This window comes from Paenibacillus sp. FSL W8-1187 (assembly GCF_037965485.1).
GTDB lineage: Bacteria > Bacillota > Bacilli > Paenibacillales > Paenibacillaceae > Paenibacillus_O > Paenibacillus_O pasadenensis.
Genome location: NZ_CP150181.1, coordinates 4,457,786 through 4,552,500, shown reverse-complemented (window position 1 = coordinate 4,552,500; position 94,715 = coordinate 4,457,786). Strand labels below are relative to the sequence as shown.

At 65.9% G+C, this 94,715-nt stretch carries 71 protein-coding genes, 3 tRNA genes and 1 rRNA gene (2 of these 75 running past the window's edge); 68 read left to right on the top strand and 7 right to left on the bottom strand.

Annotated elements, in window-relative coordinates:
• From NYE40_RS19680 to NYE40_RS19645, 8 genes are all read left to right on the top strand, one after another.
• A 23S ribosomal RNA gene (locus NYE40_RS19680) occupies positions 1 to 1,058 on the top strand (it extends 1,872 nt beyond the left edge of the window).
• 81 nt (positions 1,059 to 1,139) lie between these two features.
• A tRNA-Met gene (locus NYE40_RS19675) sits at positions 1,140 to 1,216 on the top strand.
• A 33-nt stretch (positions 1,217 to 1,249) separates the two neighbouring features.
• Positions 1,250 to 1,326: transfer RNA gene (locus NYE40_RS19670), tRNA-Asp, on the top strand.
• 7 nt (positions 1,327 to 1,333) lie between these two features.
• A tRNA-Gly gene (locus NYE40_RS19665) sits at positions 1,334 to 1,408 on the top strand.
• Between the two features lie 641 nt (positions 1,409 to 2,049).
• Positions 2,050 to 4,005 (top strand): glycosyl hydrolase family 18 protein, encoded by a 1,956-nt coding sequence (locus NYE40_RS19660; RefSeq protein WP_101808134.1) that lies wholly within the window; start codon positions 2,050 to 2,052, stop codon positions 4,003 to 4,005.
• A 121-nt stretch (positions 4,006 to 4,126) separates the two neighbouring features.
• Positions 4,127 to 6,637: a glycosyl hydrolase family 18 protein gene (locus tag NYE40_RS19655; RefSeq protein ID WP_339278825.1), complete on the top strand. Its 2,511-nt coding sequence runs from the start codon at positions 4,127 to 4,129 to the stop codon at positions 6,635 to 6,637.
• Positions 6,638 to 6,738: 101 nt separating this feature from the next.
• Positions 6,739 to 7,650 carry an NAD-dependent epimerase/dehydratase family protein gene (locus tag NYE40_RS19650; RefSeq protein ID WP_339278824.1) on the top strand — a complete coding sequence of 304 codons (912 nt, stop codon included), beginning with the start codon at positions 6,739 to 6,741 and terminating at the stop codon, positions 7,648 to 7,650.
• A gap of 121 nt (positions 7,651 to 7,771) precedes the next feature.
• Positions 7,772 to 8,872, top strand: a complete 1,101-nt coding sequence (locus NYE40_RS19645) for a radical SAM protein (protein ID WP_339278823.1) — start codon at positions 7,772 to 7,774, stop codon at positions 8,870 to 8,872.
• A gap of 28 nt (positions 8,873 to 8,900) precedes the next feature.
• Here the strand turns inward: NYE40_RS19645 and NYE40_RS19640 are convergent, their stop codons facing one another.
• Positions 8,901 to 9,134: a hypothetical protein gene (locus tag NYE40_RS19640; RefSeq protein ID WP_028598336.1), complete on the bottom strand. Its 234-nt coding sequence runs from the start codon at positions 9,132 to 9,134 to the stop codon at positions 8,901 to 8,903.
• Positions 9,135 to 9,249: 115 nt separating this feature from the next.
• On the opposite strand from NYE40_RS19640, the gene NYE40_RS19635 reads away from it, so the two are divergent.
• From NYE40_RS19635 to msrB, 11 genes are all read left to right on the top strand, one after another.
• Positions 9,250 to 10,194: a YafY family protein gene (locus NYE40_RS19635; RefSeq protein WP_339278822.1), complete on the top strand. Its 945-nt coding sequence runs from the start codon at positions 9,250 to 9,252 to the stop codon at positions 10,192 to 10,194.
• 382 nt (positions 10,195 to 10,576) lie between these two features.
• On the top strand, positions 10,577 to 11,014 hold the full coding sequence (locus NYE40_RS19630; RefSeq protein WP_339278821.1) for a MarR family transcriptional regulator: 438 nt from the start codon (positions 10,577 to 10,579) through the stop codon (positions 11,012 to 11,014).
• A 31-nt stretch (positions 11,015 to 11,045) separates the two neighbouring features.
• Positions 11,046 to 14,237 (top strand): MMPL family transporter, encoded by a 3,192-nt coding sequence (locus tag NYE40_RS19625; protein ID WP_339278820.1) that lies wholly within the window; start codon positions 11,046 to 11,048, stop codon positions 14,235 to 14,237.
• A gap of 173 nt (positions 14,238 to 14,410) precedes the next feature.
• Positions 14,411 to 15,415 carry an aldose 1-epimerase gene (locus tag NYE40_RS19620; protein ID WP_028598332.1) on the top strand — a complete coding sequence of 335 codons (1,005 nt, stop codon included), beginning with the start codon at positions 14,411 to 14,413 and terminating at the stop codon, positions 15,413 to 15,415.
• A gap of 100 nt (positions 15,416 to 15,515) precedes the next feature.
• On the top strand, positions 15,516 to 16,301 hold the full coding sequence (locus NYE40_RS19615; protein ID WP_028598331.1) for an SDR family oxidoreductase: 786 nt from the start codon (positions 15,516 to 15,518) through the stop codon (positions 16,299 to 16,301).
• Between the two features lie 68 nt (positions 16,302 to 16,369).
• Positions 16,370 to 19,183 (top strand): CHASE3 domain-containing protein, encoded by a 2,814-nt coding sequence (locus NYE40_RS19610; RefSeq protein ID WP_339278819.1) that lies wholly within the window; start codon positions 16,370 to 16,372, stop codon positions 19,181 to 19,183.
• Positions 19,184 to 19,287: 104 nt separating this feature from the next.
• Positions 19,288 to 19,590: a LapA family protein gene (locus NYE40_RS19605; protein ID WP_339278818.1), complete on the top strand. Its 303-nt coding sequence runs from the start codon at positions 19,288 to 19,290 to the stop codon at positions 19,588 to 19,590.
• Positions 19,591 to 19,708: 118 nt separating this feature from the next.
• A complete protein-coding gene (locus tag NYE40_RS19600) occupies positions 19,709 to 21,157 on the top strand; it encodes a nicotinate phosphoribosyltransferase (protein WP_101808125.1) in 1,449 nt (482 codons plus the stop codon).
• A complete protein-coding gene (locus tag NYE40_RS19595) occupies positions 21,135 to 22,289 on the top strand; it encodes an alpha/beta hydrolase (RefSeq protein ID WP_339278817.1) in 1,155 nt (384 codons plus the stop codon). The genes NYE40_RS19600 and NYE40_RS19595 overlap by 23 nt, the downstream gene beginning before the upstream one ends.
• The gene (locus NYE40_RS19590; RefSeq protein ID WP_146000467.1) at positions 22,264 to 22,491 is read left to right on the top strand and encodes a hypothetical protein; all 228 of its coding nucleotides are present in this window, start codon (positions 22,264 to 22,266) and stop codon (positions 22,489 to 22,491) included. The genes NYE40_RS19595 and NYE40_RS19590 overlap by 26 nt, the downstream gene beginning before the upstream one ends.
• Before the next feature lie 59 nt (positions 22,492 to 22,550).
• Positions 22,551 to 23,513, top strand: a complete 963-nt coding sequence (msrB, locus tag NYE40_RS19585) for a peptide-methionine (R)-S-oxide reductase MsrB (RefSeq protein WP_028598326.1) — start codon at positions 22,551 to 22,553, stop codon at positions 23,511 to 23,513.
• A gap of 123 nt (positions 23,514 to 23,636) precedes the next feature.
• Here msrB and NYE40_RS19580 read toward each other — a convergent pair whose 3' ends face one another.
• The gene (locus NYE40_RS19580) at positions 23,637 to 24,230 is read right to left on the bottom strand and encodes a TetR/AcrR family transcriptional regulator (protein WP_028598325.1); all 594 of its coding nucleotides are present in this window, start codon (positions 24,228 to 24,230) and stop codon (positions 23,637 to 23,639) included.
• A 245-nt stretch (positions 24,231 to 24,475) separates the two neighbouring features.
• Here NYE40_RS19580 and NYE40_RS19575 point away from each other — a divergent pair, with 245 nt between their 5' ends.
• The 5 genes from NYE40_RS19575 to nrdF all read left to right on the top strand — a co-directional run bounded on the left by NYE40_RS19575 (position 24,476) and on the right by nrdF (position 31,697).
• Complete coding sequence (locus NYE40_RS19575) at positions 24,476 to 26,752, top strand: YhgE/Pip domain-containing protein (RefSeq protein WP_339278816.1); 2,277 nt, start codon at positions 24,476 to 24,478, stop codon at positions 26,750 to 26,752.
• A gap of 276 nt (positions 26,753 to 27,028) precedes the next feature.
• A complete protein-coding gene (locus NYE40_RS19570; RefSeq protein WP_228551680.1) occupies positions 27,029 to 27,673 on the top strand; it encodes a VTT domain-containing protein in 645 nt (214 codons plus the stop codon).
• A 555-nt stretch (positions 27,674 to 28,228) separates the two neighbouring features.
• A complete protein-coding gene (nrdI, locus tag NYE40_RS19565; RefSeq protein WP_028598323.1) occupies positions 28,229 to 28,588 on the top strand; it encodes a class Ib ribonucleoside-diphosphate reductase assembly flavoprotein NrdI in 360 nt (119 codons plus the stop codon).
• A complete protein-coding gene (nrdE, locus tag NYE40_RS19560; RefSeq protein WP_028598322.1) occupies positions 28,575 to 30,659 on the top strand; it encodes a class 1b ribonucleoside-diphosphate reductase subunit alpha in 2,085 nt (694 codons plus the stop codon). The genes nrdI and nrdE overlap by 14 nt, the downstream gene beginning before the upstream one ends.
• 81 nt (positions 30,660 to 30,740) lie before the next feature.
• Positions 30,741 to 31,697: a class 1b ribonucleoside-diphosphate reductase subunit beta gene (nrdF, locus tag NYE40_RS19555; protein WP_028598321.1), complete on the top strand. Its 957-nt coding sequence runs from the start codon at positions 30,741 to 30,743 to the stop codon at positions 31,695 to 31,697.
• Between the two features lie 94 nt (positions 31,698 to 31,791).
• Here nrdF and NYE40_RS19550 read toward each other — a convergent pair whose 3' ends face one another.
• The 3 genes from NYE40_RS19550 to metE form a co-directional block, all read right to left on the bottom strand.
• Entirely contained in the window at positions 31,792 to 35,577 is a 3,786-nt protein-coding gene (locus NYE40_RS19550; protein ID WP_339278815.1) for a hypothetical protein, read from the bottom strand.
• A gap of 134 nt (positions 35,578 to 35,711) precedes the next feature.
• The gene (locus tag NYE40_RS19545; protein WP_043111142.1) at positions 35,712 to 36,029 is read right to left on the bottom strand and encodes a hypothetical protein; all 318 of its coding nucleotides are present in this window, start codon (positions 36,027 to 36,029) and stop codon (positions 35,712 to 35,714) included.
• 232 nt (positions 36,030 to 36,261) lie between these two features.
• Positions 36,262 to 38,580: a 5-methyltetrahydropteroyltriglutamate--homocysteine S-methyltransferase gene (gene metE, locus NYE40_RS19540; RefSeq protein WP_339278814.1), complete on the bottom strand. Its 2,319-nt coding sequence runs from the start codon at positions 38,578 to 38,580 to the stop codon at positions 36,262 to 36,264.
• A gap of 256 nt (positions 38,581 to 38,836) precedes the next feature.
• On the opposite strand from metE, the gene NYE40_RS19535 reads away from it, so the two are divergent.
• The 18 genes from NYE40_RS19535 (at position 38,837) to NYE40_RS19450 (ending at position 61,906) form a co-directional block, all read left to right on the top strand.
• Entirely contained in the window at positions 38,837 to 40,531 is a 1,695-nt protein-coding gene (locus NYE40_RS19535; RefSeq protein WP_084136958.1) for a PucR family transcriptional regulator, read from the top strand.
• 22 nt (positions 40,532 to 40,553) lie between these two features.
• Complete coding sequence (locus NYE40_RS19530) at positions 40,554 to 41,792, top strand: XdhC/CoxI family protein (protein WP_052333099.1); 1,239 nt, start codon at positions 40,554 to 40,556, stop codon at positions 41,790 to 41,792.
• 242 nt (positions 41,793 to 42,034) lie between these two features.
• Positions 42,035 to 42,715 carry a nucleotidyltransferase family protein gene (locus NYE40_RS19525; RefSeq protein WP_339278813.1) on the top strand — a complete coding sequence of 227 codons (681 nt, stop codon included), beginning with the start codon at positions 42,035 to 42,037 and terminating at the stop codon, positions 42,713 to 42,715.
• Positions 42,716 to 44,250: 1,535 nt separating this feature from the next.
• Positions 44,251 to 45,450: a BMP family ABC transporter substrate-binding protein gene (locus tag NYE40_RS19520; RefSeq protein ID WP_339278812.1), complete on the top strand. Its 1,200-nt coding sequence runs from the start codon at positions 44,251 to 44,253 to the stop codon at positions 45,448 to 45,450.
• 109 nt (positions 45,451 to 45,559) lie between these two features.
• The gene (locus tag NYE40_RS19515) at positions 45,560 to 47,167 is read left to right on the top strand and encodes an ABC transporter ATP-binding protein (RefSeq protein WP_339278811.1); all 1,608 of its coding nucleotides are present in this window, start codon (positions 45,560 to 45,562) and stop codon (positions 47,165 to 47,167) included.
• Positions 47,164 to 48,366: an ABC transporter permease gene (locus NYE40_RS19510; protein ID WP_084137048.1), complete on the top strand. Its 1,203-nt coding sequence runs from the start codon at positions 47,164 to 47,166 to the stop codon at positions 48,364 to 48,366. The genes NYE40_RS19515 and NYE40_RS19510 overlap by 4 nt, the downstream gene beginning before the upstream one ends.
• Positions 48,367 to 48,387: 21 nt before the next feature.
• Positions 48,388 to 49,317, top strand: coding sequence for an ABC transporter permease (locus tag NYE40_RS19505; RefSeq protein ID WP_028598491.1), 930 nt, complete (start codon positions 48,388 to 48,390; stop codon positions 49,315 to 49,317).
• 54 nt (positions 49,318 to 49,371) lie between these two features.
• Positions 49,372 to 50,436, top strand: coding sequence for an FAD binding domain-containing protein (locus NYE40_RS19500; RefSeq protein ID WP_339278810.1), 1,065 nt, complete (start codon positions 49,372 to 49,374; stop codon positions 50,434 to 50,436).
• Positions 50,433 to 52,856 carry a molybdopterin cofactor-binding domain-containing protein gene (locus tag NYE40_RS19495; RefSeq protein WP_339278809.1) on the top strand — a complete coding sequence of 808 codons (2,424 nt, stop codon included), beginning with the start codon at positions 50,433 to 50,435 and terminating at the stop codon, positions 52,854 to 52,856. Before NYE40_RS19500 ends, NYE40_RS19495 begins: the two co-directional genes overlap by 4 nt.
• 325 nt (positions 52,857 to 53,181) lie before the next feature.
• Complete coding sequence (locus tag NYE40_RS19490; RefSeq protein WP_101808249.1) at positions 53,182 to 53,703, top strand: (2Fe-2S)-binding protein; 522 nt, start codon at positions 53,182 to 53,184, stop codon at positions 53,701 to 53,703.
• A 14-nt stretch (positions 53,704 to 53,717) separates the two neighbouring features.
• A complete protein-coding gene (locus tag NYE40_RS19485; RefSeq protein WP_101808116.1) occupies positions 53,718 to 54,200 on the top strand; it encodes a nucleoside deaminase in 483 nt (160 codons plus the stop codon).
• A complete protein-coding gene (gene uraD / locus NYE40_RS19480; protein ID WP_101808115.1) occupies positions 54,197 to 54,703 on the top strand; it encodes a 2-oxo-4-hydroxy-4-carboxy-5-ureidoimidazoline decarboxylase in 507 nt (168 codons plus the stop codon). Before NYE40_RS19485 ends, uraD begins: the two co-directional genes overlap by 4 nt.
• A gap of 18 nt (positions 54,704 to 54,721) precedes the next feature.
• Positions 54,722 to 55,105: a hydroxyisourate hydrolase gene (gene uraH, locus NYE40_RS19475; RefSeq protein ID WP_101808114.1), complete on the top strand. Its 384-nt coding sequence runs from the start codon at positions 54,722 to 54,724 to the stop codon at positions 55,103 to 55,105.
• A gap of 55 nt (positions 55,106 to 55,160) precedes the next feature.
• The gene (gene allB, locus NYE40_RS19470; protein ID WP_339278808.1) at positions 55,161 to 56,618 is read left to right on the top strand and encodes an allantoinase AllB; all 1,458 of its coding nucleotides are present in this window, start codon (positions 55,161 to 55,163) and stop codon (positions 56,616 to 56,618) included.
• 25 nt (positions 56,619 to 56,643) lie between these two features.
• Positions 56,644 to 58,215, top strand: coding sequence for a Zn-dependent hydrolase (locus tag NYE40_RS19465; RefSeq protein ID WP_339278807.1), 1,572 nt, complete (start codon positions 56,644 to 56,646; stop codon positions 58,213 to 58,215).
• Positions 58,212 to 59,585, top strand: a complete 1,374-nt coding sequence (locus NYE40_RS19460; protein WP_339278806.1) for an alanine--glyoxylate aminotransferase family protein — start codon at positions 58,212 to 58,214, stop codon at positions 59,583 to 59,585. Before NYE40_RS19465 ends, NYE40_RS19460 begins: the two co-directional genes overlap by 4 nt.
• Entirely contained in the window at positions 59,582 to 61,177 is a 1,596-nt protein-coding gene (gene ggt / locus NYE40_RS19455) for a gamma-glutamyltransferase (protein ID WP_339278805.1), read from the top strand. The genes NYE40_RS19460 and ggt overlap by 4 nt, the downstream gene beginning before the upstream one ends.
• A gap of 180 nt (positions 61,178 to 61,357) precedes the next feature.
• Positions 61,358 to 61,906, top strand: a complete 549-nt coding sequence (locus NYE40_RS19450; protein WP_028598498.1) for a chromate transporter — start codon at positions 61,358 to 61,360, stop codon at positions 61,904 to 61,906.
• A gap of 115 nt (positions 61,907 to 62,021) precedes the next feature.
• On the opposite strand, the gene NYE40_RS19445 is transcribed toward NYE40_RS19450, so the two are convergent.
• A complete protein-coding gene (locus tag NYE40_RS19445) occupies positions 62,022 to 62,294 on the bottom strand; it encodes a hypothetical protein (protein ID WP_339278804.1) in 273 nt (90 codons plus the stop codon).
• Between the two features lie 235 nt (positions 62,295 to 62,529).
• Here NYE40_RS19445 and NYE40_RS19440 point away from each other — a divergent pair, with 235 nt between their 5' ends.
• Both NYE40_RS19440 and NYE40_RS19435 read left to right on the top strand, forming a co-directional pair.
• On the top strand, positions 62,530 to 63,765 hold the full coding sequence (locus tag NYE40_RS19440) for an ATP-binding protein (protein WP_339278803.1): 1,236 nt from the start codon (positions 62,530 to 62,532) through the stop codon (positions 63,763 to 63,765).
• Positions 63,766 to 63,846: 81 nt separating this feature from the next.
• Complete coding sequence (locus NYE40_RS19435) at positions 63,847 to 64,386, top strand: NADPH-dependent FMN reductase (RefSeq protein ID WP_153784196.1); 540 nt, start codon at positions 63,847 to 63,849, stop codon at positions 64,384 to 64,386.
• Positions 64,387 to 65,118: 732 nt separating this feature from the next.
• Here NYE40_RS19435 and NYE40_RS19430 read toward each other — a convergent pair.
• A complete protein-coding gene (locus NYE40_RS19430; RefSeq protein ID WP_339278802.1) occupies positions 65,119 to 66,072 on the bottom strand; it encodes a D-2-hydroxyacid dehydrogenase in 954 nt (317 codons plus the stop codon).
• 229 nt (positions 66,073 to 66,301) lie between these two features.
• Here NYE40_RS19430 and lepB point away from each other — a divergent pair, with 229 nt between their 5' ends.
• The 24 genes from lepB to NYE40_RS19310 form a co-directional block, all read left to right on the top strand.
• The gene (gene lepB, locus NYE40_RS19425; RefSeq protein WP_084136972.1) at positions 66,302 to 66,898 is read left to right on the top strand and encodes a signal peptidase I; all 597 of its coding nucleotides are present in this window, start codon (positions 66,302 to 66,304) and stop codon (positions 66,896 to 66,898) included.
• A gap of 257 nt (positions 66,899 to 67,155) precedes the next feature.
• Complete coding sequence (locus NYE40_RS19420; protein ID WP_028598376.1) at positions 67,156 to 67,854, top strand: isochorismatase family cysteine hydrolase; 699 nt, start codon at positions 67,156 to 67,158, stop codon at positions 67,852 to 67,854.
• Complete coding sequence (atzF, locus tag NYE40_RS19415) at positions 67,851 to 69,719, top strand: allophanate hydrolase (protein ID WP_028598377.1); 1,869 nt, start codon at positions 67,851 to 67,853, stop codon at positions 69,717 to 69,719. The genes NYE40_RS19420 and atzF overlap by 4 nt, the downstream gene beginning before the upstream one ends.
• Positions 69,720 to 69,962: 243 nt before the next feature.
• Positions 69,963 to 71,492, top strand: a complete 1,530-nt coding sequence (locus NYE40_RS19410) for an ATP-binding cassette domain-containing protein (RefSeq protein WP_052333113.1) — start codon at positions 69,963 to 69,965, stop codon at positions 71,490 to 71,492.
• A complete protein-coding gene (locus NYE40_RS19405; RefSeq protein ID WP_084136975.1) occupies positions 71,489 to 72,553 on the top strand; it encodes an ABC transporter permease in 1,065 nt (354 codons plus the stop codon). Before NYE40_RS19410 ends, NYE40_RS19405 begins: the two co-directional genes overlap by 4 nt.
• A gap of 1 nt (position 72,554) precedes the next feature.
• Positions 72,555 to 73,466: an ABC transporter permease gene (locus tag NYE40_RS19400; protein WP_028598379.1), complete on the top strand. Its 912-nt coding sequence runs from the start codon at positions 72,555 to 72,557 to the stop codon at positions 73,464 to 73,466.
• A gap of 98 nt (positions 73,467 to 73,564) precedes the next feature.
• Entirely contained in the window at positions 73,565 to 74,746 is a 1,182-nt protein-coding gene (locus NYE40_RS19395; RefSeq protein ID WP_028598380.1) for a BMP family ABC transporter substrate-binding protein, read from the top strand.
• A 13-nt stretch (positions 74,747 to 74,759) separates the two neighbouring features.
• Positions 74,760 to 75,773, top strand: coding sequence for a formamidase (locus NYE40_RS19390; RefSeq protein WP_028598381.1), 1,014 nt, complete (start codon positions 74,760 to 74,762; stop codon positions 75,771 to 75,773).
• On the top strand, positions 75,770 to 76,321 hold the full coding sequence (locus NYE40_RS19385; RefSeq protein ID WP_240478985.1) for a cupin domain-containing protein: 552 nt from the start codon (positions 75,770 to 75,772) through the stop codon (positions 76,319 to 76,321). The genes NYE40_RS19390 and NYE40_RS19385 overlap by 4 nt, the downstream gene beginning before the upstream one ends.
• Positions 76,318 to 76,998, top strand: coding sequence for an isochorismatase family cysteine hydrolase (locus tag NYE40_RS19380; RefSeq protein ID WP_028598382.1), 681 nt, complete (start codon positions 76,318 to 76,320; stop codon positions 76,996 to 76,998). Before NYE40_RS19385 ends, NYE40_RS19380 begins: the two co-directional genes overlap by 4 nt.
• A 71-nt stretch (positions 76,999 to 77,069) precedes the next feature.
• A complete protein-coding gene (locus NYE40_RS19375) occupies positions 77,070 to 78,713 on the top strand; it encodes a PucR family transcriptional regulator (protein ID WP_052333114.1) in 1,644 nt (547 codons plus the stop codon).
• 466 nt (positions 78,714 to 79,179) lie between these two features.
• Complete coding sequence (gene thrS / locus NYE40_RS19370; protein WP_084136980.1) at positions 79,180 to 81,189, top strand: threonine--tRNA ligase; 2,010 nt, start codon at positions 79,180 to 79,182, stop codon at positions 81,187 to 81,189.
• Positions 81,190 to 81,246: 57 nt separating this feature from the next.
• Positions 81,247 to 81,429 (top strand): aspartyl-phosphate phosphatase Spo0E family protein, encoded by a 183-nt coding sequence (locus NYE40_RS19365; protein ID WP_043111158.1) that lies wholly within the window; start codon positions 81,247 to 81,249, stop codon positions 81,427 to 81,429.
• 310 nt (positions 81,430 to 81,739) lie between these two features.
• Positions 81,740 to 82,447 (top strand): hypothetical protein, encoded by a 708-nt coding sequence (locus NYE40_RS19360; RefSeq protein ID WP_052333115.1) that lies wholly within the window; start codon positions 81,740 to 81,742, stop codon positions 82,445 to 82,447.
• Between the two features lie 22 nt (positions 82,448 to 82,469).
• On the top strand, positions 82,470 to 83,090 hold the full coding sequence (locus NYE40_RS19355; protein WP_028598386.1) for a TetR family transcriptional regulator: 621 nt from the start codon (positions 82,470 to 82,472) through the stop codon (positions 83,088 to 83,090).
• 174 nt (positions 83,091 to 83,264) lie between these two features.
• On the top strand, positions 83,265 to 84,374 hold the full coding sequence (gene chvE / locus NYE40_RS19350) for a multiple monosaccharide ABC transporter substrate-binding protein (protein ID WP_028598387.1): 1,110 nt from the start codon (positions 83,265 to 83,267) through the stop codon (positions 84,372 to 84,374).
• A gap of 75 nt (positions 84,375 to 84,449) precedes the next feature.
• Positions 84,450 to 85,982, top strand: coding sequence for a multiple monosaccharide ABC transporter ATP-binding protein (gene mmsA, locus NYE40_RS19345; RefSeq protein WP_028598388.1), 1,533 nt, complete (start codon positions 84,450 to 84,452; stop codon positions 85,980 to 85,982).
• Entirely contained in the window at positions 85,979 to 87,142 is a 1,164-nt protein-coding gene (mmsB, locus tag NYE40_RS19340) for a multiple monosaccharide ABC transporter permease (protein WP_028598389.1), read from the top strand. Before mmsA ends, mmsB begins: the two co-directional genes overlap by 4 nt.
• Positions 87,143 to 87,290: 148 nt before the next feature.
• On the top strand, positions 87,291 to 88,301 hold the full coding sequence (locus NYE40_RS19335; RefSeq protein WP_028598390.1) for a substrate-binding domain-containing protein: 1,011 nt from the start codon (positions 87,291 to 87,293) through the stop codon (positions 88,299 to 88,301).
• Positions 88,302 to 88,334: 33 nt separating this feature from the next.
• Positions 88,335 to 90,191 (top strand): sensor histidine kinase, encoded by a 1,857-nt coding sequence (locus NYE40_RS19330; RefSeq protein WP_043111159.1) that lies wholly within the window; start codon positions 88,335 to 88,337, stop codon positions 90,189 to 90,191.
• Complete coding sequence (locus NYE40_RS19325; RefSeq protein WP_028598395.1) at positions 90,160 to 91,362, top strand: response regulator; 1,203 nt, start codon at positions 90,160 to 90,162, stop codon at positions 91,360 to 91,362. The genes NYE40_RS19330 and NYE40_RS19325 overlap by 32 nt, the downstream gene beginning before the upstream one ends.
• 506 nt (positions 91,363 to 91,868) lie before the next feature.
• A complete protein-coding gene (locus NYE40_RS19320; RefSeq protein ID WP_101808104.1) occupies positions 91,869 to 92,201 on the top strand; it encodes a PadR family transcriptional regulator in 333 nt (110 codons plus the stop codon).
• The gene (locus tag NYE40_RS19315) at positions 92,198 to 93,511 is read left to right on the top strand and encodes an FtsW/RodA/SpoVE family cell cycle protein (protein ID WP_028598392.1); all 1,314 of its coding nucleotides are present in this window, start codon (positions 92,198 to 92,200) and stop codon (positions 93,509 to 93,511) included. The genes NYE40_RS19320 and NYE40_RS19315 overlap by 4 nt, the downstream gene beginning before the upstream one ends.
• 158 nt (positions 93,512 to 93,669) lie before the next feature.
• Positions 93,670 to 94,715: the 5' portion of a 4-hydroxyphenylacetate 3-hydroxylase C-terminal domain-containing protein gene (locus NYE40_RS19310; RefSeq protein ID WP_028598393.1), read on the top strand. Its footprint extends 286 nt past the window's final position; only the first 1,046 of its 1,332 coding nucleotides appear in the window; the start codon lies at positions 93,670 to 93,672; its stop codon lies beyond the right edge, outside the window.

Sequence of the window (94,715 nt, the reverse complement as noted above, 5' to 3'; positions counted from 1 at the left end):
CCGGTGCTGGAAGGTTAAGGGGAGCGGTTAGGGGTAACCCGAAGCTGTGAACCGAAGCCCCAGTAAACGGCGGCCGTAACTATAACGGTCCTAAGGTAGCGAAATTCCTTGTCAGGTAAATTCTGACCCGCACGAATGGCGTAACGACTTGGGCGCTGTCTCAACGAGAGATCCGGTGAAATTTTACTACCTGTGAAGATGCAGGTTACCCGCGACAAGACGGAAAGACCCCATGGAGCTTTACTGCAGCTTGATATTGGACTTTGGTACGATCTGTACAGGATAGGTGGGAGCCTAGGAAGCCGGAGCGCCAGCTTCGGTGGAGGCGCCGTTGGGATACCACCCTGATCGTATCGGAGTTCTAACCTGTCACCGTGAAGCCGGTGAAGGGACCGTGTCAGGCGGGCAGTTTGACTGGGGCGGTCGCCTCCTAAAATGTAACGGAGGCGCCCAAAGGTTCCCTCAGAATGGTTGGAAATCATTCGAAGCGTGCAAAGGCATAAGGGAGCTTGACTGCGAGACCAACAAGTCGAGCAGGGACGAAAGTCGGGCTTAGTGATCCGGTGGTACCGAATGGAAGGGCCATCGCTCAACGGATAAAAGCTACCCTGGGGATAACAGGCTTATCTCCCCCAAGAGTCCACATCGACGGGGAGGTTTGGCACCTCGATGTCGGCTCATCGCATCCTGGGGCTGAAGTAGGTCCCAAGGGTTGGGCTGTTCGCCCATTAAAGCGGTACGCGAGCTGGGTTCAGAACGTCGTGAGACAGTTCGGTCCCTATCTGTCGTGGGCGTAGGAAATTTGAGAGGAGCTGTCCTTAGTACGAGAGGACCGGGATGGACGTACCGCTGGTGTACCAGTTGTTCCGCCAGGAGCACCGCTGGGTAGCTACGTACGGACGGGATAAGCGCTGAAAGCATCTAAGCGCGAAGCCCCCCTCAAGATGAGATTTCCCAGTATGTAAGACCCCTGGAAGACGACCAGGTCGATAGGCTCGAGGTGGAAGCGCGGCAACGTGTGCAGCTGACGAGTACTAATCGGTCGAGGGCTTATCCTATTCAAGCAAGAACAGCCGGTCAGCACGGCATTTCGTTCGATCCAGTTTTCAGGGCGCAAGTCCTGAAGAGATGATTACTGGCGCGGGGTGGAGCAGTCCGGTAGCTCGTCGGGCTCATAACCCGAAGGTCACAGGTTCAAATCCTGTCCCCGCAACCAATCTCTTTCTACATAAGAACTGATTCTTCATTCGGAGCTGTGGTGTAGAGGCCTAACATGCCTGCCTGTCACGCAGGAGACCGCGGGTTCGAATCCCGTCAGCTCCGCCATTTATTTGCGGAAGTGGCTCAGCGGTAGAGCATCGCCTTGCCAAGGCGAGGGTCGCGGGTTCGATTCCCGTCTTCCGCTCCATTGAATTCAACTAGCTGCCCATGGGGCGGCTTTTTTTTGTCTACAACTAAAATTTCCCCCTCCTTGTTCTTTCAGACATGGAATCGGTTGAAGCTGCCAGGCCAAACAGCTAGGCGTGGAGCCGTTTTCTCAAACTCCTTCTTATATTTATCTCCGAAATGATTCAATTCGCGTTATTTAAAGAATTTCACGTTCGCGCTACAATCTTTCCCCTATTGCCGCGCTTTGACTGCCCGATTAGAAAAAAATTCCCCCGCCCGCTCTGATTTGTCCCCCTAGCGGATTCGCTGCTTTTCACCGACAATTAGAACTACCTTCACCGCCCCCTATGTCATAAAAACTGCCCAAGAAGATGGACTGTAAGAACGGGAGATTTATGCGCTCCCGGATGCTTGAATCAATGCCGGGTTCGGCAAGCGACGAATCCGGCTGATTCCAAAAAGGAAGCGATACCAATTGCCGTTTCTCTGCTTGCCGCTACGAGTTGTGGCTGCGTCAATTGATTTTGAAATTACATGATTCGTTATGTTCATGAGAGGAATCAAGGTGAGGGAGAAGCTGGAGCACGGAGGTGGAATGGATTTTACCGCTCTTGTAAAACGCTTTCATAACTTGAAATCCATAAGGGAGGCAAGACATGAATGATCATCAAATCTCGTAAATTCCGCAGAAGCTATGCATTGGCGATGGTCGCGGCATTAGCCCTTTCGATTATCCCTTCTTTCAGCGCAGGAGTGAAGCAGGCCGACGCCGCATCAAACTACAAGATCGTAGGGTATTACGCCTCTTGGGCGGCATACGGCCGTGCGTACAACGTGACGGATATTGATGCCAGCAAAATGAATGTCATCAACTACGCCTTCGCCGATATTTGCTGGAACGGAAAGCACGGCAATCCAGATCCGACGGGGCCGAACCCGACGACCTGGTCCTGTCAGAATGAAGCGGGCCAAGCGATCAACGTTCCGAATGGTACGGTCGTGCTGGGCGATCCATGGATCGACGCTCAGAAGAGCTTCGGAGACGACAAATGGGACGATCCGATCAAAGGCAACCTCAAGCAGCTGTGGAAGCTCAAGGACAAAAACCCGGATTTGAAAACGGTCATTTCGATCGGGGGCTGGACGTGGTCGAACCGCTTCTCCGATGTAGCGGCCACCGCGGCGACTCGCGAAGTATTCGCGAATTCATCGGTCGACTTCATTCGCAAATACAAAATGGACGGCGTCGATCTCGACTGGGAATATCCGGTCAGCGGCGGCCTGGATGGCAACAGCTACCGGCCGGAAGACAAGCAGAACTACGTCCTGCTTCTCCAGAAAATCCGGGAGAAGCTCGATGCGGCTGAAAAAGCCGACGGCAAGGATTATCTGCTGACGATCGCTTCCGGAGCAGGCCCGACCTACATCCAGAACAACGACCTGGCCGGAATCGCCAGCATCGTCGATTGGATCAACATCATGACGTATGACTTCAATGGCAGCTGGAACAAGACAAGCGGCCACAATGCTCCGCTGTACTATGATACGGCGGCCGCAACCAGCGGCTTGACGGATCCGCAGAACTTTAACATCGACAAGGCTGTCACGACCTACCTTGCCAAAGGCGTACCGGCAAGCAAGCTCGTGCTCGGCATGGCCTTCTACGGTCGAGGCTGGGGCGGCTGTCCGACGGCAGGAAATGGACAGTACCAAGTCTGCGCGGGCATTTCCTCCACGGGAACTTGGGAGAAGGGCAGCTACGACTTCTATGATCTGGAAGCGAACTATATCAACAAGAACGGCTACACGCGCTATTGGAATGATGCCGCTAAGGTGCCTTACCTGTACAATCCGACCAACGGCACGTACATCAGCTATGACGATGTTCAATCCTTCGACTTCAAGACGAGCTACCTGAAATCCAAAGGTCTCGCCGGCGCGATGTTCTGGGAGACGAGCGGCGACCGCAACAAGACGCTGCTGAACAAGCTGGCCTCCGATCTCGGCTATGCGGGCGCAACGCCGACGCCGGTACCGACGGCTACGCCGAGCGCGACGCCGACGCCAACCGCCACGCCGAGCGTCACGCCGACACCGACGACAAGCCCAAGCGCAACGCCTACGCCAAGCGCGACGCCGACTCCGGGCACGTGCACGGTGACGGCATGGAGCTCGACGGCGGTTTATACGGGCGGACAAAAGGCTTCCTACAACGGCACGATTTACGAAGCGAAGTGGTGGACCCAAGGCGATCGTCCGGATCTGAGCGGAGCGAACGGTCCTTGGAAGGCAGCCGGCACTTGCGGAACGACAAGTCCGACACCGAGCGCGACGCCTACGCCAACGCCGACCGCGACGCCTACGCCAAGCGCAACGCCGAAACCGAGCGCAACGCCGACGCCGACGGCAACGCCTACGCCAAGCGCGACTCCTACACCTACGGCAACGCCGACGCCGTCCGCAACGCCAGGCGCCTCTGCCTGGGCTGCAGGCGTAGCGTATAAAGCGGGAGATGTCGTGACTTACAGCGGCAAGACGTATGCCTGCCTGCAGCCTCACACCTCGCTCGCCGGCTGGGAGCCGGCTACGACTCCCGCTCTTTGGAAGCTGAAATAAGCTGTCCAGCCTGCAGCCCCTTTTCGCGGCATTCCGAACCGAACCTGGAATGGACGAAAAGGGGCTTTTTCAATGCTCAGCCTCAACGAATCTATCAATCCGCATGGAGGAATCGAATCGCATGAACGCCATGAGCTATCGCAAAGCTAAGCCGGCGGCCCGCCTGCTCGCCGCTCTGATGACCTTGATCGTCCTCGTTCCGCTTTATGGACCAGGCATCGCGCTGACGAAGGCCGCGGCTGGAACAGGCCCGTCGGCACCTGCCCCGGCAGCCGACCATCCCCGCAAGATCGTCGCTTATTTTCCGGAATGGGGAGACCAGGAAAACAAAGGCTTCTACACGGTCGACAAGATTCCGTGGGGAAGCATTACGCACATCAACTATGCCTTCGCCAAAGTAAACGCTCAGAACAAGATCGAAATCATGGACCGCAAGGCGGCTGTCGAGAAGGATTATCCGGGGCAGCTCGCCGAGCTTCCGTTCAAGGGCCACTTCAACCAGCTCGTGAAGTACAAGCAGCTCTATCCGGACGTGCGCACGCTGATCTCGGTCGGCGGCTGGGCGGGCTCGGGCGGTTTCTATAATATGGCGAATACGGAAGCGGGCCGCGAGACGTTCGCAAACAGCGTCATCGACTTCCTGCGGACGTACAAGTTCAACGGCGTCGATATCGACTGGGAATATCCGTCGGGCACGGGCCAATCGGGCAATCCGAATGACTTCTCGGTCGCCGAGCCGCTGCGCAAGGTGAACTACGATAACTACATCCTGCTGATGAAAAAGCTGCGCGAGAAGCTGGATGCGGCAGGCGCTCAGGACAATCAGAAATACGATCTGACCGTCGCCGCGACGGCGTCGAGCTGGATTCTCGGCGGCATGAAGCTCGGCGAGGCGAACCAATATCTCGACTGGGCGAACCTCATGACTTACGACTTCCACGGCGCCTGGAACGGCTATGTCGGTCCTCATTCCGCCTTGTATCCGGACGCCCGCGACACGGAAACGGCCGCGCTCGGCACGCCGGTGCTGAACACGGACTGGGCGACCCGCTACTACCTCGGCACGCTGCCGCCGGAGAAGATCGTCATCGGCGTCCCGTACTATTCCCGCGGCTGGAAAAACGTGAACGGCGGCATCGACAACACCGGCTTGTACGGAACGGCGCCGACGACCGGAGGAGGGGCGGACGGCGAGTTCGGCATCTGGAACGATCCCGCGCCGGAGCAGCCGGCCGGAGCGAATCCGATCTGGCATATCCTCAATCTGCTCAAAGACCCGGCCAACAAGCGTTATTTCGACCCGGTGACAAAAACGCCTTACCTGTTCAACGCGAGCAAAAAAGTGTTCCTGACCTATGAGGACACCGAATCGCTCGGATACAAGCTGGACTACATCAAGGAAAAGGGCCTGGGCGGCATGATGTTCTGGGAGCTGACCGGCGACTACTCGCAGGCGGCCGACGGAACGTACACGTACGGCAATACGCTGACCGAATTCGCCTACAACAAGCTGAAGACGGCCGGACTGCCCGGAGGAGCCGCGAAGCCGCAGCTGCCTGCGCCGAAAAACTTCAGCATCGCGTTCAGCGGCAATTACGATCATCCGAACTACACATACTCGCTCAAGATCACGAACAACACCGGAGAGGATATCGCCGGGGGATGGAAGCTGGAGTTCGATCTGCCGACGACGACGACGCTGACCTCCGCGTGGGGAGCCGGTTCGGTCGAGCGGATTTCCACGGCGTGGGACTTCAACCGCTACCGTCTGACGGGAACGGCGACGCAGACGATCGCGAACGGCGCGACGCTGGACATTCCGGGCATGATGAAGCTGAACTTCTCCGGCGGGCCTCAGCGGGTGACGTTGAACGGAAGCTCCTCGAAAGCCGAGTATGAAAAGCTGTACGGAACGGCGCCGAGCCCGTCGCCGGGAGCGACGCCGACGCCATCGCCAAGCGTGACGCCGACTGCAACGCCGACGCCAAGTGCGACGCCAAGTGCGACGCCGAGCGCGACACCGACGCCAAGCGCAACGCCGACGCCGACTCCGGGCCTATGCACGGCGGCGGCTTGGAGCGCGACGACGGTGTATGTCGGCGGCCAGAAGGCTTCGTACAACGGTTCGGTCTACGAGGCGAAATGGTGGACGCAAGGAGATCGGCCGGATCTGAGCGGAGCCAATGGACCGTGGAAGGCGGCAGGAGCCTGCGCGACGCCAGCGCCAAGCGCGACGCCGACGCCGAGCGCGACGCCGACGCCAAGCGCGACGCCATCGCCGAGCGCGACGCCGACGCCGAGCGCGACGCCATCGCCGAGCGCGACGCCGAGCGCGACGCCATCGCCGAGCGCGACGCCGAGCGCGACGCCATCGCCAAGCGCGACGCCATCGCCAAGCGCGACGCCGACGCCGACGCCAAGTGCGACGCCAACGCCGAGCGTGACGCCATCGCCGAGTACGACGCCAACGCCGAGCGCGACGCCGGGAGCTGCGGCCTGGACGCCGGGCACGGCGTACAAAGCCGGGGACAAAGCAACCTACGGCGGCAAGACCTATGCGTGCCTGCAGCCTCATACCGCCTTGGCGGGATGGGAGCCGGCCACGACGCCCGCTCTGTGGAAACTGGCCTGAGCGGTCCCAATTGCAAGCTGCCCTGCCTCCATCGCCGGAGGCAGGTTTTTTTGCGCGTGGGAACGAATACGACAAGGGAGGCAACAGGAAAGGATGAGGACATGAGGATTCTGGTGCTCGGCGGAACGAGATTCATGGGCAAGCATCTGGTCGACGAGCTGCTGCGGGAAGGCCACGAGGTGACGGTCGGCTCGACCGGCAAGACGGACGTCACATACGAGGGCGAGCCGGAAAGGCTGGTGCTGGATCGGGGCGAGGAAAGCTCGCTGCTGCCGGCCGTCCAGGGCCGGGAGTGGGATGTCGTCTACGACATGATTGGCTACTCGCCGGATGAGGCGCGGCTGGCATGCAGGGCGTTCGCCGGAAGGACGGGGCGGTTTGTCTTCGTCTCCTCGCTCGCGGTCTACGAGCCGGCCGAACGGGCTCAGCGGGAGGAGGACTGGCTGCCGGAAGGCTATCCCGTGACCGGCACCGACCGCCATTCGCTCAGCTATGCGGAAGGAAAGCGCCAGTCGGAGGCGGTGCTCGCGGCTCAGGCGGACATGGAATCTCTTTTTGTACGGCCGCCTTTTGTCGTCGGGGAAGATGACTACACGCGCAGGCTGCACTGGCATGTGGAGCGGGTCGCTTCCGGCTTGGAGATCGGCATGCCTTCGCCGGACGCGAGGGTGCAGTTCATCCGCTCCGATGAGGCGGGCCGGCTGCTGAGCTGGCTCAAGTCGGCGCCGCTGAGCGGTCCGGTGAACGCCTGCTCCGGAGGCAGCATCCCGCTGCGGGAGCTTGCCGGAATGATCGGCTCGGCGACCGGCAGGCGGCCGCGGCTGACGACGGAGGTGACGGAGCAGAACGGCTCTCCTTATGGAGTCGAAGGCTCTTGGTATATGGACGGCGGCAAGGCGGCAAAGGCCGGATTCCGGTTCGAGCGGCAGGAGGACTGGCTGCCCGGACTGATCGGGCGTCTGGCCGAAGAGCGGCTCGAGCGAGCCGGCCGCAGCGATTCCGGCCTGTCCTGATTTTGAGCGAGACGAGCTGCTCCGGCAGCTCGTTTTTGCGTTGAAGCGGGTTGCCGCAGCCGGAGGGGCGTGTTATACTCCACTATATAGAACAAATGTTCGCTTGTAGGGGGTGCAGGCCATGACGGCAGCAAAGGCGGAGCTGATACGAGTCAAGCAGCTACTGACGAAGGTCAAGGAAGAGAAGATGCCTTTCCGCTGGTCGATCAATCCCTATCGCGGCTGCATGCATGGCTGCAGCTTCTGCTATGCCAGGGCGTTCCACTCCTTCATCGGCATGGGAGCGGACGAGTTCCAGAGCCGCATTCTCGTCAAAGAGAACGCCGCCGCCGCGCTCGAAGGGCAGCTGCACCGGATGGCGGCGCGGCATCGCTTCGACCTGGCTGCGATGGCGCGGGATATCGGGCATGTGGCGATCGGCACGGCTACCGACCCGTATCAGCCGGCCGAGGGCACTCACCGGATTACCCGGGAGTGCCTGAAGGTGCTCGCCCGTTACCAGGTTCCCGTCTCGATCACGACGCGCTCGCCGCTCATCCTGCGGGATCTGGACCTGCTCGCGCAGTGCCGGGTGCTGTCGGTCAACTTCAGTCTCCATACGCTGGACGACCGGCTCATCCGCAGTCTGGAGCCGGGCTCTCCGCTCTCTGCGCCGCGCCTGCAGGCGCTTCACGAGCTTCGTGAGGCCGGCCTGCCGGCCGGCGTATTCGCCGCCCCGATCCTGCCGCTGCTGTCGGATTCCCGAAGCGCCCTGCAGGAGCTGATGCAGGCGAGCCGCGCTTGTGGCGCTCTCTTCCTGATGAGCTCGCTGCTGCGGCTGACGCCCGAGGTGAAGGGCTGGTACTACGGCGTGCTTCGCGAGGCGGCTCCGGAAGTGCTGCCGGAGTATGAGCGGATCTTCCAGGGAGCGTATGCCATTCGCAGCTACGAGGAAGAGCTGCGAGTGCGAATCGAGGAGCTTAGGCTGCTTTACGGGCTGCCGCGCTCGCTGCCGGCTGTGGAGGAGCCGGGGCGGTGGAGCGGCGAAGCCTGCGCCGGGCCGCCGGGCGGCGGCCCGGCGGACGGATGCGGCCCTACGGACGGCGGCCTCGCCGCGTTCGAGCCGCAGCGCAGCTCCGTTTCGTTAGGGCAGCGGCTGGCCGCGCGCAGAGAAGACCCCGCGGCCGAAGCGAGCCGGGGGCCAGTCAAGGAAGTGCTGGAGCAAATGGCGCTCCCCTTTTAAGCTCGAGCCGGGGGCGAGGACAAGCGCCTCAGAAGCCCGTGCGATACTTCCGGGCGCTGGACGAGTCATCCTTCGTATGCGTCTTGTCCTTCTCATCCTGCTGCTCGATCGTCAGGTCCTCGACGGGGATGGGATCGACGTGCTGCTGGGCGGGATCCTGATCCATCAGGCTTTCTTTTTCCGTCGGGTACTGCTCGGGATGGTCCCGATCGGCCACGGAAGGAGTCGTGGATCGGAGGGACTTGTCTTTCGGGTCGGTCAAGTCGAGCACCTCTTTTCGATGTTGTCTCCGCTGCCGGATCGGCTAGGAGGGGGTTGTCTTCCTTACCCCAAAGCAAGGAAGCACTAACGCAGGTCGCCAAGGAGGCGGAAGAGAAATGAAGCTGGCGAGGCTGCTCGGCATCACGATGCTGCTGCTGGGCAGACGCAGGGTCGGCGCCCAGGAGCTCGCCGAGCGCTTCGAGGTGTCGGTGCGCACGATCTATCGGGACTTGGAGGCGCTCTACGCGGCCGGCGTGCCGGTCGTATCCTATCCCGGCCTGGACGGCGGCTACGAGATTCTCCATACGTTCCGGATCGACCGGCAATACCTCAGCATGGAGGAGCTGCGCTCCATGCTGATCGCGCTCAAAGGCGTTCAGGCCGCTTGGAGCGAGCAGCAGCTCGGGCGCCTGCTCGACAAGGTCGGAGCTTTGCTCAGCCGTACCGAGGGAGGCGCCGAACGGGAGAAGGACGCCGGCCAGGTCGTGCTGGACCTTAATCCGTGGCGAGGCGGAAAGCGCGAGAAGAAAATGCTGGAGGAGCTGGGGCAGGCGCTGGAGCAATGCCGTGCGATTCATATGGCTTATATGAATTGGGAGGGCAAGGAGTCGGAGCGGGAGATCGAGCCGATCGGGCTGGTGCTGCGGGATATGGTCTGGTATTTGTACGGCTTCTGCCGGCTCCGGCAAGATTATCGGACGTTCCGGCTGAACCGCATCCAGCGGCTGGAGCCGCTGGAGGAGCGGTTCGAGCGTCATGCGATGACGATCGAGGAGCTGGACCGGCGCTGGGAATCGGACGGAGAGCAGCAGCTCGAGCTTCGCCTGCTGTTCCATCCCTCCGTCCGGACACGCGTCCGGGACGAATATCCGCCGCAGGCGATCCGGCAGCGCGAGGACGGCTGGCTGGAGGTCGCCTGCACCCGCCACAAAGGCTATTGGCTGTACTCCCGGCTGCTCAGCTACGGTCCCCGCGTCAAGATTCTCGATCCGCCCGAGGTGGCGCAGGAGATGCGGCGCATGGCTCAGGACATGGTGGAGCTTTATGAGGATCGCTCCTGAGCGGCGGAGCGCCGCAAGTTCCGCGAAGAAAGGCATGGCAAAAGGAAGGTCGCGCAAAGCGATGATTGCCGCGCGCCGCTTGAGAGATCGCAGGCATAGAAGGCGCGCGATGGCGCGCAGGACCTTGAGGCTGCGCGGGGATCCTGGGGCTGCGCGGGGATCCTGGGGCTGCGCAGGAATCGTGGGGCTGCGCAGGAATCGTGGGGCTGCGCAGGGACCTTGGGGCTGCATGACAAGCTGGCCGCGAGCAGCTAGGCCGCGAGCCGCTTGGCTGCGACCGGTTCGGCATGCCGCCTGTCGGTTTGACAGGCGGCTTTTTCTCGTGATAAAGTTCGATTATCTAATTGTTCTATATTCGAACTTGTACGAAAAGGAGAAGCGAATGCAGGAAACCAAGCTGAAGGAAATTATTGAGCGCTACGAAAGAGCGAGCTCTCAGGTCAACCGAAGATTCGGAGCGCTGATCCAGAACAAGCTGCCGGAAGGAATCACGCAGGAGCAGTTCGGCATCATCCGCTACTTGAGCGCGCATCCGGACAGCACCTCGACGGAGCTGGCGGATACGTTCTGCGTCGGCAAGAGCAGCATCACGTCCATCACGACGAAGCTGGTCGACAAGAAGCTCGTCCGCCGGCGTCCCGATGACCGGGATCGCCGGGTGACCTATTTGTCGCTGACGGAGGAGGGGCGGCTGGTCGCCGAGCAAGCGGGAAAAGTCATCGGCGAGACGCTTGGAGCCTATATTACTCGCTTTACGGAAGAAGAAGCCATGCAGTTCATCGAGATGTTCGAGGATCTGGCGGCCAGGCTGAAGGACTAAAGAGAAAACAAGCCGGGAGAGGGCGTGGAGCATGAGAACGATTCTGAAATGGCGGTGGGCTGTCCTCGCGCTATGGATCGCGCTGGCGGCAGGCTTGATGCTGCTGGCGCCGGATATGCAGCAGCTGGTTCGGGAGAAGGGGCAGATCACGGTGCCGGACGGCTATTCGTCCTCGACCGCTTCGAAGCTGCTCAAGGAGAAGGAAGCGCAGAGCCGTGTGGCCGGCGACGCCGGAGACGAGAAGTCGGCCGTGCTCGTCTTTCACCGGGACGAAGGACTGAGTGATGCCGACCGGCAGGAGATCCGGAGCGGCCTCGCGGAGCTGAAGGGCAAGGGGAGCCTCGGCATCGCATCGGTGACGGGGCCGTTCGACCGGAAGGAGCTGGAGGATCAGCTCGTCGCCAAGGACGGCAGGACGATGCTCGCTCTCGTCTCGATCGAGGCGGACGGCAAGGAGCCGCAGGAGCTGCAAAGCCTGCTCGTCGAGGCGGCTTCGACGATCAAGGTCGAGCACTACTACACGTCGGAATGGATGATCAACGAGGACCAGATCCGCAGCTCGATGGAAGGACTCGCCAAGACGGAATATATTACGGTCGTGTTCATTCTCGTCATCCTGTTCCTCGTCTTCCGCTCGGCGGTCGCGCCGTTCGTGCCGCTCGTCGTCGTAGGGCTCAGCTACCTGCTGTCGCAGTCGGTCGTAGCCTTCCTCGCGGAATACGCCGGCTTCCCGCTCTCCACGTTCACGCAGATCTTCATGGTGGCGATCCTGTTCGGCATCGGGACGGACTATTGCATCCTGCTGATCAGCCGCTACAAGGAGGAGCTGGCGAGCGGCCTCGATCGGACAGAAGCGATCGTACGGACGTACCGGAACGCCGGCCGGACCGTGCTCATCTCCGGGCTCGCCGTGCTGATCGGCTTCGCCTCGATCGGGTTCTCGACATTCGGCCTCTATCGCTCGGCGGTCGCCGTCGCGGTCGGCGTGGCAGTGCTCCTGCTCGCGCTCGTGACGCTCGTGCCGTTTTTCATGGCGGTGCTCGGGAACGCGCTGTTCTGGCCGCAAAAAGGCTCGCTCTCGCATAGCGATAGCCGGCTGTGGGGGCGGATGGGCCGCTTCTCGCTGCGCCGCCCGGTCTGGGCGCTGCTCGTGCTGGCGGTCGTCGCCGTGCCGCTGCTCCTCTCGTACCGCAACGCGATTTCGTTCAACTCTATGGAGGAGATCGGCGACAAGTACGATTCGGTCAAGGCGTTCAACCTGATCTCGGACAGCTTCGGGCCTGGCGACTCGATGCCGAGCACGGTCGTGCTGAGGGCGGATAAAAGCTTCGACGGCAAGGAAGGGCTGGCCGCGCTGGAGCAGGTCAGCCGAGAGCTGGCCAAGGTGCCGGGCGTCAAAAGCGTGCGCAGCGCGACGCGCCCGGCCGGCGAGCCGCTGCAGGAGCTGGAGGTCGCCTCCCAGGCGGGCACGCTCGAGAGCGGCATCGACCAGAGTACGGAAGGGCTCGACCGGATCGGCCAAGGGCTGTCCGAGGCGAGCTCGAGCCTGGCGGCCAACGCGCCCAAGCTGGAGAAGGCGGCGGCCGGAGCCGGCGAGCTGGAGCAAGGCACGGCGAGGCTGCAAGGCGGCGTAAAGGAGCTGGAGCAAGGCTTGCGCCGCATCCAGCAAGGCTTGCAGGACGGCTCCGTCGGAGCGAAGGAGCTCAGCGCCGGACTGAAGCAGGCCCAGGGTAGCGCCGTGCAGCTGGCTGAAGCGAGCGACCGGCTGCTGCAAGGCTATCGCGAGGCTGCCGGCGGGCTGAATCAGCTGCATGGCGCGTATGAGCGGCTGGCGGCGAGCCAGCGGCAGCTTGCCCAAGGGCTGGGCGGCGTGCAGCAGGCGTTCGGGGCGCTCGCAGAAAAGTATCCGGAGCTCGGCTCCGACGAGCAATACCAGGCGGCGCTCCAATCGCTCGCCGGACTGCAGGGCGGCGCCGAGCAGGCGGCTGCGGGGCTGGAGCAGGCCAATGCCCAGCTGGCCGGAGCGGCTGCCGGCATCGGCAAGGCGAACGGCGGCCTGGAGCAGGCAAGCGCCGGCCAGGCCGCGCTCGGCGGCGGACTGCGCGAGCTGGCCGCAGGTCTCGACGCGCTGCAGAAGGGCATTCAGCAAGCGGCGGACGGCCAGGGCCAGGCGATCGGAAAGCTGCCGCAGGTGGCGGCCGGCTTCGAGCAGCTGCAAGGCGGACAGCGGCAGCTGTCGCAAGGCTTCGCCGAGCTGAACGAGCAGCTCGGCCAGCTGACGAGCGGCCTCGACCAGAGCGTCGACGGCATCTCTCGAGTGAGCGGCGGCCTCGCGGAGGCGAAGTCGTATCTGACGGAGCTGTCGAAGTCGCCGAGCCGCAGCCTGACCGGCTGGAACCTGCCGGATGCGGCGCTTCAGGACGAGTCGTTCCGGCAGGCGGTGGCAACCTATCTTTCGCCGCAAGGAACGATGGCGACGCTCGACGTCGTCTTCGACTCCAATCCGTACGAGGAGCAGACGCTCCGCCGGATCCCCGAGCTGGAGGCCGCGATCGAGCGCGGGCTGGAGGGGACGGCTTACGCGGGAGCGCAGCATGCGATCGGCGGCATCACGAGCGTGCAGCATGACCTGAACACGATCTCCCAGGCCGATTACTCGCGCACGGTCGTGCTCATGATGGCGGGCATCTCGCTCATCCTGATCGCGCTGTTCCGCTCGCTTGTCATCCCGGCCTACATCATGGCCTCGCTGCTGCTTACCTACTACACGTCGATGGCGGCGGCGGAAGCGATCTTCAGCCGGGCGCTCGACTACTCCGGCATCAGCTGGCCGGTGCCGTTCTTCAGCTTCGTGCTGCTGATCGCGCTGGGCGTCGACTACAGCATCTTCCTGCTCGACCGCTTCCGCGAGTACCGGCATCTGCCGCCGCAGGAGGCGATCCTGCTGTCGATGCGCCATATGGGCTCCGTCATCCTGTCGGCCGCGGTCATCCTCGGCGGCACGTTCGCGGCGATGCTGCCGTCCGGCGTGCTGTCGCTGATGCAGATCGCGACGGTCGTGCTGATCGGCCTGCTCCTGTATGCCGTGCTGATCCTGCCGCTGTTCATCCCGGTCATGGTGCGCCTGTTCGGCGCGGCGAACTGGTGGCCGTTCATGGGCGGACGCGAGGAGCGGGAGCAGCCGCTGCCCGCGCCGGCGCCGAGCCTGACGGCCGATCGCTAGTCCGTCTCCCGGCCGCCGCCGCGCGCGGCGCAGATCGCAGCAATTAGCCCTGAAGCTTTGGCTTCGGGGCTATTGCCGCGTTGCGGGGAGGACGGCGTCCGTCTCTTTTCATAGTAAATCGCGACGACGTTATGGTACTCTACTACTAGAGTAGAGAGAGGAGCGGTCGTGTCATGGCAACGAGCAGTGCGTTCGAAGGAATCTACCAGGGCCAGAGGGCGATCTATCTGAGGGCGGACGCCTATGAGGCGGTCATGCTGCCCGAGACCGGAGGCAACCTCATCGCCTTCCAAGACCGCATCACCGGCTGCCGGTTTTTGCGAGAGCCATCGCAGGAGGAGCTGGCCCGCTTCCGCGAGAATCCCGTCGTCTGGGGAATTCCGGTGCTCTTTCCGCCCAACCGCTACGAGGACGGCCGTTTTCCTTGGCGAGGACGGATCTACCAGCTGCCGGTCAATGAAGGAGAGCGCGACAACCACCTCCACGGCTTCCTCCATGCGATTCCATGGGAGGTCGAGAGCTTCGGCAGCAAGGGCTCCGAAAGCTTCGTCACGGTGGCGGTCCGCATCGACGAGGATCATCCGGTCTATCGGCGCTTCCCGTTCCGCTTCACGATCCGCCTGCGCTATGCGCTGAGTCCGGACGGGCTGGCGCAGCAGGTGGCGGTGCGCAATGACGGCGACGAGCCGATGCCTTGCCTGCTCGCCTTCCATACGACGTTGAACGTGCCGTTCGCGCCCGGCAGCAAGGAGAGCGACTACAGCTTCAAGCTGACGGCCGGCCGCCGCTGGGAAATGAACGAGCGCATGCTGCCTACGGGAGCGTTCATGGAGCTCGCTCCGGAGGAAGAGGCGATGAAAGGAGCCGGAGCCGATCCGTTCTGGACCTCGCTCGATCATCACTATACGGCGGAGCCGCAGATGGGCCGCAACCGGATGGAGCTGACCGACCGCAAGCGCGGCATGACGCTTGTCTACGACGTCGGCACCTCGTACAAGCAGTGGATGCTCTACAACAACGGCGGCAGGGGCGAGTTCATCTGTCCGGAGCCGCAGGTCAATCTGGTCAACGCCCCGAATTCGAACTTGCCTGCGGAGGAGATCGGACTGTTCGGCCTGGAGCCGGGAGAGATCTGGGAGGAGCGGGCCCGCCTGTATGTGAAGTTGCGCCCTTCCTGAGCGGCAGGAAGCGCGAATGTCGATTTCCCGGGAAATGCCCCGGATCGGCTCGAGCGCGAGCCGGCCGCGAAGGAAGTTCATTCCGAAGGAGGAACCGCAAGTGAAGCTGAAGCTGGAAGGCAAGAAGGCGATCGTGACCGGAGGCAGCAAGGGAATCGGCTATGCGACGGCGCTGGAGCTGTCCCGCCAAGGGGCGAAGGTGGCGCTCGTCGCCCGGACGAAGGAGGAGCTTGAGGATGCGGCTGCCCGCATCGTCGCGGAGACGGGCGGCGAGGTGCTGGCCGTGCCCGGCGATGTCTCCCGGGAGGAGTCGGCTGCGGCAGCGGTGCGCGGCATCGCGGATCGCTGGGACGGAGTGATCGACATCCTGGTGAACAATGCCGGCACGGCCGCCGCCGCTCCGTTCGCGGAGGTCGGCCCGGCGGCGTGGAAGACCGATCTCGACCTGAAGCTGCTCGGCGCGGTGCATATGACGCAGGCGGCCCTGCCCGCCCTCAAGGCGGCAGGCGGCGGAGCGATCGTCAACGTGACGGCGATCGGCGGCAAGACGCCGCCGAAGGCATCGCTGCCGTCATCCGTCTCGCGGGCGGCGGGGCTCGCGCTGACCAAGGCGATGAGCCGCGACCTGGCGCCGGACGGCATCCGGGTCAACGCCGTCTGCATCGGGCTCATCCGCAGCGCCCAGATCGAGCGGCAGTGGCGGCGGACCAGCCCCGACCAGACGTGGGAGGAGTTCGCGCGCGATCCGCGCCACGACATTCCGCTCGGACGGATCGGAGACACGGAGGAAGCCGCCAATGCGATCGTGTTCCTCGTTTCCGGAGCGGCTTCCTATATTACAGGGACAGCCATCAACATCGACGGGGGCAAATCGCCCGTCGCGTGAGGCGTCCCGGATTTCATTTTCAAGCAGATGCGACTTGCCTCTGCAGCAGATAGGAGCTTGCCCATCCGATGGAAGTCAATCGCAGCGGACGGCCGGACCGACGGGGCCGATTCACGATCCGCTTCAAAATCATTTCCGGCTATGCGGTCATCCTGGCCTGCCTGGCCGTCTCGATCCTGATCGTCTTCCTGCAGCTGTCGGCGGTGCAGGAGGAGACCGAATATGTGACCGAGCACGACATCTCCGTCATGAATCTGACCAACGCGATCGAGAAAAACCTGCTCGACATGGAAACGGGACAGCGGGGGTTCATCATCACCGGGGAAGAGGCTTATCTCGATCCGTACCGCTCGGGCTTCTCCCAATGGCAGAACAACTACAGCGAGCTGCTGGCGCTCGTGAGCGACAATCCGAGCCAGACCAAGCTGCTGGAGCTGGCGAGAGGCTCGATCGAGCAATGGCTCGCCATCACGATGCCGGTCATCGAGGCCAAGCAGAACGGCGACGAGGCGAAGGTCGGCGATTTTTACGCGATCGACCGCGGCAAGCAGAACATGGATCAGCTGCGCGGCAGCTTCGACGCGTTCCGCCAGACGGAGCATAAGCTGGCGGGGCAGCGGCTGGAAAGGCTGGACCGGAGCAACAGCCTGCTGCGGACGACGCTGCTTTCCCTGTTCCTCGTCTCCATCGTCCTGTCGGGCCTGTTCGGCTGGCTGATCTCGCGCTCGATCGTGCGCACGATCGGCAGCGTCACGGAATCGATCGACGGCATGGCGGATTCGCGCGGCAGGGACCTGGCTCAGCTCGCCAAGCGGATCGAGATCCGCTCGCGCGACGAGATCGCCGATCTGGCGGCCGCGACGAACCGGCTGCTCGACGAGGTCGAGGGCCACGACTGGAAGCAGCGGCAGGCGCTCGCGATCGGCTCCGCGCTGCAGCAGACGGGCGGCGCGGCCGAGACGCAGGAAGCGTTCCTGCGCTTCGCTGCCGAAGCGCTCCGGGCGCCGTTCGCGGTGCTGTACGCGGTCGAGTCGCTCAAACCGAGCCGCCGGCTGCAGCTCGCCTGCTCCGTGACGGGCAGCGGCGACGGCGCGGCTGCGCTGCCGCCCGCCATCGAGCACGGCGAAGGCCTCGTCGGCCGCTGCTTCGCCGAGCAGCGGATGCGGCAGTATGACGTGCCGGAATCGTACGTGAAGATCGGCTCCGCCCTCGGCGAGGCGAGTCCGCCGCAGCTGCTGCTCGTGCCGGCGGTCTACGAAGGCCGTACGCTCGCCGTGCTGGAGGCCGCCCGCTTCGAGCCGTTCACGCCGCTGGAGCAGGACTTGGCGCTGGAGGCCGCCGAGCAGCTGGCCTTGGCGCTGCACCGCGTCCATACGGGCGAGGAGATCCGCACGCTGCTGCAGGAATCGCAGGCGATGACGGAGGAGCTGCAGCAGCAGGCGGAGGAGCTGCAGACCCAGCAGGAGGAGCTGCAGACCCAGCAGGAGGAGCTCGAAGCCTCCAACGAGCAGCTTATCCGGCAGGCGCGACTGTCGGAGGAGAAGTCTCAGGAGCTGCAGAGCATCCAGCAGGAGCTGACGCTGTATGCGGCGGAGCTCGAGCGCAGCTCGCGCTACAAGAACGAGTTCATGGCGAACATGTCCCACGAGCTGCGGACGCCGCTCAACAGCATGCTGATCCTGTCCCAGATGCTGGCGGAGAATCCGGGAGGCAACCTGTCGCCCAAGGAAGAGGAGTTCGCCAAGGTCATCCATACGGCCGGCGAGGATCTGCTGGTGCTGATCAACGATATCCTGGATCTGTCGAAAATCGAAGCCGGGAAGATGGAGATCAGTCTCGAGCCGCTCAATCTGAGCGAGCTACCGGCGCTGCTGCAATCGAGCTTCCGCGCGCATGCCGAGCGGAGCGGGCTCGAGTACGCCGTCATCCGCAGGCTGAACGTGCCGGACATGATCGTCAGCGACGAGCAGCGGCTGATGCAGATTCTCAAAAATCTGCTGTCCAATGCGTTCAAGTTCACGAAGCAGGGCGGCGTGACGGTGACGATTTCGCGGGCGACCGAAAGGGAGGTGCTGCAGCATCTGCCATCCCATGCGGGACGTCAGGTCGTGGCGTTCGAGGTTCGGGATACGGGCGTCGGCATCGATCCGTCCAAGCTCGACCTGATCTTCGAGGCGTTCCGCCAGGCGGACGGCACGACGAGCCGGCAGTTCGGCGGCACGGGCCTCGGCCTGTCGATCTCCCGCCAGCTGGCGAGCCTGCTGCAGGGCTGCCTCTTCGTCGAAAGCCAGCCGGGCCTCGGCAGCGCGTTCACGCTGCTCTTGCCTAGCCTTGGCGAGGCCGTCCGCGCGGAGGAGCCCGGCCGGGCTTCCGGCTTGCTGCAGGAGGCGGCAGGTTATTTGGACGAGGAAGCGGCGGCCGGCCGTTCCTTGGAGGAGATGCTTGCCGAGCGGCTCCGCCTGCCGTCGTCCGAGACGGAGCCGCCGAGGCGCGGCAGCCGGTACGGAGGCCGGCGCGTGCTGATCGTCGACGACGACATCCGCAACGTCTACAGCCTGACGAGCTTCCTTGAGCAGCAAGGCATCGAGGTGCTGACGGCGGCCAACGGCCGCGAGGCCCTTGACGCGCTGGCGGCGTTCGGCTGCGATCTCATTTTGATGGACATGATGATGCCGGTGCTGGACGGGTACGATGCGATCCGGGAAATCCGCTCCATCGAGGCGCATCGCAGCTTGCCGATCATCGCGCTCACGGCGAAGGCGATGCCGCAGGACCGGGAGCTGTGCCTGCAGGCGGGAGCGACCGATTATATCACCAAGCCGCTCCATCTGGAGCAGCTCAGCTCGCTGCTCGAGGTATGGCTGCCGCGGCGCAAGGTTTGACCCCGGGAGGCCGGGGTAAAAAAGGTTGATTAAGGATACAATGCGGATAGGGTGGTTGAACGATGAGAACGCAGGGATTGCTTATTTCGGGTCTTGTCTTCGCTTTGCTGATAGCCATTTTCGCGGTCATTAACGTCGATCCCGTTCAGGTGAACTTCCTGTTCGCGCAGACGAACCTGCCGCTCATCCTCGTCATTCTCGGCTCGGCGCTGCTGGGCGGCGCGAGCGTGGGCCTGTTCGGCATCATCCGCTCGTTCAAGCTGCAGAAGCAGCTCAAGGCGCAGCAGAAGGAGCTGGACGGACTGCGGGCGCAAGCGCGCCTGGAAACCGCGCCTGTGCTTGCGGATGATCCGCTGCCGGCAGGCTCCATCGAGGCGGGACCGGCGGCACGGCCTTCGGCCGAGTAACGGACGAAACGACGAGCTGCGCCCTGCGAGGCGCAGCTTTTCCCTTTTATGACGCGGACGGCGCGTGCCTGCGGCGGCCGAGAGCCGCGGGATGCCGATGAAAAGGAGGACGACACGGATGGAGACGGCGAAGCTGGCGCTGCATACCGACAAATATCAAATCAATATGATGTATGCCCATTGGAACATGGGGACGCATGAGCGCAAAGCCGTGTTCGAGATGTACTTCCGCAAGCTGCCGTTCGGCAACGGCTATGCCGTTTTCGCCGGGCTGCAGCGGATCGCCGACTACATGCTCGGCCTGAGCTTCACGGAGGAGGAGCTCGCCTACCTGGAGGAGCAGGAGGAGCGGTACGAGCCGGAGTTCATCGAGGAGCTGCGGCGGTTCCGCTTCAGCGGCAGCATCGACGCCGTGCCGGAGGGCACGCTCGTCTTTCCGAACGAGCCGCTCGTGCGCGTGGAGGGACGGATCTTCGAGGCGCAGCTCGTGGAGACGGCGATCCTGAACATGGCGAACTACCAGACGCTGATCGCGACCAAGGCGTCGCGCATCAAGCAGGTCGCAGGCGCCGACGCGCTGCTGGAGTTCGGCACCCGCCGCGCCCAGGAGCTGGACGCGGCCGTATGGGGAGCGCGCGCGGCTTACATCGCGGGCTTCGACGCGACGAGCAACATGCGGGCAGGCTGGCTGTTCGGCATCCCGGCCAAAGGCACGCACGCGCATGCCTGGGTGCAGGCGCATGAGTCCGAGCTGCAGGCGTTCGAGCGTTATGCCGACGCGCTGCCGGACGGCGTGACGCTGCTCGTCGACACCTACGATACGCTCGGCAGCGGCGTGCCGAACGCGATCGAGGTAGCTCGGCGGCTGCGCGCCAAAGGGAAGGAGCTGCAGGCGATCCGGCTCGACAGCGGCGACCTCGCCGTCCTGTCCAAGGAGTCGCGGCGCCTGCTGGACGAGGCGGGCTTCCCGGACGTGCGCATCGTCGCCTCCAACGATTTGGACGAGAACATCATCCTCAACCTCAAGGCGCAAGGAGCGGCGATCGATACGTGGGGCGTCGGCACGCAGCTGATCACGGCGGCGGACCAGCCCTCGCTCGGCGGGGTGTACAAGCTCGCGGCGATCGACCGCGGCGCCGGCTATGAGCCGGTCATCAAGCTGTCGGGCAATCTCGACAAGGTGACCAATCCGGGGTCCAAGACCGTGTACCGGCTCCTCGACCCGGCGACGGGCTGCGCGGTCGGCGACTACATGGCGCTGAGCGCGGAGGCGGCCCCGTCCGGAGAGCCGCTCCGCCGCATCGACCCGGCTCATCCGTACGTGAAGTCGGTGCTGACCCGATACGAGCCGGTGGAGCTGCTGCAGCCGCTGCTGCGCGAAGGGAGTCTCGTGCGCGAGCTGCCGGATCTGGAATCGATTCGGCGCTACCACCGGGAGCAGCTGGCGCTGTTCCGCCAGCCGCATTTGCGCAAGCTGCATCCGGAGCCGTATCCGGTATCGTTCAGTCCGGAGCTGTGGAAGCTCAAGACGGAGATGATCGAGCGTGTCCAAGACAGGAAAGAGTGAGCAAGAGCGGCCGCCTGCCGGCCGGCTGGCGCTGCCGCTGCGGCTGCTGCTGGCGGCCGTGCATGCCGGCGCTTGGATGACCGGACGGCCGCTCGCGGGCATGCGCGGACGGATGGCCACCTTCATGCGGGCGATGGATGCCGTCGCCTGCCTGCGCCTGTCTGGCCGGGTCGACTCGGGGGACATCGACCTGCAGGCGGAGGACGGCCGCCTCATCCCGGCGCGCTGGTACCGGCCGGAGATCGAAGCGGGCGAGAGCGGCCGGGCGGAGCCGCTGCCGGTCATCCTGTATTACCACGGAGGGGGCTTCGCGCTTGGCGGCCACCGGCTGCGGCATCGCTACAACCGCGCCTGGGCGCAGCTGAGCGGCTGCCTCGTGCTGTCGGTCGGCTATCGGCTGGCGCCGGAGCACGGCTTCCCGAAAGGAGCCGACGACGCCTACGAGGCGCTGCTCTGGGCATCGCGCGAGGCAGGCTCGCTCGGCGGCGATCCGGCGCGGCTCGCCGTGGCGGGCGAGAGCGCCGGCGGCAACATCGCGGCGGTGACCGCGCTGCGCGCCCGCGACGCCGGCGGACCGCCGATCCGGGGGCAGGCGCTGCTTTATCCCGCGGTCGACCTGACCGGGCGGGGCGGTCCGGGGGCTGCGAGCCAGCCGTCGCTGCGACAGAACGGCCGGCAGTACATGCTGACGCTGCGGCTGCTGCGTCAATTCGCCGACGGCTACGCGCCGGAGGAGCTGCGCGCGCAGCCGCAAGTATCGCCGCTGCTCGCGCCGGATCTCGGCGGACTGCCGCCGGCGCTCGTCGTCACGGCGGAGCTTGATCCGCTGCGGGACCAGGGCAGGCTGTACGCCGAGCGGCTGCGCGCCGCGGGCGTGCCGGCCGAATACCGCTGCTATGCGGGCATGATCCATGATTTTACGGCGATGATGCCGGGCTGGCTGCCGGAAGCGGAGCAGTCGCTGCGGCAGGCGGCCGGGTTTTTGAACGATCGGCTGCGCCTTCCCGCGCATGGCGGCAGCCGTGCGGATGCGTCCGCCTCCGACGATCCAGACGGAGGGATCGGGAGCGCAGCGGCGAGGCAGCAAGGAGAGGAGACAAGAGAGCATGAGCATGGGCAACCATTCGGCTGAGGGCGGCTCGCAGGAGGAGCTGCTGCAGCTGCGGGCGCGCTGCGCGGAGCTGGAGAGCCGGCTGGCCGCAGCCGAGGCGGAGCGCGAGCGGCTCGCGGCGGAGACGGCGAGGCTCGCGGCGGAGGCGCAGCGGCTGCGCCGCAGGCTGGGCGGAGCGGAGGGCGCGATGCATTCGCGGCTGAAGGACGCGCTGCGCGAGTAGCGGCTTGGACTTCGGTCCCGGACGTCCGCTATAATAGAAGTCTGAGGAGGGATGGCAATATGGCAAACAACAACGAGCAGCTGGCGACATTCGCCGGCGGCTGCTTCTGGTGCATGGTATCGCCGTTCGAGGAGCTGCCGGGCATCATTCGCGTCGTCTCCGGCTATACGGCCGGCCACGTGGAGAATCCGACCTACGATCAGGTGTGCGAAGGCAACACCGGCCATACGGAAGCCGTGCAGATCACGTACGATCCGGATGTCTTCCCGTACAGCAAGCTGCTGGATATCTACTGGCAGCAGGTCGATCCGACCGACGCGCTGGGACAGTTCGCCGACCGCGGCGATTCGTACCGGCCCGTCATCTTCTACCATACGGAGGAGCAGCGCAAGCTGGCGGAGGAATCCAAGCGCGCGCTGCAGGAAAGCGGCCGCTTCGACAAGCCGATCGTCGTGACGATCGAGCCGGCCGCTCCTTTCTACGAGGCGGAAGACTACCATCAGGACTACCACAAGACGCATCCGTTCCGCTACAAGATGTACCGCAGGGGCTCCGGCCGCGACCAGTTCATCGAAGAGCACTGGAAAATGGACAAGAACGAGGACGAGCTGCGCGCCCGGCTGACGCCGATGCAGTACGAGGTGACGCAAAACAGCGGCACCGAGCCGCCGTTCCAAAACGAGTTCTGGGACCACAAGGAAGAGGGCATCTACGTCGACATCGTCTCCGGCGAGCCGTTGTTCAGCTCGCTCGACAAGTACGATTCCGGCTGCGGCTGGCCGAGCTTCACGAAGCCGCTGGCCAAGCCGAGCATCAAGGAGAAGACGGATACGAGCCACTTCATGGTCCGCACCGAGGTGCGCAGCGCCGGCGCCGACTCCCACCTGGGCCATGTGTTCGACGACGGCCCCAAGGATCAGGGCGGCCTGCGCTACTGCATCAACTCCGCCGCGCTCCGGTTCGTACCCGTGTCGCAGCTGGAGGACGAAGGCTACGGCGAGTACCGGAGCCTGTTCCGCTAAGCGTTTTCGATCCGTCAAAAAAAGCTGCCTTCCGCCATTACGGCGGGGGCAGCTTTTTTGCGCTTGAAGCAGAGGGGAAAAAAGGCGGTGATAGATGCCCCTGAGCGGGTCAGTCAATACGTCCTAAAGCGGCGAGCCGCTCTTTTGCGAGATGCCGTCCAGGAAATACAGCTCGAACAGGCGCATGACGTCCTCCTCCTGGAACGGCCTGCCCGAGACGGACGGCCAGTCCACGACGAGCGTAATGAACAGCTTGACCAGCACATACGCCGTCAGCTGCGGATCGCAGGGCTTGATCTCGCCCTTGGCGACCGCGTCCTCGACATGCCGCGCGACGAACTCCAGCAGCGCCTCCTCCATCATGCGGATGCCGAAGCCGGCCGCGGCCGTGCCGATCTCCTTCATCTCCAGCGACAGCCTCGTGAACAGCTCATGCTCCCGTCGAAAGTTGAGCACGTCGAGCAAGGCGCGGTGCAGATTCTCGGCGAACGGCTTGGCCGGGTCGACCGCCTTTTCGGCGAGCTGCACGATCTCCTCCACGAACGCGTTCATGATCTCTTCGAACAGCTGCTCCTTGTTGTCGAAAAAGGTGTAGATCGTTCCTTTCCCGACACGCGCGATCTTGGCCACCTGGTCCATCGTCGTCGCCTTGTAGCCGAACAAGGCGAATGACCTGGCGGCGGCCTGGACGACCTCGGCTCTCCGATCGATCGACATCACGTGCAGACCTCCCGTATATGACTCTAGAACGAAAATGGTTCTTCTGGTCATTTTGATCGTAGCATAAGGTTTTTATACGGTAAACCGCCGTTTCCGGTTTCAGAAATGAAATCGCTTCAAGGGAAAAAAGCGGACAGGCGGCCGAAAAGAGCCGGTTGCATGTTGAAAACAAGCGTGATAAAGTAGGATTCTGACCAAATGACCAAAATAGATTTTTAGTCAGAGAGGAGAAGGGAATACCCATGAAGGCTGTGAAAACGATCGGCCAGGACTTGAAAGCGATGTTCAAGAAGCCGATGCTCGCCATCTCCTTCGTCGCCGTCGCGTTTGTTCCTATCCTATATAGCGGCTTTTTGATCGAGGCTTCCTGGGATCCGTACGGCCATCTGGACAAGATTCCGGTCGCGGTCGTGAACGAGGATCAAGGCACCGTGTACGAAGGGGAGCGGATGGATGTCGGCCAGGAGTTCGTCGACGAGCTGAAGAAGAACGGGAAGTTCGCCTGGAGCTTCGTCACGCCGGAGCAGGCGGCGCAGGGAATCGCCGGCAACGACTATTATATGGCGATCAAGATTCCGAAGGACTTTTCCGCCAAGGCCGCCACGCTTATGGACGATCAGCCGCAGCAGGCGGAGATCGTCTTCGAGCCGAACGGCGACTACAACTTCATCGCGGGCCAGATCGGCTCGACGGCGATGAAGGACGTCCGCGCGGAGCTGAATGCGAGCATCACGGAGGCGTATGCGCGCAGCATGCTGTCTCAGGTGAAGGAAGTGTCGGAGGGCTTCGCGGAAGCGGCGGACGGAGCCGGGGAGCTCAAGGACGGAGCCGGCAAGCTGGACGAGGGCGCACGCGCGCTCCAGGAAAATCTCGCCAAGCTTGCCGAGGGCACCGGCAAGCTCAAGGAAGGGGTATCGCCGCTCGTCGGCGGAGCGCTCAAGCTCAAGGACGGCACGGCGACGCTCGCCCAGGGCAGCGGCTCGCTCGCCTCCGGCCTGGCGCAGCTGCAGCAGGCGGGCGGACAGCTGACCGATGGCGCCGCCGCTGCCGACAATGGAGCGGCTCAGCTCGAGCAAGGGCTGGCGGCAACCGCCACAGGCGCGGCCAAGCTGCAGCAAGGGCTGCAGCAGTCGGAGCAGGGCAGCGCTAAGCTGGCGGACGGCCTCGAGCAGTCCGCGGCCGGCAGCGCCAAGCTGGCCGATTCGCTGGCGGCTGCGGAGGAAGCCGGCGGCAAGGTGTCGTCCGGCGCGGCCGAGCTGAGCGCCGGACTGGAGGCGCTGCTGCAGGCGAACCCGCAGCTGGCGGAGTCCGAGCAGGGCAAGCAGCTGCTCGCGGCGAGCAAGCAGCTGGCCGAGGGCAGCAGCCGGCTGAGCGCGGCCCAGCAGCAGCTGAGCGCGGGCGGCCGCCAGCTGGCGGACAGCCAGCAGCAGCTGGCGGCTGGCGCGGCCTCGCTGCATGACGCGCAGAGCCAGCTGCTGCAGGGCAGCGGCGAGCTGAGCGCGGGGCAGCAGCAGCTGCTCGCCGGCGCGAAGCAGCTGCACGCGGGCACGACGCAGCTGAGCGGCGGGCTGCAGCAGTTCGGCGCCAAGCTGGGCGAGGCTGCGAGCGGCAGCGCCGAGGTCGCCGGCGGCGCCAAGACGCTGAGCAGCGGCGCGACGCAGCTGACGAGCGGCATCGGCCAGCTGGCCGAGGGCGTCGGCACCGTCGCCGGCGGCGCGGTTCAGCTGGAGGACGGAGCCGTCCGGCTGCAGGACGGCACGCTCAAGCTCGTCGACGGCTCGGGCGAGCTGCAGAGCAAGCTCGGCGAGGCGGCCGACAAGACCGCCAGCGTCCACGACGGCGACGACACCGTGTCGATGTTCGCCGATCCGGTCCGCATCAAGGAAGACGACAGCCGCAAGGTCGAGAAATACGGCCTCGGCATCGCTCCGTACTTCATCTCGATCGCGCTGTTCGTCGGCGGCCTGTTCTTCACGACGGTCATCTCCTCGCGCGACTCGTTCCAAGCGGATGCGACGCGGCTCGGCCGCTTCCTCAGCCGCACGGCGACATACGTGCTGATGAGCGTCAGCCAGTCGCTGGCGGCGGTGCTGATTCTGCTGTACGGGCTGAAGCTCGACATCGGCAACGTGCCTCTGTTCATCGCCTTAGTGTTTGCCGCGAGCCTGACCTTTACTCTGATCATCCAGGCGCTCGTCACCTGGGGCGATCAGGTGGGCCGCTACGTGGCCGTCATCATCATGATTCTGCAGCTGACGTCCAGCGCGGGCACGTTCCCCAAGGAGCTGCTGCCGGACTGGATGCAGGCGGTCCATCCGTGGCTGCCGATGTCGCACAGCATCGCCGGCCTCAAGGCCGCCATCTCCAGCGGGGATGTCGCGGTCGTCTACGAGCAGCTGAGCTATCTCGGCATTTATGCCGCCATTGCGCTCGCCTTTACCGGCCTGTACTTCGCGGTGAAGGCGCGGCGAACCGCGGAGGCTACGCCTCTGGAGCGGGATGGAGCGCTGCAGGCTTGATCTTGAGAATAGCGTCCAAGTCGGGTTGATGAAGCCGGCTTGGATGCTTTTTTCATCAACGGCCTGGAGCTGTTGCTAGCGGCCGTCCTTCCGATCAGGACGGCCTCTTTTTTTTCGCTCGACAGGGATGCCCGCATCCCCGTCGAATGGAGGAGGAGCAAGCGCGGCGGGCTCTCCTCGGGCTTGGAAATCCATGTATTTGTGCGGAGGCGTCCGAATAGACTACACTTACTAAAGGAAGCGGCTGAAAAAATGAGCGGATGAGGAGGAGGAGCCATGCTGGACCGCATGAACGGCTGGATCGATTCGCTCGTCGCCGCGAGCGGCTTGGGCGGACCGGCCATCCTGCTGCTTACGATTCCGCTCGCCGTGCTGCAGGGGCTGTTCGGCTTCTTCCCGTTCGCGACGATCATCCTCATCCATATCTCGATCCTCGGCATCGCGGGCGGCCTGCTCGCCAGCTGGCTCGCCGGCACGGTGGCCGCGCTCGTCGTCTACCTGCTGTTCCGCTACTTCTTCTACGGCAAGGTGCAGCGGCGCTTCCAGGCGCGACTGGAGCGCTACGAGCGCTATCAGGCCGCGCTCGACGAGTACGGAGGCTGGATGGTCATCCTGCTGCGCACGATCCCGGTCATGCCCAACAACCTCATCTCGTTCATGTCGGCCATCGCGCCGGTCAAGCTCCTGCCCTATCTCTGGTCGTCGATCATCGGCAACCTGTCCCATATATGGATGTTCGGGCTCATCAGCAGCTCGCTCATTTTCCCTGGCCACGACCTGCGGCTGCTGATCGCCGCCTACCTTGCGTTCCTTCTGATCCTCTCGATCGCGTTCGCCGCGGTGCGGATTCGGAAGGCGTTTCGAAGACGAAAAATTTTGCGGATGGGCGGAGAGAACCCATCCACAAATATCCCGCTCTAGCACTGTGGATAAGCTTGGGATAAACGAGAAAGAGCCCGTCGGACGGGCTCTTTTTTGCTTATTCACAGCTGTGGGCAACCGCCTGTTTCAAGACCCGGATCTGGAGGGTAATGCCTGTCCATCGGCTTGACAACCACAATATATTGAGGTAAATTTAACTCCTAGCCTCTACATATGGATAATCAAGCACGAACTAGACAGGCTGTCAAGTCCCAAAAATAGCCTTTGGCCGGACGCCCGCAGGCATCCCCGGCACGCGTCGGACCGGAAGCGCCGGACGCGTCCGGGCAGCCGCTTTCCGCCCGAAGAGGCGGGGGAAGAGCAGGACGGGCGCAGCCATGCATCGACAACTCAGGCAAGGCCCGGACGGAGAGAGCACCCAACGAGTGACAGCTCCGATCGGGTTGTTTCGGCTGTTTCCGCAAGCCGCCTTGGCCGCTGCTTCGCCGTCGGAGCCCTGGTTTCTCCAGCTGGAGGAGCTACTAGATCTAGTAGCAGGGCTTTGCCGGCGAATTCGCCCCGAGACAGCCACAAAAGAGAGAAGGAGTGGACCGCATGCTCATCGCCTACACGTCCCGCACGGGCAACGTGCGCAAGTTCGTCAGCAAGCTCGGCTATCCGGCCGTGCAGATCAGCGATTCGACGACGATGGACGAGCCTTTCGTCCTGGTCACCTATACGACGGGATTCGGCGAGGTGCCGCCGGCGGTCGACGCCTTCCTCGAAAAGAACCGGACTTATCTGCGCGGCGTGTCGGCCAGCGGCAACCGCAACTGGGGAACCTGCTTCGCCGGCAGCGCGGACAAAGTCTCGGAGCGGTACGAAGTGCCGGTCATCTGCAAGTTCGAGCTGTCGGGGACGGCTCGGGATGTCGAACAATTCATGCGGGAGGTGCAGCCCCTTGCGGCATATTGAGCTGAACAACGAGATCATGAAGCGCGGAGCGGACGGATTCTTCAAGCTGGAAAAGGATAAGGAAGCCGTCGCGGCGTTCATGGAGGAAGTCCGGGCCAAAAGCCCTTCCTTCGCGAGCCATAAGGAGAAAATCGATTACCTGATCGAGAACGACTACTACGAGGACGTATACAAGCACTATTCCGAGCAGGAAGCGGTCGCCGTGTTCGAGCTGGCGCACAGCCTCGAGTTCGAATTCCCTTCCTATATGGCGGCATCCAAGTTCTACACGGACTACGCGATGCGCAGCAATGACCGCAGCCAGTTCCTCGAGCACTACCCGGACCGCGTCGCGATCACGGCGCTGCATCTCGGACGCGGCGACGCCGAGCTCGCCAAGTCGCTGGCCGTGTCGATGATGGAGCAGCGCCTGCAGCCGGCGACGCCGACGTTCCTCAATGCCGGCAAGAGCCGCCGCGGCGAGATGGTCAGCTGCTTCCTGCTGGAGATGGACGACTCGCTCAACTCCATCAACTACAACCTCTCGACCTGCATGCAGCTGTCCAAGATCGGCGGCGGCGTAGCGGTCAACCTGAGCAAGCTGCGCGGACGCGGCGAGCCGATCAAGGGCGTCGAGGGCGCGGCCAAGGGCATCATGCCGGTGCTCAAGCTGATGGAGGACGCCTTCTCCTACGCGGACCAGATGGGCCAGCGCAAAGGCTCCGGAGCGGCGTACTACAACATTTTCGGCTGGGACATCATGGAGTTCCTCGACAGCAAGAAGATCAACGCCGACGAGAAGACGCGCCTGAAGACGCTGTCGATCGGACTGATCGTGCCGAACCGCTTCTACAAGCTCGCCGAGGACAACCAGCCGCTGCATGTGTTCGCGCCGTTCTCCGTGTTCAAGGCGTACGGCAAGCATCTCGACGACATGGACATGGACGAGATGTATGACGAGCTGATGGCCAACCCGGCCGTCCGCAAGAAGCTCATCATGGGCGCGCGCGACATGCTGGTCAAGATCGCTACAATCCAGCTGGAGTCCGGCTATCCATACATCATGAACAAGAGCAACGCGAACCGCTTCCATGCGCTCAAGGATATCGGCAGCATCAAGATGTCCAACCTGTGCACGGAAATCTACCAGCTGCAGGAGACGTCGGAGATCGGCGACTTCGGCGAGCCGGATACGATCCGCCGCGACATCAGCTGCAACCTGGCCTCGCTCAACATCGCGAACGTCATGGCGCACGGCAAGATCCGCGAGACGGTGCAGGAGGGCATCGCCGGCCTGACGGCCGTCAGCGACATGACCCGCGTCTCCAACGCGCCGGGCGTCGTCAAGGCCAACGAGGAGATGCACTCCGTCGGCCTCGGCGCGATGAACCTGCACGGCTATCTGGCCAAGATGAAGATCGCCTACGAGAGCCCGGAAGCCCGCGACTTCGTCCGCACGTTCTTCATGATGATGAACTTCTACTCGCTCGACAAGAGCGCCGACATCGCCGCCGAGAAGAACGAGCGCTTCCGCGACTACGACCGCTCGGAGTATGCCAAGGGCACCTACTTCGACCGTTACCTGGCGACGGACTACCGTCCCGTGACGGACCGCGTCAAGGAGCTGTTCGCCGGCATCGAGATTCCTTCGCCGCAGGACTGGGCGGAGCTGAAGGCCAAGGTCGCCCGCCAAGGGCTGTACCACGCGTACCGCCTGGCGATCGCGCCGACGCAGAGCATCTCCTACGTGCAGAACGCGACTTCGAGCGTCATGCCGATCGTCGAGCCGATCGAGACGCGCACTTATGCGAACTCGACGACCTATTATCCGATGCCGTTCCTGTCGCAGGACAACTTCTTCTACTATAAATCGGCCTACGCGATGGATCAGTTCAAGGTCATCGACCTGATCGCCGAGATTCAGGAGCATGTCGATCAAGGCATCTCCGCCGTGCTGCACGTCAACAGCAGCGTGACGACGCGCGAGCTGGCCCGGTATTACCTGTATGCGGCCAAAAAGGGACTGAAGTCCCTCTATTACACCCGCACGAACCGGCTCGGCGTGGAGGAGTGCGTCAGCTGCGCGGTCTAATTTAAGGAGGAACCACCCATGAAACCGATCGATCTCGCCACGCCGGCAGCTCCGGCCTCTGGCGCCGCCGCTGCCGCGCCGCTGCGCGCCGTCAACTGGAACCGTCCCGACGACGACTTCACAGCGACGTTCTGGAGCCAGAACCTGATGCAGTTCTGGACGGACGAGGAGATTCCGCTGTCCGACGACAAGATGAGCTGGATGTACCTGAACGACCAGGAGCGCGACACGTACATGAAGGTGCTGGGCGGCCTGACGCTGCTCGATACGGTGCAGGGCGGCGTCGGCATGCCGAGCCTCGTCGAGCATGTCGAGGGACTTCAGCGCAAGGCGGTGCTCGGCTTCATGGGCATGATGGAGCAGATCCACGCCAAGTCGTACAGCAGCATCTTTACGACGCTCGCTTCGACGGAAGAGATCGACGCCGTATTCCGCTGGGTGGAGAAGCATCCGCAGCTGCAAAAAAAAGCTTCCGTCATCTCCGGCTACTACCGCAGCATCGAGTCGCCGCGCGACTTGTACATGGCGATGGCCGCTTCCGTGCTGCTCGAGAGCTACCTGTTCTACAGCGGCTTCTTCTACCCGCTCTATCTCGCCGGCCAAGGCAAGATGACGAGCAGCGGCGAGATCATCGACCTGATCCTGCGCGACGAGAGCATCCACGGCCTGTACGTGGGCGTGCTCGCGCAAGAGGTGCATGCGTCGCTGAGCGAGCAGGAGCAGGCGGAGACGCTGCAGGAGCTGGACCGGCTGCTGCGCGAGCTGCATGCCAACGAGGAGCAGTACACGGACGAGCTCTACGTCGGCATCGGCCTGCAGGACGAGGTCAAGAAGTTCGTTCGCTACAACGCCAACAAGGCGATGATGAACCTCGGCCTGGAGCCGATCTTCGAGGACGAGGACATCAATCCGATCGTGCTCAACGGCATCAGCACCCGGACGAAGCAGCATGACTTCTTCTCCAAAAAGGGCAACGGCTATGTCCGTACGCTCAACGTCGAGCCGCTGCGCGACGAGGATTTCCTCTTCGACTTCTAGATTCGGACTCAAACAAACGGCAAGCCCCCCGGAAAAGCGCGCCTAGCGCGGTTTTCCGGGGGGCTTTTTTGCGGACTGGAGCCGGTCGGCAGCGTTATTCCTCTTCTTCCTCGATCAGCACTTGAACGGTGTTGGAGAGGGCCACCTGCGGAAGACGGCTGCCGTTCGGCAGCAGAAGCTCATAGCCGGCCGAAGCGGAGTTGACGACGACCGGGATCGGCGGCGCGAACGCGGCGAGCACCTGGAAGGCGACGATGACGGTGCTTCCTGCTGGAACGGCGCCGATCGGGATGCGGGACGGCGTCAGCTCGGGGGGCAGAGCCGTGCCGCCGACGGTCAGGCTGCCGGGCACGAATTGAAGTCCCGCGGCCAGAGCGTCGTAGACGATGACATTTTCGATCGGCTGCGTGTTGGGATTGAGCACGGCGAGCTCGAAGCGCACGGAGCCGCCGACCGTGACGGTCGAGACGCTGGCTCGCTTGACCAGCGAAGCGAGCGCCAGCACGGGCACGGTGACCGGATTGGTAGTGATTGTCTGCGTGAAGATCCGTCCATTCGGCAGGATGAACGTCAGATCGAGCCGCGCCTGGTTGACCAGCACGCCTCCGGGAGGGAAAGAGACGACCTTGAGCTTGAACGTTACGGTCGCCGTGCTGTTCGCCTCGACCGTGCCGACGAAGGCTCTCGTCTGCGTGTTCGCCCCTGGCACCGGCACGCCGTCGAGCTGAAGGCTGTTCTCGACAAAAACGCTGCCTTCCGGGAGATGGTCGCTCCAGATGATGTCTGCGTTGTAATTGCCGGTAATGGTGATGTCCACCTCATACAGCACCTCGTCGCCGACGAAGGCGAACGGAGTCAGCGCCCGCTTGATCGCCGTGACGGAAGGATTCGCGACCGAGACGACGACGAGGTTGGAGAGCGAGGCAACCGTCGTGCCTCCTGAGGTGAAGGTGGCCGTCGCGACATCGTCCACATCGTAATCGGGCTCGTTCAGCGAGACGACCTCTTCCACGAACGTCAGCACGGCTTGCTGGCCGGGAGCGAGCGTGCCGAGGCTGACTCCTGCGGCGATGTTCCCGGCCGACGGCACGCCGTTCACGGCGAGGCTGCCCGGGACGAAGACGGCTCCGGGCGTCGTGTCGTCGGTGACGACGACATTCGTCGCCGGCCCGGCGGAAACGTTCTCCACGACGATCGTGTACGTGATGCGGTCCCCGACGAGCGCATAGGTCTGGGAGGCGGACTTGACGACCGAGAGCTGCGGATTCGTCTCCAGAATCGTGACGAGGTTGGACAACGCCGTGCCGGAGCCGGTCGCGCCGGAAGGGGAGCTGAACGTGAAGGCGGCCGAAGCCTGATTGTCGAACTGTCCGTCCGGCGGCGATGACGTCAGCAGCACGTCGTAGCTGACGGAAACCGTTCCGCCCGGAGCGACCGTGCCGGCCGCGATGCCCGTCGTCGGATCGGCTCCCGGAACGAGGATGCCGTCGACCCGCGCCGTATCGGGCACAAAGGAGCTGTAGGCGTTCAACGGGTCGACGATCGTGACGGCCGCAGCGACGTTGCCCGTATTGGTCGCCGTGACGGAGTAGGAAACGACATCGCCGACCGCGGCGACCGTGACGGACGCCCGCTTCGTCAAGCCGATGACCGGCTGCAGCACCTCCAAGTCGACCGGATTGGACGCGGAGCTGTTCGGCGCGCCGAAATACGTGAACGCGAGCGAGGCTTCGTTCGTCAGCACCGGAGGCTCCGGAGCGGAAAGGACGAGGAGCTGGAACGTCACCGTCGCTGTCGCGCCGGAGGCAAGCGTGCCGAGCGGGATGCCGGAAGCCGGATTCGCGGCTGGATTCGGCACGCCGCCAACGACGACGCTTCCCGTCACGAACGCGTAGCCGTTTGGAATCGTGTCCGTCAGGACGGCGTTGTCGATCGGACCGATGCTCTCGTTGGCGACGGAGACGGTGAACGTGACCGTCTGGCCGATGATCGCGCTGCTGGCGTCGGCCGATTTTTCGACGGGCACGATCGGCGGGTTGACCGGAGCGACGACCGGAATGACGACTGTGTTCGACGGCGTCTCGCCTGTCAGCGTGCGGCCGTCCGGCGGCTGGTACGTGTAGTCGGCGGTCGACTGGTTGACGAGCGTGCCGGCCGGCGGGATGGAGGTCGCCTGCACTTCGAACGTAACGACGGCGGACTCGCCTGGACCGACAGGGCCGACCGCGATGCCGGTGACCGGGTTTTCGCCCGGAGCGGGGACGCCGCTTATGGTGACGCTGTTCGGCACATAGGTCGATCCCGCCGGAATCGGATCGACGATCGTCACGTTCGCCGCGATGTTGCCGCTGTTTTCAACTAGCAGCGAGTAGGTCACGATGCCGCCGAGCGGAACGGGGGACGGGCTGCCGCTTTTGACGAGCGTAAGGATCGGCTGATAAACGGGGATGCGCACGATGTTGGACGGCACGAACGTGGAGATGACGGGCGAGTCGGGCGTCGGCTGATACGTATAGGCGACGCGGCCTTGATCGTCCAGCGTCCCGCTGAACGGCACCGCCGTCACTTTGTACTTGAACGTGATGACGGCCGTGGCACCGGGAGCGAGCGAGCCGACGGTCACGCCGGTGTCGGGATCGGCGCCGGGCAGAGGCGTGCCGTTCAAGGTGACGCTGCCGGCCACGAAGGAGGAGGCGGTTTCGTCGATGCCGTCGGTTACTTGAACGTTGGTTGCCGTCACGCTGCCGGTATTGCGCACGGTCAGCGTGTAGGTGATGCTGTCGCCGACGACGGCATCGCTGACAGAGGCCGATTTGACGATCGTCAGGATCGGCTGCGTGATGTCGATCTGGATGCCGATGGAGTCGACGAGATAGCCGTCTCCGCTCGTCGTCAGCTGCAAGACGGCGGAGGTCTGGGCGTTCAGCAGCGTGCCGGCCAGGCTGACATTGGTCACGTCATAGCCTTGCCGGCCGGCCGGGATGTTCGAGCCGGGATTGCCGTTGATCTGGTTGCGCGTGCCGAACGTGCCGGAGGTGTCGAGCAGACCGGCGTCGTTATTGATCTGCGAAGCGAAAAAGTTGTTGGCGAAGTTGTTCGGACCCGACAGCGTCGTCAGCGTCGCGGCCGTCGGCCCGAACCGGGCCTGGTCGCCGTTCTTGTTGGCGTCGCCTTCCTGGGCGCTGATCGCGGCTCTGGCGTCCAGCGGGCCTTGAAAAGGAGTGGCGAAGCCGGTGACGACCGTGCTGACCGGTCCCGATGTCGACAGGATGACGGCCGCGCCGACGCGGATCGACAGATTGCGCAGCGGCATCGACGGATCGGCGTATGCGACGGCGAGCGTCCACATGGCATGATTGGACGTCGGATCGGGCACGACGATCGTGCCTACGACTCCGCTCGTCGTATACGCGCCTGCTCCTGCCGTCTGCACGATCGAGGTGACGTCGGCCGAACGGACGTAAGCGTAGCCGGGAGGATAGGGAGGGCTGTTGGACAGCAGCACCTCGAACGCCGTCGCCGGGTCCGGAGCGATGCTGGCCGATCCGAGCGGCGTCGTCAAGGTGACCGGATCGTTCAGGAACGAGCTGAGATTGACGCCGTTGTTGATGTACATGCCGCCCCAGATGAGCTCGGCATAAAGCACGCTGCTCCTGGCAGGAAGATTCAGCAGCGCCGTCGAGCTGTTCTGCTGGAAATTCGATGTCGTCCCGGCCGGGTAAAGGCCGAATTTCTGCGTGGTGTCGATCGTCGTAAAGGCGCCGATGCTGTCCACGGTGCCGGGCACTCCGACCGTGTTCGACCGGCTGAGGCCGAGCGTGTTTCCCGTATAGGTGATCGCTCCATTTTGGTTCAACAGGAATCGGTTGACAAAGGGCATTTTTGAAATCCTTTCCGCCGCTGCTCGCCGGCATGAAGTCACCCCTCACATCTATGCCGAAACGAGCGAATTATGCGGAAAATCAAAAAAGCTCCCCCGATGCCCGGTCGGGAGAGCGGATTCAACAAGCTGGATTACTTGAGCTCGATGATTTCGTTGATGTTGCGGATTTTCAGCGCATCGGCGATGGAGCTCAGATGATAGATGTTGATCGTGCCGCGCTGCAGATGGCAAATTTCCGTGATGACATTCGGACGCACGCCGGCCAGACGGGCCAGCGCCCCTTTGGTCAGCGGCTTGTACAGCCGTTTTGCGTCGCTGGCCAGCTCCGCGTAGGCACGGATGGGAAGAAGCGTGTTCGTCGACTCGTCGATGAAGTACTGGCGAATCAGCGTTTCCAGATTGCTTTGGATGCGATGGGTCGCTTTGTCATACGTACTGGTTGTGCTCATAGCAAACTCCCTTTCCTTATTATGTAAGTCCAATGACCTAGTTGATTGTTATATCGGATGAATAACGGGAGATTTGCACTATTTTTATCATCATTTTTAAGTTTTCTTTCGTTCTTACCGATTTTGCTTTCCTCGAAAAGCGAACAAAAAGAGACCGCCGACCCACCCGATCGAATCGGGGAGGACGACGGTCCGTCTCAGCTTGATTTCCAGCTGACGAGGATGGCGGCGATCAGGTCGAGCTTGCCGCGAGCCGCTTGGACGAGCGGATCTCGCGCGCGGCGGCGACCATATTGTGGAGGGAGGCGGCGGTTTCTTCGCGGCCGCGCGTCTTGAGGCCGCAGTCCGGATTGATCCAGAACAGCTCGGGATCGAGGCTGCGCAGGGAGCGCTCGATCATCGAGACCATCTCGGAGACGGACGGCACGCGCGGGCTGTGGATGTCGTAGACGCCGAGGCCGATGCCTTTTTCATAGGTGTTCTCCTCGAAGCTGTGGATCAGCTCGCCATGGGAGCGGGACGTCTCGATCGAGATGACGTCGGCATCCAGGTCGCGAATTGTATCAATGATATCGGAGAACTCGCAATAGCACATATGGGTATGGATCTGCGTCGTATCCGTCACGCCGGTCGTAGCAAGGCGGAAGGCGTCGACGGCGGCGCGCAGCTCCTCGGGCCAGCGGCTTTTCTTGAGCGGCAGCCCTTCGCGCAGCGCCGGCTCATCGACCTGGATCATGCCGATGCCGGCGTTTTCCAGCTCGGCCACCTCCTTGCGGAGCGCGAGCGCGATCTGCAGCGCCACCTCGCTGCGCGGCAGGTCGTTGCGCACGAACGACCAGTTGAGGATCGTGATCGGGCCGGTAAGCATGCCTTTGACCGGCTTGCTCGTGAGCGACTGCGCATAGACGGTTTCCTGGACCGTCATCGGGTCGACGAAGTCGACGTCGCCGTAGATGACCGGAGGCTTCACGCAGCGGGAGCCGTACGACTGCACCCAGCCGTTCGACATGAAGGCGAAGCCGGCAAGCTTCTCTCCGAAAAATTCGACCATGTCGGTGCGCTCGAACTCGCCGTGCACGAGCACGTCGAGGCCGATCTGCTCCTGCAGCGAGATCCAGTCCTGGATCTGATCGCGGATGAACGTCTCGTAGGAGGCTTCGTCCAGCGTGCCCTTGCGCCACTTGGCGCGGGCGGAACGGATCTCCGCCGTCTGCGGGAAGCTGCCGATCGTGGTCGTCGGCAGCAGCGGCAGCTGCCAGCGCTTCTGCTGCTCGACGCGGCGCTCGGCGAAGGCGCTCGTCCGCTCGGAGCGCTTGCCGCCGTGCTGCTCTACGCTCGCTCGCACCGACGCGACGCGACGCTCCGGCAGCGCGTCGAACGCGGCGAGCGCTTCACGGCTGGCGGCGAAGCCGGCCGTCACCGTCTCGTCCTGCTCGTCTGCTGCGAGCGAGGCGGCAGAAGCGAGCAGCGCCAGCTCGGCGAGCTTCTCGTCGGCTCCGGCCAGCGCGCCCTGCAGCGCCGGATCGAGCTTCGCTTCGCCGGCCAGGGAGACCGGCACATGCAGCAGGCTGGACGACGGCTGCAGCAGCAGGCGCTCGGCCGGCACGACGGCTTGCAGCTGGCGGACGAGCGCCAGCGCCGCGTCGAGATCGGCGCGCCAGATGCCGCGGCCGTCGAGGATGCCGGCGGCGAGCGTCAGCTCCTGCGGGAAGCCGTGCTCGGCAATAGCCTGTAGGTTGCGGCCGCGGTCATGGACGAAGTCGAGGCCGATGGCGGCGACCGGCAGGCTTGTCAGCGCCTGGTAGTCGTCCGGAGCGTCGAAGTACGTCTGCACGATCAGCTTCAGCTCGGGAGCGGCCTTCGCCAGCTCGGCGTAGATGTGCTGCAGTCGCGCCGCGTCGCCTTCGGCGAGATCGCCGCAGACGACCGGCTCGTCGAGCTGCGCCCACGCGGCTCCGGCCTCCTGGAGCTCGGCCAGCACCTGGCCGTACAGCGGCAGCAGGCGGTCCAGCCAGGCGTCCGTCTCGGCAGCGGCGTAGCCTTTGGACAGCTTGAGGAACGTCAGCGGTCCGATCAGCACCGGCTTGCCGTCGATGCCGAGCTTCTCCTTGGCTTCGCGGTACGCCTGCAGCGGCAGGTTGGCCGTCAGGGCAGGCTCGGCGCCGCCGAGCTCGGGCACGATGTAGTGGTAGTTCGTGTTGAACCACTTCGTCATCTCGCAGGCTGTCGCCGAAGCGTTGCCGCGAGCCATCGAGAAGTAGAGCGCGAGCGGCACCTCGCCGCCCTCGTAGCCGTAGCGCTGCGGCACGATGCCGAACATCGCCGCCGTGTCCAGCACGCGGTCATAAAACGTGAAGTCGCCGACCGGAATCAGGTCGAGGCCGGACTGCTGCTGGCGGCGCAGCCGCTCCAGGCGGATCGCCTCCATCTCCTGCTGGAACTGCGGCTCCTCGATCTTGCCGGACCAGAACGCCTCCAGCGTCTTTTTCCATTCCCGATTCTCCCCGATATTGGGATAGCCGAGGCTGCTGCTCTTCACCGTGCTGCCCATTGCTTCCAACCTCCTGTTGCAGGCCGTTCGCCTGTCTCGAATATAGGCTTCATTATGCCGAAGCGGCGGCGATCTGCCTAATTGCAAATAGGAATAGCTGGTTATAGCCTGCGGTTAGGAGCCCGAATGGATTTCCGCTAAAAAACCATTGTTGCCTTGCCCTCGGAAGCCTATAATGTTAGATAATCTAACATTAGAATGGATCTCGCGGCCGGGAGAGGGCGACCGGCCAGGCAAGAACGAGGAGGCGGCAAGCATGCATATGACGGTCGAAGAGGCGATGTCCGTATTTCCGCTGTCGGAGGGCAGGCTCGTAGCGGGAGCCGCAGGCAAGGGACGGATCGTGAAATCCGTCAACGTCATGGATGCGCCGGACATCTGGGATTGGATCAAGGAAGGCGAGATGCTGCTGACGACCGGCTACCTCATCAAGGACGACCCGGAGGGCGGGGCGGGGCTGCTGCGCCAGCTCGAGCGCCGCGGCTCGTCGGGACTCGGCATCAAGCCGGGACGCTTCTGGCCGCAAATTCCGGCGGAGCTGATCGCGGCCGCCGACGAGCTCGGATTCCCGCTCATCGAGCTTCCGTACGCCTACACGTTCTCGGATCAGATGAACGGGCTGTACCGGGCGGAGATGCAGCGCAGCACGACTGCCCTGCAGGCGGCGCTCGACAAGCAGAAGCAGCTGATGCGCTTCGCCATGCAGAGCGATCCGATCCGACATCTGCTTGACGAGATCGCCGGCGTCGTCGGCTATCCGCTCGCCGTCGTCGACCGCAGCGGCGAGATGATCTACAATTCCAGCCGCGTCGAGGCGGCGGCGCTGCTGCAGGGCTGGCCGTGGACGGCGGGGCGCCATCCGTGGACGAAGGGCGACGGGTGGCATTGCTGCCGGATTCCGCTGGAGACGGAAGGCGGCGCCGGGCAGGACGTCCAGGGCTTTGCCTGCTTCGTGACGGAGGAGCCCTTTTTCACGACGCTGGAAGAAAGCCTGTTCCATCAGGCGGCGCAGCTGATCGCCTACCAGCTGGAAGCGCGGCACGCGGCCGCCGGCAGCGCGGCGCGCAGCTACGAGGCGCTCGTCCGCAGCTATCTGGAGGGCGGCATCGCCGCGTCGGAGCTGGCGGCGCACGGAGGTACGGCGGAGTCGGCGGCCATCTCCGGCGCGTATGTGCCCGTGCTGACCGATGCGGGCTCGGCGCCGGACGAGGCGGCGTGGGAGGCGCGCCTGGAGCGGACGCGGCTCGAGTATGCCCGGCATCCGCAGCTCGGGCGCTGCGGCGCGCTCCATGTGCGGCTTGAGGAAGGGCTGCTCTCGCTGTTCCCGGAGCCGGCGGCGGGCGAGCAGCTGGAGGCGCAGCTGGCCGCATGCGCGGCGAGCCTGCGCAAGGAATCGGGCGGCGCGGCGCGAGTCGTCGTCGGCAGCCGCCGCATCGGGGAAGCCGCGCTGGCCGGCGCCTGGACGGAGCTCAAGGAGGCGCTGCGCATGGCGCGCCGCTGGGGCGTGTCCGAGGCCGTCGTGCCTGCCCGGCGGATGGAGCTGGCGGCCTTGTTCGAGGACGTGCCCGCAAGCCGCATCGCCGCCTACTGCGACCGGGTGCTCGAGGGGCTGCTGCGCAAGGAGCCGGAGTACAGCCAGGAGATGCTGCGCACGCTCGAGGTGTATCTCGAGCAGGACGGCCAGCTGGCCGAGACGGCCAAGAAGCTTTATATCCACCGCAATACCGCCTCGTATCGACTGGAGCGGATCAGCGACCTGCTCGGCGTCGACCTCAAGAAGACGGACGACCTGCTGCGGCTGAAGCTGGCGTTCCGACTGCGCGGCTTCGGCGCGCTGCCGGCGTCGGCTGTGCCGAGCAAGGCGGCCCGGGCGGAGGCCGAGACGGCGGCGGGGGATCATCCGGCTGGTCATGCGTCCGGCCGCGCGCCTGGGCGGCGCAAGGCGACCTAGAGCGCAGAGAGGGGGAGCAGGCATGGATGCAGGACGGGTTTTGGAAGGCTGGAACGGATCGGAGCCGTTCGTGCTGGCGACGATCGTGGAGGCGGCCGGCCATTCGTATCGCAAGCCGGGCGCGTGCATGCTGCTCGGCCGCGATGGGCGTCGCCGCGGCAGCGTCAGTCCCGGCTGCCTGGAGGCGGATCTGGCTCAGCGCGCCGAGATGCTGCTGGATGAGTCGGAGCGCGGCGCAGGCGGGGAGCCGAGCTGGCAGCGGGTGCTTTACGACATGAGCTCGCCGGACGATCTGCTGTGGGGCGAGGCGACCGGCTGCGGCGGCTCGCTGACGGTGCTGCTGGAGCGGATCGAGGGCGAGCTGGCGGACGTGCTGCGGCAGGCGGCGGGACTGCAGGATGACCGGTGGCTGGAGCGCCGCCTGCATCCGGGACGCATCGGCTACCGGCTGCTCGATCAGCCGCTCTGTCCGGCGGAGGCAGGCGACGAGAATGTCGTCCGTTATGTGACGCATCTGGCAGCGCGCCCGCGGCTGATCCTGTTCGGCGCCGGAGACGACAGCATCCCGATCGCCGAGCTGGCGCTGCGCGCGGGCTTCCGCGTCGTCGTCGCCGACTGGCGGGAGGGGATGTGCGCGCCGGGGCGGTTCCCGGACTGCGAGCTGCGCATCGGCTCGCCGGCAGAGCTGCTGGACGCGCTGCGCATCGGCACGGCCGACTATGTGCTGCTGTGCAGCCATCGGCTCCGCTTTGAGCGCGAGCTGCTGGAGCGCCTGGCGGCGGCGCCGCCGCGTTATGCCGGCGTGCTCGGCTCCCGCCGGCGGATCGCGCTGCTGCGGGACGGCCTCGATTATCCGGGCTTGATCTCCGGTCCGGTCGGGCTCGACATCGGCGGCGACGGCGCCGAGGAGATCGCGCTCAGCATCGCGGCGGAGCTCGTTGCCGTGCGGCGGCGCGGCGCGCTGCCGCAGCTGGCGCTGACGCGGCAGCCGGCCGCGGCCGTGCCCTTGGAGCGCATGCGCGAGGAAGGCAAGGCGGCTGCGAGCGTCGCGCTGGCGGGAGGGAGCGTGAAGGCGGCTGCGGGCGTCGCGCTGACGGGAGGGAGCGTGAAGGCGGCTGTGGGCGGCGCTGACGTCGGGACGGCAGCGCTCGCGAGCGGCAGGAGCTCCGACGCGGCTTATTCCAACGGTAGTGCCGGGCTCCTGGCGGATAGCTGCCTGCTGCAGCCGGGTCGCGTCATCGCCGAGGGAGGCGGCGGCTGATGGCGACGGCGGGACAGATCGGACGCGGGATCGGAGCCGGAATCAGCAACGGGCCGACGAGCGGAAGCGTGGTCGGCACCTGGAGCGTAGACGGGATCGGAACCGGTACAGGAAACGAGCGCGGAATCGGGAACGGGATCGGGACCGGTAACGGAATCGGCAACAGGATCGGCAACAGGATCGGTAACAGGATCGGAATCCAGGCAGAAGGCCCCGGCCAGGTGGAAGGAGGCAAGCCGCTTATGCGAGCGGTCGCGATTTGCCTGGCGGCCGGCGCAGGCTCGCGCATGGGCGGGGCCAAGCCGGCCCGCGAGCTGGCGCCGGGCGTCAGCCTCGGCTCGGCGGTGCTGAGCGAGCTGGCGGCGAGCGGAGTCGAGCGGGTGGTGGCCGTGCTGCGTCCCGGCGACGACGGGACATGGCTTCCAAGCGGAGCCGGGGCGGCGCGGCCCGATCCGGCCGGCTGCTGGCCGCCACTCGAGCGGGTGACATGTCCCGACGCGGATCAGGGCATGGCGCATTCGCTTCGTTGCGGCCTCGCAGCCGCTCTCGGCAGCAGCGGCGATGAGCCGAGGCTAGACGCGGTCCTGATCGCGCTTGCGGATCAGCCTTTCGCGGACGCCGCTTTGATGCGGCGCCTCCTGGCTCGTCTGGCGGAGCGTCCAGAGCTGGACTGGACGGCTTGCGCCGGAACCGACGGCTTGCCCGTGCCTCCTGTCGCGCTACGCTCCACGATGTTCGACGCCGTCTGGCGCCTGAGCGGCGATCAAGGCGCCCGCAAGCTCCTGCGGGATAAAACGTTCCAGGGCGATGCGCTGCACGATGTGCCGGAGCAGATGCTGCTCGACGCGGATACGCCGGAGGAGCTGGAGCGGCTGCGGCAAGCCTGGGAGCGGATGCACTCAAGCCGCAGCGGCATCGCCTGAGCGACCGCAACGGAACTACAAGACGTTATTTAGTCGGATAGAGGCTGTCTTTGATCGTCCATGAAGCGGTAGATCGCGATGTGGCGGAACGAAGCTGAGGCTTTCATGCGCCGGTTCAGACGCAAAGACTCCAACAAAACGAAAAACGTATATCCTCCAAACAGCCGCGGTCGCCGGGGCTGTTTTTGCGTTGACGCTATATCTATCCAGCGATGGAGTTGCGCGGAAAATCCGAGTAACTGTGCTCGAACAGGTGTCCCGACGCCGGAGTTGCGCGGAAAATCCGAGTAACTGTGCTCGAACAGGTGTCCCGACGTCGGAGTTGCGCGGAAAATCCGAGTAACTCTGCTCGAACAGGTGTCCTGACATCGGAGTTGCGCGGAAAATCCGAGTAACTGTGCTCGAACAGGTGTCCCGACGTCTGAGTTGCGCGGAAAATCCGAGTAACTCCGCTCGAACAGGTGTCCCGACGTCGGAGTTGCGCGGAAAATCCGAGTAACTCCGCTCGAACAGGTGTCCCGACGTCGGAGTTATGTGGAAAACCCGAGTAAGCAGGCGGTCTGAGGGGCGGAGCCGAGGCGATAAGTCGAAAAAATCGGGTTAGCGGGCCGTCGGAGCAGGGTTGGCGGGCTGTAACCCGAAAAAATCGGGTTAGCGGGCCGTCGGAGCAGGGTTGGCGGGCTGCAACCCAAAAAGATCGGGTTAGAGAGCCGTCGGGGTGGGGTTGGCGGGCTGTAACCCGAAAAAATCGGGTTAGAGAGCCGTCGGAGCAGGGTTGGCGGCTGCAACCCGAAAAAATCGGGTTAGAGGGCCGTCGGAGCGGGGTTGGCGGGCTGTAACCCGAAAAAATCGGGTTAGAGAGCCGTCGGAGCGAAGTTGGCGGGCTGTAACCCGAAAAAATCGGGTTAGAGGGCCGTCGGAGCGGGGGTGGTGGGCTGTAACCCGAAAAAATCGGGTTACAGAGCCGGAGGAGCGGAGCCGAAGCGATAAGTCGAAAAATCGGGTTAGCGGGGGCGAGGAAATCCAAACGGGCGGAGTTGAGCAGGAAAATCGACCAGCTGTCCGGACGGATGGTGACAGGCAAGTCGCTTAATCGGGTTGCAGATGGCAAGCGAAGCGGGAACCGGTGTCGTTGCTCGTTCCGCCGAAGCGGGAGCTCGCTTCGCGCCCACCCCGCGCCCGTCCCGCGCCCATCCCGCGCCCACCCCGCGCCCGTCCGGAGCCCACCCCGGGCCTGCCCCGCGCTCGCCACGCTCCCGCACCCACGCATAAATATGACATGCATATAACGCGAAGAAGAGCCGGAATAAATCGTTTCGGCAACCGTTCCGACGTATTTTCGTGCGCCGCGCACAATGAAAGCCGATCCATTTCCTTTCATGCACAAATATATGTCAGGTAAGTTGACGCAAAAACGAGTCGCCTCCTATAGTGGAAGACATGGCAGCGCGGCAAAGCGCCGAATGCCCGTACTTCCAGCACATCCTGCGCCGTCCGGCCATTATCGGACGCGCAGCATTTAAAGGAGGATAAGGATGAAAAAGAGGGTCAGAACGTTCAAAAGCGCCATGTGGCTATGCGTGGCGGTCATGCTCGTGCTAGCCGGATGCTCCGCGGGAGGCGGCAGCTCGAACAATGGAGCGGCGGCTCCTAGCAACGAAGCGTCGAACAGCGGCGCAGCGGCGAACGCCGGAACTGCAAGCGAGAACGCAGGCGGCGAAGGCGGCACGATGCCGAAAATCGAGAAGCCCCGCGTCGCCTTCGTCTACATCGGTCCTCCGGGCGACGGCGGCTGGACGTACGAGCATGACAAAGGCCGCCAATACATGGAAGAGCAGACCGGCCTCAAGGCCGATACGGTCGAGAACGTGCCGGAGAGCGCGGACGCCGAGCGCATCATCACCGAGCTGGCGCAAAACCACGACATCGTCTTCACGACAAGCTTCGGCTACATGGACTACACGCTGAACGTCGCGAAGAAGTTCCCGAAGGTCATCTTCGAGCATACGGCCGGCTACAAGACGAACGACAACATGAGCACGTTCTTCGGCAAAAACTTCGAGGCGAGCTACCTGTCCGGCATCGCCGCCGGCAAGCTGACGAAGAACAATCAGATCGGCTACGTCGGCGCCTTCCCGATCCCCGAGGTCATCTACAACATCAACGCCTTCGCACTCGGCGCGCAGAGCGTCAACCCGGACGCCAAGGTGAGCGTCGTCTGGTCCAACACCTGGTTCGATCCGACGACCGAGCGCCAGGCGGCGGTCAGCCTGCTGGACAAAGGCGCGGACGTGCTGATGGCGTACCAGGACAGCCCGGCGACGATCCAGGCGGCGGCGGAGCGCGGAGCTTTCGCCGGCGGCAACGATTCGGACATGAGCCGCTTCGCTCCGGACACCTACATGACGAACCCGGTCTGGAACTGGGGGCCGTACTACACGATGGTCGTCAAGTCCGTCATGGAAGGCACGTGGAAGAGCCAGCAGTACATGGGCAGCATGAAGGACGGCATGGTCGGCCTCGCGCCGCTCGGCGCCAAAGTGCCGGACGACGTCAAGGCGCTCGTCGAGGAGCAGCACAAGAAGGCGATGGAAGGCACGCTTGACGTGTTCCAGGGCCCGATCAGCGATCAGGGCGGTGCGGCCAAGGTCGAGGCGGGCAAGTCCTTGACGATGGAAGAGATTCTGAACATGAACTGGTTCGTGAAAGGCGTGGAGGGAACGATCCCGAACTGACGGCCTTTCCTGCGGCCTGCCGGAGCTGCGCTCAGATCCCTTGCAGAAGGGATCTGAGCCGCTTCCGGGGAGGCGCGCGAGCTGCATTTCAAGGAGGCGGATTGATGTCATGAGCACCCATCCAGCGGTGGAGATGAGGAAGATCGTCAAGCGCTTCGGCAGCGTGACGGCCAACGATCAGGTGGACTTCACGGCGCAGCGGGGCGAGATCCACGCCCTGCTCGGGGAAAATGGAGCCGGCAAGAGCACGATGATGTGCATGCTGTCCGGCGTGTACCGCGCCACCGAGGGGGAGATTCGGATCCAGGGCCGGCCGGTCCGCATCCGCTCGCCCAAGGAGGCGGCCGAGCTCGGCATCGGCATGGTGTTCCAGAACTTCCGGCTCGTGCAGACGCTGACGGCGGCCGAGAACATGGTGCTGGGCGAAAAGGGCGGCTTCTGGCGCGGCGCCGGCTGGATGAAGAGAAAGACGAAGGAGATCGCCGAGCTGGCCGAGCGCTTCGGACTCGGCTTCCCGGTCGACCGGCCGATCTGGCAGCTGTCGGTCGGCGAGCAGCAGCGGGTGGAGATCGTCAAGACGCTGTACCGCGGCGCCGACATCATCATCCTCGACGAGCCGACCTCGGTGCTGACGCCGGGCGAGGCGGAGCAGCTGTTCGCCACGCTGCGCCAGATGCGCGCGGAGGGCAAGACGATCCTGATCACGACGCACAAGATGAAGGAGGTCATGAGCGTCGCCGACCGCATCTCCGTCATGCGCAAGGGCCGCATGATCGCCTCGCTCGCCCGCGAGGAGACGGACGAGCGGCAGCTGGCGCAGCTGATGGTCGGCAAGGAGGTCGTCCTCCAGCGCAAGGAGCGGGAGCCGGCCGGCATGGAGCCGCTGCTCGCGCTGCGCGGGCTGAAGGCGCTCGGCCACGGCGGACGCAAGGCGCTCGACGGGCTCGACCTGGAGGTGAGGAAGGGAGAGATCGTCGGCATCGCCGGCGTCGCCGGCAACGGGCAGAAGGAGCTGGCGGAGGTGCTCAACGGCCTCCATCCCTGGACCGCCGGGGAGATCGAGTTTGACGGCGCGGTCTGGAAGCGGGCGTCGGCGCTGGAGGCGATCGAGTCCGGCATCGCGCATATTCCGGAGAATCGGATGAAAAGCGGCCTGGCCGGCAGCCTGGCGATCGCCGACAACCTGCTCTCCAAATCGTACCGCGGCCCGGAGCGCTCGCGCCTCGGCCTGCTGCGGGGCGGCGCCAACCGGCGCTGGGCGCAGTCGCTCGTCGAGCAGTTCGATGTGCGCACGCCGAGCCTCGATACGCCGGTGCGGATGCTCTCGGGCGGCAACCAGCAGAAGCTGCTGTTCGCCCGCGAGATCAGCATGCGGCCCAAGCTGATGGTCGCCGTGCATCCGACGCAAGGGCTGGATGTCGGGGCGGCCGACAGCGTGCATCGCATGCTCATGGAGCTGCGCGCCTCGGGCAGCGGAGTGCTGCTCATCTCCGAGGATCTCGACGAGATCCTGCAGCTGTCCGACCGCGTGCTCGTCGTCTTCGGCGGGCGCATCATCGGGGAGATGGCGCATGACGAGGCGGACCGCCAGCGCATCGGCCTGCTCATGACCGGCTCCGCCGGCGCGGAGGAGCCGCCGGCGGGACGCGCCGGGGCCGAGGAGGCTCTCCGGCAGCCGGACCAACCTGATCCTGACGGCAAGGAGGCCATCGTATGAATCCAACATCCGGCCCGGCGGGACTCGAAGCGGTGCTCGCTCCGGCCCGGCAGGCGGCCCAGGCGTCGGCGAGCCTTGCGGGAGGGGCGCCGGGCAGTCCGGCCGCAGCCGCAGCCGCATCGACGCCGGGAGCGGCGCGCAAGCCGCGCTTCCCGCTGCGCTTCGAGCTCGATCCGGCAGGCAAGGGCTCCCCGTGGTGGACGCCGATCGTCTCGGTCGTCGCGGCGCTCCTGATCTGCGCCGTCTTCATCGCCGCCAACGGCATGAACCCGCTGACCGTCTACGCCAAGATGATGAACGGCGCGTTCGGCTCCAGCTTCGGCTTGACCGAGACGCTCGTCAAGGCGATTCCGCTGCTGCTGTGCGGCCTCGGCGTCTCGATCGCCTACCGCATCTCCGTCTGGAACATCGGCGCGGAGGGGCAGCTGCTCGCCGGCGCGATGGGCGCGACCGCGATCACGATCTACCTGCCGGGGCTTTCGCTCTGGCTGACGATTCCGGCGATGCTGCTCGCGGGCATCGCGGCGGGCGCGCTGTGGGGGCTCTTCACGGCCATTCCGCGTACGTATTTCCAGGTCAACGAGCTCATCACCTCGCTCATGCTGAACTACATCGCGCTGCTGGCGCTCAATTACTTCGTCTTCGGCCCGTGGAAGGATCCCAAGGGCTTCAACTTCCCCGGCACGCCGATGTTCGGCGACAACCAGATGCTGCCGGTGCTCGGCGACACGCGCCTGCATCTGGGCCTCGTCTTCGCCGTAGGCGCCGTCGCCCTGTACGCCGTCCTCATCCGCTACACCCGCTGGGGCTACGAGCTGCGGCTGATCGGCGCCAATCCGGACGCCGCGCGCGGAGCCGGCATCAACATCCGCAAGCATATCCTCATCGTCATGGCGGTCAGCGGCGGCCTCGCCGGCATCGCCGGCATGGCGGAGGTGGCGGGCGTGTCTCACCGCCTCATGTACGGCATCTCGCCGGGCTACGGCTACACGGCGATCATCGTCGCCTGGCTCGCCAAGCTGCATCCGGCCGGCCTGCTCGTCACGTCGTTCCTGTTCGGCGGGCTCATCGTCGGCGGCTACAGCGTGCAGACGATCGGCATGCCGTCGTCGATCTCGTCGATGATCCAGGGCGCGATCCTGTTCTGCCTCATCGCCGGCGACATGGCCGCACGCTTCCGCATCCGCCGCGCCGCCTAATCCCGATCGGAGGAACCTGACATGGACTTCATCACTCTGCTGCTTGCCGCCGCGATCGCCTCCGGCACGCCGCTGCTGATCGCGACGCTCGGAGGCATCCTGAGCGAGCGCGCCGGCATCATCCAGCTCGGCACGGAAGGCATCATGCTCATGGGCGCGGTCAGCGCCTGCCTCGTCTACATCCGCTCGGGCAGCCTCTGGGCGGCGCTCGCCGCCGTCGTGCTCGTGTCCGCGGCGCTCGGCCTCGTGCATGCGTTCATGACCGTCACGCTGCGCGCCAACCATATCGTCAGCGGGCTGGCGATGACGCTGTTCGGCGCCGGCCTCAGCGCCTATCTCGGCAAGCCGGTCGCCGGCCAGCCGCTTCCGGGCGCTTTTCCGAGGCTTGAACTGGCGTTCCTGGACGGCGTGCCGTTCCTCGGGCCGATCTTCGGCCGTCTCGACTGGTTCACCTGGATCAGCTTCGCGCTCGCGCTCGGGCTGCATCTGCTCATCCACCGCACGTCGTGGGGGCTGCATCTGCGGGCGATGGGCGACAATCCGGCGACCGCCGACGTCATGGGCATTCCCGTGCAAGCGGCGCGCTACGCCTACGTCGTCGGCGGGGCGGTGCTGATCGGGCTCGCGGGAGCGAACATGCTGCTCGTCTACTCCCCGACGTGGAACGAAGGGATGACCGCCGGCCGCGGCTGGATCGCCGTCGCGCTCATCATCTTTGCCCGCTGGAACCCGCTGCGCGCGCTGCTGTGCGCCTATTTCTTCGGGGCGCTCGACTCGATCGGCTTCCGCATCCAGCTGGAGGGCTCGCTCATCCCGTCGTACTTCCTCAAGATGATCCCGTACGTCGTGACGATTCTCGTGCTCATGTACCTCGGCTGGAGAGGACGCGGCAAGCCGTCCGGCTCGCCGGAGTCGCTCGGTCTGCCGTATATCCGCGAGCAGCGGCTGTAGCGGATAGAGCGGCGATCGGATCGGATAGGACATGAGGGCGAAGGGGGAAAAGGGATGAGCTTGAAGGAAACGGCCGGGCCGCTGCTGCTGCAGCCGGCCACGCTGGAAGAAGCCTGGCGGCTCCGGTCGAGGCACGGCTTCGCCGCCCTGCCCGTCGCCGGCGGCACGCTGCTGCGGACGCAATGGGAGAACGGCGTGCTGGCGCCGCCGTCCGTCCTGCTCGACCTGCGCCGGATCGGCGGACTCGCGGACATCGGGCCGCAGCCGGACGGGAGCCTGCGCATCGGCTCGCAGGCGACGCTGTCGGCCGTGCTGAAGGCGCCGGCGAGCGCCGGCTGGCCGCTGCTGCGCGAGGCGCTGCGCATGATCGCCGCGCCGGGCGTGCGCAATCTCGGCACGCTCGGCGGCAACATCGCGTCGGCCGTCGGCGACAGCCTGCCGGCGCTGCTCGCGCTGGACGCGGAGCTGGAGTGGTACGACGGCGCCTCGCTCGCCGGGCAGAGCCTCGAGGCCTGGCTGGAGGAGCGCCGGGCCGGAGCGGCTCCGGAGCGCCGCCTGCTGGCGGCGGTGACGCTGCCGGCGCCTGGCGGAGCTGCCGGCGCTGACGGCGCGGCTGGCGGAGCGGGCGGCGCCGGCGAAGGGAGCGGCAGAGCGAGTGCCGCTAGCGGCAATGGCGCCGGAGCCGGAGGCGCAGAGGGAGCCTGCGCGGCTGACTTCAGCGGCGGGCATGCGAGCGGCGGCCGCTGGCACGCCTGGCGCAAGATCGGGCGCCGCGAGTCGTTCACGCCGGCGCTCGTCTGCGTCGCGGCGGCGGGCGGCCCGGCTGCTCCCGGCGGCGCAACCGGCGGCGCGTCCGGCGCATGGCTGCGGCTCGCGGCCGGAGGCGGCTCCGCTCCGCCGCAGCGGCTGCGGCTCGCCGAGCGGGCGGCGCTCGCCGCGCTTGCCGCAAGCGGCGATGCCGCCCGCGCGGCGGCGGCCGCGTTCGAGGCGGCGCTGGCGGAGTACGCGCCGGCGGGCGACGCTTTCGTCGATGCGGACTATCGGCGGCGCTGCGCGGCCAATCTGGCCGCGGCGGCGGTATGGGAAGGATGGACAGCGAGAGGAGGAGAGCGGCGATGATCCTGACCCGGGAAGGAAGCGGCGAGCGCTGGCGGATCCGTCCGGACGGCGCCGCCAAGGTGGACGGCAGCCTGGCGTACTTGACGGACATGAGCCGTCCCGGCACGCTGTGGGCGCGAGTGCTGCGCAGCGAGCACGCGCATGCGCTCATCCGCTCGATCCGCACGGAGCGGGCGGAGGCGCTGGCGGGCGTGCATGCGGTCATCACCCATCGCGACGTGCCGGGGCTGAACCGGTTCGGCATCGCTTTTCCGCATCAGCCGGCGCTGTGCAGCGACCGGGTGCGCTACGTCGGCGACGCCGTCGCGGCGGTCGCCGCCGACACGCCGGAGATCGCGGCGCAGGCGCTGGAGCTGATCGAGGTCGAATACGAGCCGCTGCCTCCGCTGACCGATCCCCGCCTCGCGCTGCTGCCGGATGCGCCGCAGCTGCATGAGGACGGCAACCTGCTGCATCGCACGGAGTACCGCACCGGCGAGCCGGAGGAGCTGGAGGCGCTGTTCGCCGAGTGCGCGTTCGTCGTCGAGCGGGAGTATGCGACGCCTCGCCAGATGCACGCTTATATGGAGACTGAGGGCGGCCTGTTCATCCCGGAAGCGGATGGCAGGCTGACCGTCTACTCGGCGACGCAGCACGGCCTCATGGACCGGATGCAGCTCGCCCGCATGCTGGACTGGGAGGAGGAGCGCATCCGCGTCGTGTCGAGCCCGATCGGCGGCTCGTTCGGCGGCAAGGACGAGCTGAACGTGCAGCCGTACGGCTCGCTGCTCGCGCTCAAGACCGGGCGCCCGGTGCGGCTGCACAACTCGCGCATGGAGTCGGTGCGGGCGGGGCTGAAGCGCCATCCGATGCTCATCACGATGCGCACAGGCACGGACCGGGGCGGGCGGCTGCTCGCGCATCGCGCCCGCATCCTGTCGGATACGGGGGCGTACGCGACGCTGGGAGCCGAGGTGCTCAACTTCTCGACCGAGCATGTGATCGGGCCGTACCGCTGGGGCATGCTCGATGTCGAGGGGCATGCGGTGTACACGAACAACGGCGTGTCCGGCGAGTTCCGCGGCTTCGGCGGCAACCAGGCGATCTTCGCGCTGGAAAGCCAGCTCGACGAGCTGGCGGAGCTTCACGGCATCGATCCGTGGAAATTCCGGCGGATGAACATGCGCGAGCCGTCCGATCCCGGGCCGCTCGGCCAGCCGATCGTGCCGACAGACGGCGCGCGGCAGGTGTGGGAGGCGCTGGAGCGCTCGCCGCTGTGGCGGTCCCGGCACGGCGCCAAAGCGGGCGCCGGCGGGCAGGCTGCGCGAAGCGGCGAGGCGCAGGCGGAGGCGGCACTGCCGGATGAGCGGGCTGCGGCGGCGTCGAATGCGGCGCGGGCCGCGGCGCAGGCGGAGAGCGCGGCAGGCGCCGAAGCGGCTCCGCCTCCATGGGTGCGCGTCGGCTACGGCGCGGCGCTGACGATGCACGGAGCCGGACTCGGCTTCGGCATCCCGGACCCGGCGGGCGGCATTCTGCGCCTGGCGGCGGACGGCGTCATCGAGGCGGTGTTCGGCTACGAGGAGTTCGGCCAAGGGCTGATCGCGACGCTGAGCGGCATGCTGATCGAGCAGTTCGGCTTCGCGCCGGACGACTTCCGCATCCTCATCGGCGACACGGACATCGTCCCCAACAGCGGCTCGTCGACCGCCTCGCGCGCCACGAGCATGATGTGGATGGCGCTGCGGCGGCTGCGTCCGGAGCTGACGCGGCGGCTGACGGAAGCGGCAGCCGCCGCGTCGGGCATTCCGGCCGAGCGGCTGCGCGTCGGCGCGGGCGGCGTCCGGGACGAAGGCGGGGGGCTCGTCGCCGCGTATGCGGAGCTGGCGCGCCGGACGGCGGCGAACCCGATCGTCTGCGAGACGACGTTCCACTACCCGACTACGAGCAAGCCGCATGTCGGCGCGCATTTCCTGTACACGTACGCTGCCGTCGCCGCCCGCGTCGAGGTCGACCTGCTGAGCGGCAGGGTCAAGGTGACCGACCAGCATCATGCCGTCGCCGCCGGTCCCGTCGCCAATCCGCAGGGCTATCTCGGGCAGATCGAGGGCGGCGCCTCGATGGCGCTCGGCTTCACGCTGAGCGAGGATGCGGTCATGGAGGCGGGGCGCTACGCGACGCGCAACCTGGATACGTATCTCGTGCCGTCGGCCGCCGATGTCGGCCGGCTGACGGTCGAGGCGATCGAGGAGCTGCCGGAGGACGACACGTACGGTCCGCGCGGCGTCGGCGAGATCGGCTCGGTGGCGCTCGCCCCGGCGATCACGGCCGCGATCCGCGACGCGGTCGGCGTGCGGGTGCGCAAGCTGCCGCTCGAGCCCGGCGTGCTGCTGCAGCCATGGAGCGCCGAGTGGCAGGCGAAAGGAGGCGGATGCGATGAGTGACGACAAGAAGCGTTACCCCATCGGCGAGTCGGAGTCCGAGCGGCGCCGGCAGGCGGAGCGGGCCGCGAGCGGGCCGCAGGCTGCGGCGCAAACGCCGGAGCCGGCCCGTCGCGGGACGGAGGCGCCGGCCGAAGCCGGCCCGGAGGCCGCGGCCATGCAGATGCCGGCCGGCGCTCCGGCGCCGGAGCCGCCGGTCGCGGCCGGAGAAGAAGGCGCCGCCTCCGCTTTGGCGGAGCTGGCGTCGGCGCAAGCGGTGCTGGCGCCGGAGCGGCTCGATGCCGATGCTGCGCGGGCCGAGCTTGCGCCGGCCGATGCTGCGCCGGCCATGCTCGCGCCGGCCGAAGCCGCGCCAGCGCCGCCGGCGGGCGGTCCGCTCTGGCTTCGCTTCCGCCTGAACGGGCAGCGGCGCGAGCTGCGGGTCGACCCGTCGCGCCGCCTGCTGGCGGTCATCCGCGAGGACCTCGGCCTGACCGGTACGAAGCGCTCCTGCGAGATCGGCCGCTGCGGCGCCTGCATGGTGCTCGTGGACGGCGAGCCGATGAACAGCTGCCTGCTGTCCGCCTACCAATGCCAGGAGGCCGACATCGTGACGATCGAAGGGCTGCGGGACGAACGGGCCGAGCGCGTGAAAAGCGCCTTCCTTGAGGAAGGCGGATTCCAATGCGGCTACTGCACGCCGGGCATGGTCGTCAGCGTGACGTCGATGCTGGCCGCCAATCCGTGCCCGTCCCGGGCCGAGACGGAGGAGGCGCTGGCCGGCAACATCTGCCGCTGCACCGGCTACGGCAGCATCTTCCGCGCGGTATGCCGGGCTTCGGCCGGCGAGCCTGACGCGAACCTGATTTAAAAGGAGAGATCGCCATGAGCGACAGAGACCATATCCGCTATCTCAAGCGGGTCGTCGAGGTGTCTGAGGCGGCGCGCGAGTCCGGCAATACGCCGTTCGGCGCGCTGCTCGTCGGCCCGGACGGCGAGATCCTGCTGGAGCAGGGCAACATCGAGGTGACCGAGCGCAACTGCACCGGCCATGCCGAGACGACGCTGATGGAGCGCGCCTCGGGCCTTTACGACAAGAAGTTCCTGTGGGACTGCGCGCTGTACACGTCCGTCGAGCCGTGCGCGATGTGCTCGGGCTCCATCTACTGGGGCAATGTCGGCACCGTCGTGTACGGCATCAGCGAGAAAAGGCTGCTGGAGCTGACCGGCGACGACGAGCAGAATCCGACGCTCGACCTGCCGTGCCGCGAGGTGTTCGCCGCCGGCCAGAAGCCGGTGACGGTCATCGGGCCGTTCGAGGAGCTGGACGAGGCGATCGTCGCCGTGCACGCGGGGTACTGGACATGAGCGGGCAGGTTACGATCGCGGAGCTGAACGCGATGACGCCGGAAGCGTTCGCCAAGACGCTCGGCGGCATCTACGAGCATTCGCCGTGGGTCGCCGAGCGGGCCGCGGCGGGCCGGCCGTATGCCGGCCGGGAAGAGCTGCATGCCGCGATGGAGCGGGCCGTGCGCGAGGCCGGCGAGGAAGCGGTGCTGGCGCTGCTGCGGCAGCATCCCGATCTCGGCGCGCGGCTCGCGATGAGCGAGCATTCCGTCGCCGAGCAGCAGGGCGCGGGCCTCGACCGGCTGAGCCCGGAGGAGTACGAGACGTTTTCGGCGCTCAATCGGCAGTATGTGGAGCGGTTCGGCTTTCCGTTCATCCTCGCGGTGAAGGGCAAGGACAAGGACGGCATCCTGCAGGCGCTGCAGGAGCGGACGCCGCGGGAGCGCGAGGCGGAGCTGGAGCAGGCGCTGCGGGAGATCGGGCGCATCACCGGCTTTCGGCTGGCGGACCTGATCGCGGACTAGGCAGGGAGGAGGAGCGAGATGGGCGGAGGGAGATTGACGACGCATGTGCTGGACACGTCCAGAGGACGCCCGGCGGCAGGCATGGCGCTGACGTTGACGCGCCTGGCCGGAGAGGGGCAGGCCGGCCTGCTGCGCGAGGCGGTCACCAATGCCGACGGCCGCATCGACGGCCCGCTGCTGGCCGGCGAGGAGCTGACGCCCGGCACGTACGAGCTGCTGTTCGAGGCCGGCGCGTATTTCCGCTCGGCGGCAGCGGCGGCAGGCGCAGGCGCGGCCGCTGCGGCGGGAGAGGCGTTCCTGGAGCAGGTGCCGATCCGCTTCACGATCGCCGACGGCTCGCAGCATTATCATGTGCCGCTGATCGTCGCGCCGGGCGGGTACAGCAGCTATCGGGGCAGCTGAGGCAGGCGGGCCTCGCGCGCTTCCGTCATCAGCGGTTAGGAAAGGGGCGAACATCATGGGAGAGAAGAGGGACCTTCCGGCCGCAGGCTGGACAACGGTGATCAAGGGCGGCGACATCGTCCTGCCGGACGTCGCGCAGCCGCAGCGGCTGGACATCGCGATCGCCGGCGGGGCGATCGCCGCGATCGGTCCGGAGCTGGACGCGGCCGGGGCGGAAATCGTCGACGCGTCGGGGCTGCTCGTGCTGCCGGGCGGCGTCGACGTCCACGTGCATTTCAACGAGCCGAACATGGGCCACTGGGAAGGGTTCCCGACCGGCTCCGCCGCGCTCGCCGCCGGGGGCGTGACCGCCTACGCGGACATGCCGCTGAACGGGCTGCCGGCGACGGTCGACCGGGCGGCGCTGGCGCTCAAGGCCTCCTGCGCCGAAGGTCGCTCGGCCGTCGACTATGCGTTCTGGGGCGGGCTCGTCCCGGGCAAGCTCGAGGAGCTGGAGCCGCTGGCGGAGGCCGGCGTCGTCGGCTTCAAGGCGTTCGTCTCCAAGCCGGGCGGAGAAGGCGAAGGCCGCTTCGTCGAGGCGGACGACTGGACGCTGTACGAAGGGATGCGGCGCATCGCCTCGTTCGGCGGCGTGCTGGCGCTGCATGCGGAGAACGACAGCATGACGACCGCGCTCGGCGATTCGATGCGGCAGGCAGGCCGCGTCGGGGCGCTCGACTTCGCCGCCTCGCGGCCGCCGGTGGCGGAGCTCGAGGCGGTGCACCGGGCGCTGTTCTACGCGGAGCTCACGGGCTGCCGGCTGCACTTCGTGCACATCAGCCATCCGGACAGCGTGGAGCGGATCGACCGCGCGCGCCGGGACGGCCTGGACGTGACCGTAGAGACATGCCCGCATTATCTGATGCTGACGGCGGACGACATGGCCCGGATCGGGCCGGTGGCCAAATGCGCGCCGCCGCTGCGGGACGCCGAAAGCGTCGAGCGGCTGTGGGCGCAGCTGGCGGAAGGCAAGATCGACCTCGTCGCCTCCGACCACAGTCCGAGCCCGATCGAGCTGAAGGCGGGGCCGGGGCTGAGCTTTTTCGACGCCTGGGGCGGCATCTCCGGCGCGCAGAGCACGGTCGAGCTCGTGCTCGGCGAAGGGCTGCGGCGCGGCATTCCGGCCGGCCGGCTCGCGCGGGTGCTGGCGGGGGCGCCGGCGGAGCGCTTCGGCTTGACCGGCAAGGGCGGAATCGCCGTCGGCAAGGACGCCGATCTGGCGTTGATCGACCGCAGCGCGGGCTACACGCTGGAAAGCGGCCACCTGCAGTACCTGCATCCGCATAGCCCGTACACGGGCATGCGGATGGACGTCCGGGTCGTCCGCACGCTGCTGCGCGGACAGGTCGTCTACTCGCTGGACGGCGGCGTCGTGGCGGCGGGAGGCGTGCGCACCGCTGGCGGCCTGGGGGCGCCGGCAGAGCGGCGGCAAGCCGCCGAGGCCGGGACGGGCGGATCGTTCGGCGGACGCTGAAAGCGGAAGAGAGGAGGGGGCGCGGATGGCGCTGACAAGCGAGCAGATGGAGCAGGCAGCCTCCTTCATGATGGAGCTGCTGCGGGAGCTGGCCTGGATCGGCGCGGAAAGCGCCGCGAACGCGGCGACGGCGGACCCGCTCGGGACGGCGGCGGCGCAGCTTTCGGCGGCCGCCGCCGAGGCGGCTGGAGGAGCGGGCTCGGCGCAAGCGCCGGGCCAGGCGGCGAGCGCTGCGGCAGGCGCGGCGGCGGGAGCTGCGGCAGGCGCAGCGGCGGTGCCGCCAACAGCGGCAGGCGCAGAGGCCGTGCCGCCAGCAGCGGCAGGCGCAGGGGCTGTGCCGCCAGCAGCGTCGGGCGCTGCATCCGCCGTGGAGGCGTCCGGGACGCCGCATGCGCCGCAGGGCCTGATCGGCCCGGCCGGCGCGCTCGGCGTGACGCGCCTGCTGTACGACGACGCTTGGCTGCAGGCGCAGCGCCTGCTGGAGCGGCGGCTCGCCGCAGCCGGCCTTGAGCCGCGCTTCGACCGCGCGGGCAGCCTGTTCGGCCGGCTGCCCGGGACGGACGGCGGGAGCCGCGTCGTCCTGACCGGCTCCCATATCGACACCGTGCGCCGCGGCGGCCACTATGACGGCGCCTACGGCGTCGCCGCCGGCATCGCCGCGCTGGCGGCGCTGAAGCGCTTCTGCGGAGCGCCGCGCCGGACGCTGGAGGTCGTGTCGCTGTGCGAGGAAGAGGGCAGCCGCTTCCCGCTTTCCTACTGGGGCTCGGGCACGATGGTCGGCCGCTACGGGCTCGAGGGAGCCTCGTTCTACCGCGATCCGGACGGCGAGACGCTCGAGCAGGCGATGCTTGCGGCGGGCTTCGGCCGCCCGGAGCAGCCGCATCCGCGGCGCGATGACCTGGATGCGTTCGTCGAGCTGCATGTCGAGCAGGGCATCGTGCTGGAGCGGAGCGGAGAGCCGATCGGCGTCGTGCAGGCGATCGTCGGGCAGCGCCGCTATACGTTCACGGTGGCGGGCGAAGCGAACCATGCCGGCACGACGCCGATGCCGCTGCGGCGCGACGCGCTCGCCGGGGCGGCGGAGATGGCGCTGGCCGCCGAGCGGGCGGCCGTCCGCCGAGGCGAGCCGATGGTCGCCACCGTCGGGCGGCTCGAGACCGAGCCCGGCACGCCGAACGTCGTGCCGGGCCGCGTCCGGTTCACGCTCGACGTCCGGCATGACGAAGCCGAAGCGCTGGAGTCGTTCTGCCGCGAGCTGCTGGAGGAGCTGGACGGCATCGCCGCCCGGCGCGGCCTCGAGCTGCAGGGCGAGCTGTGGATGGACGCGCCGCCTGCGCGCATGGACGCGGAGCTGGCCGACCGGCTCGTGCGCGCGGCCGGCCGGCGCGGGCTGGCGGTCCGCCGCATGGCGAGCGGAGCCGGGCATGACGCCCAGCTGCTGTCGGAGATTTGTCCGGCGGCGATGCTGTTCGTGCCGAGCCGGGCCGGAATCAGCCATTCTCCGCTGGAATTTACGGAGGAGGCGCAGCTGGCCGGAGGCTTGGCGGTTTTGATCGATGCGCTATACGAGCTTGCCTACGAGGAGAGAGTGCCATGAAACGATACGCCGACCTGTCGCCGACGCCGAGGACGATCATGACGCCGGGGCCGGTGGAAGCCGACCCGCGCGTGCTGCGGGCGATGAGCCATACGATTCTGGGGCAGTTCGATCCGGAGTTCACCGCCATCATGAACGAGACGATGGAGATGCTGCGGGAGCTGTTCCGCACGGACAATCGCTGGGCGTATCCGGTCGACGGCACGTCGCGCTCCGGCCTGGAGGCGGTGCTGGCCGGGCTGATCGAGCCGGGCGACCGCGTGCTCGTGCCGATCTTCGGGCGCTTCGGCTATCTGCTCACCGAGCTGTCGCAGCGGCTCGGGGCGGAGGTCTATACGATCGAAAAGCCCTGGGGCGAGGTATTCGAGCCGCAGGAGGTGATCGAGGCGATCGACGCCTGCCGTCCGGATCTGGTGGCGATCGTGCACGGCGAGACGTCGACCGGCCGCGTGCAGCCGCTCGAGGCCATCGGCAAAGCCTGCCGCGAGCGCGGCATCCTGATCGCCGTCGACGCGGTCGCCACGCTCGGCGGCGTGCCGGTCGAGACCGACGCCTGGTGCCTGGACTCCGTCGTCGGCGGCGCGCAGAAATGCCTGTCGGTGCCGTCCGGCATGGCCCCGATCACCTACAACGAGCGCGCCGAGGCGAAGCTGCTCCGCCGCAAGCGCGTCGAGCGCGGGCTGCAGCCTCCGGCCGAGCCGGCGGCAGACGGCGCGGCCGCTTCCGGTTCCGCCGCGCCAGCAGCTGCGCCGGCAGGCCTTGCCGCCTTGCCCGCCGTCGGCAGTTTGAGTCCGGCCGCCCTCGCATCCGCCGCGCCGAGGCTGCAGCCGCCTGCCGCGAGCGAGCTCGGCGGCAGCGTCATCCGCAGCAACTACCTCGACCTCAGCCAGCTGCAGGATTACTGGAGCCCGGCGCGGCTCAACCATCATACCGAAATGACGTCGATGCTGTACGCGCTGCGCGAGGGCGTGCGGATCGTGCTGGAGGAAGGGCTCGAGGAGCGCTTCGCCCGCCATCGGCTGCATGAGTCGGCGCTCGTCGCCGGCCTGGAGGCGATGGGCCAGCGGCTGTACGGCAATCCGGCATGCAAGCTCGCCGTCGTCGCCTGCGTCGAGATCCCCGAGGGCATTGACGGCGAGTCGGTGCGATCGATGCTGCTGGAGCAGTTCGGCATCGAGATCGCCAGCAGCTTCGGCCCGCTCAAAGGCCGCATCTGGCGCATCGGCACGATGGGCTACAGCTGCTCGAAGCGCAACGTGCTGCTGCTGCTCGGCGCGCTGGAGGCGGTGCTGCTGCGCCACGGCGCGGAGCTCAAGGCCGGCGCGGCGGTGCAGGCGGCGCTCGACATCTATGAGGGGGGAAGCGTATGAAGCCGGTCATGCCGATGGGCTACCAGGGAATGGTCGCGACGCCTCATTACATCGCCAGCGAGATCGGGCGGGACATCGTGCGCCGCGGCGGCAGCGCGGCGGATGCGGCCGTCGCTATCAGCGCGGCGCTCGGCGTCGTCTACCCGCATATGACCGGCGTCGGCGGCGACGCGTTTTTCATGCTCTACGACGCGGCGAGCGGCGAGATGGCCGGCTACAACGGCAGCGGCCGCGCCGGCAGCCAGGTGACGCCGTCCGTTTATGCGGATGCCGGGGAGACGGCGATTCCGCAGCGCGGCGTGCGCAGCTCCATCACCGTGCCAGGCATGGTCGACGCCTGGTGGGAGGTGTGGCGGCGCGGCGGCCGGCTGCCGTGGGAGGAGCTGCTGGAGCCGGCGGCGCAGTATGCCGAGCAGGGCTTCCCGATCTCGCGCAACCTCGAGCACTGGATGCGGATCGGCGAGCGCGAGCTCGCGGCTTGCCCCGCGCTCGCGGCCGTCTACCTGCCGCAGGGCCGGCTGCTGCGGACCGGCGAGCGGCTCGTCCAGCCGGATCTCGCCCGCACGCTGCGGGAGCTGCAGGCGGCGGGCCGGGACGGCTTTTATACGGGGACGGTCATGGAGCGCATCGTCTCTGGGATGGAGCGGGACGGCGGGCTGCTGACGCGCGAGGACTTCGCCGCCCATCGCGGCGAGTGGGTGCCGACCGTGTCGGTCAGCTATCGCGGCTGCGAGGTGCATCAGATGCCGCCGAACTCGCAGGGCTTCTCCGCGCTGATGATGCTGAACGTGCTGGAGAACGCCGACCTCTCCGAGATCCCGCGCGATTCGGCCGCGTTCTACCATCTGATGGCCGAGACGGTGAAAAAGACGTTCCGCGACCGCGACCGCTACTTGACCGATCCGGACTTCGCGCATATTCCGCTGGAGCGGCTGCTGTCCAAGTCGTACGCCCGCCATCTGTACGACGAGATCGGCCGCAGCTTCCCGAATCCCGCAACGCATCTGTCGCCGGCGATGGGCCAGGATACCGCCTACGCCGCCGTCGTCGACGGCGAGGGCAACGCCGTTTCCTTCATTCAGAGCTTGTATTATGACTTCGGAGCGGCTTACATGCCCGAGGACACTGGCGTGCTGCTGCAGAACCGCGGCTCGTTCTTCTCGCTCGATCCGTCCGCTCCGAACGTGCTGGCGCCGGGCAAGCGCTCGTTCCACACGCTCATGCCGGCGATGATCCTGCGCGGAGGCAAGCCGTGGGCGCTCGTCGGCTCGCAGGGCGGGGAGGGCCAGCCGCAGACGCAGCTGTCCGTCATCACCGGCCTGATCGACTACGGCTGCACCGTCCAGGAGGCGCTGGCGCTGCCGCGCTGGATCTACGGCCGGACATGGGGGCAGGACAGCGACAGCCTCAAGCTGGAAAACCGCGGCCTGTCCGGCGCGGCCGCGACGCTGCGCGGCTGGGGGCACCGGGTCGAGCTGGTCGACGCATGGGACGGCGTCACCGGCCAGGCTCAGGGCATCGTCATCGACGCCGACGGCCTCATGACCGGCGCCGCCGACCCGCGCGGCGACGGCCTGGCGATCGGCTGGTAGGCCTAGAGCTGCCAACCAGCCGACGCCTTGGCGATCGGCTGGTGAGCCTAGAGCTGCTTACTAGCCGACGCCTTGGCGATCGGCTGGTTGGCCCATAGGCTGCTTGCGAGCAGACGCCTTGGCGATCAGCTGGTTGGCTGGCTTTTCCCTCGGGCGCGGCATAGAAAGGAGCGAGCACGAGTGCTGGCGACATTATGGAATCTCTTTTACTCGTTCGGGGTGGCGACGCTGCTCGGCTACGGCGGAGGACCGTCGATCATTCCGATCTATCAGGATCAGGTGGTGGGCCGATACGGTTGGATGACGACCGACGAATTCGGCAAGGCGCTCGCCTTCGGCAACGCGCTGCCCGGTCCGATCGCGACCAAGCTGGCCGCCTACATCGGCTACAAGGTCGCGGGCGTGGCCGGCAGCGCCGTCGCGCTCGTCGCGGTCGTGCTGCCGACGGCGCTTGTCATGGTGGCGCTCTCGGGCATCATGATCAAGCTGAGCGGCAACCCCGTCATCAAGGGCATGATCCGGGGCATCCAGCCGGTCATCTTCGTCATGATGGCGATGCTGGCGTACGACTTCTCGAAGTTCGCCTTCAAGGAAAGCTCCGGCTTCCTGAACTTCATGCCGTTCCTGATCGCGGCGGCGTTCTTCATCCTCGTGCAGTACCTGAAGCTCAACGCCGTATGGGGCATCCTCGGCGCGCTGGCGATCGGGGCGGTCTTTCTGCGCGGCTAGGGCGTGCCGGCTTGGAGGGGCGCCTTGGATTCCAACGTAAAAACCCGTTTCCCCTTCCGCTGAAGCAGCGCTTCGGCAGGTCGGGAAGCGGGTTTTTATCTGCATTGTGGCACATTTACCACTGGCGGAGGCGATGCGACGGAAATGGAGCGCATCCAGTGGCATAGCCTTCGCTCAGCGCGATCACGTCCGGTACGAGCTTCAGCACGCCGATGCTCGGATCGTCCGGACCCGACCAGCAGCGGTTCCTGCCGGACTCCCGCAGGCTGCGGATGGCCGAGCGGTTGTCCAGGATGGCGACCCGGCCCTGCACGTCGACGATGTCCTTCGGCCACATAAGGCCTGCCATGCCCAGCCCCATCAGCAGAGGTGGCAGCGGGGTAGCCACCGGCCGGTTCGCCCTCCAGCAGCGCGCTCGCCACCGGCCAGCTCGCCTTCCAGCGGCGGCGGTCTGCCGGCAGCGTGGCCAGTCAGTCCGTCATGGGGATCGGCATGTGCCTCGATCGCGGGCAGTTCTTTTGCTCGCCGAACCGCGGCGGCTTCCGTTCGTCATCCGGTTCTATTCGCAGCCGAAAGGTTAATGCACTTGCAAAGGGATCCAGCCAAGAGAGGAGCGGTGCGCCATGGCAGAGTGGAACGGATTCGAGGCGATCGTCATTGTCGCCGTGCTGACGCTCGTCCTGTTCGCGCTGAGCCTCATGCTGGAAAAAAAGGCGGCCTGGAAGGAAGCCGCCGGCAACCGGAGCCGTTACGATTCCATTTTCGAATACAATCCCGACATGGTCTGCCTGTTCAGCCGGGACGGACGGCTGCTGCGCATCAATCCGGCGGCGGTGCGCTTGACCGGCTACACGGCGGCGGAGCTGGAGGGCGGGCGCTTCTGGTCGATCGTCGAGCCGGAAGACAGGAGGCGCGTGAGCCGCTGCTTCCTGCGCGCCAAGCAGGGGCGCGCGCAGACATCGGAGCTGCGCATCCGCACCAAGGACGAGCGCGAGCTGGAGCTCAGCACGGTGTTCGTTCCTTGGGACGGGCGCAACGGCCATATGGATATCTACACGATCTCGACCGATCTTACGCCGCGCAATGCGGCTTTGCGGGAGGCGTGGCAGGCCAAGCTGGAGGCGGAGCAAGCGCTCAAGATCAAAAGCGAGTTCCTCGCCGTCATGAGCCATGAGATCCGCACGCCGCTGAACGGCGTGCTCGGCATGAGCGAGCTGCTGCTCGACACCGAGCTGGACGAGAGCCAGCGGGAATACGTGCGCATCATCCAGAGCAGCGGCAGCGGCCTCATGGACGTGATGGACGATGTGCTCGACTATTCGCGTCTGGAGTCGGGCGGAGAGATTCCGTTCGCGCAGGAGCCGTTCGTACTTCGCGACGTCGTCGTGGGCTCGCTGCAGCTTTTTCTCGGCAAGCTCAAGGAGAAGAAGCTCGACGCCATCCTCGAGCTCGAGCCCGGCCTGCCGGAGGTGCTGGTCGGGGACGGCAAGCGGCTGCGCCAGGTGCTCAACAACCTGATCAGCAACGCCGTCAAGTTCACGGACGAGGGCGGCATCTCCGTCAAAGTCAGGGAAGTCGGACGGACCGGCGGCCGCATCCGTCTCGAGTTCTGCATTCGGGATACCGGCATCGGCATTCCGGAGGGCAAGCTCCATCTGCTCTTCAAGCCGTTCAGCCAGACCGACTCCTCCATCTCGCGCCTGTACGGCGGCACGGGCCTCGGCCTTGCGATCTGCCGCTCGCTCGTGGAGCGGATGGACGGGCGCATCGAGCTGAGGCCGCTCCAGCGGGGAGCGGAGGCGATCTTTGAGATCGAGGTTAGCGTTCATGAGGATGAGGACCCTTCGGCCACTTTGTAAATAAAATGCTTGAGAAAGTTCGCGAGCAGGCTATAATGGGAACAGGAACCCCATGAATGGAAACGAAAGGATGAACGATCGATGAAGCTTACGATCATTGCAGGAGGCAACCGCAAGGAATCGACCAGCACGAAGCTGCTGCGCTATATGGAGAAGGCTCTTCGGGAAAAGGAGATCGAGGTGACGTTCATCGATCTGCATCGCCACACGCTGCCGCTTTATTCGTCCGATGCCGCCGAGCCGAGCGAGCAGATCGACTTGCTCGTGCAGGCCGTCGCCGAAGCGGACGGCGTCATCCTCGGCACGCCGGAGTATCACGGGTCGTTCTCGGGCACGCTCAAAAACGCGCTCGATTACCTCGGCGCGGCGCAGTTCGAGGGCAAGCCGGTGCTCGTCGCCAGCTCCGCGGCCGGCGCGGTCGGCGTCAGCTCGCTGACGCAGCTGCAGACGGTCGTCCGCAACCTGCACGGCATCAACTGCACGGAGTGGGTATCGATCGGCGGAGACGCGCGCTCGTTCGGCGAGGATGGCGAGCCGGCCAGCGACAAGGTCAAGCAGCGCGTCCTTTACGCGCTGGAGCATCTGACGCGGCTCGTGCGCCAGCTGCGTCTGGCCGACTAAGCTCGCGGCGGCGCCCGCGCTTGGGCGGGCAGCCCGAGAGCGTCGGCGGCGCATGAGCGTCGGCAGCGGCAGAGGCGCGGCAGACGAGGCGGCAGAGCTGGCCTCGGTCAGGCGAGGCGGCGTCGGCCGGTCGTCCAGCCTTTGGCGCCGCGCAGGAGAAAGGAGCGTTCCCGATCGGGAACGCTCCTTTTTGCTGCTGGAACGGACGGAGTTGCACGGAAAAACCGAGCAACTCGGGCGCGCAGGCGTCGGAACGGAGGGAGTTGCGCGGAAAAACCGAGTAACGCGGGCGCGCAGGCGTCGGAACGGACGGAGTTGCGCGGAAAAACCGAGCAACTCTGGCGCGCAGGCGTCGGAAAGGAGGGAGTTGCGCGGAAAAACCGAGCAACTCGGGCGCGCAGGCGCCGGAACGGAGGGAGTTGCGCGGAAAAACCGAGCAACTCGGGCGCGCAGGCGCCGGAACGGAGGGAGTTGCGCGGAAAAACCGAGCAACGCGGGCTTGCAGGCAGCAGGACGGAGATAGTTGCGCGGAAAAACCGAGCAACGCGGGCGCACCCCCGGGTTCGCGGCGACAGGCAGGAAAAAGGGACAAGGACGGAGTCAGGCTCCGCTCTTGTCCCTTTGCTCGCTTGGCAATGCCTGGCGGCATTTTCGCCGACTGGTCCGCTTTTCACAATCATCTTCGCATATCGAAGCCCTTCGCTCGTAGTCGACGAGCTGCGCGCGAAGCACTCAGTACCCCCGCTCGTAGTCGACGATGTTGTGGGCCGGGCGGCCGTCCGCCAGGTAGCTCTTGAGGTTGCGGACGAACAGCTCGGTGACGCGTTCCTTGTAGCGCTCGGAGCTGCCGCCCATATGCGGCGTGATGATGACCTGCTCCATCGCCCACAGCGGATGGCCTTCCGGCAGCGGCTCGGGATCGGTCACGTCCAGACCGGCTCCGCCGATCGCGCCGCTGCGCAGCGCCTCGACGAGCGCATCCGTATCGACGGACACGCCGCGGCCGATGTTGACGAACACGGCGCTGTCCTTCATCGCGGCGAACTCGGCGGCGCCAAAAACGCGCTCCGTGTCCGGCGTGTGCGGCAGGACGTTCACGACATAGTCGGCGCGGGCGAGCGCGTCATGCAGCTGCTCGATGGCCATCGTCTCTTCCATGTGCGGCGTCGGCCGCGCCGTGCGGCGCACGCCGATCGTGCGCATGCCGAGCGCCTGGCCGAGCCGGCCGAGCTCGGTGCCGATCTCGCCCGCTCCGATGATCGCGAGCGTCGCTCCATTCAGCTCCGCGTATGGCTCGCGCGGCTCCCATTTGCCCCGGAGCTGGCTGCGCACCGAATGGTGCAGGCCGCGCGAGAAGGCGAGCATCATCGCCAGCGCCGTCTCGGACATCGGCACCGGATGCACGCCGCTCGCCGTCGTCAGGATGACGCCGGCCTGCTCCAGCTTGCCCAGCGGCATCTTGTCCACGCCCGCGGACCACGATTGCAGCCACTTGAGGGAGCCGCCCTCTCCAAGAGACTCCTTCTCGATGGCGGGGCTCCATCCGCAGATGACCTCCGCCTCGCGGAACAGCTTGTCGTCCAGCTCCTTGGGGCGGCCGAATACGATGTTCCAGCCCGGCGCGGCCTCGCGCACGCGCGCTTCCTGCTCCGGCGTCAGGCCGTGCAGGCAGATCATGGTTGGCATGCTTCTCATCCTCTCCTTTAGGATAGTCTATCAACGTTCGGCATCGGGTTTCAAACGAATTGACGGAAATGGCGGAGGGACAGCCGTATTTTAAAGCCGAGTTAGGCAACAAGAAAATCGTTCATTGGACATATTGGATTTTTCTGTATAAATCATACAATTGAAGGAACATGAGAATCGCGATCCCGTAGTCGCTGACCTAACCATTGAACAAGCGAGGACTCCTTTCATGAAAACAGCCCGTTTCGTCCTTCTGCTGGCTTGCCTCTCTTTTATTTCCGCATGCTCAGCTTCCGAAAATGGCCGATCGGTCAAGGATGAGACCACGCCATCAACGCCTGTAAAAGTGGATGTCGAGAGCGGCATGTTCGTGATCGAACATCGATCCGACAGCATGGATCGGGGGAATCATGAGTATGATTCCGCGATCGTAGGAGGCCTGGTGGTAGATCCGAATGATGCGGCCGACGGATCTCTGTCCCGCGGGGATGTCGTTTATTTCAAGACGCCTGAGTTCAAGCATGACTTCAATCCAAACTTGAAGCCGGCCGAATTCAACCTGGCTCGAGTCATCGGCCTCCCCAAAGAAAAAGTGAAGATTGATAAGGGCCGGATCTACATTGACGGCAAAAAGCTGGAAGCTTTTTACGGCCAAGAGCAATCCAGAGGGCAGGAGCTCGAGACGGCGAACCTGGACGAGATCGAGGTCCCGCCCGATCACGTTTTCGTATTGGGCGATACGTGGTGGAGAAGCATCGACAGCCAGCTTTTTGGACCGCTTCCCATTTCGGCCGTGCGAGGAAAAGTAATCGGATATGAAGAATAGACAAGGCGCGCTCTTCCCTTCTCGGGAGGAAGCGCGTTTTTTTGAGCAAAGTCCTCGTCGGAAGCGCTTCGTTTGAAACCCGGAGACGGCCGACTGACTTGCGCATGCATGGAAAATGGATCGGCGCTACGCCGGTTTAGGGTCGGTTCCTAATCCTGAATCTCTCCTTTTGGCAACGAACGCCAATGACCGCTCTCTCTTCATGTTATATAATGTGACATAACCTAGAAAAGCAAGAGAGGACAAGGTGATTTTCGATGACGATCCAAGCGAAACCTTACGCTTACCCTTACGACGGCGACCTGCGGGCGGACAATACGGCGCTGCTGGTCATCGACATGCAGACCGACTTCTGCGGACCGGGAGGCTACGTGGACCGGATGGGCTACGACCTGTCGCTCACCCGCCGCGCGATCGGTCCGATCCGCGCCCTGCTGGATGCGGCGCGCGCGCTGCCCGGCTTCACGGTCATCCATACGCGGGAGGGGCATCGCCCCGATCTGTCGGACCTGCCGGCGAACAAGCGCTGGCGCAGCGCGGCGATCGGAGCCGAGATCGGCTCCGAGGGACCGGCGGGACGCATCCTCATCCGCGGCGAGAAGGGCTGGGACATCATCGACGAGCTGCGTCCGGAGCCGGGCGAGATCGTGATCGACAAGCCGGGCAAGGGCAGCTTTTATGCGACGGACCTCGACCTGCTGCTGCGCGTCCGCGGCATCCGCAACCTGATCCTGACCGGCATCACGACTGACGTCTGCGTGCATACGACGATGCGCGAGGCGAACGACCGCGGCTACGAATGCCTGATTCTCGAGGATGCGACGGGAGCGACCGACAGCGGCAACCACGAGGCGGCGCTGCGGATGGTGCAGATGCAGGGAGGCGTGTTCGGCGCCGTATCGGACTCGGCGGCAGTCGTCGCGGAGCTGCGGCGTCTGGCGGAGACGGCGCGATGAGCCGGGCGTGGACGATCGCGTCGCTGCGCGAGGCGTATCGGAGCGGGAGGACGACGCCGGAGGAAGTGATGCGCGAGCTGTGCGAAAAAGCGGCGGCCGAGGCATCCTGGAACATCTGGATCACGCCGCCGACGATGGAGAGGCTGCGCCCTTGCTTGCGCAGGCTGGAGGAGCTCGATCCGGACGCATGCCCGCTGTGGGGCATTCCGTTCGCGGTCAAGGACAACATTGATGTCGCGGGCATGCTCACGACGGCGGCTTGTCCGGACTACGCCTACGCGCCGGTGGAGCATGCGGCCGTCGTCCGGCGGCTCGTGGAGGCGGGAGCGGTGCCGATCGGCAAGACGAATCTGGATCAGTTCGCGACGGGCCTCGTCGGCACGCGCAGCCCGTATGGCGAGACGGCCAACGCGCTGCGCCCGGAGCTGATCAGCGGCGGCTCGAGCTCCGGATCCGCGGTCGCGGTCGCCCGCGGGCATGCCGTTTTCGCGCTGGGCACCGACACGGCGGGATCGGGGCGCGTGCCGGCTGCCCTCAACGGCATCGCCGGCTACAAGGCGGCTCCGGGCGCATGGCCGACGCGCGGCGTCGTGCCGGCCTGCGCGAGCCTGGACTGCGTCAGCGTGTTCGCCGCCGACTGGACCGAGACGGCGGAGATCGACCGCATCGCGCGCGGCCTCGAGCCCGGCGATCCGTGGAGCGCCGCGCGACCTGCGCCGGAGCCGGCGCTGCCCAGCGAGCTGCTGCTGCCGGACGATCCGCTGGCGTTTTTCGGTCCTTTTGCAGCCGAGTACGAGGAGGCCTGGAAGGTCGCGGAGCGCAGGCTGGGGAGCCTCGGGCTGCCCGTGCGCCGCATCCGCCTGCAGCCGCTGGAGGAAGCGGCGGCGCTGCTGTACGAAGGGCCGTACGTGGAGGAGCGGCGAGCGTCGCTCGGCGGCTTCCTCGACCGTCATCCCGGCAGCGCGCTGCCGGTGACCGAATCGGTGCTGCGCTCCGGCGAGGAGCGCGGCTACGACGCGGCGGCGCTGTTCCGGGCGCTGCACCGGCTGCAGGAGCTGCGCCTGGAATCGTCGCAGCTCCTGCGCGGGGCGGTGCTGGCGCTGCCGACCGCAGGCGGCACCTGGACGCGCGAGCAGGTCGGAGCGGATCCGCTCGGCGCCAATTCGGCGATGGGACGCTGGACGAACCACTGCAATCTGCTCGGGCTCGGAGCGCTGGCGCTGCCGGCCGGGGCGGCGGCGAGGGAGCTGCCGTTCGGCATCACGCTGTTCGCCGCGGCGGACGAGGAGGGGCTGCTGTTCGGCGCAGCCGCGGCATTCGACGAACGCGAGTCAACGGCGACAGTCCCCGACGCTGCCGGCTCGCAGAAGCTGGCGCAGGCCGCGGCATTCGCCGGCATCTCGCCGCCAGCGAGCCCCGACGCTGCCGGCTCGTTCCAGCCGGCCGCTCCGTCCGCGGAGGAACCGGCATCCGCTCCCGAAGCGGTCATCGCCGTCTGCGGCCTGCATATGCGCGGGATGCCGCTGGAGCCGCAGATGCTCGGCCATGGAGCGCGCTTCCTGCGCGAGGCGCGGACGGCTCCATGCTACCGGCTGCTGCGGCTGCCGGGCGAGCCGGCCAAGCCCGGGCTCGTGCGCGTCGAAGCGGGCGGATCGCCGATCGCCCTGGAGCTGTGGAGCATGCCTCTGTCCCGGCTTGGCGCCTTCGTCGAGGCGATCCCGCAGCCGCTCGGCTTCGGAAAGGTGAGGCTGGAGGACGGCTCGCTTGTTTCCGGCTTCCTTTGCGAAGGCGTCCTGCTGGAGCGGGCGGAGGACATCTCGGCGAGCGGAGGCTGGAGGACGGCGCTGGAGCAGGCCGCCCGCTGAGGCGGCCGCCGCGCCCCACCGACCCGCACGGGCGCGATCGATCTGTCGAGGCGAGAGCCCCGGCAGCCGCCTCGGCTCAGCCCTAAGATGTCATATTTATGATAGATATAGAGCCTTCTGACAAATCAACGATCTTTCTTTTGGAAGGTTCTGATAAAGATTTTTTCGGGAACGTGCGCTATAATCAAACCAATTCGATTTATGTTAGATAACCTCACTTAACGAACAAGGGGGGAAGGCCGGATGGAGAGAGAGAACCTGCTGACAGAACCGCTGCTGAGCGTGCGCGGCTTGACCAAGCGCTTCGGCTCGCTGACCGCCAACCGTTCCATCGACCTTGACGTCCGGAAAGGGAGCATCCACGCCATCCTCGGCGAGAACGGGGCCGGCAAGAGCACGCTGATGAAGATGCTGTACGGCGTCTACAAGCCCGACGAGGGAAGCGTCGAGATCGACGGCCGGCCGGCCGAGCTTCATCCGCCTGCGAAGGCAAGGGCGCAGGGAGTCGGGATGGTGTTCCAGGACTTCCGCGTCGTGCCGGCGCTGACGGTGCTCGACAACATCGCGCTCGCGGTGGAGAAGGGATGGGGGCTGCGGCGCAGGCAGCTGCGGCGCCGCATCGTCGACGTATCCGCCAAATACGGACTGGCCGTCGATCCCGACGCGTCCGTCTGGGAGCTCGACCTCGGGCAGCGGCAGCGGCTCGAGATCGTCAAGGTGCTGCTCATGCCGGGCACGCGGATCATCATCTTCGACGAGCCGACGAGCGTGCTCGTGCCGCAGGAGGTCGGGGCGTTCCTGGACATGCTGCGGCGGCTGCGGGAGGACGGCTACGGCATCCTGCTCATCACGCACAAGATCAACGAGGTGCTCGCCGTCGCCGACGAGGCGACGGTGCTGCGGTCGGGCGAGATCGTCTTCCGCGCCGGACAGGGCGAGGAGCTGGCCGGCGAGCGGCTGATCGCCGCGATGATGGGGGACAAGACGCTGAAGGCGGTGTCCCGGACCGCCGGCGGTCCGGACGAAGCGCCTGCCGCGATGGCCGTGCGCGGCGCCTCGATCCGCGGCGACCACGGCGAGCTGGCGCTGGAAGCGTTCGACCTCGACTTGCCTGCGGGCCGCATCACCGGCGTCGCCGGCATCTCGGGCAGCGGCCAGCGGGAGCTGGCGGAAGCGCTGTTCGGCCTGCGGCCGCTCGCCTCGGGCACGCTCGAGATCGGCGGCAAGCCGATGAAGCCCGGCGTGCGGAGCTTCATCGAGGCGGGAGTGACGCTCGTCTCCGAGGATCCGGTCAAGGAGTCGGTCGTGCCCGGCTTCACGATCCTCGAGCATATGGCGCTGGACGGCTATCCCCTCTATCCAAAAGGGCTCGGCGTCGACTGGAGCCGCCTGCGCGCCGAGCTGACGGCTAGTCCCGAGGCGGCCGCGCTGTCGGTCGCCGCGCCGGACCGCCGCGCCGAGACGCTGTCCGGCGGCAACATCCAGCGGATGGTGCTGGCGCGGGCGCTCATCCGCCGTCCCGGCATCCTCATCGTCAGCTATCCGAGCCGCGGGCTCGACATCGGCACCGCCTACACCGTCCAGCGCCAGCTGCTCGAAGCAGCCGCGCAGGGGGCGGCGGTGCTGCTCCTCTCGGAGGATCTCGACGAGCTGTTCAAGCTGTCCGACCGGCTCGTCGTGCTCGCCGGCAAGCGGCTGCTCGGGCCGTACCGGCCGGAGGAGATCGATCAGGCCGGCATCGGCCGCCTGATGCTGAAAGGAGAATCCGCATGAGCCTGAACCCTTCCCCGAGCGTCGCCGCTCCTGCGGGCGCCAGATCCGCCGCGGCAAAACGCCTCCTCTCCTGGCTGCGCCAGCTGCTCGTGCTGGCCATTCCCTTCGCTTTGTTCGGCCTGTTCCTGCTGGCATACGGCGTCGATCCGCTGGAGCTGTACGGCTCGATGCTCGTGTCGACGTTCGGCGACTTGTACGGCTTCGGCGAGGTGCTGCTGAAGGCGACGCCGTTCGTGCTCACCGGCCTCGCCGCCGCGCTGCCGGCCAAGGCCGGCCTCGTCAACGTCGGCGGCGAGGGCCAGCTGGCGGTCGGCGCGTTGTTCGCCGCCTGGTTCGGCGTCTTTTACCTCGGCGGCCTGCCCGCCTGGATCGGCATTCCGGCGATGCTGCTGGCCGGCGCGCTCGGCGGCGCGCTGTGGGGGCTGGCGATCGCGCTGCTCAAGGTCAAGGGCCGGCTCAACGAGACGATCACGAGCGTGCTGCTAAACTATGTGGCGGTGTTCCTCGTCGGCTTTTTCGTCCACGGTCCGCTCAAGGATCCCGAATCGTTCAACTGGCCGTTCTCCCCGGAGATCGCGCCGACGCTGCGCCTGCCGATCTTCGACGGCACGCGGCTGCATGTCGGCTTCGTCATCGCCGCCGCCATCGCGGCGATCGTCTGGTTCGTCCTGGCCCGCACGCGGCTCGGCTACCGCATCCGCGTGCTCGGCAGCAACCGGCTGGCGGCGGAGAGGGCCGGGATGCGCATCGGCCGCATGTACTTCTGGGTGCTGATCGCAGCCGGCGCGATCGCCGGCATCGCCGGCATGATCGAGATCGCCGGCATCGAGGGCCGGCTGCGCGCGACGACCGGCGCGAACTTCGGCTACCTCGGCTTTCTCGCGGCGATGATGGCGTGGAACCATCCGCTGCGGCTGCTGCTGACGGCGTTCGTGCTCGGCATGATCAGCGTCGCCGGCAATACGCTGGAGATCGGCTCGGGCCTTCCGGCCTCGGCCGTGACGATTCTGATGGGACTCGTGCTGTTCTTCATTCTCGGCGGCAAAAGGAGGAGAGGCTGACATGATCGCGGACATTCTCACCGGGGCGGTCCGCTCCGGAACCTCCGTCATGCTCGCCAGCCAGGGCGAGCTCATCTCCGAACGGGCCGGCGTCATCAATCTCGGCACCGAGGGCTCGATGCTCGCCGGAGCGCTCGGCGGCTTCGCCGTCACCGTCTGGACCGGCAATCCGTGGCTCGGCGCGCTCGCAGGCGGCGGCTGCGGACTGCTGCTCTCGCTCCTGCACGCCGTGCTCGTCGTCGGCTTCGGCGCCAACCAGCTGGCGACCGGCCTGGCGATCATGTTCTTCGGCATCGGACTGACCTCGTTTTTCGGCCGGGACTTCGTCAGCTCGCAGATCGTCGGCTTCAACCCGGTGCCGATCCCGCTGCTGTCCGACATCCCGTTCGTCGGAGGCATCCTGTTCAACCACGATCCGCTCACCTACCTCTCGGTGCTGCTCGTGCCGGCGATCTGGTACCTGCTGTTCCGCACGCGGCTCGGCATCATGGTGCGGACGGCGGGCGAGCGCGAGGACGTGCTGTTCGCCAGCGGCCTGAACCCGCGCCTCATCCGGGCCTGCGCCGTGCTGGCGGGCGGATTCCTCGCCGGACTCGGCGGCGCGCAGCTGTCGATCGCCTATACGCACAGCTGGGTCGAGAACATGACGGCCGGGCGCGGCGTCGTCGCGGTGGCGCTCGTCATCTTCGCCTCCTGGAAGCCGCAGCGGGCGATGCTCGGCGCGTACCTGTTCGGCGCGGCGCAGGCGCTGCAGCTGACGGTGCAGCAGCAGGGCTGGGCGATCTCTCCGTTCTTCCTGTTCATGTTCCCGTATCTGCTCACGCTGGCGGCGCTGCTGCTCGTGGAGCGACGCAAGCTGAGCCGCACGCCGGAGGCGCTCGGCAGAGTGCTGGCCGGCGATCCCGGCGGCTGACATCCGGTTCCGGCCGTTCCGACCAGGGTCCGGCGGCGGCGGCAAGTCGGCAAGTCCCCTTTACAGAGAAAAAATCAGGATAAGCGGAGGGAAATTCCATGAAACTGTCATCCAGCAAGTCAAGCCTCACCGGCATCATCGCCGCCCTGCTGGCAGTCATCGTATTCGTCGCCGGCTGCAGCCAGCCCGGGTCGGGCGGCAGCTCCGGCGGCGCGAACAGCGGCACGGCGGAAGCGGGCGCGGAGGGCTCGGCAGCTCCCGGCAGCGGCGGCAGCGCGGTCGGCTTCATCTTTGTCGGCACGAAGGACGATTACGGCTACAACCAGGCCGCCTATCTCGGCAGCCAGGCGGTGGAGAAGGCCTTCCCTGACCTCAAGGTGCTGCGCTCGGAGAACGTGCCGGAGACGGCGGAAGCCGAGCGCGTCATGGAGCAGATGATCAAGGACGGGGCGAAGATCATCTTCCCGACCTCGTACGGCCATCTGGAGCCGGCGCTGAACGTCGCCAAGCGCCATCCGGACGTCGCCTTCTACCATCAGGGCGGGCTCAAGACCGCCGCCAACCTCGGCACCTACTTCGGCACGATCTGGGAGCCGGTCTACCTCGCCGGCGTGACGGCGGGCAAGATGAGCAAGACTGGCAAGCTCGGCTACATCGTCTCCGTGCCGATCCCGCAGGTGCTGCTCAACGTCAACGCGTTCGAGCTCGGCGCGAAGTCGGTCAATCCCGACGCGACGACGAGCGTCGTGTTCACCGGCAGCTGGTGCGATCCCGGCCAGCAGGCCAATGCGGTCAACTCGCTGCTTGACGGCGGCGCGGACGTCATCAGCCAGCATCAGGACTGCAGCAAGACGATCGTCGAAGCGGCGGAGCGCCGCGGCGCGATGACGGTCGGCTATCATGCGGACTCCTCGGCGCTCGCGCCGAAGGGCTGGCTGACGGGCTCCGAGTGGAACTGGCCGGACCTGTTCGTCGACATGGTGCGGACGGCGGCGGACGGCGGCTTCAAGGGCAGCGTTTATGACGGCAAATACCGCGGCATGTTGAAGGACGACGTCGTGCGGCTGAGCACGTTCGGCTCGGCAGTGCCGGACGAGGTGAAAGCATTCGTGGAGGAAAGGAAGCAGGAGATCGTGGACGGCACGCTGCATCCGTTCGCCGGTCCGGTCAAGGACCAGAGCGGCCAGGAGCGGATCGCCGCCGGACAGGCGCCGACGACCGACGAGCTCGAGGCGATGGACTATCTGGTCGAAGGCGTCGTCGGCAGCATTCCGCAATGAGGAGGGAACGACTATGAACGGACTGGGCGGCTTGAACAAATCGCCGGACGGCGTCGTCATCGGCCTCGCGCAGCTGCAGCTGCCGGCCGTCGAGACGCCGGAGCAGCTGGCGGCGCAGGCGAGGCGCATCGCGGAGATGACGGCCAAGGCGCGGAAGGGCTCGCGCTCGATGGATCTGATCGTATTTCCCGAATATTCGCTGCATGGCCTATCGATGAATACCGATCCGGCGCTCATGTGCCGGGTCGACGGGCCGGAGGTCGAGCTGTGGCGGGAGGCCTGCCGCGAGCATCGCATCTGGGGCTGCTTCAGCATCATGGAGCTCAATCCGGACGGCAATCCGTACAACACGGGGCTCATCATCGACGACGAAGGCGGAATCCGGCTGAAGTACCGCAAGCTGCATCCGTGGGTGCCGGTGGAGCCGTGGGAGCCGGGCGATCTCGGCATCCCGATGTGCGACGGGCCGAACGGCAGCCGGTTGGCGCTCGTCATCTGCCATGACGGCATGTTCCCGGAAATGGCGCGCGAATGCGCCTATCTCGGTGCGGACATCATGCTGCGCACGGCCGGCTATACGGCTCCGATCCGCCATGCATGGCAGGTGACGAACCAGGCGAACGCCTTTTGCAACCTGATGTACACCGCCTCGGTCTGCCTGAGTGGCAGCGACGGCGTCTTCGACTCGATGGGCGAGGCGATGATCGTCGGCTTCGACGGCATGACGCTCGTCCACGGCGGCGGACGGCCCGACGAGATCGTGGCCGGCGAGGTGCGGCCGTCGCTCGTCCGCGAGGCGCGCCGCATCTGGGGCGTGGAGAACAACCTGTACCAGCTCGGCCATCGCGGCTACGTCGCGGTGCAGGGCGGCGCAGGCGACTGTCCGTACACCTACATGCATGATCTCGCCGCCGGCCGCTACCGGCTGCCTTGGGAGGATGAGGTGCTCATCAAGGACGGCACGAGCGAGGGGTTCCCGCCGCCGGAGCGGCGATATGGCGGAGCGAAGGGAGGCGCGGCGCGATGACGGAGCCGACGAGGAGAGCCATGCAGGCGGAGGAGTCCGGGGCGGGCACGGCCGCGGCCGCGGGAGGAAAAGCTGCAGAAGCGGCTGTGCCGGCGGGCACGGTCGTGCTGCGCGAGTCCGGCATGGAGTGGGACCGGATGCCGCATCATCCCGAGCTGTACCACCGGGAGATCTGCTCGGCGGCGGACGCCGACCGGCTCGGCATCCGGGCCAGCTCCGTGCTCTGGGAGAAGATCGGCGTCGGCGGCGCGGTGCTGCCTCATCATCACGATGTCGCGGAGCTGATCCACATCACCAAGGGCCAGGTGAAGCTGCTCTGCAACGGCCAGTGGACCGAATGCCGGGCGGGCGATACGTTCCAGGTGCCCGCGGGCGTCGTGCACTCGGTGTTCAATGCCGGGCACGAGCCTTCCGAGCAGATCAGCGTGTTCCTGCCGGTCGAGCCGTCCCCGCCGCCGAACCGCTTTTTCGGCACGACGCTCGTCGACGTCCCCGGACCTCCGGGGGCGGAGGCAGCGCCGCCTCGGCGCGGAGAGGACGGAGCATGAGCCGCGAGCTGGCCGGAGCGCTTCCGTACCCGTTCCGCTTCGAGCCGGAGCGGACGGCGCTGCTCGTCATCGACATGCAGAACGACTTCTGCGCGCCGGGCGGCTTCGGCGAGCGGCTCGGCAACGACATCGCCCCGGCGAGGGCGATCATCCCGGCGATCGCCCGCCTGCTCGCCGCCGCCAGAGGCACGGGCATGCCGGTCGTCCATACGCGGGAGGGCCATCTGCCGGATCTGAGCGACTGTCCGCCCTCCAAGCTGCAGCGCAGCCGCCGCCAGGGCGCGGGCATCGGCGACGAGGGGCCGATGGGGCGCATCCTGATCCGCGGCGAGCTCGGGCACGGCATCGTGCCCGAGCTCGCTCCGCTGCCGGTTGAGATCGTGATCGACAAGCCCGGCAAAGGCGCGTTTTATGCGACCTCGCTGGAGGCGGAGCTGCGGCGGCTCGGCGTCCGCAGCTTGATCGTCTGCGGCGTCACGACGCATGTATGCGTCCATACGACGGTGCGGGAGGCCAACGACCGCGGGTACGAATGCGTCGTCGTCGCGGATGCGAGCGCCGCGTTCGATCCGGAGGATCACCGCTCCGCGCTGCGCATGCTCGTGCAGCAGGGGGCGATCTTCGGCTGGACGGCAGAGACGGACGAGGTGGAGCGGGTGCTGCGCGCGGGAGGCTGAGCGGACCGGGAGCCCGGTCCGCCGCAGCCCCGTATCGGCTTTCGGGCAAGATGCTGGAAGGAGGGAAGCGCATGGACGGATTGAGGCTGGAGCCGTTCAAGGTCAAGGACGTGTTCGACATTCCGAATCTGCAAGGAGCCGCGCTGCTTGGCGGAGCGGCGGGGCTGGAGCGGGAAGTGACGCGGGTCAACGTGATGGAGGTGCCGGACGTCATCGACTGGGTGCGCCCGGGCGAGCTGCTCATGACGACCGGCTATCCGTTCAAGGATCAGCCCGAGGTGCTGGCCGAGCTGGTCGCGCAGCTGGCGCGCAAGGGCGTGGCCGCGCTCGGGATCAAGACGAAGCGCTTCGTCGACGAGGTGCCGGCCTCGGCGGTCGAGGCGGCGGAGCGGCACGGCATGCCGCTGATCGAGCTGCCGCCGGCGACGACGTTCTCCGATGTCGTGCGCGAGGTGATGGAGCGCGTGCTCGTCTCGGAGTCCAAGGATCTGACGATTTTGCAAGGACGCGTCCAGCGCCTGTCCCAAGTGCTTCTGCACGGGGACGGGCTTCCTGCCTTCTTGCGCCATCTGGAGGCGATGGTGCGGCATCCGGCCGTGCTGGCGGAAGGCTCTTCGCAGCCGGCGCTGCTGTCGCCGGGCGCGGACCGGCTGGGAGGACCGTTCGAGCCCCGCCTCTGGCTGGAGCTGGCGGCAGGCCGGCCGCCGAGCGAGGCGGCGGCTTGGAGCGGGACCGTGCCGCGCGTGCATGCGGTGCCGATCGAGGGTGCGGGAGGAGGGCGCGCCTGGCTGCTCGTGCTGGAGCAGGACGGAGAGCTCGGCGTCGTCGATTCGCTGACGATCAGCTGGGCGGCGAGGCTGCTCGGCTTCGAGCTGGCCAATCGGAGGGCGCGGGAGAGCATCGAGAGCAAGTACCTCGACCAGTTCCTGCAGGACTGGATCGCCGGACGCATCCTGTCCGAGAGCGACCTGCGCCTGCGCGCCGAAGCTTGCGGCTGGAAGCTGCTTGAGCCGGATGCCTACCGTGTCGGGATCGCCGTGCCGCGGGAAACGGGACCGGCCGCGGCCGCCGGCGGCGAAGCGCAGCTGACGGAGCTGGCGCGAGAGCTGAACCGCAGCGCGGGCGGCGGCTCCGGCGCGCTGCGCTGGACTGTGCTGGAAGGAGCGCTCGCCGTGCTGGACGCCTTTGAAGGCGGATTGCCGTCGCCACAGCAGGAGGAGGCTTCGGCGAGCGAGGCGCTCCGCCGGCTGGAGGCGGCCGCGCCCGGCCGCTTCGCGCTATGCTTCGGGCGTCCGGCGAGCAGCCGCTCGGAGGTCGCCCGCAGCTATCGCGAAGCGGGACGGACCGCTCAGGTCCGCCGCGCCTGCGGGCTGGAGTCCGCCGCCGTGTCCTACGGCGAGCTCGGCGTCTACCTCCTGCTGTTCCGCCTGCAGGGGAGCGAGGAGCTGGAGGAATTTTGCCGGCTGTACCTGGAGCCGCTGCTGGCGCTGGACGGCAGGCAGCAGGGCGCGCTGCTGAAGACGCTTCGCGTTTATTTCGCCTGCAACTGCAACGCCAAGGAGACGGCCGACCGCATGTTCGTCCACTACAACACGATCGTCTACCGGCTGGACAAGCTCAAGGCCGAGCTTGGCCTGCGGCTCGACGATCCGGAGACGAAGCTGCTGCTGCAGATGGCGCTGAAGGCTGGCGATCTGCGGGAGGGCGGCGTTTGACGGGCGGCACGGGAGGGGCGTAGGAAGGGCGCGGGAGCTGCAAGGGAGCTGCAAGGAAGCGGCACGAGGACGGGGGTCCGAAATCGCCTTTGCCGAAAAAGCGTCTTGACTTGCCCGCCTCCGAGCGGGTAAGATAGGCTCCAATCTCATTCTTCAGTGAGCCATGACCAGAGACAGGATCCCCTTCGCGGGCCGCCCAGAGAGAGAAGCGCACGCTGCGAGCTTCTTCGGTGCCGGATGCCGGGATTACCCCTCTGATAGCTGCAGCGCTGAACCTGCCGGCAAGTGCCGCGCGGCCGTAAGCCTGCCGGCTCGTCCCCGCTATCGGACGCCAATGAAGGACTTTCCGTGCCGCTCGTGCCGGAGGTCGAATCAGGGTGGAACCACGGGTCCTTAGCGCGCTCGTCCCTTCTCGGGATGAAGCGCGTTTTTTGTTGTTCCCAGACGAAGAAAGGAGGAGAAGCGCATGGAAATCAGAGAGCAGAAAAACGAAGGCGGCCCCGGAATCGATCCAGCCGTCGAGCTGCCCCGCAGCGAGTCCGCCGGCGAATCCGGCGGCAGCGAGATCCGCATCGCTCTGCCGAGCGGCCAGGTCAGGAGGTACCCGGCCGGCACGACCGCCGCGGCCGTGGCGGACACGATCCGGCCGGGGCTGCGCGCCAAGGCGGCGGCCGCGCGGCTGGACGGGCGGCTGGTCGACCTCGACCGGCCGCTCGAGAGCGGCGGCGCGCTGGAGCTGCTCCTGCCGGACGATCCGGCCGCGCTCGAGCTGCTGCGCCGGAGCGCGGCCCATGTGCTGGCGCATGCGCTGAAGCGGCTGTACGGCGATGCCGCTGTGACGATCGGGAGCTGCTTCGCCGGCCAGGACGGCTTCGGCTGCGACGCGCGGCTGGCCGCGCCGGTCGGCGCGGGAGAGCTCGTCCGCATCGAGAAGGAGATGGAGCGCATCGTCGCCGAGGATCTGCCGTTCACGCGCATGTCGCGGAGCCGCTCGGAGGCGGAGGAGCGGCTGGCGGAGGGAGGCGAGGCGCTGCAGCTGGAGCTGCTGCGGGAGCGCCCGGACGACGGCCCCTACGCGTTTTACGGGCACGGCGGCTTCGAGGCGCTCGAGGAGGGTCCGCTGCTGCCGTCGACGGGCCGGCTCAAGGCATTCCGGCTGATGAGCGTCGCAGGCGCCTACTGGCGGGGCGACTCCGGGAGGCCGATGCTGCAGCGGATCCACGGCGCGGCTTTTTGGAAAAAGGCGCAGCTGGGCGAGCATCTGGAGCGGCTGGAGGAAGCGCGCAGGCGCGATCACCGCAAGCTCGGCAAGGAGCTGCAGCTGTTTCTGTTCTTGGAGGAAGCGCCGGGCATGCCGTTCTATCTGCCGCGCGGCATGGCGGTGCGGACGGCGCTCGAGGACTTCGCCCGCAGGCTGCAGCTGCGCCGCGGCTACGAGGAGGTGCGCACGCCGCTGCTGATGAACCGCAGGCTGTGGGAGGAGTCGGGCCACTGGGACCATTACAAGGACCAGATGTACTTCTGCGACGTCGACGGCAGTCCGTACGCGCTCAAGCCGATGAACTGCCCGGGCCATATGCTCATCTTCGGCAGCCGGCTCCGCTCGTACCGCGAGCTGCCGCTGCGGCTGGCGGAGTTCGGCCAGGTCCACCGCCACGAGTTCTCGGGGGCGCTGAGCGGCATGATGCGCGTCCGCTCGTTCTGCCAGGACGATGCCCATCTGTTCGTCCGGCCGGATCAGATCGGCGAGGAGATCGGCCGCGTCATGGATCTGATCGACGAGGTGTACGGCCGGCTCGGCTTCTCGTACCGGATGGAGCTGTCGACGAGGCCGGCGGACAGCATGGGGGCGGCGGAGCTCTGGGAGCAGGCGGAGGGAGCGCTGCGGGACGTGCTGGAGCGGCGCGGGGCGGACTACCGGCTGAACGAAGGCGACGGAGCCTTTTACGGGCCGAAGATCGACTACCATGTGCTCGACGCGCTCGGGCGCAGCTGGCAATGCGGCACGATCCAGCTCGACTTCCAGATACCGGAGAAATTCGATCTCGGCTATGTCGGCGAAGACGGCGCGCGCCATCGGCCGGTCGTCATCCATCGGGCCGTCTACGGCTCGATCGACCGCTTCCTCGGCATCCTGACGGAGCATTTCGCGGGCGCGTTCCCGCTGTGGCTCGCGCCAGTCCAGGCGCGCGTGCTGCCGGTATCGGAGGCGCAGCGCGAAGCCGCCGAGCGGATGCGGGAGCGGCTCGCCGAGGCGGGCCTGCGCGCCGATGCGGACAGCCGCGCCGAGAAGCTCGGCAGCCGCATCCGGGATGCGCAGCTCGCCAAGATTCCCTATATGCTCGTCGTCGGAGAGGCCGAAGCGGATGCGGGCCGGGCGGCGGTGCGCAGCCGGGGCGGAGGCGATCTAGGGACGATGGAGCTGGAGGCGTTCATCCGTCTCGCGGAGAAGGAAATTCAGTCAAAAATAGGATGATAATATATGGAAAAACATCCTGCGCCTGCCGATATATGAAGCAGGAGGGGATAGCCCATGGACCTGAACGTGTCCCGGATATTGGAAGCGGTCGAACAGAAGCGTTCCGAAATGATCAAAGCCGCCGAGCAGTGCGGGTTCCGATCCGAATTGGTGCTGTTCCTGTCTCAAGAGCTTGATGCTCTGCTCAACGATTATGAACGGAGCCGCAAGAGGCGAGGCATAGGCCTGGTCTCATAGCGAGCCCCACTGAAAAATGAAGCCCCCGCAGGAGCGTGCTCCGGCGGGGGCTTCGTTCGTGTCCAGACGAATTCGGCGCTCGGGTCCGGAAGCTGAGCCTGATACAGGCGATCTGCCGCCCCGGCGGTCATTCCGGCAGATTGACGGTCGCAGCGCCGATTTCGAACGGAGAATCGATCCCTTCATTCGCCTTCGGCCATCTCTTTCCTTGACCTGAAACAAAGAATAAGCTAAAATCTGATTAATCGATCAGAATTTAGGTTGATCAATCAGATTGTCTATCCGACCATTGAAAAGGAGGAAGGCATGCATGCAGACTCGACGATCTGGAGCGCAGCGAGGCGCGGGCAGCATCACGGTCGTACACCTGTCGGCGGCTGACCGCTGGATCCTGCTGACCGTTCCGCCCGCTCTAGGCATCGCGCTCGGCTATTTCGTCCCCGCCATCGCCGGCTGGGCCGCTGCTCTTCCCTGGTTTCCTTTGCAGGGGCCGCTGGAGCTCATCGCTTCTATCGAGCAGGAATGGATCGTGCTTCTGACCGCTGCCCTTGGCCTGATCGCAGGCTGCTGGCTCGCGTCCGAAGCGATGAAAGACAGCTTGGCGATCTCGGTTTCCGACGAGGAGGCGACCTTGAAGATCCGCCATTCGGCTCAGAGCTTCCCTCGATCGGAGGTCGCTGCGGCTTTCATCGAAGGCAAGCAGCTCGTGCTGGTCGGCCGCACAGGCGTCGAGCTCGCTCGCGAGCCCTATGATGCGGATCCCGCTCGTGCGGAGCAAGCCTTCATCCGGCATGGATATGCCTGGTCTGCCGCAGGAGACCCGTTCGAAGGGCATTACCGGCTCTGGGTGAGGAATGCGCCCGACTTGACGCCGGCATTGAACGCGCTGCTGGAAGCCCGCGAGCTGGCCTTGCGCGGCAAGGAAGCCGATGCTGCGAGGGAAATGAAGCGGGAAGCCGCGAGGCTCGGCTTGTCGGTCAAGGACAAAGGAACCATGCAGTACTGGAGAAAAGCCTAGTTCGAGCGAAAAGGAGAAGCGGATGAAAGGAAGAGACGCGGAGGAGAAGCAGACGTTCATCGCGGACGCGAGGCGCGCCCAGATTTTCGAGGCGACGATCCGGACGCTGGATGAGATCGGCTATATCCGAGCCAGCATGGCTCAGATCGCCAAGCGGGCGGGCATCAGCGCCGCCCTGATTTCCTATCACTATCGAGACAAGAACGATCTGATGGACTATGCCCTGATGAAGCTGGCGACAGACCTGTCCTCCTCTGTGCTGGAACGGACGGCGGCGGCCTCGGGTCCCCGAGAAAAGCTGCAGGCGTACATCGAGGCCAGCATCGCCTATCAGGCGGAGAATCCCGCTCGCAGCACGGCGCTGATCGAGATCGTCTTTCATGCCCGGACGGCGGACGGCATGCCTTACTACAAGCTGCAGGATGACGAGGACGACCCTCTGGAAAACGAGCTTCGCCGAATCCTGCGGCTCGGGCAAGAGCAAGGGGAGTTCGGCGCTTTCGACCTCGATGCGATGGCGAGCGCGATCCGCGGCGCCCTCGACGAGTACGGCTTCAACGTCAAGCTCAAGGCCAGGATCGACCCGATTCGCTTCAGCCAGGAGCTCGTGGATCTGTTCAGCCGAGCCATCGGCCATAGATGATTCGACCCGCATCCCCGCGTCCGGAAGCCGAGCTTCCAGGCGCGGGGATGTTTGGCTTGCCGCGAGGTCGGTTTTTTATAAAAACGCGACAATTCATTGCAAAGACCCGCTACGCGTCTGTGCTCTACGATAGATCCAGCACGTTCAGCCATCTATCGAAAAGGGGACATGGACATGAAAAAGGCGATCTCTCTGCTCGTCGCATCGATGCTCATCCTGCTGCTGGCCGCTTGCGGCAACGCCGGCGGCAACGGCGGCGCGGACGCCGGCAACGGCGGAAGCTCCGGCGGCGGAGAAAAAGGAATGGTCGGCGTCTCGATGCCGACAAAATCGTCCGAGCGCTGGGTCGCGGACGGAGACAACATGAAGAAGCAGTTCGAGGAGAAAGGGTACAGCGTCGACCTCCAGTACGCGGAGGACGTCATCGAGAACCAGGTGTCCCAGATCGAGAACATGATGACGAAGGGCGTCAAAGTGCTCGTCATCGCCGCGATCGACGGCGAGTCGCTGACGGACGTGCTGCAGAAGGCGGCCGACCAGAGCATCCAGGTCATCGCTTACGACCGCCTGATCAAGAACTCGGAGCATGTGTCCTATTACGCCACGTTCGACAACTTCAAGGTCGGCGTCCTGCAAGCGTCCTACATCGAGCAGAAGCTCGGGCTGAAGGACGGCAAAGGTCCGTTCAACATCGAGCTGTTCGCCGGATCGCCGGACGACAACAACGCCTACTTCTTCTTCGACGGCGCGATGTCGGTGCTGCAGCCGCATATCGACAGCGGCAAGCTCGTCGTCCGCAGCAAGCAGACGAGCATGGAGCAGGTCGCCACGCTCCGCTGGGACGGCGCGACGGCCCAGTCCCGGATGGACAATCTGCTGAGCGCGAGCTATGCCGACGAGACGGTGGACGCGGTGCTCTCGCCGTATGACGGCATCAGCATCGGCATCATCTCCTCCCTCAAGGGGGTCGGCTACGGCACGGCCGACAAGCCGATGCCGGTCATCAGCGGCCAGGATGCCGAGCTGGCCTCGATCAAGTCGATCCTCGCCGGGGAGCAGACGTCGACCGTGTTCAAGGATACGAGGGAGCTGGCCAAGGTGGCGGTGACGATGGCGGAGTCGGTCATCGAGGGCAAGGAAGCCGAAGTGAACGACACCGAGACGTATGACAACGGCGTCAAGGTCGTTCCATCCTATCTGCTGGAGCCGGTCTCGGTCGACAAGGACAACTACAAGCAGGTGCTGGTCGATTCGGGCTACTACACGGAGGATGAGCTGAAGTAAGCCATCCGGGCATGGCGGGCGGAGTGCTGCGGGACTCCGTCCGTCCAATCCTTCGAAAGGCATGGTGAGGGAACGATGGAGGCATTGCTGGAAATGCGCGGGATCACCAAGGCTTTTCCCGGCGTCAAGGCTCTTGAGAATGTCAACCTGAAAGTAGAAGAAGGCGAGATCCACGCCCTGATGGGAGAGAACGGCGCCGGCAAGTCGACGCTGATGAAAGTGCTCTCCGGGGTGTATCCGCATGGCTCGTACGAGGGAGATATTTTGTTTAATGGAAAGGCCTGCGAATTCCGGTCGATCCGCGGCAGCGAGCAGCAGGGCATCGTCATCATCCATCAGGAGCTGGCGCTCATCCCGCAGCTGTCCATTGCAGAAAATATCTTCCTGGGCAACGAGCGGTCGGCCCGGGGCATCATCGACTGGAACGAGACGACGATCCGCACGAAGGAGCTGCTGCAGACGGTCGGCCTCGGCGACTCGCCGCAGACGGAGGCGGGATCGCTCGGCGTCGGCAAGCAGCAGCTCGTGGAGATCGCCAAGGCGCTGTCCAAGGACGTGAAGCTGCTCATCCTCGACGAGCCGACAGCGGCGCTCAACGAGGAGGACAGCGAGAACCTGCTGCGGCTGCTGCTGGAATTCAAGAAAAAGGGCATGACGTCGATCATCATCTCCCACAAGCTGAATGAGATCATGAAGGTGGCCGACTCGATCACGATCCTGCGGGACGGCCGGACGATCGAGACGCTGGACGTCCGCGCCGACGAGATCACCGAGGATCGGATCATCAAGGGGATGGTCGGCCGCGACCTGACGCACCGCTATCCGGAGCGGGAGCCGAGCATCGGCGAGCTGCTGTTCGAGGCGCGAGGCTGGACGGTCAGCCATCCGCTGCAGCCGGACCGCATGGTCGTCGACGGCGTCAGCTTCGAGGTGCGGCGTGGCGAGATCGTCGGCATCGCCGGGCTGATGGGCGCGGGGCGCACGGAGCTGGCGATGAGCATCTTCGGCCAGTCGTACGGCAAGCGGATCAGCGGGCAGCTGTTCAAGGAGGGCAAGGAGCTGAAGCTCCGCGACATCCCCCAGGCGATCGACGCCGGCATCGCCTACGTGACGGAGGACCGCAAGGAGTACGGCTTGATCCTGGACGAGGACATCAAGCGCAATACGACGCTCGCCAGCTTGAAGAGCATCTCGAAATGGTTCGTCGTGGACGACAGCCGGGAGATCGTCGAGGCGGAAGGATTCCGCAAGCGGATGAACATCAAGACGCCGAGCATCCACCAGAAGACGGGCAACCTGAGCGGCGGCAACCAGCAGAAGGTCGTCCTCAGCAAATGGATCTTCACCGGGCCCGACCTGCTCATCCTCGACGAGCCGACGCGGGGAATCGACGTCGGCGCCAAGTATGAAATCTACACCATCATCCACCAGCTGGCGGAGCAGGGCAAAGGCATCCTGATGATCTCCTCCGAGCTGCCCGAGCTGCTCGGCATGTGCGACCGGATCTACGTCATGAACGAGGGACGGTTCACCGGCGTCGTGCCGAGAGCGGAAGCCAGCCAGGAAAGGCTGATGAAATACATGACCGGCAAGGGGGACACTCCATGACAACCGCGCTTCGCGCCCTGCGGGGCAACTTCAGGCAGTACGGCATGTTCATCGCGCTGCTGTTCATCATGCTGCTGTTCCAGCTCCTCTCCGGCGGCATCCTGCTCAAGCCGCTCAACATCACGAACCTGATCCTGCAGAACAGCTACATCCTGATCCTGGCGATCGGCATGCTGCTCGTCATCATCACCGGCCATATCGACCTGTCCGTCGGCTCGATCGCCGCCTTCGTCGGCGCCATATCGGCGATCCTGATGGTGCAGCACCAGATGCCGTATCCGGCCGCGATCGTCATCTCCCTCCTGATCGGAGCGGCGGTCGGAGCCTGGCAAGGATTCTGGGTCGCGTACATGCGCATCCCGTCTTTCATCGTCACCTTGGCGGGCATGCTGCTGTTCCGCGGTCTGACCATGCTCGTGCTGAACGGCAAGTCCGTCGCGCCGTTCCCGAACGAGTTCCGTTCGATCAGCACCGGCTTCGTGCCGGATCTGCCGTTCGGCTGGGAGCTGCACGGAGCGACGATTCTCGCCGGCATCATCGTCTCGATCCTTTACCTGTTCATGGAATGGCGAGCCCGGCTCGTCCAGAAGCGCTACTCGTTCGAGCAGCTGTCCTTGCCGCTGGCAGCGGCCAGAGCGGCCGGCGTCATCCTCATCCTCAACCTGTTCACCTACGTGCTCGCCTCCTACAAAGGACTGCCGAACATCCTCATCCTGCTCATGGTGCTCGTCGTCATCTATACGTTCGTCATGCGCAAGACCGTCATGGGCCGCCATATCTACGCCCTCGGCGGCAACGAGAAGGCCGCGAGGCTGTCGGGCGTGAAGACGAAAAAGGTGACGTTCTGGGTGTTCGTCAACATGGGCGCGATGGCGGCTCTCGCCGGACTCGTGTTCGCGGCGCGCCTCAATGCCGCCACGCCGAAGGCGGGCGTCAACTTCGAGCTGGACGCCATCGCGGCGGCCTTCATCGGCGGCGCTTCGGCCAGCGGCGGCGTCGGCACGGTCGTCGGCGCGATCGTCGGCGGCCTCGTCATGGGCGTCATGAACAACGGCATGTCGCTGATCGGCCTCGGCATCGACTATCAGCAGGGCATCAAGGGGCTCGTGCTGCTGCTTGCGGTCGCTTTCGACCTGTACAACAAGAACAAGGCTTCCTGAGCATGCGCTCGGATGCCGGTCGCGGCTGAAGCCGCACGCGCTGCGTGCCTGCCAGCCGCGTTTTTTTTCCGTCATGCAAGCGTACGCGCTCTTCCGAGCCGATGCTATAATGAGTGGCGGCAGCTTGCCGGATCGGAGGGAATGCCTGATGAAAAAGCTGGTGCTTGTCTATCTCGTCCTGATCGCAGCGTTCGCGGTATTTCTGTACGCGGCGTTCAGCAAGGACGATTCCGACGCCCTCGGCGGCGTCACCGGCCTGCACGGGGAGCGCGGGGAGACGTACGTGATGGTCAACTTCCTCACCGGCATCGATTATTGGAAAAACGCGCTCAAGGGCTTCGAGGACGCGGCGGAAGCGCTCGGCGTCTCCGTCGAATACCGCGGCTCGACCCAATACGACGTGCACGAGGAAGTGAAGGTGCTGGAGCAGGCGATCGCGCGCAAGCCGGCGGGCATCGCGATCAGCGCAATCAACTCCGACGCGTTGCGGGCCGCGATCGACAAGGCCGTCGACGCCGGAATCCCGGTCGTCATGTTCGATTCCGACGCGCCGAGCAGCAAGGCCTATTCGTTCCTCGGGACGGACAACTACGAGGCCGGCGTCACGGCTGCGCGCCAGATGGCCGAGCGGGTAGGGGCGACAGGCAAGGTCGGCATCATCACCCATCCGAACCAGCTCAACCATCAGGAGCGCACGCGAGGCTTCGAGGAGACGCTGCGCAAGGAGTTCCCCGGCCTCGTGCCGGCGAGCGTCGCCGACGGCAAGGGCGACCAGCTCGAGTCGGAGCGGGCGGCGGCGGCGATGATGAAGCGCGATCCCGATCTCGTCGGCATCTTCGTCACCGAAGCGAACGGCGGCGTCGGCGCGGGCAACGCGGTGCTCAAGCAGGGCAAGCTCGGCGAGGTGCGGATCATCAGCTTCGACACGAACAAGGCGACGCTCGACATGGTGAAGAGCGGCACGATCGCCGCGACGCTGGCGCAGGGCACATGGAACATGGGATACTGGTCGCTCATGCAGCTGTTCCATGCCCGCCAGGAGCGGATCGATCCGCTGCCGGACTGGCAGTCGGCGGGCGTATCGCCGCTGCCCGCCTACGTCGACACGGGAATCACGGTCGTCACCCGGGACAATGTCGACCTTTATTACGCCAAGTAGGCTTCTGCGGCGACAAGGAGGAGGGACGCGGACATGCCGCTTCACTGGCTGCGGCTCAACAACTGGCCGATCCGCAACAAGCTGATCGTTCATTTTCTCATCGTCAGCACGCTGCCTGCGCTCGGGATCGGCATCCTCGTCGCGCTCGCCACGAACGGCGCGATCGAGCGCCAGGTCAACAGCCATACGGAGCAGCTGATCGGCAACGTGAACAAGTCGCTCGACCATTACGCGGCCAACGTGCAGAGCATCACCTACTTCATCGCGATGAATCCGGAGATCCAGTCGTTCCTGGAGGGCGGCTCGGCCGCTCTCCAGGACGAGGAGACGGAGTACCGCGCGAGCAAGTTCCTCGAGGGCTTCACGACGCTGTACAGCGAGGTCGCAGGCATCATGGTCGTCAACGCTCGCGGCGAGTACTTGAGCAACGACATGTACGCCCGCAACGATCGGCTGCTGACGGAGGAGGACTGGTACCGGCAGGCGGTGGAGTCGCAAGGGATCTTCCAGATGATCGGCCATCCCGTCAACCGGAACGTCATTACCCACGCCAATTACAAGGACAGCGAGATCGTGTCCGGCGTGCGGGCGATCCTGCAGCCCGAATCGCAGCAGGCCGAGGGCGTCGTGCTGATCGACCTCAAGCTGCGCGTCGTCGCCGAGACGCTGCGCGGCGTGACGCTCGGCAAGTCGGGCTATCTGATGGTGCTCGACGACAGCGGCGACACGGTCTATGCGCCGCGCGAGTCGGTCGCCGGCCGGCTGGACGGCGGACGCTTCGAGTCCGCATCGGGCACGTTCTCGGAGGCGATCGGCGGCAGCCGCTTCCAGTTCATCTACCAGAAGTCGCCGTTCACCGGCTGGACGACGGTCGGCGTCTTTCCGGTCGCCGAGACGCTCAAGGAGAACCAGGAGCTCAACCTGTACCTGGCCTCGTTCGTCTTTCTCGTCTGCCTGCTCGGCATCGCCGCCTCGTACTTTTTGTCGCACTCGATCTCGCGGCCGATCTCCCAGCTGTCGTCCTTCATGCGCAAGGTGGAGGAGGGCAACATGCAGATCCGGATCGCCGGCGCGCGGCAGGACGAGGTCGGCCTGCTCGGCCAGAGCTTCAACAAGATGCTCGTCCGCATCAACCTCCTGATCGTCCAGGTCGGGGAGGAGCAGCGGCAGAAGCGCGAGGCGGAGCTGAGGAGCCTGCAAGCCCATATCCAGCCGCATTTCCTGTACAACACGCTCGACACGATCCAGTGGCTCGCCCGCAAGGACGGCGCCCGGCAGGCGGCCGAGGTCGTGGAGTCGCTCTCCAAGCTGTTCCGCATCGGCCTCAGCAAGGGACGCGAGATGATCCCGCTCGCCCAGGAGCTGGAGCATATCCGCAGCTACCTGAACATCCAGCAGACGCGCTACAAGGAGAAGCTCGATTACCGGATCGAGGTGGACGAGCGGGCGCTCGGCCATCTGCCCGTGCTGAAGGTGTTCCTGCAGCCGATAATCGAGAACGCCATCTACCACGGCATCAAGGAGCGGCGCGGGCCGGGCCTGATCGCGATCCGGGCGGAGCAGGCGGGCGGCGCGATCCGCTTCGCCGTCGAGGACAACGGGGCGGGCATGAGCGAGGAGCGCTGCGCGGAGCTGCGCCGGATGCTGGCCGGCGACATGCCGGCGGACGCCCTGCGCGCGGAGGGACGGAGGCGGCTCGAACAGGCTGCGGGCGGCTACGGGCTGAGGAACGTGCAGGAGCGGTTCCAGCTGTCGTTCGGCGAGGGCTGGGGGCTGTCTGTCGAGAGCCGCCCGCAGCAAGGCACGACCGTGTATATCCTGCATCCTATTCTGCCGCTGAGAGAGGAGGAGCGCCGCCATGGCCTGGAAAGTAATGATCGCGGACGATGAGTCCATCATCCGCGACGGAATCCGCAGCTCGGTGCCGTGGGCGGAGCTCGGGCTGGACGTCGCCTGCGAGGCGGAGGACGGCGAGCAGGCGCTCGAGCTCGCGCTGCTCCATCGCGTCCACATCCTGCTCGTCGACATCCGCATGCCGATCATGGACGGGCTGGAGCTCGTCTCCCGCCTCCGGGAGGAGCTGCCGGAGTGCCGGATCATCATCATCACCGGACATGACGAGTTCGGCTACGCCCATGAAGCGATCAACCTGAACGTGGACGGCTATATCCTGAAGCCGGTCAATCCGGACGCGCTCGGCGACATGCTGGGGCGGGTCGCCGCCAAGCTGGAGGCCGCGACCGACCAGGACGAGCGGCTGCAGATGGCTTCGCGGCAGATCGAGAAGAACGTGCATCTGCTGCGCGAGCGATTCGGCCTGGAGTGGATCGGCGGCGAGCTGGAGCGGGGGGAGATCGAGGAGCAGCTGGCGTTCCTGCGGCTGCCCGTCGAAGCGCCGTCCGCCGTCGGCGCGCTGCGCTGGCCGGACCATTCCAAGGGCAGGTGGTTCTACTCGGAAAGGGACCGCCAGCTGCTGCTGTTCGCCATGGAGAACATCGTCGACGAATGCCTGCAGGACCTGGCCCTGCTGCGCTGCCGGGACCGCTCGGGCTGCATCGTGCTGTTCGTCTGGGGACGGCCGGCGCCGGGGCAGCTCGACTCGATCGCCGCGAGCATCGCCCGCTATCTGGGAATCGAGGTGCAGGCCGGCTTCCGCGAGACGGGCGGCGATGCCGCCCGCGTGCCGGAGCTCTATCTCGAGGCCAAGGCAGCGGTCAGCCGCGGGACGAGCCTGTCCGAGCTCGTCCGCAAGACCAAGGAGCGGATCGAGGCCGGCTACCCGGAGCCGCAGCTGTCGCTGGAGCGCACCGCCTCGGAGCTGAACGTGTCCGCCGCCTACTTGAGCCGCATCTTCAAGCAGGAGACGGGAACGTCCTTCGTCGCCCTGCTCGCGCAGACGCGGATCAAGCAGGCGCTGCGGCTGCTCATCGAGACCGATCTGGCGATGCACGAGATCGCCGAGCAGGTCGGCTACGAGACGCAGCATTATTTCAGCACCGCCTTCAAAAAGGCGGTCGGAATTCCGCCGATCCGCTACCGCAAGGGCGAGCGGGGCCGGTAGGAGCGGGCGATGGCAGCTTTTTAGCTCCTGTCCGAACTTGGACAGAATGCCCCTTGTTCCGATACACTTTAACCGGAGGGGAAGCCTCTTTTTGCCGTTAAGGAAGCGCGAACCGCCGTGCGTTGCGCGTCCTAACGGCATTTTTGCCGTTAGGGAGCGCGGTTCGCCGTGCGTTGCGCGTCCTAACGGCATTTTTGCCGTTAGGGAGCGCGGTTCGCCGTGCGTTGCGCGTCCTAACGGCATTTTTGCCGTTAGGGAGCGCGGTTCGCCGTGCGTTGCGCGTCCTAACGGCATTTTTGCCGTTAAGGGAGCGCGAACCGCCGTGCGTTGCGCCCTTAGCACCATGTTCATACAAAATCGTGAGACAGCACGGTTTGGAGCAGATCGGGAGCCTGACTTGATCGGCGTCGATAATGGAAATAAAAGGTTGAAATTTCCCTTTCCTCCCTGTATCCTTATCCCTAGTATATCTATCCCTAGATAATCTAGATATTGGAGGATTGCAGATGAAAATCGGCAAGGAGCTGATGAAGGGGAGCACGGTCATCCTCGTGCTGTCGCTGCTCGACCGCAAGGAAATGTACGGCTACGAGCTGGCCAAGGAGCTGGAGCGCCGCTCGGAGGGGCTGTTCCAGCTGCAGGAGGGGACGCTGTATCCGATCCTGCACGCGCTCGAGGCGGACAAGAGGGTCGAGTCGTACTGGAGCGAGGAGGGCGGGCGGCGGCGCAAGCATTACCGGATCACCGATCTCGGCCGCAGGCAGCTCGGCGAGCGCAAGCAGGAGTGGGCGCTGTTCAGCCGGACGGTCAACCGGGTGCTCGGGGAGGGCGGCGCATGACGGGAATCGGGCAAGACCCGCGGGTGCGGGCGTACCTCGACGCCGTCTGCTCCAAGGTAAGGGCGAAGGATCGGCATGCCGAGATTCGCGAGGAGCTGCTCGGCCATCTGGAGGAGCTGGCGGAGGAGCTGAGGGCGGAGGGCATGGAGGAGCAGGAAGCCGCTCGCGAGGCGCTGCGCCGCATGGGCGATGCGGAGCGGGTGGGCGCCGGACTGCATCTGGCGCATCGGCCGAAGCCGGATCTGTGGCTGGCGGCCATGGCCGGGCTGATGCTGCTGGCGGGGCTCGCGTACGTGTACGGGCTGCAGCAGCTTTACGAGTTGCCAAGCGTGGTGGAGAGTTCGCTTGGCTTGGGTGCGCTAGGACTCTTGCCGCTGGCCGCTTGTTACTATGTTCCGTTGCCGTTGCTGCGTCGCTGGTGCTGGCTCTTTTTCGGAACGGGAGCGTTGCTTTTGGCCGCAACCATCGTGCACGGAGTGCGTGTGAATGGTCAAATGCAGCTTTCCATCGGCGCAGGAATTCTGGATTCGGCTCCGATTGCCATGCTCCTGCTGTTTGCAGGGGCAGCCGGCATAGTGGCTCGTCCACGACCGGCTGCCGCCGACCGGAAAAGCCTCTGGCTGCAAGCGATCGGGGAAGCGGCATTGCTGGGGCTGATTCCTGCCGTTCTGTTTCTAAGCAGCTCTCAGTTGGCCAGGTTGCCCTTGTACGGTGCAGGTCTGATTGTCCTTGTAGCATTGAACCGGCGCTGGAGGCTTGCCCTGTCCGGGGTGGCGATGCTGCCCGTTTTCGCTCTCTTCCTGATCCGAAGGGATTCCTTCTACGCCTGGGAGCGGATAGCAAATTGGAGCAGCGCCGAGGACAGAAGCCGTTTTTTGTATGGCAGGGCCCTCGACGCGATGCAAAGCGCCGGCTGGTTTGGCCAAGGCTTGCCGAACGGACCAGATCCCAAGGCCCCGATCGGCAGCGAATTTCTGTTTCCCTTCCTCGTCTATTCGCTCGGCTGGGCGTTCGGCCTGCTGCTCGGCGCGCTGCTGCTGCTGTTCATCGGCCGCTGCTTCGTGCAGGCGCTGCGCGTGCAGGATCCGCAAGCCCGCGCCTTGGCTGCCGCGCTGGCGGCGGTGTTCGGCGTACAGACCATGTGGAGCCTGCTGCTCAGCTTCGGGCTGCTGCCGGTTGTCGGCTTCTCGTTGCCATTCCTCAGCTGGGGCAGTCCGCTGCTCGGCGAGATGGCGATGCTTGGGATGCTGCTCGGCCTGATCCGGCAGCGGGATCGAAGGCCGGAAGCTTTTTCGTCCGCAGCGGGTTGACAGGCGAGGAGAAGTGCTATACCTTATTATTCAAAGCAAATAACTAGGAATATTGTCCACCCGATCACGGGAGGCCTTTTGTTCCGGCTCGCGAGCGTCCGCTCGTCCTGCCGGGACCAAAGGCCTTTTTTCATTCTATCCGACGAGGAGAGGTAGCGATGAGCGCTGGACCGTGGCCGCACGCCGGCCAAGCCGGGCTGCGGCTGGAAGAGGCGGAGGGCGAGCCGCCGCTGCGGCAGGCCAAGGAGCTTGACGGATTGCGGCAGGAAAGAAGGAAGCTCGCCGACTGGCTGCGCAAGGGCGAGGACCCGTGGGAGCGGTTCCCCGCCGCGCCGCGCTCGCGCGGCGAGCTGGCGGCGCTGAGAGGCGGCTGGCGCGAGGCGGCGGACGGCGGCAGCCTGCTGCAGGGCGGATTCGCGGATTACGCGCTCGCGCTGCTGTCGGCCTGGGACGCCTTCGGCGAGGCGCTGGATATCGGCGGGGACTTCTCCCGCCGTGCCCGGGCGATCGTGCGAGCGCTGCGGGAGGAGCGCCGCCTGCCGGTGTACGCGCCATTTCCGCTGCAGCCCGAAAGAACGGCATCCGGCGACCGCGCGCCGCTGCTTCAGCCGTCGGCGGACGGCCTGCTGCTGACGGGAGTCCAGCCGGTCCCTGCGGAGGCGCTGCTCGCAGCCGAGCTGCTGCTCGCCGTGCCGGAGCAGCCGGACGGTCCGCCGTCGGCGCTGCTGCTCGTGCCGATCGCGAGTCCCGGCGCCGAGCTCGGCCCATGGCAGGAAGGCGACGCCGCGCTGGAGCTGCGGCTGCGGCGGGTGCTCGTGCCGCAGGAGCGGGTGCTGGTCCAAGGCGATGCGGACCGGGTGCGGCTGCTGCTGAGCGAGCCGCCGTTCGCGGGGCTGGCGGACTTCCAGCGCGCGGCGCGGGAGCTGGAGCGGCTCGAGGAGCTAGTCGGGCTCGCGTTCGCGCTGGCCGAGCGCGGCGGCCGGACGCCGGAGCTGGAGCTCGGCAGCCGGCTCGGGCTGCTCGTGCAGCGGCTGGAGACGCAGCGGGCGCTGCTGCTGGCGGCGGAGCGGGAGGCGGCCGCCGCGCCGGGCGGCGTCTGGCTGCCCGCGGAGGTTCCGCTCTACGCCGCGCTCGCCGAGAGCGGCGCGGCGCTTCGCGAGGCGGCGGCGCTGCTGCCGGAAGCGGCGGGCTGGCGAATCGCCGT

Excerpts from the sequence above, each read along its gene's own strand:
- uraD (WP_101808115.1), top strand. The coding sequence starts at position 54,197 with ATGAGCGGGCAGGTTACGATCGCGGAGCTGAACGCGATGACGCCGGAA.
- NYE40_RS19385 (WP_240478985.1), top strand. The coding sequence starts at position 75,770 with ATGACGGAGCCGACGAGGAGAGCCATGCAGGCGGAGGAGTCCGGGGCG.
- msrB (WP_028598326.1), top strand. The coding sequence starts at position 22,551 with ATGGCAAACAACAACGAGCAGCTGGCGACATTCGCCGGCGGCTGCTTC.
- NYE40_RS19505 (WP_028598491.1), top strand. The coding sequence starts at position 48,388 with ATGGACTTCATCACTCTGCTGCTTGCCGCCGCGATCGCCTCCGGCACG.
- NYE40_RS19635 (WP_339278822.1), top strand. The coding sequence starts at position 9,250 with ATGAAGCTGGCGAGGCTGCTCGGCATCACGATGCTGCTGCTGGGCAGA.
- NYE40_RS19495 (WP_339278809.1), top strand. The coding sequence starts at position 50,433 with ATGATCCTGACCCGGGAAGGAAGCGGCGAGCGCTGGCGGATCCGTCCG.
- NYE40_RS19590 (WP_146000467.1), top strand. The coding sequence starts at position 22,264 with ATGAGCATGGGCAACCATTCGGCTGAGGGCGGCTCGCAGGAGGAGCTG.
- NYE40_RS19575 (WP_339278816.1), top strand. The coding sequence starts at position 24,476 with ATGAAGGCTGTGAAAACGATCGGCCAGGACTTGAAAGCGATGTTCAAG.
- NYE40_RS19580 (WP_028598325.1), bottom strand. The coding sequence starts at position 24,230 with ATGTCGATCGATCGGAGAGCCGAGGTCGTCCAGGCCGCCGCCAGGTCA.
- NYE40_RS19380 (WP_028598382.1), top strand. The coding sequence starts at position 76,318 with ATGAGCCGCGAGCTGGCCGGAGCGCTTCCGTACCCGTTCCGCTTCGAG.
- NYE40_RS19365 (WP_043111158.1), top strand. The coding sequence starts at position 81,247 with ATGGACCTGAACGTGTCCCGGATATTGGAAGCGGTCGAACAGAAGCGT.
- NYE40_RS19660 (WP_101808134.1), top strand. The coding sequence starts at position 2,050 with ATGATCATCAAATCTCGTAAATTCCGCAGAAGCTATGCATTGGCGATG.
- metE (WP_339278814.1), bottom strand. The coding sequence starts at position 38,580 with ATGGGCAGCACGGTGAAGAGCAGCAGCCTCGGCTATCCCAATATCGGG.
- thrS (WP_084136980.1), top strand. The coding sequence starts at position 79,180 with ATGGAAATCAGAGAGCAGAAAAACGAAGGCGGCCCCGGAATCGATCCA.
- lepB (WP_084136972.1), top strand. The coding sequence starts at position 66,302 with ATGAAAACAGCCCGTTTCGTCCTTCTGCTGGCTTGCCTCTCTTTTATT.
- NYE40_RS19650 (WP_339278824.1), top strand. The coding sequence starts at position 6,739 with ATGAGGATTCTGGTGCTCGGCGGAACGAGATTCATGGGCAAGCATCTG.
- NYE40_RS19395 (WP_028598380.1), top strand. The coding sequence starts at position 73,565 with ATGAAACTGTCATCCAGCAAGTCAAGCCTCACCGGCATCATCGCCGCC.
- ggt (WP_339278805.1), top strand. The coding sequence starts at position 59,582 with ATGAAGCCGGTCATGCCGATGGGCTACCAGGGAATGGTCGCGACGCCT.
- NYE40_RS19515 (WP_339278811.1), top strand. The coding sequence starts at position 45,560 with ATGAGCACCCATCCAGCGGTGGAGATGAGGAAGATCGTCAAGCGCTTC.
- NYE40_RS19620 (WP_028598332.1), top strand. The coding sequence starts at position 14,411 with ATGGCAACGAGCAGTGCGTTCGAAGGAATCTACCAGGGCCAGAGGGCG.
- NYE40_RS19405 (WP_084136975.1), top strand. The coding sequence starts at position 71,489 with ATGAGCCTGAACCCTTCCCCGAGCGTCGCCGCTCCTGCGGGCGCCAGA.
- NYE40_RS19630 (WP_339278821.1), top strand. The coding sequence starts at position 10,577 with ATGCAGGAAACCAAGCTGAAGGAAATTATTGAGCGCTACGAAAGAGCG.
- NYE40_RS19420 (WP_028598376.1), top strand. The coding sequence starts at position 67,156 with ATGACGATCCAAGCGAAACCTTACGCTTACCCTTACGACGGCGACCTG.
- uraH (WP_101808114.1), top strand. The coding sequence starts at position 54,722 with ATGGGCGGAGGGAGATTGACGACGCATGTGCTGGACACGTCCAGAGGA.
- NYE40_RS19625 (WP_339278820.1), top strand. The coding sequence starts at position 11,046 with ATGAGAACGATTCTGAAATGGCGGTGGGCTGTCCTCGCGCTATGGATC.
- NYE40_RS19320 (WP_101808104.1), top strand. The coding sequence starts at position 91,869 with ATGAAAATCGGCAAGGAGCTGATGAAGGGGAGCACGGTCATCCTCGTG.
- NYE40_RS19410 (WP_052333113.1), top strand. The coding sequence starts at position 69,963 with ATGGAGAGAGAGAACCTGCTGACAGAACCGCTGCTGAGCGTGCGCGGC.
- NYE40_RS19655 (WP_339278825.1), top strand. The coding sequence starts at position 4,127 with ATGAACGCCATGAGCTATCGCAAAGCTAAGCCGGCGGCCCGCCTGCTC.
- atzF (WP_028598377.1), top strand. The coding sequence starts at position 67,851 with ATGAGCCGGGCGTGGACGATCGCGTCGCTGCGCGAGGCGTATCGGAGC.
- NYE40_RS19530 (WP_052333099.1), top strand. The coding sequence starts at position 40,554 with ATGGATGCAGGACGGGTTTTGGAAGGCTGGAACGGATCGGAGCCGTTC.
- NYE40_RS19610 (WP_339278819.1), top strand. The coding sequence starts at position 16,370 with ATGGAAGTCAATCGCAGCGGACGGCCGGACCGACGGGGCCGATTCACG.
- NYE40_RS19335 (WP_028598390.1), top strand. The coding sequence starts at position 87,291 with ATGAAAAAGCTGGTGCTTGTCTATCTCGTCCTGATCGCAGCGTTCGCG.
- NYE40_RS19375 (WP_052333114.1), top strand. The coding sequence starts at position 77,070 with ATGGACGGATTGAGGCTGGAGCCGTTCAAGGTCAAGGACGTGTTCGAC.
- NYE40_RS19490 (WP_101808249.1), top strand. The coding sequence starts at position 53,182 with ATGCTCGCGCCGGCCGAAGCCGCGCCAGCGCCGCCGGCGGGCGGTCCG.
- NYE40_RS19570 (WP_228551680.1), top strand. The coding sequence starts at position 27,029 with ATGCTGGACCGCATGAACGGCTGGATCGATTCGCTCGTCGCCGCGAGC.
- NYE40_RS19545 (WP_043111142.1), bottom strand. The coding sequence starts at position 36,029 with ATGAGCACAACCAGTACGTATGACAAAGCGACCCATCGCATCCAAAGC.
- NYE40_RS19600 (WP_101808125.1), top strand. The coding sequence starts at position 19,709 with ATGGAGACGGCGAAGCTGGCGCTGCATACCGACAAATATCAAATCAAT.
- NYE40_RS19325 (WP_028598395.1), top strand. The coding sequence starts at position 90,160 with ATGGCCTGGAAAGTAATGATCGCGGACGATGAGTCCATCATCCGCGAC.
- NYE40_RS19550 (WP_339278815.1), bottom strand. The coding sequence starts at position 35,577 with ATGCCCTTTGTCAACCGATTCCTGTTGAACCAAAATGGAGCGATCACC.
- NYE40_RS19460 (WP_339278806.1), top strand. The coding sequence starts at position 58,212 with ATGAAACGATACGCCGACCTGTCGCCGACGCCGAGGACGATCATGACG.
- NYE40_RS19520 (WP_339278812.1), top strand. The coding sequence starts at position 44,251 with ATGAAAAAGAGGGTCAGAACGTTCAAAAGCGCCATGTGGCTATGCGTG.
- NYE40_RS19330 (WP_043111159.1), top strand. The coding sequence starts at position 88,335 with ATGCCGCTTCACTGGCTGCGGCTCAACAACTGGCCGATCCGCAACAAG.
- allB (WP_339278808.1), top strand. The coding sequence starts at position 55,161 with ATGGGAGAGAAGAGGGACCTTCCGGCCGCAGGCTGGACAACGGTGATC.
- NYE40_RS19390 (WP_028598381.1), top strand. The coding sequence starts at position 74,760 with ATGAACGGACTGGGCGGCTTGAACAAATCGCCGGACGGCGTCGTCATC.
- NYE40_RS19535 (WP_084136958.1), top strand. The coding sequence starts at position 38,837 with ATGCATATGACGGTCGAAGAGGCGATGTCCGTATTTCCGCTGTCGGAG.
- NYE40_RS19430 (WP_339278802.1), bottom strand. The coding sequence starts at position 66,072 with ATGCCAACCATGATCTGCCTGCACGGCCTGACGCCGGAGCAGGAAGCG.
- NYE40_RS19645 (WP_339278823.1), top strand. The coding sequence starts at position 7,772 with ATGACGGCAGCAAAGGCGGAGCTGATACGAGTCAAGCAGCTACTGACG.
- NYE40_RS19315 (WP_028598392.1), top strand. The coding sequence starts at position 92,198 with ATGACGGGAATCGGGCAAGACCCGCGGGTGCGGGCGTACCTCGACGCC.
- nrdI (WP_028598323.1), top strand. The coding sequence starts at position 28,229 with ATGCTCATCGCCTACACGTCCCGCACGGGCAACGTGCGCAAGTTCGTC.
- NYE40_RS19400 (WP_028598379.1), top strand. The coding sequence starts at position 72,555 with ATGATCGCGGACATTCTCACCGGGGCGGTCCGCTCCGGAACCTCCGTC.
- NYE40_RS19525 (WP_339278813.1), top strand. The coding sequence starts at position 42,035 with ATGCGAGCGGTCGCGATTTGCCTGGCGGCCGGCGCAGGCTCGCGCATG.
- mmsA (WP_028598388.1), top strand. The coding sequence starts at position 84,450 with ATGGAGGCATTGCTGGAAATGCGCGGGATCACCAAGGCTTTTCCCGGC.
- NYE40_RS19500 (WP_339278810.1), top strand. The coding sequence starts at position 49,372 with ATGAGCTTGAAGGAAACGGCCGGGCCGCTGCTGCTGCAGCCGGCCACG.
- NYE40_RS19465 (WP_339278807.1), top strand. The coding sequence starts at position 56,644 with ATGGCGCTGACAAGCGAGCAGATGGAGCAGGCAGCCTCCTTCATGATG.
- chvE (WP_028598387.1), top strand. The coding sequence starts at position 83,265 with ATGAAAAAGGCGATCTCTCTGCTCGTCGCATCGATGCTCATCCTGCTG.
- NYE40_RS19360 (WP_052333115.1), top strand. The coding sequence starts at position 81,740 with ATGCAGACTCGACGATCTGGAGCGCAGCGAGGCGCGGGCAGCATCACG.
- NYE40_RS19435 (WP_153784196.1), top strand. The coding sequence starts at position 63,847 with ATGAAGCTTACGATCATTGCAGGAGGCAACCGCAAGGAATCGACCAGC.
- NYE40_RS19510 (WP_084137048.1), top strand. The coding sequence starts at position 47,164 with ATGAATCCAACATCCGGCCCGGCGGGACTCGAAGCGGTGCTCGCTCCG.
- NYE40_RS19355 (WP_028598386.1), top strand. The coding sequence starts at position 82,470 with ATGAAAGGAAGAGACGCGGAGGAGAAGCAGACGTTCATCGCGGACGCG.
- NYE40_RS19440 (WP_339278803.1), top strand. The coding sequence starts at position 62,530 with ATGGCAGAGTGGAACGGATTCGAGGCGATCGTCATTGTCGCCGTGCTG.
- NYE40_RS19485 (WP_101808116.1), top strand. The coding sequence starts at position 53,718 with ATGAGCGACAGAGACCATATCCGCTATCTCAAGCGGGTCGTCGAGGTG.
- mmsB (WP_028598389.1), top strand. The coding sequence starts at position 85,979 with ATGACAACCGCGCTTCGCGCCCTGCGGGGCAACTTCAGGCAGTACGGC.